General features: G+C 44.9%; 111 protein-coding genes, 6 tRNA genes and 1 pseudogene (1 of these 118 running past the window's edge). 65 read left to right on the top strand and 53 right to left on the bottom strand.

Annotation, left to right across the window (positions count from 1 at the left end; genetic code table 11):
• Window positions 1-791, bottom strand: partial view of an ATP-dependent chaperone ClpB gene (clpB, locus tag WOA13_RS08185; RefSeq protein WP_342127426.1) — the beginning only. The gene continues 1,816 nt to the left of window position 1, outside the view; the window shows 791 of its 2,607 coding nt (coding positions 1-791); the start codon lies at window positions 789-791; its stop codon lies off the left edge, out of view.
• A gap of 332 nt (window positions 792-1,123) precedes the next feature.
• Between clpB and WOA13_RS08180 the strand changes: the two genes are divergently transcribed.
• From WOA13_RS08180 to WOA13_RS08170, 3 genes are all read left to right on the top strand, one after another.
• Window positions 1,124-1,531, top strand: a complete 408-nt coding sequence (locus WOA13_RS08180; protein WP_342127425.1) for an ArsR family transcriptional regulator — start codon at window positions 1,124-1,126, stop codon at window positions 1,529-1,531.
• 74 nt (window positions 1,532-1,605) lie between these two features.
• The gene (locus tag WOA13_RS08175; RefSeq protein ID WP_342127424.1) at window positions 1,606-2,859 is read left to right on the top strand and encodes a sensor histidine kinase; all 1,254 of its coding nucleotides are present in this window, start codon (window positions 1,606-1,608) and stop codon (window positions 2,857-2,859) included.
• 120 nt (window positions 2,860-2,979) lie between these two features.
• Window positions 2,980-3,336 carry a dihydroneopterin aldolase family protein gene (locus WOA13_RS08170; RefSeq protein ID WP_342127423.1) on the top strand — a complete coding sequence of 119 codons (357 nt, stop codon included), beginning with the start codon at window positions 2,980-2,982 and terminating at the stop codon, window positions 3,334-3,336.
• A 58-nt stretch (window positions 3,337-3,394) separates the two neighbouring features.
• Here the strand turns inward: WOA13_RS08170 and hisC are convergent, their stop codons facing one another.
• The 8 genes from hisC to WOA13_RS08130 form a co-directional block, all read right to left on the bottom strand.
• Window positions 3,395-4,477, bottom strand: a complete 1,083-nt coding sequence (gene hisC / locus WOA13_RS08165; RefSeq protein WP_342127422.1) for a histidinol-phosphate transaminase — start codon at window positions 4,475-4,477, stop codon at window positions 3,395-3,397.
• Complete coding sequence (locus WOA13_RS08160; RefSeq protein ID WP_342127421.1) at window positions 4,464-5,636, bottom strand: acetylornithine transaminase; 1,173 nt, start codon at window positions 5,634-5,636, stop codon at window positions 4,464-4,466. Before WOA13_RS08160 ends, hisC begins: the two co-directional genes overlap by 14 nt.
• Window positions 5,637-5,662: 26 nt before the next feature.
• The gene (locus tag WOA13_RS08155) at window positions 5,663-6,526 is read right to left on the bottom strand and encodes a polymer-forming cytoskeletal protein (protein ID WP_342127420.1); all 864 of its coding nucleotides are present in this window, start codon (window positions 6,524-6,526) and stop codon (window positions 5,663-5,665) included.
• 146 nt (window positions 6,527-6,672) lie between these two features.
• Window positions 6,673-7,143, bottom strand: coding sequence for a PUA domain-containing protein (locus WOA13_RS08150; RefSeq protein WP_342127419.1), 471 nt, complete (start codon window positions 7,141-7,143; stop codon window positions 6,673-6,675).
• A gap of 391 nt (window positions 7,144-7,534) precedes the next feature.
• Window positions 7,535-9,007 carry an RtcB family protein gene (locus WOA13_RS08145; protein ID WP_342127418.1) on the bottom strand — a complete coding sequence of 491 codons (1,473 nt, stop codon included), beginning with the start codon at window positions 9,005-9,007 and terminating at the stop codon, window positions 7,535-7,537.
• A gap of 48 nt (window positions 9,008-9,055) precedes the next feature.
• The gene (locus tag WOA13_RS08140; RefSeq protein WP_342127417.1) at window positions 9,056-9,496 is read right to left on the bottom strand and encodes an archease; all 441 of its coding nucleotides are present in this window, start codon (window positions 9,494-9,496) and stop codon (window positions 9,056-9,058) included.
• Window positions 9,497-9,566: 70 nt separating this feature from the next.
• Window positions 9,567-10,175 carry a CDP-alcohol phosphatidyltransferase family protein gene (locus WOA13_RS08135; RefSeq protein WP_342127416.1) on the bottom strand — a complete coding sequence of 203 codons (609 nt, stop codon included), beginning with the start codon at window positions 10,173-10,175 and terminating at the stop codon, window positions 9,567-9,569.
• 53 nt (window positions 10,176-10,228) lie between these two features.
• A complete protein-coding gene (locus WOA13_RS08130; protein WP_342127415.1) occupies window positions 10,229-10,768 on the bottom strand; it encodes an aldolase in 540 nt (179 codons plus the stop codon).
• Window positions 10,769-10,854: 86 nt separating this feature from the next.
• Here WOA13_RS08130 and WOA13_RS08125 point away from each other — a divergent pair.
• Window positions 10,855-10,928: transfer RNA gene (locus WOA13_RS08125), tRNA-Thr, on the top strand.
• 129 nt (window positions 10,929-11,057) lie between these two features.
• On the opposite strand, the gene WOA13_RS08120 is transcribed toward WOA13_RS08125, so the two are convergent.
• The 3 genes from WOA13_RS08120 to WOA13_RS08110 form a co-directional block, all read right to left on the bottom strand.
• Window positions 11,058-12,155 (bottom strand): hypothetical protein, encoded by a 1,098-nt coding sequence (locus tag WOA13_RS08120; RefSeq protein ID WP_342127414.1) that lies wholly within the window; start codon window positions 12,153-12,155, stop codon window positions 11,058-11,060.
• A 950-nt stretch (window positions 12,156-13,105) separates the two neighbouring features.
• Window positions 13,106-13,960, bottom strand: coding sequence for a 4Fe-4S binding protein (locus WOA13_RS08115; protein ID WP_342127413.1), 855 nt, complete (start codon window positions 13,958-13,960; stop codon window positions 13,106-13,108).
• Window positions 13,961-14,132: 172 nt separating this feature from the next.
• Window positions 14,133-14,486, bottom strand: coding sequence for a hypothetical protein (locus WOA13_RS08110; protein WP_342127412.1), 354 nt, complete (start codon window positions 14,484-14,486; stop codon window positions 14,133-14,135).
• A gap of 208 nt (window positions 14,487-14,694) precedes the next feature.
• Between WOA13_RS08110 and WOA13_RS08105 the strand changes: the two genes are divergently transcribed.
• The 3 genes from WOA13_RS08105 to WOA13_RS08095 all read left to right on the top strand — a co-directional run bounded on the left by WOA13_RS08105 (window position 14,695) and on the right by WOA13_RS08095 (window position 17,275).
• Window positions 14,695-15,861, top strand: coding sequence for an MFS transporter (locus WOA13_RS08105; RefSeq protein ID WP_342127411.1), 1,167 nt, complete (start codon window positions 14,695-14,697; stop codon window positions 15,859-15,861).
• Between the two features lie 21 nt (window positions 15,862-15,882).
• Window positions 15,883-16,395 carry a methylated-DNA--[protein]-cysteine S-methyltransferase gene (locus tag WOA13_RS08100; RefSeq protein ID WP_342127410.1) on the top strand — a complete coding sequence of 171 codons (513 nt, stop codon included), beginning with the start codon at window positions 15,883-15,885 and terminating at the stop codon, window positions 16,393-16,395.
• Window positions 16,396-16,465: 70 nt separating this feature from the next.
• Entirely contained in the window at window positions 16,466-17,275 is an 810-nt protein-coding gene (locus tag WOA13_RS08095; RefSeq protein WP_342127409.1) for an ABC transporter ATP-binding protein, read from the top strand.
• 30 nt (window positions 17,276-17,305) lie between these two features.
• Here the strand turns inward: WOA13_RS08095 and WOA13_RS08090 are convergent, their stop codons facing one another.
• A complete protein-coding gene (locus WOA13_RS08090) occupies window positions 17,306-18,826 on the bottom strand; it encodes a replication factor C large subunit (RefSeq protein ID WP_342127408.1) in 1,521 nt (506 codons plus the stop codon).
• A gap of 120 nt (window positions 18,827-18,946) precedes the next feature.
• Between WOA13_RS08090 and mtxX the strand changes: the two genes are divergently transcribed.
• The 4 genes from mtxX to WOA13_RS08070 all read left to right on the top strand — a co-directional run bounded on the left by mtxX (window position 18,947) and on the right by WOA13_RS08070 (window position 22,632).
• The gene (mtxX, locus tag WOA13_RS08085) at window positions 18,947-19,771 is read left to right on the top strand and encodes a methanogenesis marker protein Mmp4/MtxX (protein ID WP_342127407.1); all 825 of its coding nucleotides are present in this window, start codon (window positions 18,947-18,949) and stop codon (window positions 19,769-19,771) included.
• Window positions 19,772-20,389 (top strand): tetrahydromethanopterin S-methyltransferase subunit A, encoded by a 618-nt coding sequence (locus tag WOA13_RS08080; RefSeq protein ID WP_342127406.1) that lies wholly within the window; start codon window positions 19,772-19,774, stop codon window positions 20,387-20,389.
• A 61-nt stretch (window positions 20,390-20,450) separates the two neighbouring features.
• Window positions 20,451-21,383 (top strand): tetrahydromethanopterin S-methyltransferase subunit H, encoded by a 933-nt coding sequence (mtrH, locus tag WOA13_RS08075; protein WP_342127405.1) that lies wholly within the window; start codon window positions 20,451-20,453, stop codon window positions 21,381-21,383.
• Between the two features lie 70 nt (window positions 21,384-21,453).
• Entirely contained in the window at window positions 21,454-22,632 is a 1,179-nt protein-coding gene (locus WOA13_RS08070) for a hypothetical protein (protein WP_342127404.1), read from the top strand.
• A gap of 101 nt (window positions 22,633-22,733) precedes the next feature.
• On the opposite strand, the gene ilvD is transcribed toward WOA13_RS08070, so the two are convergent.
• Complete coding sequence (ilvD, locus tag WOA13_RS08065) at window positions 22,734-24,395, bottom strand: dihydroxy-acid dehydratase (RefSeq protein WP_342127403.1); 1,662 nt, start codon at window positions 24,393-24,395, stop codon at window positions 22,734-22,736.
• Between the two features lie 117 nt (window positions 24,396-24,512).
• Here ilvD and WOA13_RS08060 point away from each other — a divergent pair, with 117 nt between their 5' ends.
• Window positions 24,513-26,207 carry a radical SAM protein gene (locus WOA13_RS08060; protein ID WP_342127402.1) on the top strand — a complete coding sequence of 565 codons (1,695 nt, stop codon included), beginning with the start codon at window positions 24,513-24,515 and terminating at the stop codon, window positions 26,205-26,207.
• 51 nt (window positions 26,208-26,258) lie between these two features.
• Here the strand turns inward: WOA13_RS08060 and WOA13_RS08055 are convergent, their stop codons facing one another.
• The 4 genes from WOA13_RS08055 to WOA13_RS08040 all read right to left on the bottom strand — a co-directional run bounded on the left by WOA13_RS08055 (window position 26,259) and on the right by WOA13_RS08040 (window position 29,506).
• Window positions 26,259-27,293 (bottom strand): lysylphosphatidylglycerol synthase transmembrane domain-containing protein, encoded by a 1,035-nt coding sequence (locus tag WOA13_RS08055; RefSeq protein WP_342127401.1) that lies wholly within the window; start codon window positions 27,291-27,293, stop codon window positions 26,259-26,261.
• Between the two features lie 25 nt (window positions 27,294-27,318).
• Window positions 27,319-28,479, bottom strand: coding sequence for a nucleotidyltransferase family protein (locus WOA13_RS08050; RefSeq protein WP_048204659.1), 1,161 nt, complete (start codon window positions 28,477-28,479; stop codon window positions 27,319-27,321).
• Window positions 28,480-28,546: 67 nt separating this feature from the next.
• Window positions 28,547-28,927 (bottom strand): OB-fold nucleic acid binding domain-containing protein, encoded by a 381-nt coding sequence (locus tag WOA13_RS08045; protein ID WP_342127400.1) that lies wholly within the window; start codon window positions 28,925-28,927, stop codon window positions 28,547-28,549.
• Between the two features lie 33 nt (window positions 28,928-28,960).
• Entirely contained in the window at window positions 28,961-29,506 is a 546-nt protein-coding gene (locus WOA13_RS08040; protein ID WP_342127399.1) for an FKBP-type peptidyl-prolyl cis-trans isomerase, read from the bottom strand.
• A 552-nt stretch (window positions 29,507-30,058) separates the two neighbouring features.
• Here WOA13_RS08040 and WOA13_RS08035 point away from each other — a divergent pair.
• The 5 genes from WOA13_RS08035 (at window position 30,059) to WOA13_RS08015 (ending at window position 38,655) form a co-directional block, all read left to right on the top strand.
• Window positions 30,059-30,733, top strand: coding sequence for a DUF2162 domain-containing protein (locus WOA13_RS08035; protein ID WP_342127398.1), 675 nt, complete (start codon window positions 30,059-30,061; stop codon window positions 30,731-30,733).
• 2 nt (window positions 30,734-30,735) lie between these two features.
• Window positions 30,736-31,359 (top strand): MotA/TolQ/ExbB proton channel family protein, encoded by a 624-nt coding sequence (locus tag WOA13_RS08030; RefSeq protein ID WP_342127397.1) that lies wholly within the window; start codon window positions 30,736-30,738, stop codon window positions 31,357-31,359.
• The gene (locus WOA13_RS08025; RefSeq protein WP_048204663.1) at window positions 31,356-31,715 is read left to right on the top strand and encodes a DUF2149 domain-containing protein; all 360 of its coding nucleotides are present in this window, start codon (window positions 31,356-31,358) and stop codon (window positions 31,713-31,715) included. The genes WOA13_RS08030 and WOA13_RS08025 overlap by 4 nt, the downstream gene beginning before the upstream one ends.
• A gap of 201 nt (window positions 31,716-31,916) precedes the next feature.
• Window positions 31,917-37,421, top strand: coding sequence for a cobaltochelatase subunit CobN (locus tag WOA13_RS08020; RefSeq protein ID WP_342127396.1), 5,505 nt, complete (start codon window positions 31,917-31,919; stop codon window positions 37,419-37,421).
• 211 nt (window positions 37,422-37,632) lie between these two features.
• Window positions 37,633-38,655: a Coenzyme F420 hydrogenase/dehydrogenase, beta subunit C-terminal domain gene (locus WOA13_RS08015; RefSeq protein ID WP_342127395.1), complete on the top strand. Its 1,023-nt coding sequence runs from the start codon at window positions 37,633-37,635 to the stop codon at window positions 38,653-38,655.
• Window positions 38,656-39,043: 388 nt separating this feature from the next.
• On the opposite strand, the gene WOA13_RS08010 is transcribed toward WOA13_RS08015, so the two are convergent.
• Window positions 39,044-39,622: a ferric reductase gene (locus tag WOA13_RS08010; protein WP_342127394.1), complete on the bottom strand. Its 579-nt coding sequence runs from the start codon at window positions 39,620-39,622 to the stop codon at window positions 39,044-39,046.
• A gap of 321 nt (window positions 39,623-39,943) precedes the next feature.
• Between WOA13_RS08010 and WOA13_RS08005 the strand changes: the two genes are divergently transcribed.
• Window positions 39,944-40,306 carry a carboxymuconolactone decarboxylase family protein gene (locus WOA13_RS08005; protein ID WP_342127393.1) on the top strand — a complete coding sequence of 121 codons (363 nt, stop codon included), beginning with the start codon at window positions 39,944-39,946 and terminating at the stop codon, window positions 40,304-40,306.
• A gap of 213 nt (window positions 40,307-40,519) precedes the next feature.
• Here the strand turns inward: WOA13_RS08005 and cdhA are convergent, their stop codons facing one another.
• On the bottom strand, window positions 40,520-42,925 hold the full coding sequence (gene cdhA, locus WOA13_RS08000) for a CO dehydrogenase/acetyl-CoA synthase complex subunit alpha (protein ID WP_342127392.1): 2,406 nt from the start codon (window positions 42,923-42,925) through the stop codon (window positions 40,520-40,522).
• Window positions 42,926-43,245: 320 nt separating this feature from the next.
• Window positions 43,246-43,320: transfer RNA gene (locus WOA13_RS07995), tRNA-Ala, on the bottom strand.
• 176 nt (window positions 43,321-43,496) lie between these two features.
• On the opposite strand from WOA13_RS07995, the gene WOA13_RS07990 reads away from it, so the two are divergent.
• From WOA13_RS07990 to WOA13_RS07975, 4 genes are all read left to right on the top strand, one after another.
• A tRNA-Ile gene (locus WOA13_RS07990) sits at window positions 43,497-43,573 on the top strand.
• Between the two features lie 371 nt (window positions 43,574-43,944).
• Entirely contained in the window at window positions 43,945-44,316 is a 372-nt protein-coding gene (locus WOA13_RS07985; protein ID WP_048204666.1) for an MreA family transcriptional regulator, read from the top strand.
• A gap of 217 nt (window positions 44,317-44,533) precedes the next feature.
• Complete coding sequence (locus WOA13_RS07980) at window positions 44,534-45,766, top strand: 3-isopropylmalate dehydratase large subunit (RefSeq protein WP_342127742.1); 1,233 nt, start codon at window positions 44,534-44,536, stop codon at window positions 45,764-45,766.
• A gap of 25 nt (window positions 45,767-45,791) precedes the next feature.
• Window positions 45,792-46,004 (top strand): DUF8180 domain-containing protein, encoded by a 213-nt coding sequence (locus WOA13_RS07975; protein WP_342127391.1) that lies wholly within the window; start codon window positions 45,792-45,794, stop codon window positions 46,002-46,004.
• Between the two features lie 125 nt (window positions 46,005-46,129).
• Here WOA13_RS07975 and WOA13_RS07970 read toward each other — a convergent pair whose 3' ends face one another.
• The 3 genes from WOA13_RS07970 to larB all read right to left on the bottom strand — a co-directional run bounded on the left by WOA13_RS07970 (window position 46,130) and on the right by larB (window position 49,055).
• The gene (locus WOA13_RS07970; protein WP_342127390.1) at window positions 46,130-46,273 is read right to left on the bottom strand and encodes a hypothetical protein; all 144 of its coding nucleotides are present in this window, start codon (window positions 46,271-46,273) and stop codon (window positions 46,130-46,132) included.
• 795 nt (window positions 46,274-47,068) lie between these two features.
• Entirely contained in the window at window positions 47,069-48,259 is a 1,191-nt protein-coding gene (gene larC, locus WOA13_RS07965) for a nickel pincer cofactor biosynthesis protein LarC (protein WP_342127741.1), read from the bottom strand.
• 4 nt (window positions 48,260-48,263) lie between these two features.
• On the bottom strand, window positions 48,264-49,055 hold the full coding sequence (gene larB, locus WOA13_RS07960; protein WP_342127389.1) for a nickel pincer cofactor biosynthesis protein LarB: 792 nt from the start codon (window positions 49,053-49,055) through the stop codon (window positions 48,264-48,266).
• 244 nt (window positions 49,056-49,299) lie between these two features.
• On the opposite strand from larB, the gene WOA13_RS07955 reads away from it, so the two are divergent.
• The 4 genes from WOA13_RS07955 (at window position 49,300) to WOA13_RS07940 (ending at window position 54,510) form a co-directional block, all read left to right on the top strand.
• On the top strand, window positions 49,300-50,958 hold the full coding sequence (locus WOA13_RS07955) for a tetratricopeptide repeat protein (RefSeq protein WP_342127388.1): 1,659 nt from the start codon (window positions 49,300-49,302) through the stop codon (window positions 50,956-50,958).
• Window positions 50,959-51,028: 70 nt separating this feature from the next.
• On the top strand, window positions 51,029-53,512 hold the full coding sequence (locus WOA13_RS07950; RefSeq protein WP_342127387.1) for a U32 family peptidase: 2,484 nt from the start codon (window positions 51,029-51,031) through the stop codon (window positions 53,510-53,512).
• Between the two features lie 5 nt (window positions 53,513-53,517).
• Entirely contained in the window at window positions 53,518-54,105 is a 588-nt protein-coding gene (locus WOA13_RS07945; protein ID WP_342127386.1) for a Maf family nucleotide pyrophosphatase, read from the top strand.
• A gap of 120 nt (window positions 54,106-54,225) precedes the next feature.
• Entirely contained in the window at window positions 54,226-54,510 is a 285-nt protein-coding gene (locus WOA13_RS07940) for a DUF427 domain-containing protein (RefSeq protein WP_342127385.1), read from the top strand.
• On the opposite strand, the gene WOA13_RS07935 is transcribed toward WOA13_RS07940, so the two are convergent.
• Genes WOA13_RS07935 through WOA13_RS07925 form a run of 3 tightly spaced genes read right to left on the bottom strand, consistent with a single transcriptional unit; the run spans window position 54,507 to window position 57,775 of the window.
• Window positions 54,507-56,285: a thiamine pyrophosphate-dependent enzyme gene (locus WOA13_RS07935; RefSeq protein WP_342127384.1), complete on the bottom strand. Its 1,779-nt coding sequence runs from the start codon at window positions 56,283-56,285 to the stop codon at window positions 54,507-54,509. The genes WOA13_RS07940 and WOA13_RS07935 overlap by 4 nt on opposite strands.
• A gap of 24 nt (window positions 56,286-56,309) precedes the next feature.
• Window positions 56,310-56,945 (bottom strand): CDGSH iron-sulfur domain-containing protein, encoded by a 636-nt coding sequence (locus WOA13_RS07930; RefSeq protein WP_342127383.1) that lies wholly within the window; start codon window positions 56,943-56,945, stop codon window positions 56,310-56,312.
• Between the two features lie 29 nt (window positions 56,946-56,974).
• Window positions 56,975-57,775 carry a mechanosensitive ion channel family protein gene (locus tag WOA13_RS07925; protein WP_342127382.1) on the bottom strand — a complete coding sequence of 267 codons (801 nt, stop codon included), beginning with the start codon at window positions 57,773-57,775 and terminating at the stop codon, window positions 56,975-56,977.
• 632 nt (window positions 57,776-58,407) lie between these two features.
• Here WOA13_RS07925 and WOA13_RS07920 point away from each other — a divergent pair.
• From WOA13_RS07920 to WOA13_RS07865, 12 genes are all read left to right on the top strand, one after another.
• Window positions 58,408-58,557 (top strand): hypothetical protein, encoded by a 150-nt coding sequence (locus WOA13_RS07920; protein WP_342127381.1) that lies wholly within the window; start codon window positions 58,408-58,410, stop codon window positions 58,555-58,557.
• A gap of 15 nt (window positions 58,558-58,572) precedes the next feature.
• Window positions 58,573-58,914 carry a MarR family winged helix-turn-helix transcriptional regulator gene (locus WOA13_RS07915; RefSeq protein WP_342127380.1) on the top strand — a complete coding sequence of 114 codons (342 nt, stop codon included), beginning with the start codon at window positions 58,573-58,575 and terminating at the stop codon, window positions 58,912-58,914.
• Window positions 58,915-58,955: 41 nt separating this feature from the next.
• Window positions 58,956-61,322: a hydrophobe/amphiphile efflux-3 (HAE3) family transporter gene (locus tag WOA13_RS07910; protein ID WP_419095419.1), complete on the top strand. Its 2,367-nt coding sequence runs from the start codon at window positions 58,956-58,958 to the stop codon at window positions 61,320-61,322.
• 47 nt (window positions 61,323-61,369) lie between these two features.
• Window positions 61,370-62,425: a COG1361 S-layer family protein gene (locus WOA13_RS07905; RefSeq protein ID WP_342127379.1), complete on the top strand. Its 1,056-nt coding sequence runs from the start codon at window positions 61,370-61,372 to the stop codon at window positions 62,423-62,425.
• Between the two features lie 48 nt (window positions 62,426-62,473).
• Window positions 62,474-63,613 carry a COG1361 S-layer family protein gene (locus WOA13_RS07900; RefSeq protein WP_342127378.1) on the top strand — a complete coding sequence of 380 codons (1,140 nt, stop codon included), beginning with the start codon at window positions 62,474-62,476 and terminating at the stop codon, window positions 63,611-63,613.
• Window positions 63,614-63,838: 225 nt separating this feature from the next.
• Entirely contained in the window at window positions 63,839-65,071 is a 1,233-nt protein-coding gene (locus WOA13_RS07895; protein ID WP_342127377.1) for a translation initiation factor IF-2 subunit gamma, read from the top strand.
• Window positions 65,068-65,433 carry a DNA-binding protein gene (locus tag WOA13_RS07890; RefSeq protein WP_342127376.1) on the top strand — a complete coding sequence of 122 codons (366 nt, stop codon included), beginning with the start codon at window positions 65,068-65,070 and terminating at the stop codon, window positions 65,431-65,433. The genes WOA13_RS07895 and WOA13_RS07890 overlap by 4 nt, the downstream gene beginning before the upstream one ends.
• Before the next feature lie 66 nt (window positions 65,434-65,499).
• The gene (locus WOA13_RS07885; protein ID WP_342127375.1) at window positions 65,500-66,069 is read left to right on the top strand and encodes a DNA-directed RNA polymerase; all 570 of its coding nucleotides are present in this window, start codon (window positions 65,500-65,502) and stop codon (window positions 66,067-66,069) included.
• Window positions 66,070-66,086: 17 nt separating this feature from the next.
• Window positions 66,087-66,272 (top strand): transcription elongation factor subunit Spt4, encoded by a 186-nt coding sequence (spt4, locus tag WOA13_RS07880; protein WP_048204682.1) that lies wholly within the window; start codon window positions 66,087-66,089, stop codon window positions 66,270-66,272.
• A gap of 2 nt (window positions 66,273-66,274) precedes the next feature.
• Complete coding sequence (locus WOA13_RS07875) at window positions 66,275-66,856, top strand: GTP-dependent dephospho-CoA kinase family protein (RefSeq protein ID WP_342127374.1); 582 nt, start codon at window positions 66,275-66,277, stop codon at window positions 66,854-66,856.
• Window positions 66,846-67,184 carry a 30S ribosomal protein S24e gene (locus WOA13_RS07870; RefSeq protein ID WP_342127373.1) on the top strand — a complete coding sequence of 113 codons (339 nt, stop codon included), beginning with the start codon at window positions 66,846-66,848 and terminating at the stop codon, window positions 67,182-67,184. Before WOA13_RS07875 ends, WOA13_RS07870 begins: the two co-directional genes overlap by 11 nt.
• Before the next feature lie 5 nt (window positions 67,185-67,189).
• Window positions 67,190-67,339: a 30S ribosomal protein S27ae gene (locus tag WOA13_RS07865; protein ID WP_342127372.1), complete on the top strand. Its 150-nt coding sequence runs from the start codon at window positions 67,190-67,192 to the stop codon at window positions 67,337-67,339.
• Between the two features lie 170 nt (window positions 67,340-67,509).
• On the opposite strand, the gene WOA13_RS07860 is transcribed toward WOA13_RS07865, so the two are convergent.
• Genes WOA13_RS07860 through WOA13_RS07850 form a run of 3 tightly spaced genes read right to left on the bottom strand, consistent with a single transcriptional unit; the run spans window position 67,510 to window position 71,250 of the window.
• The gene (locus WOA13_RS07860; RefSeq protein ID WP_342127371.1) at window positions 67,510-67,914 is read right to left on the bottom strand and encodes a response regulator; all 405 of its coding nucleotides are present in this window, start codon (window positions 67,912-67,914) and stop codon (window positions 67,510-67,512) included.
• Window positions 67,915-67,924: 10 nt separating this feature from the next.
• Window positions 67,925-70,429, bottom strand: a complete 2,505-nt coding sequence (locus WOA13_RS07855; RefSeq protein WP_342127739.1) for a histidine kinase dimerization/phosphoacceptor domain -containing protein — start codon at window positions 70,427-70,429, stop codon at window positions 67,925-67,927.
• Window positions 70,430-70,461: 32 nt separating this feature from the next.
• The gene (locus WOA13_RS07850) at window positions 70,462-71,250 is read right to left on the bottom strand and encodes a helix-turn-helix transcriptional regulator (protein WP_342127370.1); all 789 of its coding nucleotides are present in this window, start codon (window positions 71,248-71,250) and stop codon (window positions 70,462-70,464) included.
• Between the two features lie 340 nt (window positions 71,251-71,590).
• Here WOA13_RS07850 and mtbC point away from each other — a divergent pair, with 340 nt between their 5' ends.
• The 7 genes and pseudogenes from mtbC to WOA13_RS07815 all read left to right on the top strand — a co-directional run bounded on the left by mtbC (window position 71,591) and on the right by WOA13_RS07815 (window position 77,634).
• Complete coding sequence (mtbC, locus tag WOA13_RS07845) at window positions 71,591-72,250, top strand: dimethylamine corrinoid protein MtbC (protein WP_342127738.1); 660 nt, start codon at window positions 71,591-71,593, stop codon at window positions 72,248-72,250.
• A gap of 18 nt (window positions 72,251-72,268) precedes the next feature.
• A pseudogene (gene mtbB / locus WOA13_RS07840) lies at window positions 72,269-73,672 on the top strand ([dimethylamine--corrinoid protein] Co-methyltransferase).
• 119 nt (window positions 73,673-73,791) lie between these two features.
• Complete coding sequence (locus tag WOA13_RS07835; RefSeq protein WP_342127369.1) at window positions 73,792-75,291, top strand: APC family permease; 1,500 nt, start codon at window positions 73,792-73,794, stop codon at window positions 75,289-75,291.
• 157 nt (window positions 75,292-75,448) lie between these two features.
• Window positions 75,449-76,306 carry a GAF domain-containing protein gene (locus WOA13_RS07830; protein WP_342127368.1) on the top strand — a complete coding sequence of 286 codons (858 nt, stop codon included), beginning with the start codon at window positions 75,449-75,451 and terminating at the stop codon, window positions 76,304-76,306.
• 59 nt (window positions 76,307-76,365) lie between these two features.
• Window positions 76,366-76,770 (top strand): response regulator, encoded by a 405-nt coding sequence (locus WOA13_RS07825; protein ID WP_342127367.1) that lies wholly within the window; start codon window positions 76,366-76,368, stop codon window positions 76,768-76,770.
• Between the two features lie 328 nt (window positions 76,771-77,098).
• Window positions 77,099-77,275, top strand: coding sequence for a hypothetical protein (locus WOA13_RS07820; protein ID WP_156145993.1), 177 nt, complete (start codon window positions 77,099-77,101; stop codon window positions 77,273-77,275).
• Window positions 77,276-77,481: 206 nt separating this feature from the next.
• On the top strand, window positions 77,482-77,634 hold the full coding sequence (locus WOA13_RS07815) for a hypothetical protein (RefSeq protein WP_342127366.1): 153 nt from the start codon (window positions 77,482-77,484) through the stop codon (window positions 77,632-77,634).
• A gap of 167 nt (window positions 77,635-77,801) precedes the next feature.
• On the opposite strand, the gene WOA13_RS07810 is transcribed toward WOA13_RS07815, so the two are convergent.
• From WOA13_RS07810 to WOA13_RS07800, 3 genes are all read right to left on the bottom strand, one after another.
• Window positions 77,802-78,056, bottom strand: a complete 255-nt coding sequence (locus WOA13_RS07810; RefSeq protein ID WP_342127365.1) for a hypothetical protein — start codon at window positions 78,054-78,056, stop codon at window positions 77,802-77,804.
• 193 nt (window positions 78,057-78,249) lie between these two features.
• A tRNA-Glu gene (locus WOA13_RS07805) sits at window positions 78,250-78,327 on the bottom strand.
• Between the two features lie 86 nt (window positions 78,328-78,413).
• A complete protein-coding gene (locus tag WOA13_RS07800; RefSeq protein WP_419095413.1) occupies window positions 78,414-79,661 on the bottom strand; it encodes a proteasome-activating nucleotidase in 1,248 nt (415 codons plus the stop codon).
• A gap of 632 nt (window positions 79,662-80,293) precedes the next feature.
• Between WOA13_RS07800 and WOA13_RS07795 the strand changes: the two genes are divergently transcribed.
• From WOA13_RS07795 to WOA13_RS07760, 8 genes are all read left to right on the top strand, one after another.
• The gene (locus WOA13_RS07795) at window positions 80,294-81,160 is read left to right on the top strand and encodes a hypothetical protein (protein WP_342127364.1); all 867 of its coding nucleotides are present in this window, start codon (window positions 80,294-80,296) and stop codon (window positions 81,158-81,160) included.
• Window positions 81,161-81,239: 79 nt separating this feature from the next.
• Window positions 81,240-81,401, top strand: a complete 162-nt coding sequence (locus tag WOA13_RS07790) for a TIGR00304 family membrane protein (protein WP_342127363.1) — start codon at window positions 81,240-81,242, stop codon at window positions 81,399-81,401.
• Between the two features lie 106 nt (window positions 81,402-81,507).
• Window positions 81,508-83,490, top strand: a complete 1,983-nt coding sequence (uvrB, locus tag WOA13_RS07785) for an excinuclease ABC subunit UvrB (protein ID WP_342127362.1) — start codon at window positions 81,508-81,510, stop codon at window positions 83,488-83,490.
• Window positions 83,491-83,603: 113 nt separating this feature from the next.
• Window positions 83,604-83,675, top strand: a tRNA-Gly gene (locus WOA13_RS07780).
• 149 nt (window positions 83,676-83,824) lie between these two features.
• Window positions 83,825-84,712 carry a UV DNA damage repair endonuclease UvsE gene (uvsE, locus tag WOA13_RS07775; RefSeq protein ID WP_342127361.1) on the top strand — a complete coding sequence of 296 codons (888 nt, stop codon included), beginning with the start codon at window positions 83,825-83,827 and terminating at the stop codon, window positions 84,710-84,712.
• Window positions 84,713-84,782: 70 nt separating this feature from the next.
• Window positions 84,783-85,367, top strand: coding sequence for an SOUL family heme-binding protein (locus WOA13_RS07770; RefSeq protein WP_342127360.1), 585 nt, complete (start codon window positions 84,783-84,785; stop codon window positions 85,365-85,367).
• Window positions 85,367-86,797: a cryptochrome/photolyase family protein gene (locus WOA13_RS07765; protein ID WP_342127359.1), complete on the top strand. Its 1,431-nt coding sequence runs from the start codon at window positions 85,367-85,369 to the stop codon at window positions 86,795-86,797. The genes WOA13_RS07770 and WOA13_RS07765 overlap by 1 nt, the downstream gene beginning before the upstream one ends.
• An 80-nt stretch (window positions 86,798-86,877) precedes the next feature.
• Window positions 86,878-86,965: transfer RNA gene (locus WOA13_RS07760), tRNA-Leu, on the top strand.
• 120 nt (window positions 86,966-87,085) lie between these two features.
• Here the strand turns inward: WOA13_RS07760 and WOA13_RS07755 are convergent.
• Window positions 87,086-88,207: a fasciclin domain-containing protein gene (locus tag WOA13_RS07755; RefSeq protein ID WP_342127358.1), complete on the bottom strand. Its 1,122-nt coding sequence runs from the start codon at window positions 88,205-88,207 to the stop codon at window positions 87,086-87,088.
• Between the two features lie 580 nt (window positions 88,208-88,787).
• Here WOA13_RS07755 and WOA13_RS07750 point away from each other — a divergent pair.
• Together WOA13_RS07750 and WOA13_RS07745 are read left to right on the top strand one after the other, a co-directional pair.
• A complete protein-coding gene (locus WOA13_RS07750; protein ID WP_342127357.1) occupies window positions 88,788-89,354 on the top strand; it encodes a hypothetical protein in 567 nt (188 codons plus the stop codon).
• Between the two features lie 98 nt (window positions 89,355-89,452).
• Window positions 89,453-89,851 (top strand): hypothetical protein, encoded by a 399-nt coding sequence (locus WOA13_RS07745; RefSeq protein ID WP_342127356.1) that lies wholly within the window; start codon window positions 89,453-89,455, stop codon window positions 89,849-89,851.
• Between the two features lie 80 nt (window positions 89,852-89,931).
• On the opposite strand, the gene WOA13_RS07740 is transcribed toward WOA13_RS07745, so the two are convergent.
• Complete coding sequence (locus tag WOA13_RS07740) at window positions 89,932-90,621, bottom strand: hypothetical protein (protein WP_342127355.1); 690 nt, start codon at window positions 90,619-90,621, stop codon at window positions 89,932-89,934.
• 354 nt (window positions 90,622-90,975) lie between these two features.
• Between WOA13_RS07740 and WOA13_RS07735 the strand changes: the two genes are divergently transcribed.
• The 4 genes from WOA13_RS07735 to WOA13_RS07720 all read left to right on the top strand — a co-directional run bounded on the left by WOA13_RS07735 (window position 90,976) and on the right by WOA13_RS07720 (window position 92,398).
• Window positions 90,976-91,143 carry a hypothetical protein gene (locus WOA13_RS07735; RefSeq protein ID WP_342127354.1) on the top strand — a complete coding sequence of 56 codons (168 nt, stop codon included), beginning with the start codon at window positions 90,976-90,978 and terminating at the stop codon, window positions 91,141-91,143.
• A gap of 251 nt (window positions 91,144-91,394) precedes the next feature.
• On the top strand, window positions 91,395-91,562 hold the full coding sequence (locus WOA13_RS07730; RefSeq protein WP_342127353.1) for a hypothetical protein: 168 nt from the start codon (window positions 91,395-91,397) through the stop codon (window positions 91,560-91,562).
• Window positions 91,563-91,812: 250 nt separating this feature from the next.
• Window positions 91,813-91,980, top strand: coding sequence for a hypothetical protein (locus tag WOA13_RS07725; RefSeq protein WP_342127353.1), 168 nt, complete (start codon window positions 91,813-91,815; stop codon window positions 91,978-91,980).
• A gap of 250 nt (window positions 91,981-92,230) precedes the next feature.
• A complete protein-coding gene (locus tag WOA13_RS07720; protein ID WP_342127352.1) occupies window positions 92,231-92,398 on the top strand; it encodes a hypothetical protein in 168 nt (55 codons plus the stop codon).
• 89 nt (window positions 92,399-92,487) lie between these two features.
• Here WOA13_RS07720 and msrA read toward each other — a convergent pair whose 3' ends face one another.
• Complete coding sequence (msrA, locus tag WOA13_RS07715) at window positions 92,488-92,946, bottom strand: peptide-methionine (S)-S-oxide reductase MsrA (protein ID WP_342127736.1); 459 nt, start codon at window positions 92,944-92,946, stop codon at window positions 92,488-92,490.
• A 33-nt stretch (window positions 92,947-92,979) separates the two neighbouring features.
• Window positions 92,980-93,414 (bottom strand): peptide-methionine (R)-S-oxide reductase MsrB, encoded by a 435-nt coding sequence (msrB, locus tag WOA13_RS07710; RefSeq protein WP_342127351.1) that lies wholly within the window; start codon window positions 93,412-93,414, stop codon window positions 92,980-92,982.
• A 100-nt stretch (window positions 93,415-93,514) separates the two neighbouring features.
• Here msrB and WOA13_RS07705 point away from each other — a divergent pair, with 100 nt between their 5' ends.
• The 3 genes from WOA13_RS07705 to WOA13_RS07695 all read left to right on the top strand — a co-directional run bounded on the left by WOA13_RS07705 (window position 93,515) and on the right by WOA13_RS07695 (window position 95,481).
• Complete coding sequence (locus WOA13_RS07705) at window positions 93,515-93,850, top strand: Rieske (2Fe-2S) protein (protein WP_342127350.1); 336 nt, start codon at window positions 93,515-93,517, stop codon at window positions 93,848-93,850.
• Between the two features lie 196 nt (window positions 93,851-94,046).
• Complete coding sequence (locus WOA13_RS07700) at window positions 94,047-94,460, top strand: hypothetical protein (RefSeq protein ID WP_342127349.1); 414 nt, start codon at window positions 94,047-94,049, stop codon at window positions 94,458-94,460.
• 256 nt (window positions 94,461-94,716) lie between these two features.
• A complete protein-coding gene (locus tag WOA13_RS07695; RefSeq protein WP_342127348.1) occupies window positions 94,717-95,481 on the top strand; it encodes a mechanosensitive ion channel family protein in 765 nt (254 codons plus the stop codon).
• Window positions 95,482-95,488: 7 nt separating this feature from the next.
• Here WOA13_RS07695 and WOA13_RS07690 read toward each other — a convergent pair whose 3' ends face one another.
• Window positions 95,489-96,118, bottom strand: a complete 630-nt coding sequence (locus WOA13_RS07690; protein ID WP_342127347.1) for a class I SAM-dependent methyltransferase — start codon at window positions 96,116-96,118, stop codon at window positions 95,489-95,491.
• A 163-nt stretch (window positions 96,119-96,281) separates the two neighbouring features.
• Here WOA13_RS07690 and WOA13_RS07685 point away from each other — a divergent pair, with 163 nt between their 5' ends.
• Genes WOA13_RS07685 through WOA13_RS07675 form a run of 3 tightly spaced genes read left to right on the top strand, consistent with a single transcriptional unit; the run spans window position 96,282 to window position 99,081 of the window.
• Window positions 96,282-97,013: a fumarylacetoacetate hydrolase family protein gene (locus tag WOA13_RS07685; protein ID WP_342127346.1), complete on the top strand. Its 732-nt coding sequence runs from the start codon at window positions 96,282-96,284 to the stop codon at window positions 97,011-97,013.
• On the top strand, window positions 97,013-97,312 hold the full coding sequence (locus WOA13_RS07680; RefSeq protein WP_048204728.1) for a hypothetical protein: 300 nt from the start codon (window positions 97,013-97,015) through the stop codon (window positions 97,310-97,312). Before WOA13_RS07685 ends, WOA13_RS07680 begins: the two co-directional genes overlap by 1 nt.
• Before the next feature lie 53 nt (window positions 97,313-97,365).
• Window positions 97,366-99,081: a glutamate--tRNA ligase gene (locus WOA13_RS07675; protein ID WP_342127345.1), complete on the top strand. Its 1,716-nt coding sequence runs from the start codon at window positions 97,366-97,368 to the stop codon at window positions 99,079-99,081.
• 283 nt (window positions 99,082-99,364) lie between these two features.
• Here the strand turns inward: WOA13_RS07675 and WOA13_RS07670 are convergent, their stop codons facing one another.
• From WOA13_RS07670 to hisS, 15 genes are all read right to left on the bottom strand, one after another.
• Window positions 99,365-100,030: a 30S ribosomal protein S3ae gene (locus WOA13_RS07670; protein WP_048204730.1), complete on the bottom strand. Its 666-nt coding sequence runs from the start codon at window positions 100,028-100,030 to the stop codon at window positions 99,365-99,367.
• A 168-nt stretch (window positions 100,031-100,198) separates the two neighbouring features.
• On the bottom strand, window positions 100,199-101,707 hold the full coding sequence (locus tag WOA13_RS07665; protein ID WP_342127344.1) for a serine--tRNA ligase: 1,509 nt from the start codon (window positions 101,705-101,707) through the stop codon (window positions 100,199-100,201).
• 229 nt (window positions 101,708-101,936) lie between these two features.
• A complete protein-coding gene (locus WOA13_RS07660; protein WP_342127343.1) occupies window positions 101,937-102,485 on the bottom strand; it encodes a uracil-DNA glycosylase in 549 nt (182 codons plus the stop codon).
• On the bottom strand, window positions 102,475-102,720 hold the full coding sequence (locus tag WOA13_RS07655; protein ID WP_342127735.1) for a KEOPS complex subunit Pcc1: 246 nt from the start codon (window positions 102,718-102,720) through the stop codon (window positions 102,475-102,477). Before WOA13_RS07655 ends, WOA13_RS07660 begins: the two co-directional genes overlap by 11 nt.
• Before the next feature lie 10 nt (window positions 102,721-102,730).
• Window positions 102,731-104,044 carry a RecJ family nuclease gene (locus WOA13_RS07650; protein ID WP_342127342.1) on the bottom strand — a complete coding sequence of 438 codons (1,314 nt, stop codon included), beginning with the start codon at window positions 104,042-104,044 and terminating at the stop codon, window positions 102,731-102,733.
• A gap of 90 nt (window positions 104,045-104,134) precedes the next feature.
• Complete coding sequence (gene glmU, locus WOA13_RS07645) at window positions 104,135-105,325, bottom strand: bifunctional sugar-1-phosphate nucleotidylyltransferase/acetyltransferase (RefSeq protein ID WP_342127341.1); 1,191 nt, start codon at window positions 105,323-105,325, stop codon at window positions 104,135-104,137.
• A complete protein-coding gene (gene glmM / locus WOA13_RS07640) occupies window positions 105,322-106,623 on the bottom strand; it encodes a phosphoglucosamine mutase (RefSeq protein ID WP_342127340.1) in 1,302 nt (433 codons plus the stop codon). Before glmM ends, glmU (WOA13_RS07645) begins: the two co-directional genes overlap by 4 nt.
• Window positions 106,624-106,640: 17 nt before the next feature.
• Window positions 106,641-108,485, bottom strand: a complete 1,845-nt coding sequence (glmS, locus tag WOA13_RS07635) for a glutamine--fructose-6-phosphate transaminase (isomerizing) (protein WP_342127339.1) — start codon at window positions 108,483-108,485, stop codon at window positions 106,641-106,643.
• Window positions 108,486-108,496: 11 nt separating this feature from the next.
• Window positions 108,497-109,714, bottom strand: coding sequence for a bifunctional sugar-1-phosphate nucleotidylyltransferase/acetyltransferase (gene glmU / locus WOA13_RS07630; protein ID WP_342127338.1), 1,218 nt, complete (start codon window positions 109,712-109,714; stop codon window positions 108,497-108,499).
• 231 nt (window positions 109,715-109,945) lie between these two features.
• On the bottom strand, window positions 109,946-110,404 hold the full coding sequence (locus WOA13_RS07625) for a 30S ribosomal protein S15 (RefSeq protein WP_048204739.1): 459 nt from the start codon (window positions 110,402-110,404) through the stop codon (window positions 109,946-109,948).
• Window positions 110,405-110,563: 159 nt separating this feature from the next.
• Complete coding sequence (locus tag WOA13_RS07620) at window positions 110,564-111,736, bottom strand: DUF7284 family protein (RefSeq protein ID WP_342127337.1); 1,173 nt, start codon at window positions 111,734-111,736, stop codon at window positions 110,564-110,566.
• Window positions 111,737-111,749: 13 nt separating this feature from the next.
• Window positions 111,750-112,241 carry a hypothetical protein gene (locus WOA13_RS07615; RefSeq protein ID WP_342127336.1) on the bottom strand — a complete coding sequence of 164 codons (492 nt, stop codon included), beginning with the start codon at window positions 112,239-112,241 and terminating at the stop codon, window positions 111,750-111,752.
• Window positions 112,222-112,836, bottom strand: a complete 615-nt coding sequence (locus tag WOA13_RS07610) for a hypothetical protein (RefSeq protein ID WP_342127335.1) — start codon at window positions 112,834-112,836, stop codon at window positions 112,222-112,224. Before WOA13_RS07610 ends, WOA13_RS07615 begins: the two co-directional genes overlap by 20 nt.
• Complete coding sequence (locus tag WOA13_RS07605; protein WP_342127334.1) at window positions 112,836-113,228, bottom strand: hypothetical protein; 393 nt, start codon at window positions 113,226-113,228, stop codon at window positions 112,836-112,838. The genes WOA13_RS07610 and WOA13_RS07605 overlap by 1 nt, the downstream gene beginning before the upstream one ends.
• Window positions 113,229-113,323: 95 nt before the next feature.
• A complete protein-coding gene (hisS, locus tag WOA13_RS07600) occupies window positions 113,324-114,559 on the bottom strand; it encodes a histidine--tRNA ligase (protein WP_342127333.1) in 1,236 nt (411 codons plus the stop codon).
• Between the last annotated feature and the right edge of the window lie 784 nt (window positions 114,560-115,343).

Here is a 115,343-nt window from a genome sequence, read left to right as displayed (position 1 = left end):
ACTGCCTTCAGGCGTTCCTCGAACTCTCCTCTAAACTTCGCTCCAGCGATCAGGGAACCCATGTCCAGTGCGATTATCTTCTTGTCTTTCATGTCATCGGGGACGTCCCTCTTTGCAATACGCAGTGCAAGGCCTTCGACAATTGCGGTCTTACCGACACCGGCCTCTCCTATGAGGACCGGATTGTTCTTCCTGCGGCGGGAAAGGATCTCGATGGTGTGCCTGATCTCCTGGTCCCTTCCGATAACAGGGTCAAGTTTTCCCTGTGCAGCAAGTTCTGTAAAGTCGATACCGTATTTCTTGAGCGGTTCCATTGTATCTTCGGGATTTTCGGTTGTGATGCGGCGGTTCCCCCTTAGTTCTTTTATTGCCTGTAACGTTGCTTCTGTTGTGACTCCTGCCTCTTGAAGTATGCGGGAGCCGGGGCTTCCTTTTTCTTTTAATAATGCTATGAGGAGGTGTTCAACACTGACATACTCGTCGTTCATGGAGCGTGCTTCCTTGTCAGCAGTATCCAGGACCCGGTTGTAGGACTGGCTCACGTATGCCTGCTCGCTTCCCGGGCCGGATACCTGTGGAAGTCCTGATAAGTGCTGTTCAAGCTTCCGGACGATCTCCTGTGTATCAGCGCCCATGTTTGTAAGAAGTGTGGGCACGAGGCCACCGTCCTGTTCCATCAATGCAAGGAACATGTGTTCACAATCTGTCTGCTGGTTGTAGTATCTTGCAGAAATTGTGAATGACTTCTGGATGGCTTCCTGTGCTTTCTGTGTAAAACGGTTTAGATCCATTTGAACCTCCTTATGTTATGTTCATGTAATGGTTTGTTCTACTCTCTGTCATTGATATGAATTAAATCTTTAACAATAATTCTCAACAATAACCAAATTGTGTCCTTGAAGCATACTCCCTTTGCTACCCGGATGGTGTTATTGTAGGTTCAGGTCACAATCGGCATGTTTGTGAACTATTTCATTTAACACTTTTACTCATCCTTTCTGCTATTTAAATGTTTTGTAAAAAATCTATTTATTTACTATTTTATACCTTCGATATTGATTTTATCGAAATGATATCTACAAAAACAAGAAGGTATTTATGTTAAAAGACCAATGTATCTTTGATGACTCACCAGATCATCCTTATAAATATTGAAAAACCCGTGGAAAAGGACCTCGAAAATGACATCCATTGGTTCTGTGATAGTTTCGGTCTCTCCTCGGGCAGGGATGTGGAGGAAATCTCCAAAAAGATAGTAATGGATATGCTCTCAAACCTTTCCCGTAACGAAGGTGTTACTTCAGAGATGCTTGCAAATTCCCTGGATATCAGTTTATCAAGGGTAAATCATCACCTCCGAAATCTCATTGGCTCGGGCCTTGTCTACCGTAGAAAAAAGATGCTGTATCTTCGCGGTGGCAGTCTAAGGGCTGCGGTCTGCGAGATGAGGAAAGATTCAGAAAGGATCTTTGATGAGCTGGAAAAGATCGCTGAGGAGATCGATAATGAGGTTGGCCTGAGAAGTAGGTGAGCTTCAGCTTCCTGTTTTTATCTCTTATTGCCTGATCAGGCATCCTTATATAATGCCTGCTTATATATTATGTATTGAATGATTTGGGGTACGATTATTCATATGGGGGTCCAGGAGGTTTTCCTATCACCAGAAAGTATAAATCTGATGTAAAAGATGGGCTTGGGGCAGCCCGGATCAATTCTTCTCATGACGAAAAGACGGAGAATTACATTCCTGGCAATACTAATAGTAGCAATGTGGAGAAGACGATAAAAAGCAGGGAATCCCTTTTAAGAAATGTCCTGGAAGCTACGGACGACGGCATTGCTTTTTTTGATATCAATGGGACGATAAGGCTGTCGAACAAAAGGTTCCGTGAGATCTGGAATATTCCCAATGAAGCTGAGATCGGGAAGAACTACCTTGAAGCATTTACCAAATATGGTGTACTCCAACTAAAAAATGCCAGCGAAGTCCTTTCAAAGATACAGAACCTTTCAGGTCCTCAAGGATCCAATTCGGATCTTCTTTATTTCAGGGATGGCCGTATTTTTGAGTACTATCTTTTTCCTGTAATTACAGATGGGATCCTTAAGGGGTATGTATGCAGTTACAGGGACATCACTATGAGGAAGAAAGCAGAGTCCGATCTTCAGGAATATGCCCGGGAACTGGAGCACTCAAATGAACTTAAGGACCTGTTCACAGATATCATTCGCCATGACCTCATGAATCCTGCAGGTCTTGTGAAAGGATTTGTGGAAATATTGCTTAGGAGGGAGTTCGACCCGGACACCACTGAAAAGCTCCGTGCAATTAAGCGAAATAACGGAAAACTTATCGATATGATCGAATCAGCATCCAAGCTTTCAAGGCTGGAAGCGATCAGTGTACTGGAGTTCAAGGAAACGGATGTTGGTGCGATCGTAAAGCTGGCAATACAGTCCCTTGGCAAACAATTCAGGAGCAAGCAGATCGTTCTCGAGGACAATGCAACCGGTAAATACAATGCAAAGACAAGCCCTGTACTGGAAGAGGTCTTCGTGAACCTGCTTTCAAATGCAATAAAATACAGCCCCGGGGGAAGCAGGGTTATTGTTGACATTCTCGACAACGGTGATGAGTGGAAGATTACAGTAACTGATTCCGGAGAGGGAGTTGCTGATGAGGACAAGCCATTCGTTTTCGAGAGGTTCAAACGTGCAACCAAGGCGTCTGTAAAGGGCACCGGTCTGGGCCTTGCTATTGTCAAAAGGATAATTGATCTTCATGGCGGTGAAGTGGGGGTAGAGGACAACCCCGAAGGACAGGGAAGTGTTTTCTGGGTTACTGTGAAGAAGGCCTGAAGGCAGTTTCATTCTTTCGTTGTCTTCTTCTTCATCATCCCTTTTAGAATTTCAGGTAACCGTATTGGCTTTATATTTTCAGGTCAATCTCGACCCATAAACTATCAAGGTAGGTAGCATATGGCCGAAAACACAATAACTGACAGGGACAACGTACTTTTTGAAGCCGGGATCAAACTCGGAGCTTTGTATCACCAGTTCACCGGCTCTCCTGTGAGCCTGAGGACCGTGGAAAGTCTTGAGGAAGCTATTGCACAGAGCATCTCGGTACAGCCATGCGTGGAGAACATCACAGTTTCCATTGACAGGGATATGGTACGTTCAAAGCTCAATGATGAGTTCGGATACTGTGAGCTGGAAGGTCGTATGCTCAACGTCCAGATCGATGCAAAATATGGCTCTGCAAAGGTCCATGTCTCAATGGAGTTCAATAAGGAGCTGGACTATCCATTAATGAAAATAGATAAAATAGACTGACCACCTTTTCCAGGCGGTCAACTGAATGTTTTAATTTATGCTTTAAGTTCCAAAGTGGTCAGATGGAAGAGAACCCTTCCACGACCTTTTTGTTCTGCTCTTCTGTGCCGATGGTAATGCGTATGAGTGAATCTCCTGCATTGGCAAAGGAAGTACAGTCGCGAACAATTATTCCTTTCTTGAGCAATTCCGTGGTAACATCACGTGCCTTGTGAGGGGCTACGTCAACAAGCACAAAGTTTGCCTGGGTGTCGTAGACCTTGAACGGGATGTTGTCCTGAAGATATTTCTTGCCCGTACGTGCCAGTTCAATGCTCCTGTTGAGGTGTTCTGTATCTGAAAGTGCAGCAACACCTGCAGCTACTGCCGCAGAGCTTACATTGAACGGGGTTGCGATCTTCATGTACTCTTCCTTGAGCCAGATAGGAATCATTCCGTATCCGATCCTCATGCCGGCGAGTCCGAATGCCTTTGAGAATGTCCTTCCCACAATGATGTTGTCATATTCCGGAACAAGGTGTGCGACATTCCTGTCAGCGAATTCAACGTATGCCTCATCAACGAACACGAGGGCATCAGTGGCCTCTGCGATCCGGAGTATGTCCTCTTCAGGTATCACATTACCTGATGGGTTGTTTGGTGAGCACAGGAAGATGATCTTTGTTCTTGGCGTGATAGCATCGATCAGCTTTTCAATATCCACTGAGAAGTCCTCTTCACGCTGGACGTAAACAGGAACAGCGCCGTTCGCACGTGCGGATATCTCATAGTAGGAGAACGTCGGTGTTGTGAGGATGACCTCATCACCACGGCTTATGACAAGTCTTGAAAGTCCGTCCAGAAGCCCGTCCATTCCCGGGCCGGATGCCACGATGTGGTCTGCGGCTATGCCGGTATATTCGGAGATCGCTTCCACGAGCTCACGGGCATCGGCTGAAGGGTATATGCTAATTCCCTGTGCATCATCTATGAGTGCTTTCACTGCTTTTTGTGATGGCCCCAGAGGGTTCTCATTTGAACCGAGCTTTATCACAGATGCAGGGTCAAGGCCGTAAGCTCTTACGATGTCGTCGATGGATTTGCCGGGTACATATTTTGCAATGGATGCGACCTCTTCCTTTATCAGCTCATATCTGGGCAATTATGTCCACCACCGCGTCGATCTGTTCTTTGGTAATTACAAGAGGAGGTGCGATACGGATGACCTTCTCAGATGTGCAGTTGAGGAGCACTCCGTTCTCCCTTGCAAGGTCTACGATATCTGCGCATGGCCTGTTGATTTCAACACCGATCATGAGTCCTTTTCCGCGGACCTCTACGATGTTGTCAAGCTCAAGTGAGTTGAGCTTGTCCATGAAGTACTCTCCCATCTGTGCTGAGCGCTCCACAAGGTTCTCGTCCCTGATCACGCCTATGGATGCAAGGGCTGCGGCACATGCAAGCGGTCCGCCTCCGAAGGTCGCAGCGTGCTGGCTCTTGTCGAAGGTGATACCATCACGTGCCGTGATAGCACCCATTGGGAATCCTCCGCCGATTGCCTTTGCCATTGTCATGATATCGGGATCCACCTTAGAGTGTTCTTTACAGAACCATTTTCCTGTCCTGGCAAAACCGGTCTGTACCTCGTCGAATATCAGGAGCATTTCGTTCTCATCACATATCTCACGCACTTCTTTGAGATACTCGTCAGATGGCACATTGATACCGCCTTCTCCCTGTATCGGTTCAACGATTACCGCTGCGGTATCTTTTGTTATTGAATCCCTGATGGCCTGTGCGTCGTTGTAGGGTACGAACTTCTCTCCCTGGATGAGGGGTTCGAAAGGTGTCCTGTAGATGGATTTGTGTGTAACTGTAAGGGATCCCATGGTACGGCCGTGGAATGAGTGTTCTGCTGCGATGAACTCGGTCTTTCCGGTTGTTACTCTTGCCAGTTTCATTGCAGCTTCAACGGCTTCGGTACCGGAGTTACAGAAGAATGCACGGCCCATGCCGGTAATGCCTACAAGTTCCTCGGCAAGCTGTGCCTGGACGTCGGTATAATAGAGATTTGATACGTGGATGAGCTTCTCAGCCTGTTTGCTGATCGCCTCTACAACACGTGGGTGGCAGTGTCCTACATTGTTCACGGCAATTCCTGCCACACAGTCAATGTATTCATTACCGTTGATGTCGCGGACAACTGAGCCGTTTCCGCTCTCAAGAGCTATAGGCTGGCGTGTGTATGTCTGCATTACGTAATTTTTATCCTGTTCTACTATTGATTCGTAATCTTTTGATAGAGTAATCTCTTTGGTCATAGAATACCTCAGAATTAGGTATGTTGTCAAATATCGAGTGTCATCAGCTCATTATCGGTGAGGGCATCTTCTCCTTCTCTTTCGAAGACGATACCTCCTGATGCTCTCATGACACCGTCCACACGTGCGGTCTCATGTATCCTTATGGAACTGGCATTGATCTCTCCAAGGACATGTGTGCCTTTATCGATGTACACCTCTCCACGTGAGACTATGTTCCCGTGTATTATGTTGTTCTCACCAAGGTTCACCGTGTTCATGGTACGTATGCTTCCGTAAAGTGTGGTGCCATTTGCCATATCGAGGGAAGTGGCGCGTATGTTCCCAACAAGGCGACAATCGTTTCCGATCACAGCGTTTGAAGGTACTCTTATTGAGTCAATGGATATTTTTGAGCCGTTGGGTATTATCATGGCAACGCTTCCGATGGTCTCGACTTCTTCATCGAACAGCTCATTCAATGCCTTCTCGACCTCTTCATCCTTGCCCATGCGTAAAAGTTCGGTCAGGTACAGGAACAGGTAGGCGATCACCGGGACCGGGTTTCTTACCACGATCCATCCCTTTGCCTCAAAACCGCCCTTGATCTTTACATCGTTGCCTATGTCAAGGTCTCCTTTGACCACAAGTTTCCCGTCAATAGAGACGAACTCTCCGATGTAGGCGTTCTCTTTGGTCTTGACAGTACCGCCGATATGGGACCATATATCGATCCTGATGTCTGATATTGTTTTTATATCGCCGGAAACCTCGACCCTTTCCCCAAGGATCGCAGAATTAGCTATAAGGCCATATCGTACATCGGAATGGTTACCTATTATGATGTCCCCATCCAGCACGATATTGCGCTCTTCCATTTTTGTATTGTCTGGAATGACAAACGTTTTCAAGAATTCCTCTTCTGCGATGATCTCACCCTCCGACGAGATGAATTTGAGGCGATATATAAGTTCACAGCTTATTTAACCTGTTGCTATATGTAGATTTTGACGTCAGGCACAGGTTTCTTCCATATGCCTGTAAGGTCTAACCGGGTTTACTGCTCACATCCACAGCGAACATCCACCGCAGCACCGGTGTCCAGTGCTTCCACCTCATCCGGTGAAAGCATGAGCTGTCCGGTTGCAATGGCATTGTCGTTCTCATCAACAACAATGACCTCGTCCCCGCTTCGAAGGCCAGGGTCGATTGCAGTCACATGCTTTGCGAATGTTGTCTTTCCCTTTGCAACAAAAGGAACTGCATCATCACAGACCGTAACTCTGAGGCCTGGTGCAGGTATGTGTGAGTGGACCGTTGCAGCAGCTTCCATGCTGAGTGTGAGCATTCCGTCCTTTGCCCTTGCTGTTGCAACACGCTTTCCGTCAAGCATGATCTGCCGGATACGTTTTGTCCTTGAGAGCTGGAAGGTTATGTTATCGGGGAAAAGGATCTCTCCACATCCCTTGCCGAACTGGTAGTCAGCCATAACACGAACTCTTTTAATCATCTTCGCCTTTTTATCCATGGGCGCAAAATTAAGAATATAACTTAAAATGGTTGACGGTCGGATAGTGAAAAAACGGTTATGGAAAATAATCCATCACGTGTTTTATATTTAAATGATATCGAACATCTTTAAATATTATTATATCATTTTATTATTTGAGGAAGCGGACAGATTGCTTGCAAACTTTTGTGTTGTAAATGACTGTAATCAAGCAAACCATTCATCCCCTCAAACAAAGCCGTTTCCTCACTCTCTTGTAGCCTTTTGTTATTCCCGGACCCTTTAAGCAAAGCTATTATTTCCGGATCCAGTTGCTTCGATCAGCTGCTTTTATCGAAGTTCCAGCTCTTTCCTTTCTATATTCAGTTCCATCTAACCGGTATATTTTCCAAAAGGAAAAGGCCGAAGATCAGCCTTTTACAACACCAAGAGGCATCATTCTGGCAACCTTTCCCGCAATGCCAAGATCGTGGACAACATTGACCACATCACTGCTGGACTTGTAAACCCCGGGTGCTTCCTCTGCGATAACCGATGGATGTGCAGCCCTTACCATGATGCCGCTTTTCTCAAGATCGCTCTTGACATCCTCGCCGTGGAACTCTTTCTTTGCATGAGCACGGCTCATGACCCTGCCGGCTCCGTGGCATGCACTTCCGAAAGAGATGTCCATTGAGGCTTCTGCTCCGTGAAGTACGAAAGATGCGGTCCCCATACTTCCTGGTATCAATACCGGCTGGCCCACGTCACGATATGCCTGCGGAACGTCCTTGTGTCCCGGTGGGAATGCCCTTGTAGCGCCTTTCCTGTGGACATAGACATTCTTTTTCTTCCCGTCCACGGTATGCTCTTCCAGCTTTGCAACATTGTGTGCAACGTCATATACAAGATCAAGTCCGAGCTCATCCATGTCTGACCTGAAGATGTCTGATATGACCTCTCTGGTCCAGTGGGTTATGACCTGCCTGTTGTTCCATGCATAGTTAGCAGCGCATATCATGGACCTGAAGTAGTTCTGTGCTTCGTCGGACTGTGCCGGAGCGCATGCAAGCTGCTTGTCAGGAAGTGAGATCTTGTACTTCTTTGAAGCTTGCGAGATCGTACGAAGGTGATCCGTGCAGATCTGGTGTCCTGTACCTCTTGAACCGCAGTGTATCATGAAGGTGACCTGTCCTTCTTCCAGCCCGAACTTTTCGGCAACTTCCCGGTCATATATCTGGTCTATATACTGTACCTCAAGGAAGTGGTTCCCACTACCCAGTGTGCCTGCCTGTGGTTTTCCTCTCTTGCGGGCCTTGGAGCTGATATGGCTGACATCTCCTCCTTCAATGCATCCGCCGCCTTCGCAGTGCTCGAGGTCAGCTTCCACTCCGTAGCCGTTCTCAACTGCCCAGCGGGATCCGTGCAGGAATATGTCATCCAGTTCACTATCCGAGGCCCTCAGGCGGCTTTTTGAACCCACGCCTGCAGGCACGGATTGGAAAAGCTTCTCTGTGAGCTCTTTCATCACAGGGCGTACATCATCAACAGTGAGGTTGGAGCGCAGGAGGCGAACTCCGCAGTTGATATCAAAACCCACGCCACCTGGGCTGATCACTCCTTCTTCCTCGTCGAAGGCGGCAACGCCTCCTATTGGGAAGCCGTACCCAAGGTGTGCATCGGGCATGGCCATGGAATATTTCTGAATTCCAGGAAGCATTGCCACGTTTGCAACCTGGTCGAGTGCCTCCGGCTCAAGGTTGTGGATCAGTTTGTCTGAGAGAAATATCCTTCCGGGTACGTTCATTCCCGGCTTTGTTCCGATGGGTATCTCCCATATGTTATCGTCTATCCTTTTGAGCGATTCCTGTATGCCGCCCTGTCCTTCTTGTTCTTCTTCCATGCCTTTCCCTCCCACTGTGATGTTGGACTATTATTGTAATTTATATGATCATGTATCCACTGTGACCTGTACCATGAACCCTTCCGGTGTTTCTTCTGCCTTAAGGTCGTTGTATGTCGCAGCTTTGACCTCGGTATCGATCTCGTGTTTTTCGAGGTCTATCTCTTCACCGCTTGCGCGTGCTGATAATTTGTATTCTCCATCCTCCTGTGTGATACTTTTTACCTCGAACTTTCCGAAGGATATGAAGTCCACCTCAAAGATGAACAGGAGTTCTGAGAGCCAGTCCACCAGAAGGTCGTCGATATCAGGTGCTGTAAGCTCGATATCTTCTGTATGTATGCAGTCGACCTTTGAGGTATTGATCATTACGTTGAACATGGCAACGGCTGCGTTCTCAAAGGCCTCTTCCATTGTTTTCCCGTAGGCCCTGAACTTGGCATCTGCCGTGTGTTCAAGATATTCATATTCCAGGTCAGAATTCTGCATGTTTTTTAGATGGACTTTGCTCTACTTTAAACTATTCCAGAAAAAAATCGCCATCAGAAGAAGAGAACGGTTAGAGGAGCTTCCATATGCTGCCCATTCTCTGTATGGTAGTTATGTGGCTTCCGATAGCTATGATGATTATGCCCCAGCCTATCATGCTGTATCCCAGCACCATCTCGCTGTGGATTACGTATGCTATGGATGCAAGAAGTATCACCACGAGCCTGTCAGCCCTGCCCATGATGCCGCCGTAGAACCTTCCGATTCCCAGTGCCTGTGCCTGTGTCCCGAGATAGCTGACCAGTAGTACAAGGACGATGGTTATGGTACCTATCTGCCACTGCACATGTCCTCCGAAGAACATTCCGCAGATGATGAACACATCGGAATAGCGATCGATGACATGGTCAAGGAAGTCGCCTTTTCTGCTATCGGTGCGCATGTATCTTGCAACTGCTCCGTCCAGTGCATCAAGGGATGAATTGAGACCTACGAAAAGGAGCGCTGCAAGTGCAAATAAAGGTCTTTCAATCGAGAAGTAGAAACATATTCCTGCCAGTACTGCGAACCCTAAGGATGCAATTGAAAGGGAGTTTGGTGATATGCCCCTTCTTGCGATCGATATGGCTAGCGGGTCCAGTATCCTTGTGGCAGCAGGTCTTAATGCATCTATGGTCATGGACTTCTCCTTATCTTGCTCTTTCTTATTAGGTGTTATGGTGTCCCGGGTATTCACTTCTTTGCGAGATCTACCAGATATTTGATCCTGCAGGAATGCTCGATCTGTGTTGTGATGATATAAGCCTCAGCAAGGGTCTTGCCGATGGCGAAGGTTCCGTGGCTGTATGCGATAGCTCCCTTATGGTCGGACAGTGCATTTGCCGCTCCCTCTGCCAGTCCGGCAGTACCCATCATTCCCCTGAAAACGGGGATCTCATGCAGGAAGTGGATCCCTTCGCTGTCAAGGGGAATGATGCTGTCAGGATCCCCGATGAGCGTCTGGGTAACTGAATACGGACAATGGGCGTGCATTATGGCAAGTGCAGGAGTGTTCCTGTAAATGGCGCGGTGCACCACGGTCTCAGTGGATGCTATCCTGTCAAGTTCCGACGTTCCCTCTATGGGCACTTCCACGACCCCGTCCTCAGTGATCTCATCAAGTGCCACGCCACTCTTTGTTATTATCATCCTGTCTGCGATACGCACGCTGATATTCCCGAAATTGGACTCAACAAGCCCATGATCTACCAGCTTTTTTCCGAATTTTGCCATTTCCTGCCACATGATATCTCTACAATGGTAAAATCAACCATAACATTTATTTGTTATTATGCATTGTATGGGTACGTTTCAATAGCGCCTCGATGGCTCAGCCTGGCAGAGCGAGTGATTTGTAATCACTAGGTCGCGTGTTCAAATCACGCTCGAGGCTTATTTTCCTTTTTTTGAATAATTTTACCAGATTCAGATGGATGGATTTGTTTTTTAAAAAATCTATATGGGCGCATTATAAAAAGGAAAGTTGAGAGTTTCCTATTTATTTCCATATTGATAGTTTCAATTACACACGTTTCCGTATTTCATTCCACAAAACAACTAGAACTAAAAGCCAACCGCTAAAAATTCCAACATAAACAATTGTTCTCAATTTAAGCATGTATTCAAAATCAAAAAGCATCATTCCAAGGGGTACAAATACTCCCAATATTGAGAAAATGAACAAACTGATTAGATTTACCTTCAAATTAGCTACTTCATCACTTGCTTGGAGTAATCTTTCCTTGGATTCTATGAGACCGAGATAATAATTGCATTCTGCTTCTTTTTCGGGAATCTCTTCTACATATTTGTGATATTTATCCCATTTTAAAGTAGAAACTATTGAAAAATAATTGTCTTCTGATGGAGGCGGGTAGAGATCTTCAGAAGGAATTGTTGATTGACCACCTGTAAGCCAGGGATTGGAAGTTTCAGGCATAGTAGATTCTATTATTTCTTGATGTGGTGCTTTCGCTTCCGTGAGATATTTCAGGTTATACCTCTTTTCAAGAACAGACTTTTTGATGTTTGGAATATCTCTGCTAGCCTCATCATAAAGTTCATCTGTCGAAGGCGGGTTTGCTAAATCAATATCCTTTTTCTTTTTTCCCAAAAATTCATCAACTAACTTTTCATGATAGTTGGCAACTTTTATCAAATAGTCCTGATTATATTTATCTTCTAAAACTGATCTGTTAATGTGTGAATACCCTTCATCGAACCGTGCCTTATTATAAAGCTCATCCACATTAAAGGAGTTGTAAGGATCGATGTAAGCAACCATGCCTTCAAGATACTTTTCGACTAACTCACAATCTTCTTCGTAAGCAATCTCATCCACATACTTCTGTTTCTTATCTAGTTCCGATTGAACATAATTCATTTTTTCGTTGTAATCGGAGATCTCTGATTTTAACTGCCTTACATGCATTTTGTTGTCTACCATTTTAGTTATGATAAACGCCCCCATTAGCCCAACAATTGCAGCGGCACTTTGTGCGGAAGCAGCGTAAAACCAGTTTGGATCGATCGTAGTTGTATTTATGAAACTGGGTACAATTGACTCATTTAATAAACCAGACTGATCTGATAAAATGGATTCATTCCCACCCACATCCATAGTTAAGAATAGTGCTTGTTACCTTTTAAGCGTTACCTTCATAGGAAAGATTTTTCAAACCACGAGTCCTCTTTATTGATAAACCGCATGTGTGCAGATGAGTTATGAGGGGATAAAACGGAAAGTTGACAATCATGCAGGATTAGATTAAAGTAATGCTACTGCAATATTAATTTAGGGAGTGTTTATATGCCTTATGAAGAAAAAAGTCACTGGGAATATCTTGTCGACGTAATCGATGAGACGGATTTTGAAAGACAACTAAATAGACATGGTTCTTCAAATTGGGAACTTGTTGCAATATGTGGGAACAGCATTATCTTTAAACGCCAAGTCACAGAGATTAATATATATTAAACCCTTAACCCATCACTAAACCCAGACGTCTGTTATTTATCTTACAATCTTCAATAGATGTTCCATCATTATGAATCCGGCTTATTACCTGAAAGCAAGTCATTTAGCTTTGCCTTTTCTTAGGGAGTGAAATATTCGATCCCGTTTACCATACTCTCTTTTGCAAAATAGTCCTTATTCTTTTTAATGAAGTTAACTACCAATTCCCTAAGTGCCCGCCCTCCTCGCATGAGCATTGAGAGAAAATGTTTTCTCACTTCTGGTATTCTGCTTCATGTATTGCAATTAACTTTAGAGAACCTCATCTTCTTCCATTAAGATCTTAAACAGTGACTCAATTGCTAAAGATGAGGTAAGGCAATCTATAGATTTGGTTTGCTGGACAAAAATCGTTTATTAGTGCCAGTACTAACGATTAATTGAAAATCAAACGTTCCTTTCAAGGCAATGGCAAGGTGCTTTTACCACGAGGTAAACATTCCGCTCGAGGCTCCATTCTTCTTTTCATTGATCTTACTGATGCAGAGCTATTGCTTTGTTTTAAAACATCCGTTTTTAGAAATAAGGACAAAAATAAAGAAAAAGAAAGGAATTTATTTCAGAATTGTATCTCTGAAGTTGTCGATACCTTCCCTATCCATAAGATTCCCAAGTCTCTCATCCTTTCCACCATTCTCGCGATAATATTCTATCGTCCTGTTAACGATGTCATAAACTTCTTCCTCAGTGGCAACTTCCGCTACCCTGGTTCCATCGCGTGGGAACCTGCCCACTTTCCCGCCTGCAAAGATGGTATATCCTGTCCTAAAAGGCACAATTGTATCTTTTGGGCAGGCGAGGATACATTCTCCACAGAGTATGCAGTTGTTCATGTCAATATGGATCTTTCCCTCTTCAAGAGTAATGGCATCTGCTTTGCAGCGCTTTACACACAATCCACATCCTGTGCATGCATCCTTTTTCCATTCAGGATGAACGGCTCCCATGATCCCAATGTCGTTCTCCTGTGGTTTCAGGCACGCTGCAGGACATCCTGTGATCGCGATCTTGAACTTGTATGGGACATCTGCTCCGAAATGTTCTCTGTCGATCTTTTCAGCAATTCCCTGGCAGTCTATCAGTCCGTGATTACACACCCGGTTGCCCTGGCATGCGACGACAGCCCTTACCCTTCTTCCGGCAACACCCGGGCGAACATCTGCCTTTTTCATATCTGTTTTCACAGCTTCCACATTCTCAAGATCAACAAAAGGAACTTCGATCCCCTGTCTGGAGGTGATATGTACATGTCCCTCTCCGTACTTCTCAGCAGCATCTGCAAGGGCCCTTAACTGTGCGGCTTCCACATAGCCGCCGGTGATGCCAATACGCATTGAACACAAGTTATTCTGTCTCTGCGGTAGAAATCCATCTTTCTTCAATTGTTCCTTATTAATCGCATTTTGCATAGGCTTCATCTCATTTTGATGATGTTAATCCACTCTACTTGAGCAGGGTGGCTGCTATGCGGAACTGATATATACGGGTTTTGATTTTCACTTCTTCGGCTTTGTCCTATAATAAGGAAGTGCCTTCCCAGTAACGTGGATGCCAAAAAATAGAAGGTAATGTTAACGGCCATTACCAGCCGTGAATTACACCCTCAGGTTCACTTCTATCTTCATAGATCGCGAATTCCTTCTTTGCTTCGTCCTCAGTAAGGACGAACTTATCCTCCTTTCCCATCTTCGCATAGACCAGAGGCGCGGGACCCTGTGTGTTTTCCGGTGATCTCATGTTGAAGTAGCCCGGGATCTTACTTTCGGGAAGGAAGGCTGCGATCACGAACCACCCGATCTCACCGATGTAATCATCCCTGATATAGCGACTGTTGCTAGGTGGAATTGTGCTGTTGTTCTGGTGTATGTATTTGCCGTCTGCTCTGTATGCTGCGAAGCGCATGTTGTACTTTGTCTTGTTCTTTACAATAGCCAAATTATTACCCCCTAAATTTATGGATTGGTTATCAAAATGATTTGTACTAATAGTATATAATCATTATCACTTGTTTTAATTAAAGTAAACTTTATTTAAAATCGCGGGTAGGTTCTATTGATTGCTTTATATCATTTTTTGGATAAACTGGGGAGCTATAAGATGTTGCAGAACTTTTTTGAAGAAAGGTGATGCTAATGGTGGATATATGAAATTCGAACCCTACCATCTGCTCTTCCTTGCAATAACCGTATTCTTTGCAATGGCAGGCGGTGCCATCCTTGCCCCTGTACTTCCGCAGATGGTGGATCCGCTAAGCAGCAGCCCGAATGAAGTGGCACAGCTCATGGCGGTCTACACCATATCCACAGCCATATTTTCTCTTGTAATCGGGCACTTCGTCGACCGTGTGAAAAGGAAATCCGTGCTTGTCCCCTGTCTTGTTATAAACGGGCTGATGGGCCTTTTCAGCTTCTTTGCCACCGACCTGCATAGCCTGCTCATACTGAGGTTTGTGCAGGGTATCGGTATCGCCGGTATGATGTCACTGGTGATGCTGGTGATAGGGGATGTCTACTCAGGGATAGATCGTGTCCATTCCATGGGCAGGATCAGCATGGCAATAGCCATTGGTTCGGTCACTGCACCTCTCATTGGAGGCGGGCTGGCAACTATCGGCTGGAACTATCCGTTCCTTTTCTATGTACTCTCACTGCCATTCGCCCTGCTTGTACTTCTGCTGCTTCCTGAAACAAAGGAATGCGAATCATCACATGGAAGCGGACTTGGGAATGCATTTCGTGAACTAAGGGACTTCAGGATACTTTACACCGTTTTCCTGAGCTTTGCCATCTTCTTCCTGCTGTTCTCCATAGTCGTCTTCCTGCCGTTCATGCTCAAGGATGTGTTCGGATTTGCTGCCAAAGAGGCCGGTCTGGTCCTTTCCATCCAGGGACTTGCCATTATCATGGTGGCATCAAACATCAAAAAGCTTGCAGAGAAACTTCCCCTGATCGTCCTCATCGGTCTGGGCTTCACTCTTGTGGGAATATCTATCTCCCTTATCTCATGGACAGCTTCACTTCCTGTCCTCTTCCTGTTATTGCTGTTGTTCGGTGGTGGCTTCGGACTTTGCCAGACAGCAATCGACTCCCAGATCATACAGATATCTCCTCCGGCATCACGTGGTGGTGTCCTTTCGATCCACAATACCATGAAATATGTTGGACAAAGTGCGTCACCAGTGGTCCTGGGTGTCATATTGCTTTTCTTCGACCTGCATATGGTGTTCCTCTTCTCAGGTATCTTCGGAATACTCGTTGCAGCTGCAACCCTGTTCTTCAGGGGGAGATTCATTGTGGAAAACAGTATCTGATCAAAAATGGTGGTGTACTGAATGTATTATGATCTCATGAGAACGAAACTTGGAACCATTCTGCTGGTCGGGGATAATGAGGGGTTGAAAGTGCTTAACATTCAGGATGGAGAAAGAAAATATCCGATTCCCTCTGACTGGGAGCAGAATGAGGCTTTCTTCAAAGATGTCGAAGAACAAATTGGTCATTATCTCGAAGGTGATCTGAAAGATTTTGATGTCAAGCTCGCACCTGTTGGCACCGATTTTCAGAGAAAGGTGTGGGATGCTCTGACAATGATCCCTTACGGTACGACAGTTTCCTATGGATATGTGGCTGAAATGATCAGCAATCCTAAAGCTTCAAGGGCAGTAGGCCATGCAAATTCACTAAATCCGATACAGGTGATCGTCCCATGCCACCGCGTTGTGAGCTCTTCGGGGAAACTTGCAGGTTATGCCGGCGGGCTTGACGTGATGGTGGAGCTTCTAAAACTTGAAGGCATAAAGACCAGGGACAGGGGTAATGGCAAGTACAGCATCATACCTGAGTGATGCGAATGGCTGGTACCAGTAAATTTAATTTACATTGCAATTGTTCAGTACAACTATTCAGATGATCCGAATGTCCAGCGATACAAAACCACTTATTGAGTACCAAAACGTAACTGTCAGAAAGAAAGACAGGAATGTTCTTGATTCTATCTCTTTGAACATTGATGTCGGAGAGAACGTTGCCATCATAGGTCCCAATGGTTCCGGCAAATCCTCCCTGATCAAAACGGTCACAAGGGAATACTATCCTCTTGCTGATTGTGAGGATCTTGTCTTCAGGATTATGGGGCAGGATGTGTGGGACCTTTTTGAAATGAGGCATTTCCTGGGGATCGTGTCCTATGACCTGCAGGAAGACTATGAAAGGAATGTTTCCGGGCTGGATGCAGTGATCTCAGGATTTTTCAGCAGCATTGGTCTGTATCCTAACCATAAGATCTCGCCTGAAATGAAGGAAAAGGCCATTGGACTTCTTGAACTTCTTGGCATATCCCATCTTTCTGAAAAGAAGATGTCAGAAATGTCCACTGGTGAAGCCAGACGTGTCCTTATTGCAAGGGCACTGGTGCATGATCCGCAGACCCTTGTGCTCGATGAGCCCTCGAACAGTCTTGACATGAGATCACGTCACGTGTTCAGGGAGACATTAAGAAGAATAGCTTCTGCAGGAAAGAGCATCATACTTGTGACGCATGATCTTGATGATGTGATTCCTGAGATCGGTCGTGTTGTGCTGTTAAAGGACGGGCAGGTTTTCCTCGATGGTCCTAAGGAGGACATACTTACGGCAGGCAACCTCTCTGAACTCTTCGATATGGACGTTGAGGTTGCTTGCGAAAAAGGATATTACAGGACATGGATCGATCCATTGTCCCTTTGATCTTGATATTTTTGCTGTAAAACCAATAGGTCAGAAATCGAACAATGTCTTCTGAGGCTTTGCTTTAGCAGCCGGTTTTGGCTCCGGCTTCGGTTCAGCTTTTGGAGTCGGATCTGCGTTCTGTGAACTTCCTGCAGAATCTGAATTCCCGCTTGATGCAGCATTTTGCATGATCTGGTTCAGGTCCATTTGCTTTTTGTCCTGTACCTTTCTGGCTGCCTTCTTCTCAAAGAATACCGGTGCATCGTCAGTGCCATAGGTACTGCGTTTTTCCTGTGCCAGGTCATAGATCTTCTGTATGCCTTTTGTGACCTTCTTCCCACCGGTAAGATAGACGATCTCATCCACGGTCAGGTCCAGGTCCACAGTAACGTCTACTGCATAGGCATCATCCTTCAGCATCCTGCCGTAGAGGTGTGCCAGGTCTGTGCGTGAATAACGCATGGACTCGTTGCAGTGGTCGCCGATCCGGGATGCAATATTATCCCTCATATCGCGCTTTGACCTTAGTTGTCCCATCTTTCTCCAGAACGATGGTGGCTGGTATTTTGTGAACCCACGGCTGACATGTGACTTCGATACAACTGTTCCGCATGTCATGAGGACACTCGCATATCTCCAGAGGCGGTAGCTCTGTCGCTTTCTCACACGACCAAGGTACCTGTCTGCTTTTGAAAGACGCCTGTAGCCTGTAATCACATCCTCTTCGGTACCTTCCTGCGTGCCATATTGCAATGGCAGGTTCTCGTCGATCCAGTGGATCAGGTTCTCAGGAGTCTCGTCCAGGCCGTATGTGGCCTGCAATGCACTTTTCGGGTCGGTGCTCTTGAAGATCTTTCCCATCACCTTGAAGATGTTTTCCTTCGTGTCCCTCTCGGAGGTGGCGATATCCTCAATGTAGATCTCGTCCCTTCCCAGTGAAACTGCCTGAAGGTCCTTGACAGCACTTCGCATGTCTCCACCGGCGTTCTCGGCCAGTTTCTCAAGGACGCCTACGCCACACATGATCTTCTCCTCAACGCATATCTTCTTGAGCGCCGGGATCATGGACCTTCCCTGCACCGAGTTGAACTTCAGCTCAATGCAATTCGAGCGTATGGTGGGTGTGAGTCCGTAGAGGTCATTAGCGATCAGCACGATGGGCTGGTCAGTTGTCTTGATTATGTTTCCCACGGCACGGGAGCCACCTCTGTCGGCATTTCCGTGCATGTTGTCGGCCTCATCCAGGATGATCAGTCGCTTTGAGGATGTGCCGGTAAGTGAGCTCATCTTCGATGCAGAACCTGCTACCCTTTCGATAGCACCTGCTGTTCGCTGGTCACTTGCGTTCAGCTCGATGGTCTCCCAGCCGAAGTCCCTGGCGAGTGCATGTGCTGCGGACGTCTTTCCGACACCTGCAGGTCCGTAGAGTATGGCTGCACGCTTTTCCGGTGTGCCGGTGAGCCATGATTCTGCCCACTCTCTCATATCCACGACCGATTTCTTGTTGCCCACAAGATCTGAAAGGGACTGTGGCCTGTATTTTTCAACCCATTCGATAGATTCTGCCATCTGTGATCATACCTTCAATAAAAGGGAAAAGTAATTAATGTTTGCATTTCTTTGTTGATTCTGATTAATATCATTTCTGGCAGGTGATCCGGTATGTAGAACGATAGCACGACTGGTCTTATGGATGTTGTCCGGAAAAGGGCTCTTTCAAACACTGCAAAAGTGGCTATTGGTGTACGTGATCCCACACCCAAGATGATCTCCAGCATAGAGAAAGCCCACAACGAGGGTTATGCACACGTTATTCTTGTAGGGGATAAGCAGGAGATCGATGCCGTTGGCACTTCCCTTGAGATAATCAACACACATGAGCCGGAGCTGGTCCTTGGTGACCTGCTGGCATCGGGTTCGGTGGATGCGGCTGTAAGGGGAACTGCAAAGGCCTCGGGAACTCTTTCCCATCTCAGGGATGTCCTGAAGATCGATCGCCTGCATCGTATGGCCTTTCTCCTGACAGCCGAAGGCGTTCCGTTCTTCCTCGCACCTGTGGGGATCGATGAGGGAAATAATCTTTCAGACAAGATCACACTTGTCAAACTTGGTGTGGAACACATGCGAAGGTTTGGCGTTGAGCCGGTGGTCGGTGTCCTCTCCGGAGGCAGGATGGGGGATCTTGGAAGGCACGAGAACATTGACCGCACACTTGCAGATGCTGACTTCCTGGCAAGCAGGTTGCGGGAAAATGGTATATGTGCAAAGCATTATACAATACTGATCGAGGATGCCATAAAGGAGGCGAATTTCATCTTTGCTCCTGATGGCATAACCGGTAACCTGATATTCAGGACCCTTGTTTTCCTCGGAGGAGGGGACGGTATCGGTGCACCGGTATTGATGGACGACCATGTCTTCGTGGACACATCACGCGTTGGTGGCCACTACACAAAGGCCATAATGCTTGCAAGTGCCCTTGTGGACATGAAAAATGAGAGAAACAGATCTTGATTGTGTGAATTATGGGGTGTTGACATAGAAACTGTTGCATGTGGATGGCCTGTTGTGAAAGGGGACTGTACCGCCGGGAATTCAGACTCCTGTATTGCAGTAATAACTCTTGCAAGCTCGCTTGAACCTTATGATGAAGCTGCCATGTGGGGCACCTGCAAGACCGAGAACCTTGGTGCAGAGAAGATCATCATAAACACGGTATCGAACTCGAATATCAGGTATCTTCTTGTCTGTGGCAGTGAATCCAGAGGTCACCTTGCAGGAAAAACACTTGTTGCACTTCATAAGAACGGCATAGATGAGGACGGGCGGATCATCGGTTCTGATGGTGCTATCCCTTTCATCGAGAATGTCAGCAGGGATGTTATTGAACGTTTCCAGAAGCAGGTAACCCTCATTGAACGTATCGGCCTGGTGGATATTGATGAGATCCGCCGGATCGTTGATGAATACAAGGGCAAGGAAGGCCCGTACTGTGAAGCAGCTTTCGTTGTGGAAAGCGCCAGGAAGAAAAGCAGGCCTGTTATGGATGTTACATCAGGTGACATCATGATATCAGGTGATGTAATGCTTGATTCGGCTTCCGGTATCGTCTGTGAAGTGGATTCCGTGTAAGTATCGTTCTATTGTTATATTGTTATCTTAATCATTGTTATATTTCGTAGAGGTTGTGTTCATGTTCAGGTTCCAGAAAGAGCAGGAGATCGTCAATATTGCAGGTGTGAAGATCGGAGGCCAGCCGGGTGAGCTGGCAACAGCGCTTGCAGGTACTATATTCTATGAAGGCCACAGCATCGTGGAAGATGCGGATGCCGGTATATTTGACAGGGCAGGAGCAGAAGCTCTTGTGAACATGCAGGATTCCATGTCCGACGAGACTGGAAATCCTTCAATTGTCCACATCTTTGCCAATACTTTCGAGAGCATGCAGAAGTACATCGATTTTGTGACCTCGGTAAGTGATTCTCCTTTCATCATCGATTCCCCGCAGCCTGCTGTGAGGATGGCTTCATCAGAATATGTCACCGACATCGGTCTTGCTGACAAGACGATCTACAATTCCATTAACATGAGCATCAGCGATGAGGAATGTGCAGCCCTTGCAGATTCCGATATTGACAGTTCCATCATCCTCGGCTTCAATGCAATGGATTCCTCCCTTGATGGCAGGATGGCATTGCTTGAGAACGGTGGCAAACTGATGGACAGGGGCCTGCTGGAAATTGCTGATGAATGTGGTATCACGAACGTGCTCATCGATCCCAGCATAACTCCAATGGGCGATGGGGCAGGTATTGCTCTTCGTATGACCATGACTGCCAAGGCGAAATGGGGATATCCTGTAGGATCCGGAATTCATAATGCTCCTTCTTCCTGGAGCTGGCTTAAAGCCAAGAAGAAGGAAGACCCACTTGTCTACAAGATGTGCGACATTGGAACGGTTTCCATGCAACAGCTTGCCGGTGGCGATTTTGTGCTCTATGGTCCTATTGAGAATGCAAAGTACACCTTCCCTCTTGCGGCAATGGCGGATATCATGATCTCAGAGGCATCTTCTGATCTTGATATCGAACCTTCATCCTCACACCCGCTTAACCTGCTGGTGTGAACCCTTTTTTGGAAATGCTTATGTATCCTATGAATGCATATTCTTTTTAGCTTTCCCGGGTTGATGTGGCATGAAAGAACTTAAGATCAGTATTTCCGATGAGTTGTATGGGGAACTATCAAATGTTCCTGATAAGGATTCCTTTTTGGCAGAACTTATTGAGAATGGACTGAAAGTATCTGCCGGGGATACCTCTGAAGACCTTCCTGAAGAAGCATACTTTGAACTTGAAGATACGTTTGAAGAGGAAGGATCTATAGAAAATATTGAGGAAGAGCCTCTTACTTTGCCCTGTGATGGCAGTCTGGTGGATCCGGATGATCTCGATGGCTGTGCTGAACTTTTCACAGATATCGACCTTGAAGATGAAGTGGGAGAAGAAGCAAAGCCAGCCTCTGATATGATATCTTTTTCTGAAGAGGGTAACTTTCCGGTTGAAAAATCAGCTTGCTTCCAGAGCATCATTGTTGATCTGACAGACCGTATCTGTGAGCTTGAGAAGCAGATCATGGATATGAATTCTAGTATCCAGTCCATTAAAGACAGGTCCGTATTATTTGAGTTATCCGATGACAATGTAGGGGGACAGCAAGTTTCTGTAGTGCAGCCAGATAGTATTGCTACAGAAAGAACTGAGGAAAAGGTTCCCTATGCTACCCTTTCTTTCCCTGATCTAAAGGTTCCTCCTGAATTGCTGGGTGATGCCGAAGTTCCTCCAGCAGAAGTGCCGGGCCACGATATTGGAAAACCGGTCGAAAAGTTTTCACCGGATATCCCGGAAGCCATCGTTGAAGAACCTTCTTTACCTGAACCATTTTCAAAGCCTTTGTTATTCGATGCTAAGGTTCCGCCACTGTCTTCTCAGCAGGACTCTGAGGCGGGTTATGAGAGGGAACTGCCGTATTTTTTGCAGGGCGATGAAGTTGATGCCGTGGATGGTGCTCCTGACAGTAATGCTGATTTTGTTTCAGATCCCTCGCAATCTCCTGTCTTGGCAGAGGATCCTGCAGTCCCTGTACCTGACCGGTATGTTCCTATAACGGACAAGCTTGAAAGCTGCATATTTGCTTACCTCCCGTCCGGATCAGAAGTAAAGAAAGATGTTATCAAAAGCCTCCTTTCCAAGCAGTACGCGGATTCTGAAGTGGAATCCAGAATAGATCAGCTTCTATCAGATGGCAGAATAGCCAGCATTGTAAAGGATGATAAGGTCTATCTCAGCAGTTCCCCTGAAAAGAGGTCCGATTGATCTTGGTTCTGATCTTGGAGTAATTCGGATCAATAGGTCAAAAAGAGTTAAAGGATATCAAAAGTAATAAAAAAGGAACAAGCTGCTTAAAGTAGCAGCTTTTAGTCCCTGATAGCTCCTCTGTTTGCGGAACTAACTGTTTTTCGGTATCTTGAAAGGTAACCTGTGACTTCTTTTTCGATAGGCTTGAAGTCAGCTCTCCTCTTTTCCAGTTCTTCGTCTGAAACGTTGAGTTCAAGCTTTCTTCCAGGCATATCGATCTCGATTATGTCGCCTTCCTGTATCAGGCCGATAGGTCCGCCTTCATAGGCTTCAGGTGAGATGTGACCGATACATGGTCCTCTTGTACCACCTGAGAACCTTCCGTCCGTGATGAGTGCCACAGAATCAATGAGTCCCATTCCAGCGATAGCTGAGGTTGGAGAGAGCATCTCACGCATACCCGGACCTCCTTTTGGTCCCTCGTACCTGATGACAACGACATCTCCAGGCTTGATCTCGCCTTTCATGATGGTTGACATTGCTTCTTCTTCACTGTTGAATACTCTTGCAGGGCCGGTGTGTTTGAGCATCTTCTCATCCACAGCTGCCTGTTTGACAACTGCTCCGTCAGGTGCAAGATTTCCTTTCAGCACTGCAATTCCGCCTTCCTCGTGGAGCGGGTTCTCAAGTGTGGTCAGTATACGGGCGTTCAGCTTTGGATTATAAATGACAAATTCTTCGACATTCTCGCCAACGGTCTTTCCGGTGATTGTCTTCTCATCGAGGTTGAGCTTTGTCTTAAGCCTCTTCATGATCGCATGAACTCCGCCAGCTCTCTCGAAATCAAGCATGAAGTTATCTCCGCCTGGCCTGAGTCCTATCAGGTGTGGAGTTGTCTTGCTGAGCTCATCGAACTTCTCAAGCGGAAGCTCAATTCCAAACTCGTGTGCGATTGCAGGCAGGTGAAGGGTTGTGTTGGTACTTCCTCCTACTGCAAGGTCGACCATGATAGCATTCTCAAAGGATCTCTCGGTAACGATCTGGCGTGCTGTAACTCCTTCCTGTACAAGCTCCACGATCCTCTCACCGGTGTCTTTTGCCATACGCATCTTCTTTGCATCAACTGCATGGGCTGTTGCACAACCCGGGAGGCTAAGTCCCAGTGCTTCTGTCATGCATGCCATGGTGTTGGCTGTGAACATTCCAGCACAGGAGCCTGCACCGCAGCAACACATATCTTCAAGCTGTTTCAGTTTGTCAGATGAGACCGATCCGCTCTGGCAGGACCCGACTCCTTCGAAAACGGAGACGAGGTCTGTGTATTTGTCATCAACAAATCCCGGAAGCATAGGTCCGCCTGTGACGACCATTGTCGGGATGTCAAGTCTTCCTGCAGCCATGAGGTGTGCAGGTGTGATCTTGTCACATGATGTTACCATGACCATACCGTCCATCTGCTGGCCCTGGATCATGATCTCAATGGTGTCCTCGATAGCTTCCCTGCTTGGAAGGGAATACTTCATTCCTTCGTGTCCCATTGCGATACCATCACAGATGCCTATGGTATGGAATTCGAAAGGAACACCGCCTGCATTGCGAATACCGGCCTTTACCGCTTCTGCTACCTTGTCTAAGTGAATGTGTCCCGGAATGAACTCTGTCCATGAATTCACAACAGCTATGAACGGCTTCTTCATCTCAGAATCGGTAACCCCTATCGCTTTCAAAAGCGACCGGTTCGGTGCACGTGCATCTCCTTTCTTTGTATTGTCACTTCTCATATGATAACCTCAGTAAAACTCCATGACGTACTATCCTACACGATTAAAGTATAAGTACACTATGTTAAACTGCTTTCAAAAGGTTCATTTATAAGGTATCCTTCCATTTTAATCCACATGAGAACAGTGATCATAGACGGCTATGTGGATGAGCCCGCGTGCTTCGGGGTTCCGCCATACATCTCTCCCTACATCCGCTACATAGCCGGTGCCCTCCGTGACAGAGGCATAGCAGAAGATGATATTCATTATTTTACCATCGATCAGCTCAGGACAGCAACAGCAGATGATGTCCTTGCACTAAAGAGTGCAGACCTTGTGGTCATACTGTCAGGCATGACCGTCCCGGGCAAGTACCTAAGGTCATCCCCTATAACTCCTGGTGAGATCGAGAACATATGTAGTCTTTCACAGGGACTGAAAGTGATAGGTGGTCCCATACGTCTCGGTTTCAGCAAAGAGGGTGGTACAGGTGCCAGTGAGCTGGGTATCGAAGCGGAAGATGTTGTCATTGCAAAGCAGGATATCGAGGCTTTCGTCTATGATCTCTTTGAGAATGGTTCCCTGCTTGACCCGGATGATATTAACCACCGGCTGAGGACAGTAGGTGAGATCGGGAAGTGGTCCCGTCTTGGTGCTTTTATCATCGAAAAACATCCGGAGTATCCGTATGTCATGTGCGAGCTTGAGACCTACCGTGGCTGTGGCCGTAAGGTGCACTGCTCCTTCTGCACCGAAAGGTTCTACGGGCCTTCGGATTACCGCCCTGTATTCGATGTGGTCGATGAGGTGTCCTCCCTTTACGCTGCCGGTGCAAAATATTTCCGTATTGGAAGGCAGCCTGACCTGTTCGGTTTCCACGCTAAGGATATCGGTGCGGACATCCTGCAACCGGATCCATCTGTACTGGAATCGCTCTATGGAGGCATACGCAAGGTGGCGCCTGACCTTCAGGTGTTGCACATGGACAATGCAAATCCGGCAACCATTGCTGCGTATCCTGAGCAGAGCCTTGAGATAATGAAAACCATTGTCTGCCATCACACATCCGGTGATATTGCTGCCCTTGGTATGGAAAGTGCTGATCCGAATGTGGTGCGTGCCAATGATCTGAAAGCAATGCCGGAGGATGTGATGGATGTGATCAGGATGTTCAATGATGTTGGTGCTTCAAGAGGCAGTAACGGACTCCCTGAGCTTTTACCGGGGTTGAACTTTGTCCACGGTCTTCCCGGCGAGACCAAGAAGACCTTTGATATGAACTATGATTTTCTCAGGGATGTCCTGGACTCCGGACTTCTGGTAAGAAGGATCAATATCCGGCAGGTCATGGCATTTCCGGGTACCCGGGTCTATGGCAATGATGAGCTTGTGGGAAAGCACAAGAAGCTGTTCCTGAAGTACAAGGAAAAAGTACGAAAAGAGATCGATCTGCCAATGCTTCGGAAGGTCGTTCCGAAAGGCACCGTACTTCGGGATGTGATGTGTGAGGTACATGATGAAAGCTCAAAACACGAGCTGACATTTGGAAGGCAGTTTGGCACCTATCCTTTGCTTGTTGGTATTCCGCTTACACTTCCACTCTGGAAGTTCACCGATGTTGTGATCACAGGGCATGGGCAGCGTTCCGTAAAGGCAATCCCCTATCCGCTTGAGATCAATTCCGCCCCCCTCTCTGTAATTAAGGAGATCCCCGGTATTACCGATCTTGAAGCTTCAGAGATCTATAGTGGGGTACCTTATGCAAATAAGAATGATATCCTGGAAAAGGTAATTGATGTGGAAAGAATGCTGGACTATATTATAGTGTGATCCTGCAATTACTTCTTCATCCTTTTCTCTCTGTCCTTTATCTTTTATTTCTTACTTTTCGACTGAGCTGTTCATGAAGTCTGCATCTTTCAGGACCTTCAGGCTCACAAAGCTTCCTGCAATTATATTTGTATAATATGTGAGTGCTCTCCAGGCCAGTACTGTTATTCCTATCAATGCCGGGGATGCCACCAGTACTGAGAAAAGTGAGCTTGCACCAAACTCTGCAACTCCGCTTGCTCCCGGGGTTGCAGGTATTATCATTACGATAGTTAGCAGGATCTGTGCTGCGAATGCCACCACCACTTCTGGTGGCTGGTTCAGTCCCGAGAGTATGACCGGCAGGATGGAATAGAGCGTGCAGCGATAGATTATGGTGCATATTGTGCCGTAGAGCAGACCTCTTCTTCCTTTTTTCAACAGGTATCGCAGTCCAAAGTGGAAATCATCCACTTCCGTATCCACTTTCTTCAGCAGATGTGCAAGTGCTTCATCGGTCTTCCTTCCATGAAAGCGTCTTGTCCTGTGCACGAGGAAATGGATCATTCTCTTTATACGATGTGGTTTCCATACGGCATATATCAATATTCCAAGGGCTGAGAGGAGCACCGCTTCTCCGGTGATGAGGAGGATGTCGAAATTCTCACCCGGGATAACACCCCTGAAAATGTAGAGTGCTATGGGTGCTGTCACGAGTATTAAAAAAGCATCAGTGAGCCTCTCTCCAATTACTACTGATGTTGCCTGTCCTATCGGGATCTCGTTCTTTGAAAGAAGGTGCACCCTTAGGGCCTCTCCTCCGGCAGAAGACGGTGTGACAGCAGCTACGAGGAGGCTTGATATGGCGATCTCTGTGGTCTTTAATGAACTGATATCGTGGCCCAGGGACTGGCACATAAATTTCGTACGAAGTCCCCAGACAATATAGGAAAACACTTGAAGTGCGATGGCAGCTAAGATCGCTTCCTTTTTGATGTTAAGGATGGAATCGATCGTGGTCGTATCCACTGTGAAGACCAGCAAAAATACAATTGATGTAAAGCTTAACAGCAGTGATATTACGAGCCACTTAAAGAATCGATTCATGTTCTTGAGGTTTTCTTATCTCATCTTATTCGAATTCAGGGTCGATGATTGTCTCCTTGATCCTTGATCCTGCTTTGATATTGATCTCCGGCCATATCTTCACATCGGAATGGATGGTGGAGTCATCATTGATGTTCACGCGGGGACCGATCACTGTTCCGTTCTCCATGCTGCAGTTCTTTCCTATCACAGTGTTGTTGTCAATGATAGATCCGGATGCATTGGAGTTGTTCCCTATGGTGACATCATTGAATATGTATGATGACAGTATCCTGCTGTTGTCCTTGATGACACAGTTGGAGCCGATGGCGGTGTATGGTCCTATCAGTACGTTGTTCCCGATGGTTGTGTTCTCGCCGATGACAATTGGGCCCACGAGTGCGGAGTTTGAACCCACAGATACGTTGTTACCGATCTTGAGGGGGCCGACTATTCGTGAATTTTTTGTCTTGAAATTTCCTTCTATGGAAGTTCCGGGAAGAGATTCAAGCATCCATCTCTGTGCCTCTCTGTAGGCGTGTGCACTTCCTACATCTGTCCAGTGGCCGCGTACCAGCATGCCATTGATCTTCCTGTCATCATTCATCAAGGCAGGGAACAGGTCCTTTGCGAAATCATACTGCTGATTTTCAGGTATCCAGTCGAAGATCTCCGGGCAGCACATGTATATTCCTGTGCTGGCAAGATTGCTGAATATCTCTCCTGGGCCGGGTTTCTCCAGGAACCGGTGTATCCTGTTGTTAACATCCATGTCGGCGATACCGAATTCCCGTGGGTCGTCAATGGACATCAGTCCGATGGTAACCATTGCATCGTTCGTCTCGTGGTATCTGTACATGTTACGAAGGTTAAGGTCCATCACATGGTCTCCACCAACTATGATGAATGGTTCATCCTTGAGGTACTCCTCTGCGTTCTTCACACTTCCAGCAGTACCCAGTTTTGTTTCTTCATAGACGTAGTCGATATGCACTCCGAACATACGCCCGTCCCCAAGGCTTTCTTCTATCTTTTCAGCCATGTATCCGATAGTTATTACGATCTCATTGAACCCTTCTTTTGCAAGGTGCTCTATAAGATGAACAACGGATGGCTTGTTCATAATTGGTATGCTTGGCTTTGGTCTGTCAAAGGTCAAAGGACGAAGTCGTGTGCCTTCTCCCCCACACATGATACACGCTTTCATACTTTTAGAAAACGCCCTTTTCACTTATATTGTTACCGTTATGTGTTTGTGGCACCTGCTTTCTTATTCAGGCTACCCGGACATCCTTTTCCTTCTGGACGATGATCTCAAGTTCTCCTTCATATTCGTCCAGTATGCCTTTAACATGTACCTGATCGCCTCTGGAGATCTTTTCGTTCATCTCTTCGGCTCCCTTGTTGTTAGGTATGAAAACAGTTATGGGTTGAGTGCTGTGACCAACTTCAAGAATGAGGTGGTCTCCGGTGTATGTGAGACGTTTGCTTAAGACCTCTCCTTCCACGAACACCTTCTCTCCCAGTCCGGATGAATCTGTCAGTGGCTGAATATCACCTGTCAGCTCTCCGGGGAGGTATGTAAAATAAGCTACTGCCAGTGACAGGATGGCCATCACCAGCAGGACTGCTACGATCTTTTCTTCTTTTTCCATCCTTGATCCGTTTTTGTTTTTTTGATGATTGTTTTATTGCTGTCCGATAGACACCAGTGTTATCTTAAAGACAAGTGTCTTTCCTGCAAGATGGTGGTTGTAATCGATGAATGCATGTGTCTCATTCATTTTTGCTACTGTTACCTGCCCGTGCTGGGTGTAAAGTGCCATCCCGACTTCAGGTTCGATCCCCATCTCGTTAAGCTTGCTGATCTCGATCGGCTGGACAAGTTCCTCATTGTACTCTCCATATGCTTCTGCTGCAGGGATCGTGACAGTACGTTCTTCTCCGATCTCCATTCCAACTACGCCATTGTCGAACCCTTTGATCATCTGGCCTGCACCAACAGTGAATCCGAGCGGGCTGTATTCCCTTGCAGAATTATACTGTCCGGCTTCCTTTGCGACTTCTTCCAGTGATGTATCAAAGATAGTTCCGTCTTCAAGCTGGCCAATGTAATTGACAGTGATATAATCTCCTTCTTTTACCATTGTATCTTCCTGATCCCCGGAATTGCCCGCACAACCACTGATTAGGACAATGCATGCAAGTATAACAAGTAATATTGTTTTTTTCATTGGAATCAACATTTCTAACCTTATAATGTGTGATAAGTATTTTGATATTGTATATGGGTTTCTATATTGTTTGACACGAATTTAGTGTTATTTATATTTTTATTTTTAAGAATATGTATAATTAAAACTCTATCCTGTATAATTAATTGTATATGCTGTATATAATTAATATTTTAATTCCATTTCTATGTTTTCATATTCATCAGATGGTGGATTTCTGGATGTTTTATCCAGATGAATCGCAGCTTCTTGATTTTAAATTTATTGTTTTGTATAGTTGTTACTATTTGCAAACAAAAACTATCATAAAAGCTAATATATGTATGGCATAGAAGATACAAAATTATCTAAATGTAATACATATATCATTCAAAAAAACATCTTTATATATCAGAATGGTATCATCTATCTCATTCAATTACACTTGTCTAATTCAATAAAAATCATATCTGAATGAATATGGTTTAAAAAACTATTAATTTGGGTGGTAGAAGTGTTGCTAATAACATACATTTTAAACAAAAGTTTAAGATCTGCAAGAGGTGCTTGAGAATGAATATGGTACTTCTCACTGTTGTGGGAATACTGATAGCCATTCTTTTATTTGGTGTTAAGACCGGAATTGGATGTGGTTTTTCCAACCGAAGCACAAAACAGATCCTTGCACTTGCAGGAAGCTATTTCATCCTGTCAATAATCATCGGCAGCCTCATAGGCTATGTTGACCAGTCAAACCTTGACCTCATTGCGAGCATGGGGATGTCCCTGCACGTTCTGGTTGCTTTGCTGCTCATCGGAGCAGGTATCTATACCCAGAAGCAGTGGAACTGTGGCTGCGATGTTTCCCATCGCACATTCCTCGTGATCTCCCTGCCCTGTCCGGTCTGCCTGACAGCGCTCTTCATCTCCTGTATGCTTCTGGCAACATCCCTTGAGATGAGTGGGCTCTGGATCGGATTCCTCGTGGGTGTTGTGTTCTTTGTTTCTGTGGTTGCAACCTCATTTTTATGCAAGAAGCTGAACAAGACACCTGAGACTCTTGGTAACATCATGATGATCCTTGGTATCTACTACCTCATGGGTGCTATCCTGGTGCCTGCTTACATTAAAACAAAACAGATGAACATCCCTGCATATCATGCACCGCCTGTGGAGATCCTTCCATTTGTGGTCTTTGCAATATTCATTGCAGGTGGATTTGTTCTTGAAAAAATAAGGAGTAACTAAATATGGGTATTGATTCTTCTTTGTTCCAGATCATGTATACCGCTGCATCTGCTATGCTGTATCCTGTGGTAATACTTTTGATCCTGACAATTGCGTTATCGCTTGGTTTGATCGGTGAGTTCATTTCTGAATATGCAAAACGTCACCGAAACGTCAAAGAACTGGAACATATAGGCCGAAGCGTTCAGGAGAATGTTAAGAATTCCTCCTACGACGATGCTGCATCACATCTTCTGAAAATTGACCAGAACCAGCTTGTCACATCATTTGCACATGATGCTGCAGAGCACCTGAAAAATAATGCAATCTCTTCCATCGACTGGTTGTCAGAGGAGTATGAGGTAAGGATGACAAAGCGTCTGGAGCAAACAAAGATAATGTCCACAGTAGCCCCTATGCTCGGACTGATGGGAACTTTAATTCCACTGGGTCCCGCACTCATCGGTCTTGCACAGGGTGATATCCTCCAGCTTGCCAACAACCTGATGATTGCGTTTGCAACAACCGTACTTGGCCTTTTTGCAGGTATCGTGGGGTACGTACTTACACTGGTCAGAAAAAGGTGGTACTGGCAGGACATGGCAGATATCGACTATCTTGTTGATTCCATGGGGATTGGAGAATGAGGCGGAAACGGTATCATCGGACGGGAATCCTCTACGAGGAAGAAGACCAGAACCCTCTGACCGGAGTGGCCAACCTCTTCGATGTTGCCATGGTATTCTCTGTGGCTCTGTTGATCGCGCTTGTGATGTCTTACCAGTTACCTGAGCTGCTCAGTCCGACTGAGGATATAACCATCGTAAAGAATCCTGGTCAGGAAAACATGAAGATCATAGTTAAGGAAGGGCAGGACATCGAAGTCCTGAACATGACAGAGCAGATCGGTGGGGGCACCGGTGAAGCACTGGGTACAGCTTACCAGCTGGCCGATGGTCGTGTCGTTTATGTTCCCGATTCCGGGAACGAAACGAGTACCTGATCCTTTCAAGAGTGTGTGGTACTGAAAATTAAGAAAATTAGAATGAAATGAAAATGTGTGGATAATGAAAGTTGGATACACCCCGGACAGCCGCCAAGCAAAGTTCCGGGGTGTCTTACACATTATCGGGTGGATAATATGCGAAATATAATACGTCAAACATTACTTTTAAGTGTTTTGATTTTGCTGGCAGCTTCGCCAGTGGTATCAGCTGAAGAACCAATGGTTAACATTACTTATGTGTACTACGAAGAAAGTGATGCTCTGGAAATGGCAGAACTTACTAATGAGTACCGGCAATTTATAGGTTACACTGCAATTCCGGCATTCAATGAAAGCTGGTATGCAAGTGATCAATTGATTGAGGCTGCAGATAATGGTTTTTTATCATCTCAGGATGTAATTTTATTTGAGATGGTCGGTTCAAAAGTCTACAACACAGTAAGTGATACAACTGGACTGAACATAAATGAGACTCTGCAAGCAGCCCATGACAATGGTACTTCTTTGTTAAGCGTGAAGGCTAGTACAAGTACTCCTTCCTATTTTGACCATATCTCTAATGGCAGTGCTGATGATGCAGTATATAACTATTATAGCAATATGGGTACTGAAGGTGAAGGTCTTGGAAATGCAGAAGATCTCCTCATATGTCTTGCAAAGGATTATGGCAATGATCCTACAATTACAAGATTATTGACACCTCTGAGAATTACTTACGTTTATTATCAAGAGAGTGATGCTTTAGAGACTGCAAAGTTGACAAACGATCATAGTCAATTTATAGAATATAATGCCATTCCTGCATATAATGCAACCTGGTATGCAAGTGATCAATTGGTTGAAGCTGCAGATAATGGTCTTTTAGCATCTCAGGATGTAATTTTATTTGAGATGGTTGGTTCTAAAGTTTACAATACAACAAGTGATACAACCGGATTTAGCATAAACGAGACTCTGCAAGCAGTCCATGATAATGGTACCTCTTTGTTAAGCGTGAAGGCGAATACAAGTACTCCTTCCTATTTTGATCATATTTCAAATGGTAGTGCTGATGACCAGGTATACAACTATTACAGCAACATGGATGTAACAGTTGAGGGGATTGATAGCGCAGAAGACCTTCTAATTTACCTTGCAACAGAATACAGTAATCATCCAATAATCAATTTCTGGGATAATGTAAATGTTGATTACAATGAAATTTTATTTGTTCTTGGTACGGATTATAATGAAGTTTCACTGATCAATGCCGCACAAGATTCTAACATCTCGACAGAATTGAATATAACTATTTTCACAAAAAATGATACTGTGCCTGATGATTATGACTTTTCAGAATTTGGGTTGATTTTCCTTGAATCTCAGGATGAAAACTCAATTGCAAACTGGACAACAAGTATCAAAGTTAGCAAAGAGCTTGGTTCGAAGGTTATATGTTATGATTTAGCTTCAAACGTTTCCCCGTCTAACCTTGACCTATACTCGGACGAATATACCGATATTGAAAGATACTGGGTTCAGGGTGGCCAAACAAACATGGAGAATATGCTCATGTTCATGGGTCAGCAGTTTGCGGATGTATGGGAACATGAAACAATAGATGAACCGCAGGTGTTGCTTCCAAAAGTGAATATAACTTTCATACTAAATGCAGAAACAAATCTGTACTATCTTAATCAGGTTCTTACTGATAGGGAAGTTGTAGCAGAACGTTTCAATGTTACACTGATGAATGGGGAAGAAGCTACTAGTGTCAGTGATTTTTCCGATCAGGATGTAATTATACTCTACATGGTAGGTGCTGACCAGATCCCTCTTTTCAAGGATGCTCTAATTGATGCCCAAAATAGTGGTACAGAAATAGGTGTCTTTGGAATGGGTGAATTAGCTACAGGAGTCGGAACAATTGATATGGATAGTCTGCCTCATAGCGTCATGGTCGATTATTTCACGAACAGTGGAATTGTCAATATGGAAAGATGGATTCGCTACATCGGATCAAATTTTGAAGATGCCTATATTGAATATGGGCCGGTAACCGAACCTCCTATTCCAAAAAATGGTATTTATCATCCGGATGCATTTCCAAGGATTTTTGAGGATAGTACAGATTATCTTGAATGGTATTCAAATCGGATAGATGGTGGACATGTTTACGATTCAAATGCACCAACTATAGGAATTGTGAATTATGCACTTCAGTCTAATACTCTCGCTTTTACAGCGGACGATGCTCTGATAAGATACATTGAATCAAAGGGTTGTAATGTGATCTATGCAACTGGTCTTGCTTTTATGGATGATGACGATGGAAACAGGGCGGCTGAATATTACTCGAAGGATGAAGTTGTATTAGTTGATTCAATGATCTCCCTGAAAGGATTCTACATAAATTTCGATCTGGTTGAAGGTCAGGAGTATCTCACCGGATATAACATTCCGGTAGTAAAGGGAATCTATGATTATTACCAGTCACCGTCAGAATACTACAATAGCACACATGGATTAAGCCCAACATCTCTCTATTATCAGGTTGCATACCCTGAGATAGAAGGATGTACGGATTACATATGGGTGGCTGGTATTGTTAAAGATCCGATGACCGGCCAGTCATATTACGAACCAATAATGGAGCAGGTCGAGTGGATCAGTGACAGGGCCATCGCATGGGCAGAGTTGGGTAAAACAGACAATTCTGACAAAAAGGTAAGCATCATATACTACAACCATGAAGGTGGTAAGAACAACATTGGTGCCAGCTATCTGGATATCGGTTCAAGTTTCACATTGCTTCTTGAACAAATGAGGGCAGATGGTTACGATATTGGTAATGGTACAATTCCAAATGCCAGTGAGTTCATCGACCTGTTCATTGAAAGCAGGAACGTTGGTTCCTGGGCTCCCGGAGAACTTGAGAAGGTTGTCAATTCCGGCAATGTGACCCTTGTTCCTGTGGAGGATTATCTCGCCTGGTATAACACTCTTCCTGAATCTGTAAGACAGGATGTTGAAAGTAAATGGGGAACTGCCCCTGGCGATATAATGGTGTATGATGGGAACTTTGTGATCCCTACAGTACAGCTTGGTAATGTCAATTTCATACCACAGCCTACCAGAGGTACTCTTTCAGATGAGAGTATCCTCTATCATGACAAGGAACTTCCGCCAACACACCAGTATCTTGCAACATACTTCTGGATCAACAATGTCTATGATGCAGATGCAATGATCCATTTCGGTACTCATGGTACACAGGAATGGTTGCCTGGAAAGGAAGTTGGACTCTGGAGATATGACTATCCTTCAATAATGGTTGCTGAAACTCCTGTGATCTATCCTTACATCATGGATAATGTCGGAGAAGGTACACAGGCAAAGCGTAGAGGCAATGCAGTTATCATAGACCACCTGACACCACCGATAGTGGAAGCAGGACTTTATGGTAACTTGTCAATAATGCATGAGAAGATACACAATTACGAAGATGCAAAGAGTATCAATGATACTGCAAAGATGGCACTCTACCGTAACAGTACCATTGAATTATATGACTCGCTATGTCTGGTGAACGACCTCAATGTTACATGTGATGAATTGAATGCCATGACTGACGAGGAATTCGAAACATTCCTTGATTCAGTTCTCCATGACTACCTGCATAAACTGCAGACAACACTCATGCCTTACGGACTCCACATCTTTGGTGTTGCTCCTGAGAACGAGAAACTTGTATCAATGGTCAAGTCGATGCTTCGTAGTGATTTCATTGATCACATCTATAGTGTGATCCCCAAAGATACCGGAGACGAGGAGGATTGGGAGAATGCAGCTAATACATGTGCAGCTGATCTTCTGAATGCCACTTTGATCAACGGAACAAATGTGTCAGCAGCTCAGCTTGAGGTACTTAATCTTACTGATGCCAATGTTACTGCAGATCTCGATCAGGCATTGTATTATTCAGGTCAGCTGGCGCAGACCACTCGTGAGATCGACCAGACATTGCGTGCACTCAATGCAGAGTATATTGAACCTGGACCTGGAAACGACCCAATACGCAATCCTGAAGCATTGCCAACCGGAAGGAACTTCTACAGTTTTGACCAGAGAAAATTCCCTGATGCTGAAACAGAGGCTCTTGGAAAAGTCCTTATTGATCAGTGGGTAGCAGATTACTATGCAGTAAATGGTGTATATCCAGACAAACAGGCCTTTATCCTGTGGTCAGTTGAAACAATGCGTCACAAAGGACTCATGGAAGCGCAGATCTACGCTCTTATAGGTGTAGAGCTTGAAAGGAGCAGTGGAAGGATCACAGGTTTCAATGTGATCCCAGAAGAGAATATGACACATCCAAGGATTGATGTACTCGTCCTTCCGTCAGGTCTATACCGCGACACATTCCCACTTCAGCTTGAATGGATGGATGAAGCTGTCCGTATAGTTGCAGACCTTAATGAGAGCGAAGACTTCAACTTCGTCAGAAGGAATTCTCTTGAGATGGAGGCTGAACTTATAGCCATGGGCTATGATAATGAGACTGCAGAATACATCTCCAGGTCAAGGATCTTCAGTGAACCACCTGGCTCTTATGGTACGGGAATTTCGGAAACAGTTGCTGCCAGTGACACATGGGATGATGAAAGCAAGATGGCGGATCTCTACATCTCCAGAATGTCCAATATCTATGGAGCAGATTCATGGGGAGAAAACTACGAAGATGTGTTCAAAATGAACCTCGAAGATGTTGATGTGGCTATGCACAGTGATACCTCGAACCTATACGGACTCATCGACAACGATGATTTCTACTCGTATCTCGGAGGTCTTGGACTTGCTGTCAGATCCCTTACAGGGGAAACTCCTGATATGTATATAGCCGACTTCAAGGATGTTGACAATCCTCAGTACACAACACTTGAAGAGGCTTTCAGGAATGAATTGCGTGCCAGGTATCTCAATCCTTCATGGATGACTGGAATGATGGAATTCGATTATGCCGGTGCAAGGGAATTCATGAAATTCACGGAGTACATGTGGGGATGGGATGCTACATGCCCGGACATGGTTACGGACGATGACTGGAACATGATGTATGAGGCATATGTTCTGGATAAGTATGATCTTGGTCTGGACGAGTTCTACGCAGAGAACCCCTATCAATATCAGTCCCAGCTAGCCCGCATGCTTGAGACAACAAGAAAGGATTACTGGGACGCATCCGATGAGGTAATCCAGACTCTGGTTAGGGAGTATATTGAATCAGTTGTCGAGAATGGTGTAACATGCTGTCATCATACCTGTGGAAATGCTCTGCTTGATGAGTATGTGCAGGGTATAATGTCCGTACCAGGTGTTGTCGACCAGGCAACTATTGATGAGTACAACAAACTGATGCAGGATGCAACACATCGTTATCCTGAAACCAGTAGCTCCAGCAGGAAGACCAGCTCGAACACTCCATCGGCAAACGTGGTAAATAGCACAACCACAAGCACTGATGCTACAGGTTATGGAACTACGACCGATCAGGCAACTGCTGCTTCACAGGACAACTACGTTGAAGGCTATGAAATGACTCGTGAGAATACTCCTGATGAGTCTTCATCATCATCGTCTTTCTCAGGTTCTGATGTAATAGGTGCGGTGTTGGTCCTGTTATCTGCGGGATTGATCTACTTCGGTTTCATGAGAAAGAAGTAATTGTAAGGCAAAGGGTGGCAGCATTTCATTTCGAAAATCCGGAAAAATGCTGTATTTTTTCCTTTTTACTTTTTAATATTATTCCATTTGTTTCCGAACATGGATATTATTATCCTCACGTAAAACAATTACAATTAAAAATAATTAAAGTTTGTTTTATTACGAATGAGTTTTTACTACTTCATCACTCATATTTACGGTGGTGATAAAAATGATGACAGACCCTATCTGTAAAGCTCATGTAAGTGAGGGCAGCTCCTATGTTACGGATTATGGCGGAAAGAAGTACTATTTTTGTTCTGCTGAATGCAAGAACAAGTTCGATCAGCTGGAAAAGAGCGTAATACGCCTGAAGCGCAACATTGGTGAGAAGGAGAGGATATCCTTTGGGAAGCTCAAGAAGGAGATTATAAACCTTGGTATCTGCACATTGTGCGGTGCCTGCGTCTCTTCCTGTGAGTCCATAGCCTTTGTGAACAGCCAGCCCAAACTGATCGATAAGTGCACTGCCTGTGGTGTCTGCTACAACCAGTGTCCAAGGACCGTTACAAGGGAAGAGGACCTTGTGGGCAAGCTCAGGTTCGGCTATGCGGCCAGGTCTGGGATGCCCGACTCTAAGGGCCAGGACGGTGGGGTAGTTACTTCTCTGCTTGCATACGGGCTTGAGGAGGGGCTTCTGGATTGTGCCATCGTTACAAGGAAGTCGGAAGGTAATCCCTGGAGGCCTGAACCTTTTATTGCAACGACCGCAGATGAGGTCCTTGAGTCAGCAGGAAGCATCTATTCCCACAGCATGACCATGGAGCCATTGATGAGTGCCATCAAGCAGGGTATGAGGAGCATTGCATTTGTGGGGCCCAGTTGCAATATTGATGCTGTTCACAAGATGCAGACAAGTCCATATGGGTTCCTTCACCTGTTCCTCAGAGCAAAGGTCCTGAAGTTCGGGCTTTTCTGTATGGATAGTTTCGAGCATGAAGGTATCAGGGAATTCGTGCAAGCAAAAGGGATGGACCTCAATGATATTGAGTCCATGAAGATCCGTAAAGGTGTCTTTGAATTTGGTATGGCCGATGGCCTGGAGAGCTATGATCTTTCTGAACTGGACCAATACAGGTCTACATCCTGCAAGTTCTGTACCGATATGGCTGCAGAGAACTCGGACATCTCCTTTGGTGGCGTGGGAACGCCGCAGGGCTGGAGCACTGTTCTGGCACGCTCGTCCATCGGTTAGGAGATCCTCTGTGAGGCGATCGACAATGGTTACATCGATGCAAGGCGCCTTGAGAAGAAGGAAATGGACCGTGCTGTCAATCTTGCGAAGATGAAGAAGGTGCAGATGTATGGTTTGAACCGCAGGCAAAAGAAATGATCTTTTGTAGTGTTGCTCTACCTACAAATCAGTAACAAAAATGGTGGGTCTATAGGTGGAGTAGCAACCAGTAAAAAGGGCAACTTTCAATAGCTTTTGAAGGTCCAGTGAATATATGGAGTAAATATATGGATGTCTGTAGATGTTGGATTAATATCAGGTGGGGTAATAATCCTCAATGAAGAGGTTTCAACTTGAATTGCCTTTTAAGAAACTGTTTTCTGATAAAGGAAGTAAAACCTCTTTCGATTTATGATCTTGAGTTGATCAGATGTTTATGAACAAAAACTCCGAAAACTATCAGCGCCATGGATATCCAGAGTATTTTCATTATTGTATATTGAAGATCTGTTCCAATTAACCATGCGTGTATGAAGATCATTATGAAAGCAAGGTAGTTCAAATAATGGAAGTTCTTCCATTTTTTGATAATATGCTTCCTGTATACGGCCGCTGCTACTGCTATTAATATAAGGTAAAATGCCGGTCTGCCTGCAAGTTCCAGAAAATCCTTTAGTGGATATAATACCGGTAAAAATACTGAGATACTTTTTTCTTCAAATGCGAATGCAATGGGATGTATGACCATGAGGGAAATCCCTGTTCTGGCGAGAAGATGGTGTATGGTGATAAATCCTGTTCCAAAAATTTTCATCATCTGCATCATGTATTCAGAAGATAGTATTGCTAAAAAGATGAACAGATAAGCAAATAGTCCTGTTGCCCTGTCGACCATCCTTAATGGCATATCCTTTTCCTGTAAAAGTATGAAGACTATTATTGCAGAAACAAAAAGTACAAAGGATATTGCTGTCGTCCGACGTTTCATCAGGTACCTCCAATAATATTAAGATGCAATTTCTATAAAGTTATTTCCTGTTTTTATTGGCACTTTGCATTTTCTGATTTCGTATACTTCCCAGGACAGAGATGACTAAAAGATCTTGGCAGGTTTAAATGATTTTAAAAAGAACAATTATGGGCTGCTCGGGTGCATTGTCCGGTGTATGTGGGATTCTTGATCAATAGTTATGTTGAATGGTGGGGATGATTGAAATGATGAAACTTTTCGACAAGTTTTCCTCATCTGTAGAAAAAAATAAATAACATTCAAACCGAGTTTTTATGTAATAATTTATGGGGGTATATAATGTCTGAACACGAAGAACTTGAACATGAAGAATTGCTGGATAGCATGAGTGATAAACTGGGTTTCACACCTCATATTCTTGAGACCCTTGGAGAGCTGGATCCACATTTCCTAAGGAAATATAATCGTTGCAACCAGAAGATCCTATCAGATGGTGCCTTGCCTGCAAAATACAAGATCCTAATGGCACTTGCCGTCGTTGCATCTAAACAATGTGAAAGGTGTACTGTGGTTCAAATGAAGAGTGCTCTTCAAAATGGTGCCACCAAAGAAGAGATTATGGAAACGCTGGAAGTGATCTCCATAACATCCGGAGCTCCTGCAGTAGCTGCATGCAGGGATGCACTGAAACTTCTCAAATAAAGTAACTTAAAAATGGGCAAAACATTCGGATGAAATGCCCATTTTTTTATTATATACTATAGTTTATTGGTACCTCGCTCCTGGAAGTGTTCCCTTTGCTTTTGAATCATTTTTGCAACTACAGTTGGCCGTTTTGGCTCTAAGTCCTTTGGACCCGAGTTTGTGGTTCACTGGATATTCTCTGTGACTGGACCAAAGATACCAGGCCGGATATCATGCTTCCTTACAAAGTCTTTTCAGATTGGTCGGCTGGGCTGAAACATCAAGTTTCATGGACGGTCCTGAGAGGATCTTCTTCTTGTCCCAGTCAATCTCCCATCCATGTTCCTTCTCAAGTATATTGAGAAGTTCCTCGCGCTTTGCAAGAGGCAGGTCTGTCTCAGTCCTGACAAAAGTGTGCCAGTCATCGGGCATTATTCCAAGATATTTCTGGCTGAGCTCAATGTAATGGGTGAGCTTGATCATCCTTCCCATATTGTTGTCACTCGGACGTATGCAGCTCTTGGCAAGCATTGGCATCAGTTCTTCAATGGTCTCCGCCGTGGTGATAAGGTATTCAGGTGCAGGTGGTATTGGCATCACTTCGCCATTACGTGCATCGTATACCTTCCATTTGTCCTTATCATATGGTTTTCCGATTATCGCCCTGCGGAACTTCGAGCCGTGGGGTCCGAGCACTACAGGTATTCCCAGTCTGTTGCATCCTGTTCCTATAGACAGGGCTTTCTGCGAATAGGCGCCCCAGGCAATTCCGACCGCACCCACACGGTTCAGAATGTAGTCTGCGATTTCTTCGTAGTTGCCGGTGATGTCCCTCTGTGCAAATATTGCTGCAACTTTGATCGCAGTTGCCGTGATATGGGAGTTGGACACACAGGAACCCATGTTGATCAGATTGCCTTTGAGGAACTTTGCCGGATACTTCTCATAGAGTGTCTGACCTTCCTCATCCTTGTACATACCAACATCCATTCCCGAACATCCTGAGACCAGAACAATGTAATTCCTCTTAAGCATCTCATCTGCTATATCGTACACATCCTTGGTCCCGTCCGGATAGTTCGAGCATCCTACTATTGCAATAATGCCAGGTGTAGTTCCAAGTACAAGGTTGACACCCTCTTCCCGGATCTCGGGGTCACTGATCTGACCTCTTCCTACCCTTACCTTTCCTATCTCTTCCCGTATGACCTTCTGTGCCGCCTTCTCTATTACATTCAGTACAGGAATGTCCTTCGGGCATGAATGATCGCATCTACCACATCCTATACATTTGTCGCGGAGTGCCTCAAATGGGTTCAGGTCTCCATTCTCTGCAGCGGTCATTGCATCGCTTATGGGCAGGTTGATCGGGCAGGCAAGTTCACATGCCAGACAGTGAACACATCTCGACGTAAGTTCTTTGAACTCCTCTTCGGTCGGGAGTCCCCTTATGCCTTTTTCGTCGCGTATGACTGCCATCTTTTGGACAAGGCGTGGTGCCAGTTCTCCAAGCTTGTCAAAGTCAAGCATGAGGGCACCTGGCTCCTTTCCACTGGTCAGGTCATCAAGGATGTCATCCACATTGTCATTTGACCTGTTTGGAAGGCCGTACATTATTTTCGCATTGGTGGTGATCACAGGTATCATGAGCTTCTGTGCCTCTCTGAGGACATCAGCACGCACGCACTGCTCATCAACAACAATGGCATCCGGGACACCTGAACGTATCATCTTCAGCTGTTTGGCAAGTGTACTGACTATCTTTGCCTTTGGAGCATTTCCGCCCTCTGTCTTATAGCGGGTCATATCAAGGGCTGTACAGCACAGTCCTCCAAGTTCTATTTCATCAAGAAGGTCATGCTCTTCCATGTAATCGATTATATTAGAAACACCTGCCATGTTATGCCCGATGACGATAAGTACAGGTTTTGTGGAATCGATACACCCCATCCCTATCTCTGCGAGAGGTGTTTCAGGATCGCTTTTTGGGAATTCCAGGCATGAGATCTGTGCGATATCAGATACTTCCATACCCACGTGGTCGAGCATCCCTGCATGCAGGGCTTTTGACTCGAAATCGATAGATTCGCCTTCCTGGCCCATGTGGATGGTTGCCATAAGTTGGGTCAGTTGTTCTTCTACATACTGCAGTACCTCTTCAAGATCCCCGATCGTCTCTGGTTTGTGCCCGGTGACGGTCTGGGTGTTAGGTGCTTTGATGTTGGATGGTCCAACCTCTATGGGATGGTCCCTGCCGAATTTTTCTATCAAATAATGGAGGAGGTGACGTCCATGCGCTGAGTGGGCTGCAGCTCCAATTATCGTGCTAAGCAGGAACTCTCGCGAAGTCTGTCCTTCCAGATTGATGCCACAAGCTCCCTCTTTGTTACCTGTCAGATCACATGGACCGAACGTACAGTAACTGCATTGGTCGGATGTCGGTGTGTACACAGGTTCGTACCGATCGAGCAGTTTGAAGTCCCAGTCCCTCAACTCTTCTATTCCGGGTTTTGGTGTTGGTCCTCCTTCACCTTTTTCTTCTATTTCCTTTTCGATAGCTCCCACAATGTTGCTAATGTTGATCTGAACGTTTTCCAGATCTTCGATGGAGATCTTTCCCGTAGTTAGCTTGGTCATTATTCTTTACCCCCGAATATTTCCCAGTAGTCCATATGTTAGGCTAAAAATCAGCGTTATGGAATTGCAAAAAACGTATTGGACGTTGGTGATAGCTTGATCGTTTGCATTTCCATGCAAATATTGTATATAAATACGCAGCAATCTTATATATACATTTCCAAAATCCTTAATGATTATTCATGTGATATATTTACGCGTATATCGTATAGAACATAATTAAGGGAATTGTTTGATCGCATCTTGTTGTGTATGTAGATCTAGTTATACATCACATAACAAAAATTCAAAATAACATCAATAAAACGTATCAAAGAAATTGGTGGACCGGTCGGGAATTGAACCCGAGGCCTCTACCATGCCAAGGTAGCGATCTTCCCCTGATCTACCGGCCCAATGTTTAGAACATACTTACCATTATCGGAAATAAACCTATCGCTGGATTATTCTATCATTTTCCAGCACACCTTCGATATTTACAAAATGAGGTTGCTGCGAAACAAAACCATTATATACTAGGATGTGTATTGTGTAGCTCGTACGATGAACAACATCGTGCAAGAGACGCATTGGGCCCGTAGCTTAGCCAGGTGGAGCGCACGGCTGATAACCGTGAGGTCCTGAGTTCGAACCTCAGCGGGCCCACCAATCTATCTTTTCTAAATTTACTATCTTTAACTACTTATTTTCTAATTGCTAATATCTGTAGTATTAGCTATCAATTTCTCCTCTTTCCAATTTACACACTGTATTTATGAATTCATCCGGCCATAATTTTCCTGTTTTTCTTCATATAGCAACAGCAGCAAAAACTGTATTTGAGATGTTGAGCGAAGCGCAACATCTCGAACCGCGCTCCAGAAGCGAGATCTGGCGTATGCAGAAGCGAGATCTGGAGCTTGAGATCTGGCGCATCTGGCTGTGTAACCTCACCGGGATAATATAATAAATAAAACATAAAATTTATAAATGAATAGATATTATCTCCTTTATAAAATACATACTATAATGGTGGACGTATGAATAATAGAGACTTCTATATGGATGACGAAGATAATGAAATGGTTCTGTTGCTTCAGAAACTTAATGTTTCAAAACCTGTGGCAAAGACACTTGCCTGCTTGCTGGGCTCTGAACAGGTAACCTCACGTGAAGTGGAGATGATGTCGCGACTGAGGCAGCCAGAGGTCAGTATTGCCATGAACTATCTCCAGAAGAACAACTGGGTTGAGGTGGAGGAAGTAAAGAAAAAACAGGGCAAAGGCAGGCCAATAAAAGTTTATACTCTCACTGTTCCAATGGATGAGATTATTGACACCATCGAGCAGAAGGTGATCTCTGAGAACAGGATGATGCTGGAGAACATTGAAAGACTTAAAGCCCTTTCATAATCCCTCTTTCATTTATTCTTAATTCTTTTCTTTTTTACATTGATCTGTTCCATTTATCGGTATCAAGGTATCTCTGAATCCTCTTTCTTACAACTGCTTTTTTATTCCTTGCCGCTTCTCTTTATCCGTTTCGGATCTTTCGGACAGATACACATATCTATCTGGTTACTGTAGTATTCAGTAAGCAAGTGATACAGGAGTTAGTCTTTTGAGTACCATAAGCGAGAAAATATTTAGCAGGGCAAGCGGAAAAGAAGTAAAAGCAAATGAGTTTACGATGGCTAACGTGGATTATGCCATGGCCCATGACGGCACCAGTGTGCTTGCAGTAAGATCATTCAAGAAGATGGGTCTTGATAAGGTCTGGGACCCAAAACGTATTGTGATCCCATTCGATCATCTAACTCCGGCCAACACGGAGACAACTGCTGATTTACATCACGACATCAGGGAGTGGATCGCAGAGCAGGGAATCCCCAATTTCTTTGATGTGGGTGAAGGTATCTGCCATCAGGTTCTTCCTGAGAACGGTTTTGCAATGCCTGGTAAACTTGTGGTCGGTGCTGATTCCCATTCATGTACATACGGCGCTTTCGGAGCATTCGGTACCGGTGTTGGGGCAACTGACATGTCCGAGATCTTTGCTTCAGGAAAGCTCTGGTTCAAGGTTCCAGAGACCATCAAAGTGACAGCCAGTGGGAAATTGGGTAAAAATGTACTTGCCAAGGATGTTACTCTCAAGGTCATTGGTACAGTAGGTGCTGCTGGTGCTACTTACAAAGCAGCGGAGTTCTACGGTGACACAATTACAGACCTTTCAATGTCTGGCAGGATGACCCTTTCTAACATGGCCATCGAGATGGGCGGCAAGGCTGGTATCGTACCGCCTGACAAGAAGACATTCGAATTCCTTAAGGGCAGGGCAGTCGAAGATTACGAGCCTGTATATGCTGACGAAGATGCTGAATACTGTGCTGAGTACGAGATCGACGGAGCAAACCTTGAACCTCAGGTTGCCCGCCCTCATCAGGTTGACAATGTATGTGATGTCCCTGAAGTGGCCGGTACAAAGGTGGATCAGGTCTTCATCGGAACATGTACCAACGGAAGGCTCGAGGATCTCGAGGTTGCTGCTGATTTCCTTAAAGGCGAGAAAGTGGCAGTAAGGACCATCGTCATCCCTGCATCACGCTCAATAATGATCGAAGCTATCCGCAACGGCATTGCAGAAACATTGCTGGAGGCAGGTGCGACCCTTGCAACCCCCGGATGCGGTCCATGTCTTGGTGGACATATGGGTGTCATCGGAGAAGGGGAAGTATGCATCTCTACAGCAAACCGTAATTTCAGGGGCAGGATGGGTACCGGTGGACAGATCTACCTGGCGTCCCCTGCAACAGCTGCAGCGTCCGCACTTACCGGCGAGATCACTGATCCAAGGGAAGTTTGATAATTACTTAAGTGGAGGTAGTTAAATGGTAGAAGAACTGGACGAAGGAAAACTGGAACATCTTCTGGAGCACTGGATAGAGCACAACGACAGCCATAGCAAGAGCTTCAATGACTGGATCGTCAGGCTGGAAGCCGCTGGCTTTAAGGAAGTCGCGGAAAACATTCGTACTGCTGCAGTAAGAATGGATGAATGTACTGAATATTTAAAACTGGCAAAAGAGGTCGTGAGGAAGTAAGTTCCTCACGGACGACATTTTTTATCTTGTTTTAGGCTTTATTGAAAGCCGATCGTTTTTGAAGGTAAGTTGTGGCAAAGATATATCCTGAAGAAATATCAGTGCCTGGAAATAAGTGACAACTATCACTCAGCTGCTCTACGAGCGGAGCTTTCAATAACAGGATGTGCGGTAGTCTCTTCAACTGTTCCGTCGCTCAACCTGAAACCATGCAATGCATGTGGCAGAGGTGAAGCTGATACAACTCTAACTTCTATCTTTTTTACCATAGATGTTTCTCCTTTATATTTTGAAAATAGTTTTTGACTCCTTTGTTTGCCCTTTGCTCCTGTTGCAGTAGGCAAACAGACACTAATATTCTAGAATATAAAGTTTACTGTTTTATTTATATATGGATTGGCTTTTTGAATAAATCTTCGATTTTATTTATTAATTATTTTATAAACAAAAAAACTGGACTTAATTTGTCTAGATATAAAGTTTTCTACAATTGAGAATTAATAGTTAATATACATTGTTGTTTAAAGAAACGCAAGGAGTAGGCTTCCTTTCATTTTATTTCTTCAGACAGTTGATAACAATATCTTCAATATTCTTTTTATTTTATGCAGGAAAATTGCTTAAAACAGCTACCTATAAAACTCATTTAATATGTTTATTTATATGAGTAATTTAATTTCTAATCAAAAAAAATAAATTTATTTTTTGTAGATTATCCATTTTTTGATCAATGGCTATTATATCGTGCTCAAAGGACGCTTTCTTGAATAACAACACATAATCATTATTTAAAATTTAATTATGAAAAGAAATTAAAAAATAAGTTATTTCCTTATATTTTTGATAAAGAGTTATATCTCTCTTTACTGAGGCATTTCTTCACACATAAATCCTTATGATGCTTTTTTTGTCTAAAACAAGTCGTTTTGTCTTGATGGAATTCGATTCTTTCATTTCTTCCTGCTTTTAAAAAAAGGATCTAAAGGCATGATTCCTTCCTGGGTCGGACACGCCGCACAAATAGTCCATCTTTTGGGTACAATTTCCCAAAAACGTATTTTCACTCAAAATCCTCTGAAGATCTTCCAGGCGCGCTCCTCTGCGCGCCTCATGACCTCTTTCAAAGGCAATTCACTAACGTCACTTATCTGACGACAGTCCTCGTACTCTGCAGAGATGTGAAGTATCTCACCGCTTTTGTCCTGCGCGATCTTCACAGAAACCTCATATTCCTGTTCTGCAATGACGATAGTTATTTTTCCGATCCTGCGGTCAGCGATGAATCGGTGCTTTGTTGGGATCACGCGTACTCCCAGAGTGCCTGTCTGGCGCATAAGTTCGCCTGCAATACGTGTACTATCCTCGGGTCTTGCTATTACCTGTATTATGTGGCCACTTCGGCCTTTTTTCATAGTGGTGGGTGTTATGGCAACATCCTTTGCTCCGACTTCCATGAGTTTGTCGAACAGGCTTCCCAGCACTTCTCCTGTCACATCATCAACGTTCGTTTCAAGGACTTCTATAGTATCGCGGGATAGCTCTCCTTCAACATCCATGAGCATTGCACGCAGGACGTTTGGCATGTCAGTATCTGCATCTCCTGCACCATATCCGGTCTCATGTATCTTTCCCATGGGCAGCCTGTCCACAGGTTCTGCAAAATATGCAAGTATCGCTGCACCGGTGGGTGTTAGCAGTTCCCTGTCTCCGGAGCTGTAGATGTCCAGACCGCTTTGATTTAGTATCTCCAGAGTGGCTGGGGCAGGGACCGGAAATCTCCCGTGTGCAGCTTTTACGGTGCATCCTCCTACATTCACAGGAGTGCAGAATATGGCACCAACTTTCATCTTGTGTATCGCATAACAGGCACCGATCACATCTGCAATCGCATCATCCTGACCAACCTCGTGGAAATGAAGCTCTTCGAGTTTCTTCCCGTGTACCTTTGACTCTGCTTCTCCGATGAGCCTGAAGATCCCAAGAGCACTTTCCCTGACCTCCGTAGGAAGTTGTGCTTCCATGACGGCATCGATAACATCCTGATATGTCCTGCTGTTCTGATCTTTTTCAGTGAGGATGTGCACATCAGTGGCCTGGATGCCGCATTTATTTGCTTTTCCAACTGAAACAGTAACCTCAACAACAGACTCGATGATCTCCCTAAGTTCGGAGCTGTCCACCCCAAGTCCCACCATTGTTCCCAGGAACATGTCCCCGGATGCGCCTGAGAATGGCTCGAATATAAGTGCTCTCATTTGATCAGCAACCTTTTCCGGCATTAGTATTACGTGCCTCTGCAACTTTATTTGCAATTCTTGCAGCAAATGCTCCGGCAACGAATCCGGCATCGATGTTCACCACTGAGAGGACCGAACATGACTGGAGCATGGATAACAGTGCAGCTTCTCCTTTTGCACCTGCACCGTATCCGATGGACACTGGCAATCCTATTACCGGTGCGTCAACAAGGCCGGACACCACAGTGGGCAGTGTACCTTCCCTTCCTGCAGCGACAACAATGACATCCGGTTTGTAGTCCTCTATATTCTGTAGTTGTGAGATAAGCCTGTGGAATCCGGCTACCCCCACGTCGTAAATAGTAAGTGTCTCACATCCCATCTCTGAAGCTGTCATTCTGGCTTCCTCGGCCACCGGTATGTCTGCGGTACCTGCTGAAATTATGGCAACCTTTCCTCCGGTTCTTGGGACAGGGGTGCCATCGTGAACAACAGCGGTTATTGAATTTTTGCTGAATTCGATATTATCATTTCCGAAAGAACTTTCCAAAACGGCAGATTTTTTCCCGTCAAGACGTGTAATGAGCACTCTTCCTGTAGCTTTTATTTGTGCTTTTGCGATCTCAATAATGTCCTCTGCTTCCTTTCCTTCTGCAAGTATGGCTTCCATTATGCCTGTCCTGTTCTTGCGGAAAGTGTCGAGTCTGGCAATATCCGATATTTGCACATAACCCATTGACCTTATCTGGTTCTCTGCCTCTCCAAGGTCAGTTTCGTTGTTCTTTACCTGACTTAATATCTTTTTTAGCTCCATGTTCAACCTTTATAATAATGGAATGTACCTTATAAATATAAGTTCCTTCCAGGCAAAGAATTATAACAATAAGAAGCCTAGAATGTAGGCAGAAGAAAGCGAAAAGATCATACTTTCTTATTTCACTTTATGTGAATATCGATCGTCTTACTCTATGTCCCGTCATTATTGCACTGGCAGGATGTCCGGGTGGGGATAAAGGTACAAAAACAGGTTTACGATAATGTCCAGAAGATCAAATGATATGGCACTTCGAAATTTCAACAAGGGTATGTCCCTCCTTTACGATGGTCAGCAGGAGGAGGCCCTTGGGTGTTTGATGGATGCAGAAGCAGATGCAAGAGATGCAGGATCTCCGGAATTGCTTGTCAACGTATTGCAGGCTATCGGAGGTATAATGGAGTCAAATGGCAGGATAGATGAAGCCATTGACATGTATGCGGAAGCATCAGGAATGCTTGAGTGCATCGCAAATTCCGATCCTTCGTTCATGGAACACAAGGCCCTTGTCATGAGCAAGACCGGATCCCTTCTCACAGAGCAGGGTGATAACCTTAAAGCGATCCCCTTCTTTGAGGAAGCTGTCAGTTCTTATGACCGGCTCCTTGACAAAGAACCTGAGAACGATGGCTACTGTTCTAATGCTGCCTCTGTGGCAAATGACCTGGCCACCATACTGGCATCCGATGGTTGCAATGAAAGGGCAAAAGAGATGTTCGAAAAAGCTCTCAGGCTTTCCGGAAAACTTGTGGTCCTTGACCCTGTGAATATGGAGAACACTGCGAAGGCGCTGACCGTCCAGACCAATCTGGCCAATCTTATCTATGATATGGGTCTGATGCATGAAGCGAGGGAGAACCTTGAACACGCATATGATGGTTGCTCAGGTGCAATGGAGGACGATCCATCGAACAGCATCTTACAGGAGCAGTCACTTAAATTGCTTGAGAGGCTTGTTAATGCACTGATGTTCACCGGTGAATATGACCTGGCAAAGGACCGCATCTATGAAATGGTTGAGATGCTCCCAAGAGCTGCAACCTATGATTCATCCTTCTCAGACAAGTTCTCTGATCTCTTCCACGGTCTGATCAAACTGGCATCCCGACGTGTTGATGAAGGTCTGCTTAATGATGCACGTTCTATCTATGAGACCTCCCTGATAGTGATACTTAAGCTTCTTGGAGAGGAACCCGGTAACATTGTCTATCAGGATATGTTCAGGAACATACTGTCCAATATGGAAAAACTGCTCGTGATCGATTCTCTGGAATCTGACAAGGAAGCGGATTACAATGTCCTCATCTCAATGTATGAAAAGCTCGCTCATATGGTCCCCAGGGATCTTTCATACCGTACAAAGATAGCAAAGCTTCATGATGATAAGGGCAGGTTCCTGATGAATGCAGGCAGGTCGGAAGATGCACGTCAAAATTACAATATGTCTCTGGCGATCAGGGACGAACTGATCAGGGCCGGGGAATCTCCTCTGTTGCATGAGTTCGGGATCGCTTCCATTAAGAACAACCTTGCTACCATACTTGCAAAGGAAGGAGATTTTGCAGATGCAAAGACAATGTTCGAGGAATCCCTTAAAGGGTACATGGACCTTTTAGACCGTTTTCCTGAAGAACCTGTATATGAGGACGGTGCTGCAGTTACATTGAACAATCTTGCAAAGCTGCTTGCTGACCTGGGTCGCTACGAGGATGCAAAGAGTATCTATGAATCCTCACTTGAGATATACGCAGGGCTTATTAAGGGCGATCCTGATAAGGCCAGTTATAAGATGCATGCTGCCAGGGCCCTTGACAACCTGGCTTCACTGCTTGCTAATATGGGCCGTACGGATGATTCGGTCCGCATGCACGAGAGTGCAAAGGAATTACTTGAGGACATCTGAACAGAAGGTGGCCTGATAAGGGGGAGCCGCTCGCTCGATAGCTGTATCCTTCCCACAAGAATGTGATCTGATGATATTGAAAAATGAAAAAAAGGTCTGCGAAGTTCCACCCGAGGTACTTGCCCCGGCAGGAGATATAGATGCATTGACAGGTGCCATTAAAGGAGGTGCAGATGCAGTTTATTTCGGTGTGACGGATCTTAATGCAAGAAAAGGTGCGAAGAACTTCTCAATGGATGATCTTGAGGATGCAATTGACATGCTGCATTCCCATGGGGTCAAAGCATTTCTGGCTTTGAACATACCGATCAAACAGAAGGAGCTCCAGCATGCGCTGGATGTGGTTGATAAGGCATATTCTTTCGGAATTGATGCCATCATCCTGCAGGACATGGGACTTCTCCGTATCCTTCATGAGACCTATCCTGACCTGGCACTGCATGCAAGTACTCAGATGACGGTCCACAGCATGGAAGGAGTTGACTTTGTTGCCAACGAAGGCGCTGTCCGTGTCATCGTTTCAAGGGAGCTGACGGTGCGTGAGATCACTGATATAGTGGATCATTCTGATACTGAGATCGAGATCTTCGTACATGGGGCACTTTGCTATTCATATTCCGGGAAATGCCTTTTCAGCAGTTTCATGAGTGACAGGAGTGCAAACCGTGGTGCATGTGCACAACCATGCAGGAGACCATATGAGTTTGTTGTGAACGGTCGAAAGGTAAATGTCAAGGGCATGGGCAGGTTCCCGATAAGCTGTGCTGAACTGTGCACCCTTTCGGAACTTAACGAGATCGTTGGCACCGGTCTTCGAAGCCTGAAGATCGAAGGAAGGATGAAGAAACCTGAGTACGTTACAGAAAGTGCAAGTGTCTACAAGCGTGCAGTAGAAGCGATCTGCAAAAAAGAAAAGCTTGATGAGGTTAAGGTCATGGAGCTTGAAACTGACCTTGCAAAGCTGTTCTATCGTGGTTTCACAAAGGGCTTCGTCCTTGGTGAGAGGGATGTAGTCCATTCCAAATACAGTTCAAGTTATGGTGTTTTTCTTGGGAAAATCAGGGATATTTCCACTTACAGGTATACTACCAGCCTTACTATCACCCTGAAAGAAGACATACAGGTGAAGGATGGTGTGGGCATCCACACAAAGGTCGGTGTGCTGGGCTCTGCCATCAACAAACTTCTGGATAAGGATGGCAACGAGATAAAGACAGCAAAGAAAGGTGACAAGGTCATCCTTGAGATCAGTTCAAAGACCGGTAAGGCGGTCGCCAGAGGCAATGAGGTCTATCTTACAACAGACCAGAGACTTCTGGAAACCCTCCAGAGGACAAAGGAACAGGGTCTTCCTGTGGATATTGAAGTGATTGCTGAGGTGGGTCAAAATTTAAAGGTCAGCATGAGCTCAGGTGAGATCCGCGTAGATGTCGTCGATGATTTTGAGGTTCAGGAAGCTAAAAAAGCCCCTACTTCTGAAGAGCAGATCATATCTGCAATGGAGAAATTGGGTGATACTTCATTTACAGCATCAACAGTGGACGTGAAGGTCACAGGCAACATCTTCATTCCTATCGGAGTGCTCACTGGTGCAAGAAGGGCGGCTGCTGAAAGGCTGCTTGAGAAGGTTCTTGGAAAATACAGGAAGGATGAAAAGCATCCTCAATTATCAGACATCTCGCACTTCTGCGGCGATTCCGGATGCGGAAGCATAGTGCGAACTCCTGTTCTCAGTGTGGAAGTAAAGAACTCCGGTGCTCTGTTCGATGCTGTGGAAATGGGTGCTGATTGCGTCTATGTGCCTGTAAGGAAGTTCCATGAACTGACATCGGAGCAGAATGCAGAGAAACTGGAGGCTGCAAGGAAAAGTGCTGAGATAGTTCTCCTGCTCCCGCGCATAAGTCATGAAGCTGAGCTTGTGCAGCTTTTGCCTCTGTTAGGGAATGTAAAGGACGCCGGTTTCCGCATAGCATGCTACACTCTGGGGCAGGTTGAAGTGGCTAAACAGCTGGGAATTCCGTTCGTGGTACAAAAGGAGTTCAACACTTTTAATTCCTACACGGCGGATGAGTTCTACAAAGCCGGAGCTTTCCGTGTGACCATGTCTTCCGAACTGAACCTTGATGAGATCACTGATGTATGCAATGATATTTCCTGCCGTGGTAGTGAGAACCAGCTGGAGATAGTTGTTCATGGAAGGGAACTGATGCTCATCACCGAGCATGATCTGCTAAAACCTCTGCTTGAGCAGGAAATAGCTACTGATGGCAGTGAAGTGCTCATGGTGGACTCAAAAGGCGTGGAGTATCCTGTAAAGCGTGCGGATGAAAGGACGCTGATCTATGATTCCAAAGTGCTGGACATGAGCGATAAGATGGACCATCTGAAAATGTCTGGTGTGGATGTTATGCGTCTCGACCTGTCCCTTTATGGGAAGAGGGATGTGAAAGAGATCACTTCAGCATACCGGAGACTACTTGACGGCAAGCCTGCTGAACTCCGTCCCAGAAGGGGTACGAAGTTCTCAAGAGGACATTATTTCAAGGGTGTATGATCAGAATGTGCAGGATAGTTCTTGCATCGGCTTCCCCGCGCAGGAAGGAGCTTTTAAGGCAGCTTATCGGGGATAACTTTGAGATTTGTGTGAGTTCATACGATGAAGCTCCACAGTCCGGGTTGGATGCAACAGAATTGGTCCTCCATCATTCTCTTTTTAAGGCAAGAGATGTTGTCGGGAAATATGATTCAGGTATCATCATCTCTGCTGATACCGTTGTCCTCTGTGAAGGTCAGGTACTTGGAAAACCACACTCGCCTGAAAAAGCAAAAGAGATGCTTGATAGCGTCAGCGGGAAGATCGTACAGGCGATCACAGGCATGACAGTTCTGAATATTGATCTGGAAACAGAGGTAACGGTTTCCGAGATTACTGATGTAAAAATGAAAAAGATGTCCGTGGAGGAGATCGCATCTTATGTCAGGTCAGGGGAACCGATGGATAAGGCCGGTGCCTTTGCAATACAGGGGAAAGGTGCCATACTTGTGGAAAGTATCATGGGCGATTTCTTCAATGTTGTAGGTCTGCCGCTGTTCAAATTAGGCCAGATTCTTGAGGATATGGGTGTTCACATCTTCGAGATCGAATGATCTTCTCTGTCCTTTACAGTTTCGGGATCATATTGTTTTTACTACTTTTCATCTGACCACAATCCACATAAACGATGCTTTACAACTTCTTTTTACCAGTTATTCAGGAGTGGATATAAAATGGCAGTAGCAAAATGGAATGGAGTCATACTTGCAGAAAGCGATGCAGTAAAAGAGGTGGAAGGGAATCTTTACTTCCCACCTGACTCGGTGCAGAGGGAATACCTGCGCGAATCGGAAACACGTTCGACCTGCCCATGGAAGGGTCTGGGATATTACTATGACATCGTTGTGGGTGATGAAGTAAATAAAGATGCAGCCTGGTATTATCCGGAACCAAAACCGGCTGCAAAAGAGATCACAGGGTATGTTGCATTCTGGAAGGGTGTGGAGGTAACTCCTTAATCCACCCTCTTTGTACTGGCAGCTGTCTTGTCGGGGTCAACGACCACGTCAATGAGTGCTGCTTTTTCTGAATTGAATGCTTTTTCTAATGCTTCGTCCAGTTGTGTCGGGTCTTCTATCCTGAAGCCTTCCCCTCCGGTAGATCGTGCAAATTCTGCGAAATCAGGGTTAGGGAAACTGACTCCGTATTCGGGATAGTTGTCCCTTAACTGTTCTTTCTTGATGTTCTTGAGCTTGCCGTCGTTAAAGACGATGACATTGATGCCAAGTCCTTCCCTGACAGCTGTTGTGAAATCTCCCATGAGCATCCCAAATCCACCGTCCCCTGTCACACAGATGACCTGTTTGTCAGGATAGTCCAGCTTTGCTGAAAGGGATGCAGGAAGTGCGAAACCCATACTGGCGATGTTCGCTGACATGAACGTTCTCTGTCCTTCACAGACGAACTTCTTGTAGAACCAATAGGTATGGTCGCCCACATCAACGCAGATGATTGCATCCTTGTCTGCATGACGTTTGATGGCCTGCACTACATATCCGGGATTTATCGGGATGGACAGGTCATTGGCTTCGTATTCGAGTTCCTCACGATGGCTTGCTTTCATCTGGTCAATGTGTTCAAGGAATTCTCGGTCCGCATCCTTTTCATCTAACAGAGGCAACAGTGCCTTGAGTACAAGATCCGCATCGCCGACAATGCCAACATCCACGTCGAAGGTCTTTCCTATCTTTGTGGGATCGATATCTGTCTGGACGATCTTCACTCCGGCAGGTACAAGGTTGGCCTGTCGGAATCCGGAACCGATTATGAATATTAGGTCCGAATTTTTGATGGCCTGTGCCGCATGCTTTGATCCTATGGAGCCCAGGACCCCTACGCTGAAGCGCTCAGTCTCGTGGATTACTCCCTTGGCCCTTGATGTTGTCGCAATTGGTGCTTTCAGCTTTTGTGACATCTCCAGCAGCAGATCTCTGCTGTGGCGGGAACCCCAGCCTGCGAAGAGTGTCACCTTTTCGCAACCGTTGATAAGTTCCGCTGCTCTTTGTACATCCTCTTCTTTTGGAGAGGTCTTGTTAATGAAAAGTCTCTTCTCAGGAGAATATACTTTTTCTCCAAGCTTTTCGGCAAGGATGTCCGTGGGGGTGCTGAGGACCGAAACACCCGGTTTCCTGTATGCATACTTTACTGCCATGGTGAGCAGCTTCAATGCCTGATTGTCTCTGGCAATGGTTTCTGAGAACTCGGTGAATGGCTTGAACAGTTCTATCTGGTCGATCTCCTGAAATGCTTCGCTCCCAAGGTATACTTCCGGAACCTGGCCCGCAAAGGCAAGCACGCTGCTCCTGTCGGTTGCAGCATCCATGAGTCCGGTGATCAGGTTGGTACATCCCGGGCCTGCAATGGAAATGCAGACTCCCAGTTCGGAGGTCATCTTCCCATGTGCTGAGGCCATAAAGGCAGCTGTTTCCTCATGCCTCGTGAGGATGAAACGTATCTTATCGCTTCTTCGTATGGCATCGATAAGCGGTAGGTTCGAGTCTCCTGGTATGCCATAGACGTATCTTACACCAAAAGCTTCCAGCTGTTCGACTATCTTGTCCGCAACAGTGGTTTCAACACCCTTTTCTTCCTTTACGCCGCCTTCCTGAACAAATGCAGATTTTGGTGCACCACAGACAGGACAGGTATAGCTATCGGGCAGGGAATCAAAATCCTGCCCTTCTGCTTCTTCATCATATGTCCAGTTACAGACCGAACATCTGTATTTTCCCAATATCATCCCTCGTGGTCTTTTTGGTCAGTTCTTCTCATCCTTGAACTCGACATGCCAGTGTTCACCGCTGCAGAACGGCTTGTTCTTCGAAGCACCACACCTGCAAAGGGTGTAGTGTTCTTTGGATTCGGGTGTGTTCCCGTCAGGATCATCAAGCTCGATACCACCTACAACGTCGTGTGGTCCGTTCTTTGTGACAGTGATTCCCGGCTCCCTGTCAAGTTCCTTGTGCAGCACTCCATCCTTCGTGTAGCTTAAAGCACCTGAAGGGCACATTTCGATAACCCTTATGATCTCTTCTGCACTGGCTCCGTCAGGGTCTATCCATGGCTCCTGTCTCATCCTGAAGACGTTTGGTAGATTATCGGTGCAGTATCCCCTGTGAGAACAGACTCCCCTGTTGTCATGGATCGTGATATCCTTCCCAACATAATCGTCCACCCTGTCAGGTTGCCTGTCTTCGGCTTTCTCCCCTGTAAAGCCTACTTTCAGATGTGTACCATCGCAAAATGGTTTGTTCGATGACTGGCCACAGCGACAAAGAGCCATCATGGGCTGTGGTTCAAAGGTCTCCCCCTTTGAGTTCTTCAGATACTTCAGGTCTTTTACAAGGTTTGGTCCGTTCTCTGATGGCTGTATGCTTGGTTTGCTCTCTGTCATTTCTTAGTACCCCCTTTCTTCCAAACATCTCATTCTTTGTCCATGTGGACATCCAGTTGTGGGAATGGGATCTCTATATCTGCTTCCTTGTATGCGTTCAGGATACCGTTGGTGAGGTCGCCTTTAACTCCCCAGTAATCTGCGGTATTTGCCCATGCGCGAAGCTGGAGGTTCACGGATGAATCTGCAAGTTCGGTTGTGACAACGGCTGGAGCAGGGTCCGCAAGTACCATTGAGTGATTCTTCATGAGTTCCATAGCAACCTGAACTGCCTGGTCAACTTTTGTGTCATAGCTGATTCCGACATTAACATCAACTCTTCTTGTGGGCATTCTGGTAGCATTTTCAATGGCGCTTCCCCAGATTACCTTGTTTGGGATGGTGATTATCTTGTTGTCCGGTGTAAGCAGTTCTGTTGCCATGAATCCGACAGCACTTACAGTTCCGGAGTAGCCTGTAACCGATACATACTCTCCTTTGTCGAATGGTCTGAGTGTGGCAAGCCATACGCCTGCTGCAATGTTCGTCAATGTGTCCTGCATTCCGAAGCCAAGTACTAAACCGATGACTGCTGAAAGACCGACAACTACTGAACTTATGTCGGCACCCAGTGTTGATACTGTTGCAAGGATGACTGCAACGTATAGAAGTGCCAGGACGAATCTGGACAGGAATTCTGCAACCAGTTCAGGCAGTTCCGTCTTCTTAAGCCCGTTCTTGAAGATACCTGCTAAGATCTTTGCTACAATTATACCTGCAACGAGGACTATAAGTGCCGATAGCAGGTCAAAGTATGTCATATTCATGTATGGTAGATTGTCTGATAACATGTGTAAAACTCCCTTTATTTTAGAAACGCTACCCATTATTATTTCGCGTTGGTAGGTATATAATACTATTGTAAAATTCTCTGACCGAATGATACTAGGGTTTCTGCACATTATTCCGGGATTAGCTCATAGGCCCTTTATTAGATTTTATGGGTTTGCAGTTTTATATTTTGAAGATGTAATCCATTTTTTACTATTTATATTAATTTAGTCTAATTTTAATTTTATTAATTGGCTCTATTAAATATAGTCAATAATCATTGACAAATATCTTTTTATAGTATCACTCCTTTTAGGGGCTGACTCCAAACGAGGGGGCGTGTCTAATGATGCTCCTCCTCCAACTCTTTTATCTCAATTCATTCTGATTCATTTAAACCAATATTGTGGATATGCATACTGTTTTTTTAAAACCGATCTGTATTATTTTCTTTTATAACTGTCAATTTCTTTTGAATTATATGGCGCGCATATATCGACAGGCTGCCAAATATATGATGATACTCGTGGACAAAGGCACAAGCCTTATATACAAATTTGAATATTAGAAAATCGAATCATTAGTTTATCAAACAATTTGATTATCTAATTATCAAAGTTCAACACCGAATACTTGATTCGGGAGGTATAATTTGGATAAGATCGAGAAACTCATCAAACTCCATCTTGAGATGGAACATCTCAAAAGAAAAATTGAGGGTAACATGACGGAATGTTGCCTGGAAGAGGAAGGGCGTACAAGTGCGCACAAAACCATGAACAGGGCACTTCTCCTGATATAGAGGGAAGGTGAGATCATGCCTTCTACACTTGCCAGGTTCCTTGACCTGAAAAAGAGCAGTGTTACAAGTCTTATCGATAACCTTGAGAAAGAGGGTTTTGTTTTTCGAAAAGACGATCCCTCTGATCGTAGGAAGGTCCTGATATCTGTTACTGAAAAAGGCATTGAACAGATCGGGAGGGTCTTCAAGAAAATGGTTTCGGTCGTAAAAATGTGCATGGATGATGTGGATGGTGAAAAGCTTGACAAGCTTCTTGAGGCCGAGATCTTATTGATCGAATTCCATCGTCATATGTACGACCGATCGGTGGAACTGCTCGATGAAAAATGTTCTCTTGAATCTAAGAATAAACAATAACGGACGAGGAGGCTACCAGCATAAAAAATGTATTTGAAAAACTGGGGATCTTTATTGAGAACAACACTATCCCTATAATTATAGTAGCATTATTATTTGTCCTTGTCTCTGCTCAGGGTGCGCAGAACATTTCCATGGAATCGGGGACTGAAACATTTGTTGAGAAGACGTCACAATTGTATCAGGATTTCGATCACCTTTATATGAACATCTTTGGTACGGAAGCCATTGTTGTAATGGTGGAGGATGGTCAGGTAAACGATCCGGCTTTGTTGCAGGCGATGGATCGGCTGGATAAAATGTCTTCGTCGCTACCCGGTGTGGTAAGTGTTCAAAGTGTTGCAGGAGTTGTCAGGGATGCCAATTTTGCTTTAACCGGTGAATCCGCACTTCCTGAGGACAGGATGGAACTGGAATCTCTTATTACCAACTATGTTCCTGCAGAATTGATGCCTGATGGTACTCATTCACTTATCTATGTTGAGATTGCAGGGTCAGTAAGCGATGAGCAGAAACAGGAGATCTTGAGGGAGGTCGAGACCTCGGTATCTCTGGCAGAGTTCCCTCCTGATTATAATATAATAGTAACCGGGGATCCGGCATTCATGGTCTCCATGAACAATGCGATGATGTCCAGTATGGCTGTCCTTCTCGGACTTTCAGTCATCCTGATGATCATTGTTCTGTATCTTGTTTTTGGCCATGTCAGGTGGAGATTGATGCCACTTGCTATCGTACTTTTGGGTATCATCTATACCTTCGGTGCCATGGGCTATCTGGAGATCCCGATGACCATGGTATCAATGGCAGCATTCCCTGTATTGATAGGGTTGGGCATAGATTATGCCATACAGTTCCACAACCGTATAGAGGAGGAGCTCGAGCGTGGTGAGACTCCGGCAGAGGCTGTGGTGGATACTATCAAGCACACCGGTCCGGCAGTATTGATCGCACTTATCATTACTGCACTGGGTTTCTTTTCCCTGGTGACCTCAAGTGTGCCTATGATACAGGACTTTGCAAAACTGCTTCTCATAGGAATTGTGATGTGCTTCCTCGCCTCACTGTTCGTAGGAGTGACCGTGATATATGGACTTGACAACATGCAGTCCATACGTAAAGAGAAATTTGGTAGCTTTTCCCTGAAAGGTAAGAACAATTCTAAATCATCATCCAAAACTTCCGGTGAGTCCGGGCCGGATATTCTTGATAGGTTGCTTGGGCGTACGACCCACTTCACCATAAATCATCCTTTCATGATACTATCAATTGCTGTTCTTATCTGCGCAGGCGGTCTGGCTGCGGACACCCAGGTCCCTATTCAGACAGATACGGAGACCTTTGTCCCGCAGGATCTGCCGGCATTGATGGACCTGAAGCACCTGTCTGATATCACGGGTGGGGAGGACCAGTTGAACATCATTGTTAAAACAGACAATGTTGCTGATCCTGAGACCCTGAAATGGATGGATGAGTTCAGTGCTCATGAAGTGGACAACCGGAACAGTGTCCTTGGGGCGGAAAGCATGGCCAGCGTCATTAAATCAATGAACAATGGTGTGATCCCCGGAAGTGAGGCTGAGATAAGGTCACTGTATGAACAGATGCCTGATCAGCAGAAGGACCGTTTCATGTATGGCGAGAACATGCTGTTGCTCAACCTGAACATCGGGGATGCCATGGGAAGCCTTGGAATGGAAGGTATCGAGTTGCTGGCAGACGTTATAAGGGATGATATGCTCTGGATGGCCCCGCCTCCCGGTATGAGCGCTACGATCACCGGAAACAGTGTTGTGTTCATTGAGGTCATCGGAGCCCTTACTTCGGGCCGGGTCTTCATGACATACCTTGGACTGGGGCTAGTATTCGGCGGTTTGCTCCTCATATACCGTGATTTTCTCAAAGCCCTTGTTCCGGTGGTGACCATGTTCATGGTTGTGGGCTGGTCCGGAGGACTGATGTATCTGATGGGCATGGAGTACACTCCCATGACAGCTACACTGGGGGCTCTGATCCTCGGTGTGGGCTCAGAGTATGCCGTACTTATGATGGAGCGCTACTTCGAGGAAAAGAGCAAAGGTGCAACTCCTGAAGAAGCAATGACCGAAGCAGGTGTTAAGATCGGAAAAGCGATCATAACTTCCGGGCTTACAACGTTGTTCGGTTTTTGCGCACTGATAGCTTCTGATTTCAATATCATCAGCAGTTTTGGTGTTATCACTGTAATAGATGTGGGGCTTGCCCTGTTTGCAACATTTGTGATCTTCCCGCCTGTGATGGTATTGCTCGATAACTTCCGTGAAAGGAGGAAGGCAAAAAAGATAATACCTGACGGATCATTCGATGATATTATAGAAAAGATAGAATTAACAAAACATAATAGTGACCCGGAGGCTGATGCCTTTTGATTAACTGTAAAAACAAACAGAAAAACAGACATGTGAATTCAGGGGTCATGGTGGCTGTACTGCTGATCGCGGCTTTGTTCGTGGTCACTGCATCTCCAGTGGCAGGAGCGAAAGAGTACCTGCAGCCTACCTATGAGTTCTCTACCAATTATTATGATGCCTATGGTGAACCCGATATTTATGCATCTGTTCTGGGATCACCTGAGTTCGAGAGGGGTGAGACGGCTCAGTTGCGCGTTGTCCTTTCGAACAGGGGTGTATTGTATGGTTTCAAGGCCAAGACTGATGTTGATACCAACAATGGTGATCATGCAAAGTCCCTGAAAGAGATCGAATATGAGTCCTTGAGGACCACTGCATTTGGCTTAAAGGCTGAGATGGTATCGACTACAGATTATATAGAGGTCGATCCGACCACGAGCATCCAGACACTTGACAGCCTGTACCCTGGAGTATTGCCGGACAATCCGATGTCCTTTACCATTACCATTTCCGACAATGCACCGGCTGGCACTTACATGCTCTTATTGCCTGTCAATTATGAGTTCCAGAGCCAAGTGGAGATGACCGATGGAAGCACTGTGAGACTGGGTATTCCTGATCTTGATCACACAACCTTCTACAAGACAAGGAATACGACCCTTCAGATCCCTGTTATGATCGAGCCGGGTGCAAAGTTTGTTGTGTCCGATGTAGAGGGTGAGCTGACATCCGGGCAGTCAGGTGTCGTCAACGTTACTTACACAAATGTTGGTGAGGTTGAGGCCACTGATTCTTTTGCTCGCATAATTGTTATGAAACCGCTTAGTTCGGATAGGTCAATTGTGAACCTTGGTACGATTGCACCGGGGGATAGCAAGACTGCATCATTCGACATTGCTGCAGAGATCTCTGCTGTGGAGAAGGATTACGGTATTGACAGTGAGATAAAGTATTGTGATGAGGATGGTGAGATCCAGTTCTCGGACAACATTATTGTTGAGGTCCCGCTCAAGTCAAGGGATGCCGGAATAAGCATCACCACGCTGGCACTTGCAGGAATACTTCTGGTGGCAGCTTACATGGGATACAATACGATACGCAGGAAGGATGAAAAAAAGTAATACTTTTATTGAAAACTTATCAAATTAACACTATGAAGAGGACTAATTATGTTTAAAATGACAGATTCCAGATACGCTTTGCCAGTTATGGCCTTACTTGCTGTACTGTTGCTTTTTGCAGCACCTGTACATGCATCTTCCACACTGCCATCGAATGGCGAGTTCACGGCAGCCAACGCCGAACTTCCAGAATTCTTCAATTTTGATGAGAATTACTATACTGTATTTGGTGGTCCGGATGTGACAGCGACCCTTCTCGGCGACAATGAGTTCGAACGCGGTGATACTGTCACGCTGAACCTTGATCTTATGAACAAAGGTCTGATCACTGGTTTCAGGTCAGAGGAGGATGACTTCAATCTCGATGCTCTTGAACAGAAACTGCAAAGTACTGAGATGTCCTACGAGTCCCAGAGGACCACAGCAATCGGTATCGTTGCGATCCTGACACCTCTTGATCCTGCTGTTAAAGTTAAGTCCGGTCCTCAGGAAGCAGGAACCCTCGTAACAGGTCAGAAGACCGATTCTCCTGTCAGTTTCAATATCGAGATATCAAATAACGCGGAACCGGGAAGCTACCCAATGCGCCTTGACCTGTATTACGGATACCAGAAGAACGTACAGATCAATGGTGACAATGAGACAGATCTTGGAATTACTAATATGGAGGTCGGACTCTGGTATGATATGGGTACACAGAACACCACCTTTGACATATTCGTGAAGGATGAGGCAAGGTTCGAGGTCACTAATGTTTCCGGTGAACTTTATCCTGATTCCGAAGGTCTGTTATATGTTACCTTTGAGAACGTTGGTGACCTTCCTGCAAAGGATGCTACTGTCAGAATAAGTGCTGCAGATCCTTTCAGTACTACGGACGACCAGGCGTTCCTTGGTACACTTGATGCCGGTGAGAGCACTGTTGCAGTGTTCAGGCTGAAGGTAGACGACCTCGCAGTGGCAAAAGCATATGCACTGAACAGTGAGATCAAGTACGAGGATACTGACGGACACGACAGGATTTCGGATACTGTGAAGATCAAGACGGAGGTCCTTCCTGCATCTGCAAATGACAGTGGTACCGGTATGACTGGCATCATCATTGGCGCAGTGATACTCATAGTTGTTGCGGGCGGTGCTTATTTAGTATACCGCAGCAGGGCTTCAGGTAGCAGCAAGGATGAGTGAACTTTTCACTCATCATTTTCTTTTTATTACCGGTTCCACATTGTTATCTGATGTTTTCAAGGCTTTTTTCATCACTATTAAGTATGGTGGAATATTGTAACGGTTGAAATCACTTATATATTAGGAATGACATGGTATCACAAACTTCAGAGTAGTTACGTTGAACTTATGTAATTATATTAGATCACACTTTTATTTTAGCCCGATAGGGAGGGAAATCAAAAATTGAGTCAGCCTTGTGTTAATATTGGCATGGTAGGTCATGTCGATCATGGGAAAACGACGCTTGTAAGCGCGTTATCAGGAGTATGGACCGATACTCATAGTGAAGAGTTGAAGCGTGGTATTTCTATCAGGTTAGGGTATGCAGATACTACCTTCAGGAAGTGTCCAACTTGCCCCGAACCTCAGTGTTATACTGTAGCCAAGAAATGTGAGCACTGTGGTGAAAAGACAGAGGAGGTCAGGACCGTATCCTTTGTGGATTCCCCTGGCCACGAGACTCTGATGGCTACAATGCTTTCAGGTGCTGCTATCATGGATGGTGCTATCCTTGTGATAGCTGCGAATGAGGAATGCCCGCAGCCACAGACAAAAGAGCACCTTATGGCCCTGAACATTATCGGTATCGAGAATATCGTCATTGTCCAGAACAAGATCGACCTTGTTCCAAAAGAGAAGGTCATCGAACACTATCACCAGATCAAGGAGTTCGTAAAGGGAACGGTTGCCGAGAACGCACCGATCATTCCGATCTCCGCACAGCAGAACATCAACATCGATGTGCTTATCGATGCGATGAACGAGGTAATTCCAACACCTGTGCAGAAACTTGACAAGCCTGCACATATGCTTATTGCAAGATCCTTTGATATCAACAAACCCGGAACACCAATCGACAAGATCGCAGGCGGTGTTATTGGCGGAACACTTACAGAAGGTGCATTGCATTCAGGCGATGATCTTGAGATCCGTCCGGGGCGCAAGGTGGAGAGCGAGAATGCCATTCACTGGGAGCCTATATATACTAATATCAATATGATCGCAGCCGGCAAGGACAAGGTCGAAGAGGCAACTCCGGGCGGACTGCTTGCATTGGGTACCGGACTTGACCCAAGTATCACAAAGAGTGATTCTCTGACAGGTCAGGTTGCAGGTGCACCGGGCACATTACCACCAACCCACGATTCATTTACTCTGGAGCTGAAGCTTCTTGAGCGTGTGGTAGGTATTTCAGATGATGAACCGATTGAGATCGGTAAGATCAAGACCAGCGAACCATTGATGCTCAATGTTGGAACTGCTACTACTGTTGGTATTGTAACAAGTGCCAGGGAAGATGTCGCAGAGGCAAAGCTCAAGAGGCCGGTGTGTGCAGAGCCTGGTTCCATGGTTGCTATCAGCAGGCGTGTCGGCTCACGCTGGAGACTTATAGGCGTGGGAGTCATTAAGGCTTGAAGGTTATAATAGATACAAATGGTTTGATGATCCCGGTTCAGTTCAGGGTTGATATCTTCTCAGAACTGAAGCGTCTGGGCTATGATGAGCTTATCGTTCCTCAGGCGGTCATAAATGAGATAGGGATTCTGATCAAAAGATACAGAGGTGAGAACAAAACAGCGGCAAAGGTTGCACTTTCATTGGCTGACAGATGTACTATTGTGGACCGCACAGGAAGTGCGGATGATGTCATTCTCCAGCTTGCTCTTGATACAGGGGCAGCGGTCCTGACGAATGATGTCGGGTTGATAGAACGTCTGAAGGAAGTGGATGTGACCGTTGTACGTTTGCGCCAGAAGAACCATTTGGATATTGTATGATCATCATTCATATTTACAATAATAGTGGCAGTTTAGATTAATGCAGGGCATATTGGAGATCGAGATATGTATAAAAGGATGAAACTTGCGGACACTGTCCGTGTGGCTCCCCGCCTTTTAGGTGAGGATGTAGGAGTCAGTGTAAAGGACGCACTCAAGGAAAAACTTGAGGGCAGGGTCGATAAGACACTTGGTGCAATTGTTGCGGTCACGAATATTGAGGAAGTTGGAGAGGGACACATCCTTGTTGGTGACGGAGCAGTCTATTATGATGCGGTTTTCGAGGCTATTGTATTCATCCCACAGCTTCAGGAGGTCATTGAGGGACTGGTAGTCGAGACCGTTGAGTTCGGCGCGTTCGTCAGCATAGGTGCCATGGACGGCCTGTTGCACGTAAGTCAGGTCACTGATGACTTCATGTCATATGACGGCAAGAATGGAAGGCTTCTGAGCAAGACCGGTGGACGTACCCTTTCAGAAGGTGACAAGGTACGTGCCCGTATCGTTGCGGTGAGCACCAATGAAAGAGAACCAAGGGACAGTAAGATCGGTCTGACCATGCGTCAGCATGCTCTTGGTAGGCTGGAATGGCTCGAAGAGGCACGCAAGCCTAAATCTGAAGAATCTAAAGAGTGAACCGGAGTGTATCTATCATGGTAGAACAGGTATGTCGTGAATGTCACAGGCTGGTTACAGGCCAGACCTGCCCGGTATGTGGTTCAAGCAACTTGAGCGACGACTGGACCGGACTTGTCATCATTGTTGATCCTCAACGATCCAAGATCGCAGAGATGATCGGTGTGACAGTTGCCGATAAGTATGCTTTGAAGGTGCGTTAATCTTGGTTTGTGAGATCGTTTTGCCGGAGAGTCTTCGACCTCTTTTCCGGAAACCTTTTGGTGTCCTGTACGAGGGTGTTGGCGGTGATGCCGTCAGAAGCTCGGTGAAGGATCTCGATAACCCCACAAAACTTATATCTGTGGGTGATGTTACTACTTTCCACTTGCTCGAATCAAACATCATTCCGGATATACTGATCGTGGATGACAGGACGAAAAGGGCACCGGCATCCTCACAGGTTGTCTATGGTACAAAACATCAGGGTTTTGCTGAAGTAACAGTCGATAATCCTGCTGGTGTGATCACCGAAGAGTTGATATCTGTGATCGGGGATGCGTTAGTGTCTGATCGGAATGTCCGGATCTTCGTAAATGGTGAAGAGGATCTTGCGGCTTTACCTGCGATGATGATGGCGCCCATCGGGTCGGTTATAATGTATGGCCAGCCTGATAAAGGTGTAATGCTTGTAAGGATGACAGAATCCAAAAAAGCAGAAATAAAAGATCTATTTGATAAAATTCTTGAAAAACAAGATCATAAAGAACAGTTCAATAATGTGCGGAGGATATTACATGGACATTAATATTACAGAAGACAAAAACAACGCACTTCTCAACAGAAGGGAAGTGAAGTTCGCTGCGACCTTCGATGGTGCAACACCTTCAAGGATCGATGTAAAGAACAGGCTGGCTGCAATGCTTAACGTGCCACTTGAGCTCGTTATTCTCCAGAAGTTCGACAACAGCTACGGAATGTCCGCAGCTGAGGGTTACGCAAAGATCTATGAAGATGCAGATCGCATGAAGGTAGTCGAGAAGGAATACGTCCTTAAAAGGAACGAACTTCCAGAGCCTGAAGTCGAAGAGGAAGCATCCGAAGAAGCTGAAGAAGCAGCAGAAGATAGTGAGTGAGTACAATGGCAGTTAAAGACTACTACAAGGTAAATGGCGATTCCCTCGAAAGGCTCAGGCAGTTCTGCCCACGCTGTGGCGATGGCGTATACCTCGCAGACCACAAGGACAGACTTACCTGTGGCAAGTGCGGATACACTGAGTTCAAGAAATAATTTTGATATTTTGCATCGCAACCTTATGTTGTGATGCTTTTCTCTTTTAGTTTATTTTTCATAACTGCTTTTTTAGCCTTTTCTACCTGATCTACCTAATCGACTATTATTGTCTGGTCTACTGATCGTCAGCCTTACTCTCTTTTATTATTCTCCAATAGCTGGTCGTATCATTCTTCCGTTTCTTCAAGTCCTTTTTCCACTCTGTAATTGTGGAGTGCAAGTTCTATGGTGGTATGAAGACTGTTTTCCTCGAAAGGCTTTATGATATAACCATAAGGTTTTGTCCTTTTAGCCCGGGCCAGTATCTTTTCATCAGAATATGCCGTAAGGTAGACTACCGGGACATCGAAACGCTCTCGTATCTGTTGAGCGGCTTCGACACCATCCATATCACCTTTTAGCATGATGTCCATCAAAACGAGATCCGGAAATGTGATCTCTGCTTTACTGATGGCTTCTTTTCCGGAAGATGCGATGCTGGGTACAAGGTATCCCATATTCTTCAGCATCTTCTTGATGCCCAGGGCAACGATCTTTTCATCTTCTACGACCAGTATCTTAGTTTGAGTCATCAATTCCCTCTCATATCTCATATTTTTCTTCTGTGAACTGTATTATGAACTTTGTTCCTTTTTGCTTGTCAAGTGTGATCGTTCCATCGATCTGTTCTACCAGGTTCGTCACAAGCTGGAGGCCAAGGGATTCGGTCTCTCTGAAGTCGATATCTTCAGGTATTCCACATCCGTTATCGCAGACAGTTAATGTGAAGTTATCTCCTGTGTGTTTAATGTCCACGGATATGACTCCCTTCTCCTTATGGTCCTTGAAAGCATACTTTAGTGAGTTTGAAACAAGTTCGTTTATAATGATGCCAAGAGGCACTGCTGTATCCATGTTCAGGAAAATATCCTCAACGTTCAGAACGATCTCTATATCACGGTTTCCTACGACGTATGACTGTGACAGGTAGCTGATAAGGTTCTTTGAATAATCTGCAAAGTCAATGCTTTCCATATCCTCTGACTGGTAGAGTTTTTCATGGACCAGTGCCATTGTCCTGACCCTGTCCTGACTATCCCTGAATGCTTCCTTTACCTTCTTGTCCTTGAATTTATCAGACTCAAGGTACAATAATGTGGATATTACCTGAAGGTTGTTCTTAATGCGGTGGTGGATCTCCTTCTTGCGTATATCCTCTATCTTGATGAGAGCTTCTTCAGCACGTTTTCTTTCATCGATGTTCACAAGGATTCCCTGAAGGTAGTGTACGTTTCTCTCTTCGTCACGGCGTATGAATGTCCTTTCATCCACCCAGACGGCATTTCCATTTTTAGTCAGGAGCCTGTATTCTATGTTGAATTCATTGTAACCTTCATCACATCTTCTCTGAAGTTCGTCTTCAACTCTTGAAAGGTCCTGGGGGTGGACAATATCTCCATATTTTACTTTCTCGGATGAAAAATCCTCCATTGAATAGCCAAACTGTGATATGTTCTTGGATACGAATTCAATAGGCCAGCCTTTCTCTGCCCTCCACTTGAATACTACGACAGGACTGCTTTCTATGACTCTTTCCATCTCTTCTTTTATCTGGTTGGAATGTTCAAGCTCTTCTGCATATTTGATCAGGTCCTGTTTGGCCTTTTTCTGCTCACTGGTTATCTTGTAAAGGGCCTGCCTTGTTTCTTCGATACCATCCGTGAGTATCCTGAAGTCGCCTTCTCCTTTGATCTGTATCTCTCTTGTGAAGTCCTCTTTCTGGAAAGCCATCAATACTGAATTTGATTCATCAATAATGCTGTTGAGCTTTTCAGCAAATATATTTAGGCTGTCTCCAAGATCCTTGAAATCACCTTTAAGGCCGGAGTTGATTCTTGTTTCAAGTTCTCCTTTTGAGAGACCGTTGGCTACGCGCATGGTCTCGGCCATGGGTTTTGTGAAAGCATCCAGGATCTCGTTCAAACCCGAAGGTATATCCTTGAAATCGATGTCCACATCGGTGTCAGCACGGGCATATATCTTCCCTCCTACTGCTGCATCTGATACGTCTTTAAAGCTTGCTACGATCTCATTGATCGGTCTTGTAACAAAACCTGCAATAATGGCGGCAAGACCGGTCATGAATATGATGGATATTGCGGATATGACAATGAGGTTATTACGGAGCTCAACGACACCTGCTAGCATTTCCTCTTTTGGGACCACAAGTATGAATGAGAAATCTCCTGTCTTGATAGGCTCATAGAACATCACGACCTCTTTTCCTGTAGTTGGGTCGATCGTATCTATATATCCGCCTTCTCCTTCCTTGATATCATGTGCCATATCAGTGATCTCGGGGACATTGAAGTCATAGAGTGTCTTGTAACCGATCCAGTCCTTCTGTTCCGGTTGTGATATCAGGATACCTGTATTTCCCGTCATGAATGCATAACCTGTATCGAATGCTTTGACCTCGCTTACCACTTCATCAAGGTATGTGAGGGAAACATCCACTCCGCCTATGCCGATGAACTCTTCGTCTTTAATTATGGGTGTTACATAACTGACTATGAACACACCTTCATAGAAATAAGGGTCAATGATCTGGTCTTCACGCGTTTGTTTTGGTAGCTGGTAATAATCCGAGGTATCATATTCCAGCAGTGGATCGAGCTGAAGGTTCCCGTTGATCCGATTCCAGTATGGGATAAACCTCCCGGTTGAGTCGTGTCCCGGTGCATTTACAAAAGCGATGTCTTTTCCATCAAAGGCATTCGGCTCATAGCAAACGTATGTTCCGAGCAGGTCCGGGTTTTTTTCAGCCAGCTCTTTTAGTATGGCGTTCACTTCATCCCTGTCGGCGGTCTCATACGCAACCAGGGAATTTGCTATGGTCTGTCCTATTGCATGGTTCTTCCGCATATCAATGTCGAAATGGTTTGCATAACCCCTGGCCTGCTCTATAGACTGGTCGTAGGCCAGGTCAACTTCCTGATTCGTAACAGTTGAAATGATCACAGCAGTTGATGTTACCAGTACCAGCAGGACACCTATTACAATGAAAAGGATAAGTTTTGACCTTAAGGGTACGTTTTTCCATTCTATTTTTCTCAAAGCCATGTTGCAATGTTCCTTTTTTAGATGTCTTCCAGCAGGCGTGACCTTTCCTGGTAGTATGAGAATAGCTCCTCGCCCCAGATGCGGGCACTATCATCAAAGCTCATTATCTTTCTGTGATCGTATCTGCCATCCTTGTTGAAGAGGGATATATATGTAAAACGTTCAGTTACGGAGACAGTGGTAAGTTTGATGCTATCATCACACACATAGAGTTGTGTATTTTCGGATGACATGAGAAGTTGAAGGTTGTCAAGGCAATCGTTCTTCATTCGATCAAGGACAGAATCTGTTAGAATGAGCTCGAAACGAATGTCTTTTTCAAGTATCTCTGAAAACAGTTCCGGATATAGTGGGTGGAAATATGATGCAAACATCTTCACATCCTTTGACCTTATCAGGTTCTCTGTGAATTCCACCGGAAGTTCGAACATGTGGTTAAGATCAGGTTCAATGTGCATGCATTGGCCCAGCTCTCCCAGCCTGTATGCAAGAGGTTCCGGTATTGCTGTAAGGTCACGGGTCGCCCAGTACTCCCGATTCTCTTCTATTACTTCGAGAGTTTTCAATAAAGGGCTCATGTTCATTACTATTATCTTTCCGACATCAGAAAGTTCATAATCATCATTTTCATTCTGGATGATCATGTCCTGCTCTTTCAGTATCTTTATCTGTGGCATCATAGCCTTTGATGTGACATTCAGGGACGTTTTGATCTGGTCGATGTTCCTTGGTCCCTCTACGAGCAGTAAAAGAAGGTTTTTCCTTTTTTCAGAAAGCCATATTGTATCACTTAATGAGGATTTCATCGAGACTCCTCTATAAAATCAAGTATTAATGTTAATGATTCTTTCGGTTGTTCTTTTTGGCAGAATTGGTTCAGTGGTATCGCTCTGCCATTTACTGTAAATATGTCTCTTGATGTTGTTTACTCCTTATCGTTCGATTTACTATATATACCAAAGCCTTTGGAAATTCTCATGCCTTTGGAATATCCAACACCCCTTGTCATTTCTCGTTATGTTTTCTATCTCCCATAGCTGTCGAACTTCCGAATCAAATTATGCTATATATAATCCTGTTTTTTCATCTTATGGTGGTGAGGAGCATATCCTGACCATAATTACGTGGTAAATATTCCACAAATTAATTGGAGGTTGTAACACGACAAACGAAGAATTATTCAAAACACTATCCGATGCGGTAGTAAGTTGCAAAAAAGATGACGTAATTGCTGCAGTGGAGAAGGCAAAGGGCAAGGCTCCAGCAGTAGAACTTATTGACAACGGTCTTGCAGCAGGTATGAACGAAGTTGGTGTACTCTTCGAGAGAGGAAAACTCTTCCTTCCACACGTTATGATGGCAGCCGATGCAATGACAGCTGGTGTAGACATGCTTCAGGACGAACTTGGAGCCGGCGAAGGCGCATCTGACAAGCTTGGTGTTATCGTCAACGGTACCGTTGAGGGTGACGTTCACGACATTGGTAAAGCAATTGTCTCAACAATGCTTCAGGCAGCAGGCTTTGAAGTCCACGATATTGGAAGGGATGTGCCACTCCAGAACTTCATTGACAAGTGCAAGGAAGTAAACGCTAACATGGTAGGTCTTTCCGCACTTATGACCACAACTCTCCAGGGTCAGAAAGATGTTATCGAGCTCCTCAAGGAGAACGGTATGAGGGACAACATCAAGGTCATGGTCGGCGGTGCACCAGCAACAGATGCATGGGCAAAGAAGATCGGTGCAGACTGCTATGCAGAAAATGCAAGTGAAGCAGTAGCAAAAGCAAAAGAGTTACTTCTTTAATTTCACGGGGTTATTAAAATGGCAACAGAATATTTCTTAAGAATGGGTGACGGTGCAAGGATCTTCATGAGTAAGGAAGATATTCTTGCTGACATCGAGGCAGGTTCCGCAGATGCAGCAGACCTTGGTGACATCCCAGCACTTACCGAAGACCAGATGGACAAGATGCTTGAGATCATCATCAACCCTAACAGGATCGTTGGTGTTGAGCCTGGTATGGAAGTTCCTGTAACACACGACATCGGTACTATCAGGATTGACGGTGACCAGGGTAACAGTGGTGTAGGTATCCCTGCAAGCAGACTTACCGGTGCAATGATGCACGAGCGTGCATTTGGTGCAGATACAATGGAACTCGGTCACATCGATTACAGTTTCAAGCCTGTCAAGCCAGTAATCGCACAGGAACAGCAGACAATGGAAGTCTGCCAGCAGAACATGGTCGTACCTCTTCTCTACGGTGCAATGCCAAACATGGGTCTGTACTACACACCAGATGGTCCATTCGAGAACCCTGGTGACCTGATGAAAGCATTCAAGATCTCCGAAGCTCAGGAATCCATCCAGAAAGCTGGTGACCACGGAATCCGTGACATGGTCTGGATCATGCAGAGACTCCAGCATGTTGGTGGCGACGGTGTCAACTTCGATACCATCGGTGCAGCCGGTGACGGTGACATGTATGCATCCCTTAACGCTATCGAAGCACTGAGGAAAGAATTCCCTGGTATCTACATTGAAGCAGGTATGGCAGGAGAACTCGTTCTCGGTATGCACGGACAACTTGAGTACGATGGTACAACACTTGCAGGTCTGTGGCCACACCAGCAGGCACCACTTGTAGCAAAGGCAGGAGCAAACGTCTTCGGTCCGGTATGTAACACCAACACCAGCAAGTCATCCGCATGGAACCTTGGTCGATCAGTTACATTCATGAAGGCAGCTGTTGAGGCATCATCTATTCCATGTCACGTAGATATGGGTATGGGTGTCGGTGGTATCCCAATGCTTGAGACCCCACCAATAGATGCAGTAACCAGGGCAAGCAAGGCAATGGTCGAGATCGCAGGCGTCGACGGTATATAGATCGGTGTCGGTGACCCTCTCGGTATGCCAATCTCACACATTATGGCATCCGGTATGACCGGTATGAGGGCAGCTGGTGACCTTGTTGCAAGGATGCAGTTCGACAAGAACATGAGAATCGGTGAAGCAAAGGACTATGTTGCAAAGAAACTTGGTGTTTCAACCGTGGATCTCTCTGATGAGTATGTCATGAGGGAGCTTAGGGAAGAACTCGACGTCGGTGTAATCACCTCTGTACCAGGCTGTGCAAAGGGTATTGCAGCTAAGATGAACATCGAGAAACTCCTCGGTATCAACATCAACAGCTGTGACAAGTTCAGGGAAACCACTGCTTAAACCTTCTTGGTTTAATCGTACATTATTGTTGATATGGGCACGGCAGATGTCGGACCCATATCGATTTTATCTTTATTGCTGATTTAAGCAAACATTATTAAAAAGGAGTGTGATGGAATATGTCTGAAGAAAAAGGATCCGGTGTAGACTGGGGGCATGCAGAGCAGTGTGCTAAAGTGGTCTGCGATGCCGGTGAACTCGAACGATCGATCGATTGGAAACAGGGACTGGCTATTGCTATTGGTGTGCCTTTATTGATCTTGCCATCTATTGGTTATTTTGCTAGTTATCTATGGTCATTTGCTATTATTGTATGGGGTCTCTCTGTTTTCCAGGGATTTATGCAGAACCTCGCTTATGGTGAACTTGCAACAACCTTCCCTAATGCATCCGGTCTGCCTGGATTTGCGCAGAACGTTTTCAAGTCACCAAATCATGAAGGTAAATATGACAAGGGTAAATTGATTGGTGGATTCAGTGCATGGAGTTACTGGTTCGCATGGAACCCTGTACTTGCAATCTTTGCAATTCTTGTAGGTTTCTATCTCCACAGTCTCTTCCCAGCTCTTGCAGCATCTTTCACCCAGTACCAGCTTTCACTTGCAGCAGGTATTGTTATCTTCGGTGGACTTATACTCGTAAACTACCGTGGTCTTTCAAGTGGTGCGCTTGTAGGTTACATCCTTGCAGCATTCTCACTTGTTCCAATGGCAATTATTACGCTGGCACCTTATGCAACCGGTGATTTTGCAATGGCAAACATCACAAGTACCTGGCTGCCAACAGACTGGGCATGGGATTTCCACCACATATTGATCTTGCTCGGTATCTTTGCAATGGCCCAGTGGAGTGCTTGTGCATGGGAAACTGCCGCTATCTATGGTCCTGAATACAAGAACCCGGGTTCTGATGTGCCAAAGGCATTGTTCTCCTGTGGTGCTATCTGTCTGGTAGCTTACGTCCTTGTACAGATGACCATTACAGGTGTTCTTGGTATCGAGGGTATTGCCGCTGCACCAATTGACCCAATGCTTCCACTTGCACAGGCAGCACTCGGTGATGTCGGTTCAACAATCGCTATTGTCATGCTCATTGCAGCAATGGTATTGATCATCCAGACTGCATACCTTGGTTCTTCAAGGGCAATGCACTCAATGGCAACTGAAGGAAATCTTCCAAAAGTATTTGCAAAGACAAACGCACACGGTACTCCAATACTTGCAATGGTCATTATCGGTATCTTTAACCTGATCCTGATCTCAATGGGTACTCCATCAGCTATCCTTGCTGCATCAGCAATCGGATATGTTTGTGCTAACGGTATCAGTCTCTTCGCATATGTAAAGGCAAAATCAAGGCCGGACCTTGCTGGACTCGACAGGCCATTCAAGGCACCAACCGGATGGAAGAACGTTGCACTGTTGTTCGGTCTCTTCAACCTTCCTCTTTGTCTGGTCGGTGTGATCTACCTTAACAGTGTTGAAGGCAGCTGGTTCTCAACCATTGTCGGAATTTGTGTACTTGGTCTGTACGTACCACTGTGGTTCTATTCACAGCATGAGGCTCATGTTGATAAGATCGCTGCTGTAGGTCTGGTATCCAGTATCGAGAAGAAGTAAATGGAAAACAACTCCTCTATTTGAAAGGTTCCCGGATATCGGGTTCCTTTCTTTTTTGGTTTAAAAACATGGGACTTTTATTTAATATTCAATTCGTATTTATAACGGGGTAGGCGCTATGCAAGGGATCATAAATTTACCGGGTCAACAGGGGGAAATGCCCGAGGTGACATTTGTCTGGAGGTCAGAATATGGATGGCCACTGGACTCCGTATCTGATAATGTCTCCACTTTTGGTTATGAGCCTGATGATTTTCTGGTCTATGGCCTGTCCTATGAGGATATAATTCATCCTGCTGACCTTGAGAAGGTCAGGAAGGTCCTTCGGGAGTATTCAGGAAATCCCGGGGAAGATCTTGTACAGGAATACAGGATATTGAATGCAGATGGTGATGCCAGGTGGGTACGTGAAAATACGCAGATCATCTACGATGAAGATGGTCTTATGCAATGCCTGAGGGCAAAGATCGTTGATATCAACGATGAGAAAAAACATGATGATTTTATGTTCATTCAGGATGAGCTGGGAAGTCACCTGAGCTGGCCTGTTAATCTGGAGGACTCAATGGATGTCCTTCTTGAGCTGACAACTCAGCTTAATGCAATAGATATCTGTGCCCTATATGTGGTTGACGAGGTTACCGGGGGTCTGGTACTTGTGAATCATAAGGGACTTTCAAGTGAATTTGTGAACAGTGTCTCCTATTTTGATGCTGATTCAAGCCAGGTGAACTTTGCGAAGAAGGGTTTCCCTGTGTACAAGCACTATTCGGAGATCTATCCATTCATTACGGGTCCCGTTATGCAGGATGAGGGTCTGCAGGGTACGGCTATCATTCCGGTTCACCATGAACACCATTTTGTGGGATTACTGATCGCTTCTTCATCTTCGGAATTCATTATCCCTGAGGGTGACCGTGACAGTCTTGAGGTCATAAAATCCCTTGCAGGTCTTATGATCAGGAATATGACCATGTCAGTGATGAATGACGGTATGCATTACAGTATGGCATAAGTGATATTTGGGGAACGGATACGAGAACATGTCCTTTTGGGATGGTCCGGATAATTAATATGAAAAACAAAAAGATAGTCGTTGTTGAAGATGAACTGATCGTCGGTATGATGATCAAACTGAAGCTTGAGAAAATGGGTTATACTGTAGCAGGTATCGCTTCAAGGGGAAAGGATGCCATTTCTATGGTAAAGATGATCCAGCCTGGTCTGATACTTATGGATATCAGGTTAAAAGGTGGTATCGATGGGATTGATGCTGCTAAGATGATCCGCAAGTCATACAGCATTCCAATAGTGTTCATTACTGCGGACTCGTCCAAAGAGACTCGTGAGAGGGCCGATCTGGTAGGGCATCAGGGTTACCTGACAAAGCCCTTTATGGATGAGGATCTGGGAAATATCGTTCATTCTGTGTTTTACAACTCCGTGGGAAAAGCAAGAGAGGCCAATGTTCTGGCTTGATCTGGGTTCAAGTCATATCATGCCTTCTCTTTCTTTTTCTGCAACCTTTTTTTATTTTTTACATATCTTCTCATTTTCTGCACATATGAGGGATGCAATCCGTTTTTGTTGTATTTTTCCCGATAGTGACATTTGCCTTTCAGGTCTTCTTTTTTTTGGTCTTTAAAGGTATTGTCCTCACGCTCTATGGCAATCTATATATACTACCTCATCTTTTAGGAAAAAACACTTACAATTAAGAAAAACGAGTCGCGGTTTGTGTATATACGATACCGGTTGACTTCTCAACCTCTATCGCATGCTTAACCCCCTCATTGAGCGTGAAAATATGGTAGAAATGGAAGATGTTATTATCGGAGCTTTTGCATTTGCAGGAATTGCAACACTTATGCTTTATGTGATCACCAATCCTGGTGGCATGATCCCCTTCAACCTTCATGATGTTGCAGTTGGTTCTTTCGTAGTCTTTGCACTGAGCAAAGTGTCATTCCTTTCAAGTCTTTGATGGTGAGGTGTTTTCTCCATATGTTTAGTATGGGGTCAAGGCTAAACCATCGTATATTTTCTTCTTTTGGCACTATTAATATTAGTTCTCTCTATACAATGGTTCTTCTTTTTGTTCGTTCTTTATCTTGACCTGTCTATTATGAACGTTAAATTTAAGTTCTGTTTTCTTATTGTGTTCAATGGTCAGTTTCTGGAGGTTGTGTCGTGAGTATGAATTGTTGTGATGTCTGCAAGGTCTATGATGAATGTTCAAAGCTAGGGCTAAAGGAAACTGTGAATGACCTGAAGGATAAGAGGCTGGCAGCGTGTTTGTATGCCTGTGAGCGGCAATATCAGAAGGTTGTTGACGAGGAATAACAATTTCTGTTGTGGGACTTCAGTTTGTTTTTATCCTCTTCTTGATTTGTCTTGTTCAACAACTGCAGTCTATTTTCTTGGGGTTTTTCTCATAACGACTAGGATGCGGTCACCCCTTCCCCGCCTCCTCGTAGTATCAATTGGCTTATTGTATCTTATCTGCCCGTTTAATCACTCATATGCCAGAAGATCGCAATTCCAATTATTGTTCCGATTACTGCACCTATGACCACGTAATTGAAAGATGCTTGTGCTATTGATATTATAGCTTCGTCTACGCCGGCTAGGTCTGATCCTCTTGTCATGACTGTGCCTAATGGCAGTTTACCCATTCCTGGAGCTTCCGGTCTTAAAATATATCCAATTATTGCGCCTATCATTGTTCCTGCTGTAGGCAGGTATTTTGCTTTCTTTTCATCCATTGTATCTCTCTTTCGGTCCCGTATTTCTATAAGTTCCTTTGCAAATATCGTACTTGTGCGTTAAATAGATTTTTGCTATTGTGATGGCCTGGTAAATGTCTGGGTGGATTGCCTTCACAAAGGAATGGTCCAAACCGAAACAAAGCTAGATTGTTTTAATTACGTCAAAAATAGATGATTATATTAGAAGAATTGGTGCTCCGATGGGGATTCGAACCCCAGTCACAGGAGTGAGAGTCCTGTATGATTGGCCGTGCTACACTATCGGAGCACACGGTTTTAGTGCTTTTCAGCACCCCCTAAAAGCAATCAATTATATTTATACCTATCGTTTAAAAAAGTAGTTGGAAGTTCGCTTTAAACGAACATTCCAAACGGTGAATTTACTTCTTCGTCCGATACTACCTTTTCGAACGCATCAAGAAGGTCTTTCATGGTGATCTTGTCGCCTCTTCTTCTGAGGACGAACATTCCGGCTTCCTTGACAATTACGTTCAGGTCCGCACCACTCAGGCCATCGGTCATGTTTGCGATCCTGGCAAGGTCGAGGTCTTCTTCAAGGTTCATCTTCCTTGTGTGGATCTTCAGGATCTCTTCTCTTGCTTTCTCATCAGGGAGTGGAACTTCGATGATACGGTCGAACCTTCCTGGTCTCAGGAGTGCGGGGTCAAGCAGGTCGATCCTGTTGGTAGCTGCAATTATCTTTACATTGCCGCTGGGGTCGAACCCATCCATCTCTGCCAGAAGTTGCAACATTGTTCTGTTGACTTCTGCAGATCCTGTTGTGCCGTCATGGGTACGCATTCCTCCCACTGCATCTATCTCATCGATGAACAATATTGATGGGGATTTGTCCCTTGCGAGCTGGAATACATCTTTGACAAGTCTTGCGCCTTCTCCGATGAACTTCTGCACAAGGTCTGATCCTGACATGCGAATGAATGTGGCGTTTGCCCTTGATGCAACTGCCTTTGCTATCAGTGTCTTTCCTGTTCCCGGATTGCCGTACATGAGGACTCCGCTTGGGGGTTCTATTCCTATGTTCTCGAACAGTTCCGGTTCTGTCAGTGGCAGTTCAACTGATTCGATGACTTCCTTGAGGACTTCATCAAGACCGCCTATCATGTCATAGTCTACGCCTGGTGAATTGATAAGTTCCATGACTTGGGCGCGTACGTCAGCTGCTTTGCTGATCGTGGATATGATTGAAAATGCTGCATTAATGCTCACGCGCATGCCAGGTTCCACAGTGCCTTCCATTCCCGGTGGCATCCTTGTCATAACTTCCTGGTTGTTGCCATGCTGTCGCAGAAGCACCATGTCATCTTCCACTTCCATAACAGTTGCAATGAACAGTGGTGGTGTGGTGAGGTGGTCCAGCTGCTCTTTTAGTTTGTCTATCTCTGTAAGGTACTTGTTTGCCATCATATTGGCTTCAAGTAACTTTGCCTTCATAGTTTCATTCTGGACCTTCAGGACCTCGTTCTCGTTGAGGATCGACTGGATGTCCATGTCTTCAACTTCTTCTGCCTCGTGGGTTATTTTGTCGGAATTCATATCCGGTACATTATTTCCCGTTGATGATCCTGCACTTACGTCGGTCATGTTTCGTCCTTATAAACATCATGTGATATAAACTCAACTGAATGCGGCAAATGATTTGCGTGCGGCAGTTATATTGTTCTCATTATGTGGTCTGTTGGTAGTCGATCCTTCTGTAATTGCACCGTTAATATGTATCTGCAACTAATTTAAAACAATATTAGAGCTTTTATTATAATTATGTGCATTAATATCAAATTTTAACCGATTTTATGATATAGATACACTTTATTTTTGTTTTTACTTGATAATTACAAAAAAATAGATTTGAAAACAAACCCCTTTGCTTCCACTGGAGTATTTCATATGAAACACAATTTTCATTGTATTTCATGTTTTTAGGCTGAAAATTTAGCTAAAAAATTAAGCTTATTTATCTGTTTATTTCTAAAAATAAGTGTTTTAAAGTCTTTATTTTTAGATAATACAGATAATGACATGTATTTAATAAAAACATTTATATATCATTAAGGATAATGGATGTATTGCAGTTCAAAGCAATTGTATGATACAAGAGCATATCAGTTGCATGAGGCTGTATTCACATAAAAGCTGAGCCATTATCTGAGGGGATGAATGGTTTGTGAATCCACCGATCTGAGGGGATGGATGGATCCGCTGCAGAGGCGCAAAAGATGAAGATTCGGCTCGAAATAATCGATGACGAAGGAAAAGAGAACACCAGTATCGAATTTGCTGGTGAGAATGTAAAAGGACGGGTTATCAAGTTTATTGATACTTTGGAAGAGGTGCAACCTCGTTCGACCGGATCTTCATCCGCAGCCCTGCGATCTGAGCAAAATGCTCAACAATCTTTTTTACAACCGACTTCCACGACAACAACTGGGAGTCCTGTTTCACAACCACAACAGGTTGTGCCACCACAGTATCCGCCACAATACTGTTCTGTTCCTGTTATGCCAGTTCAACAGCAGGCGCAGCCAATTTATCAGTCTGTACAGGTGCCTGTACAGCAAACTCAACAGTATCCGCAGTACTATGTACCTGTGAATCAGCAAACAGTGAATCCGGGTGTGAATCCTGTGGTGAACCAGCCAGCTGTTTATCAACAGCCTGCACAACCGCAGCAGTCGCCGGTGTCTCCCGGAATGGTCGCTCCGTCAGTTCCTTCTCAGGGAGCTGTGACACAACAACAGGTTCCACAGGTTAACAACAATACTGTTTCTAATGTACCACTTCGCGACAAGGTGAGTAATTCAAAACTAACTATCAGTGAAAGGCTTGAACTTTTCCTGAAGTATGAACATCCTCGTGAATGGTCCACTTCACAGCAGATCCAGCAGAACTATGAGCGTGTCTATGGTGAGATCAAGTTAAGCACAGTTTCTACATATCTCTCCCGCATGTATCGCAAGAACCTTCTGGAACGTCGTGGCAATCGCACACAGAGGGAATATATCTATATTGCTGACATGGAAGATGTTGCCGGTCAGGCAGCTCCGCAGGGATATGCACCTGTCTGGCAGACGCAGAGGGTATGACTTTTAATTGTTCTGTGAGAATTGTTTCCTATGGGATCGGGGAATGATGACTTTCAACTTGGTTCTCTATTGATCTTCATTGGTTCTTTTTCTTGTTTTTACAGGTATGGTAGTGACTGCCATGACCTCATCCGGATCCAGTGACTTCGGAGGTCTTGTGATGATAGGCCCGATACCGATCGCATTCGGTTCATCTTCAGGGATTGCCAGTATTATGATGTGGTTCTTGCTGTTCTGGTGATGGTGTGGATATGTGATCCTGTTTTTATGTCCTGTTGTTCTGTGAAATGAGCCTCTAGTGCCGCACACATACGTTTATAGGTGTTCACAGACATATTCACAATTTGATGGGCAGTTTTAAGCTTGTATCTGAATATGAACCAAAAGGTGACCAGCCGGAAGCTATCCGGAAGCTGGTCGAGGGGCTTGATAAAGGGTTAAAACATCAGGTCCTGCTGGGTGTAACAGGCTCCGGTAAGACATTCACAGTAGCCAATGTCATACAGAAGGTCCAGAAACCCACACTTGTGATCGCTCACAACAAGACGCTTGCAGCCCAGCTGTTTTCGGAGTTCAGGGAGTTCTTTCCTGATAATGCCGTTGAATATTTTGTCAGCTATTATGATTACTACCAGCCTGAGGCCTATATTCCCACTACTGATACGTATATCGAGAAGGATTCCTCTGTGAACGAGGAGATCGACAGGCTCAGGCTTTCTGCCACAAAGTCACTTATAGAGCGCAGGGATGTTATTGTTGTTTCCAGTGTTTCAAGTATTTACAACATCGGTTCTCCTGAAGAATGGAGAAAAATGTCTGTAGTGTTGAAGCAGGGTGAGCAGATCGGTAGAAGTGAGTTGTTCGCAAGTCTCATCGACATCCAGTATGAGCGCAACGAAATGGATTATGCGAAAGGTACTTTCCGATCCAAGGGTGACACTGTGGAAGTGTTCCCTGCACAGGAGAACCACGGTATACGCATTGAACTGTTCGGGGATGAGATCGACAGAATATCCTCTTTTGATCCGTTGACTGGCAAGACCCTGGGTGTTGTGAAAGAGGAAAACAGCATTGTCATCTATCCGGCAAAGCATTTCATCATGCCTCAGGAAGAAATGGTGAAGGCACTCAATTCCATTGAGGAAGAGCTTGAAGAGCAGGTCTCAAAGCTTGAGGCGGATAACAGGGTGCTCGAAGCCCAGCGGTTGTTGCAGCGGACCAACTTTGATATGGAGATGATCCGCGAACTTGGATACTGCAGCGGTATTGAGAACTATTCCCGTCACTTCGATGGTAGGAGTCCCGGAGATCCTCCGTCTTCCCTGCTTGAGTTCTTCCCTGATGATTTCCTGCTGGTCATCGATGAGTCTCATGTGACCATCCCTCAGATACGGGGTATGCACAATGGTGATCGCGCCAGGAAGGAATCTCTTATCAATTACGGTTTCAGGTTGCCTTCAGCTTTTGACAACCGTCCTCTGAAGTATGATGAGTTCCACCGCCTGATAAACCAGGCGATATATGTGTCCGCAACCCCTGCGGAATATGAGCTTGGCATCAGCAGTGCTGTCGTTGAGCAGATCATCAGGCCTACCGGTCTTGTGGATCCGGAGGTCTACGTACGCCCTGTTGAAGGGCAGATCGATGATCTTATCGGTGAGGTCAATAAGGTCACGGAACGTGGCTATCGTACTCTTGTGACAACACTGACCAAGCGCATGGCAGAGGACCTGACGGACTACCTGCTGGAGATGGGCATCCGGGTTCGCTACATGCATTCTGATATTGACACTCTCATGCGGGCGGAGATCATCCGTGACCTCAGGAAAGGTGAGTTCGATGTACTTGTGGGTATCAACCTCCTGAGGGAAGGTCTTGACATCCCGGAGGTTGCTTTTGTTGCTATTCTTGATGCGGACAAGGAAGGTTTCCTGCGTTCGGAGAGGTCCCTGATACAGACCATAGGAAGGGCTTCCAGGAACTCTGAAGGATATGTTATCCTGTATGCCGACAACATGACCGGTTCCATGGCTGGTGCTCTTAAGGAATCTAACAGAAGGCGTGAGATTCAGCTTGCGTATAACAGGGAGCACAATATAATTCCGCAGACCATCAGGAAGGCCTTGCAGAAGGAACTTGTCGAGGCAGAGTATGAGGAAGTGAAGTCCGAGATCCTTGAGGTTGCCGAGGATCTATCTGATATGGAGCTTGCAGACATGATAATTGACCTTGAGGCGGAGATGCATTCTGCGGCTGCAAATCTCGAATTTGAGAGGGCAGCGGCACTTCGGGACGAGATAAAGGAACTTCGAAGTACCTATTCTTTATAAGTGCTTATCATGGGTTCCCGGATTCGTATTGGATTCGTTGCAATACTTCCGACACGTAGCTCATTTTAAGCGAAAGGATTATATTCTAAAAATGCAAGTTAGGGGATGCAAGTGCGCTGATGGTCTAGTGGCTATGACTGTGGCCTTCCAAGCCATAAACCCGGGTTCAAATCCCGGTCGGCGCATCTTTCTTCTCTTTTAACATAACTACAACCTTTAGTTCACTCTTTGTTGATTCGTTTCACACTTCATTTTTGTCATTTCCTCTTTCAAAAGAATTAAATCATTCTGGACTCAAACCAATTATGGCCTTTCTTTAAGGAGTGATCATTCTATGAAATTGGGTTATCCCTGTATTAACAGGAGCATTGGGTGTGCTGCCAACAGGAAGTTCAGGCTTGCTTCCTATTCTGAAGATAAGCTGGTAGATACTGTAACTAACAATCTGGATTGCATGCACAAGATACTGAAATATAATCTGGATAACGATCTTTTCTTCTTCAGGCTAAGTTCTGATACTGTTCCATTTGCTTCCCATCCTATTTGTGATTTTGATTGGGTGGGCTACTTCAGGTCTGAGCTGCAGGAGATTGGCCGGTTCATAATTGAGAACGACATGAGGATATCCATGCATCCGGACCAGTTCATTCTTCTGAACTCTCCTGATGAGGGCATTACTCAGAGAAGCATTGCAGAACTTGAGTACCACTGCAAACTCCTGGATGCTATGGGGCTGGATAATACTGCGAAAGTACAGGTACATGCCGGGGGTGTCTACAAGGATCGGGAACTGGCAGTTGAGAGGTTTGTTGAGAGATACGAGAGCCTTGATCCGGGACTTAGGAAGAGGCTTGTTGTTGAGAATGATGATCGTCTGTACAGCCTCAGGGATTGTCTCCTGATAACTGATCTCTGTGGAATTCCTATTATTTTTGATAGCTTTCACCATGAATGTCTCAACAACGGGGAAAGTTTTTCCAGTGCTATGGGTGATGCTGCTTCGACATGGGGTAAGGGTGATGGTGTTCCAATGATCGATTACAGCAACCAACAGCCCGGTGCAAGGAAGGGAAAACATTCAACATCTCTGGATATTGGTCATTTTCGGGATTTTCTTGAAGAGGTCAGGGAATTCGATCTTGATATAATGCTGGAGATCAAGGACAAAGAGAAGAGTGCATTAAATGCAATTGGCATTATGAAGGAACTCGGACTGGCATGATCTGGAAGTTTTCAGCATTTTGCTAATCTCATTCTAAAGATTTATTAACTTCTCGCCCCCATATATTATCATGGAAAATAAGGGGGCATTAATTGTGATAGTGGCAACATTGTTGGTCCTTGTTGCAATATGGTTCCTGGTGGGGGTCAGGATATCTATGAGTACTGAACAGGTTAATTATACAGTGATCGAAGAGCTCGGCGATGGTGTTGAGATAAGACAGTATGAAGAGAACACTTTCATATCTGCAGATGCAGGTGGTTCTAACTCCGGTTTCAGGATACTCTCCGGTTACATATTTGGAAAGAACGAACAAAATACAAAGATAGCGATGACCGCTCCTGTGATATCAAGGCAGGAGGGGGATGTGATGCATATGTCCTTCGTCCTGCCGGAAGGGTATGATTCTAAAAATGCACCTGCTCCGCTGGAAGAAGGTGTGCTGATACACGATGTAGCTCCAAGAAAGGTTGTGACTATCAAATTCTCCGGCTATGTCACAGATTCCAAAATAGAATCTCACAGGGAAATACTTGAAGGGAAGATCTCGGAGAATGGTCTGAATACTAAAGGCGAGTTCTTCCTGATGCGCTACAATCCCCCGTGGGTGCCACCTATGCTGATGAAGAATGAACTTGCAGTGGAGCTCGAGTGATGTCCCGCTTCCAGAGGTCTCTCTTTGTTTTCAGGAGGGACCTGCGGGTCGATGACAACACTGCTCTTCTCGCAGCTCTTGAGATGTCCGACGAGGTTATTCCTTGTTTCATATTCGACCCGCGCCTGAGCGATCCTGCAAGGAAGAACTTCAACAGCAATTCCTTTCAGTTCCTTCTGGAATCACTTGACGACCTCAGGGGGCAACTGGAAGCTGTGGATGGCAGGTTGTACCTCTTTTCAGGTCTTCCGGAAAATGTGATCGGTAACCTTCTGGAAAAGGGTGGGATTAATGCAGTCTTCATGAATCGTGATTACACTCCTTTCAGTCTCAAAAGGGATGAGAGAATCTCAAGTTTGTGCAACTATCGGGGTGTTGAACTGTTTCAGTTCCACGACTGCCTGCTCACTGAGCCCGGGATGGTACGCACTAAACAGGGGACTCCGTACAAGGTATTCACACAGTTCTTCAGAGAGGCATCGAAAAGGGATGTTCCCATTCCTTCAATGTTTGCCGGTGTGAGTGAAGACGTTGCTGACCTTTTTTTCACCGGAGATCTCGAGGCAGGTGAGGTTGACGGGGTTTCAGATGTAGATTTTCTGAAAGGCTTGCTTCCTGAGAGTAATGAACATCTGTTTACACACGGTGGGAGGAGCAATGCCCTGTCAATTCTTAAGTCTCTATCAGAGTTCTCAAACTACGATCATGAACGTGATCTGCCCTCTATCAGGGGTACTACCGGCCTTTCTGCACACAATAAGCTGGGTACGATCTCCATAAGGGAGTTCTATTATTCTGTTCTACATGAGCTTGGAAGGGATCATACACTAATCAGTGAAATGTACTGGCGGGATTTTTTCACACAACTTGCTTTTGAGTTCCCGGAGGTCTTCAGGCATGCATTCAAGAGCAAGTTCGATGATCTTGAGTGGGCCAATGATCGGAAGCTATTCGAGGCCTGGTGTTCGGGAAACACAGGATTTCCCATTGTGGATGCCGGTATGAGGGAGTTGAACACTACAGGATATATGCACAATCGTGTCAGGATGATAGTGGCATCCTTCCTTGTGAAGGACCTGCACATAGACTGGAGGTGGGGTGAGCGCTATTTCGCATGTAAACTGGTGGATTACGATCCCTGTGTGAACAATGGGAATTGGCAATGGGCAGCTTCTACAGGTGCAGATTCACAGCCATATTTCAGGATATTCAACCCCTGGCGTCAGCAGAAGAAGTTCGATAGTGATTGTGAATACATAAAAAGATGGGTGCCTGAACTGCGGGACATCGAATCTTCTGTAATCCATAAACTCGAAAATGACAATGATGTCGATATTGGGGATTATCCGAAACCAATAGTTGACCACAGTATGGAACGGGAAATTGCATTGTTCATGTTCAAGTCAGCAAGTCAGGTCACCGATTTATGATCAATTTCCTGAAATGAAAAACAACGTCTGAAGTGCGCAATATTAATATATAAAACGAATATTTAGAGATTACTCATTTTGCGGGGGTTGCCCAGCCAGGCCAAAGGCGCAGGGCTTAGGACCCTGTCTCGTAGGAGTTCGTGCGTTCGAATCGCACCTCCCGCACCACTTTTTTGAGATTTAACTTTATACGGTATTTCATTCTCTCATAGATTCCGCTACAGCATGATCCTTTATGTTAATTATCAATATATAAGAAAAAAAGAAGTTGGAGAGGTGCCTAATTGCTTAACTCTCCAGATCGCTGATTATCATTTCAGCTAAGCTGATCCATTCTCCTGCAACAACTTCATCAATGGCTTTTCCACTCTGAGCCTCCACACTGTTGATGAAAGCATTTAACTGATTGGCAGCAGCTTTTTCATTTCCTTTAGATTCTGATTTAAGCGCTGCATCCAGCTTTGCCTGGAGTGCTCTGTCGATAGGCCGGTTCAGGTCTTCGGAATCCACCTGTGATTTGAGAGCTATGATGTCAGCTTTAATGTTTGGCGGCACCAACACAGCATCTATCACATGTACAACTCCATTGTCTGCTTCGAGATCAACAACAGTGACTTTAGCATCGTTGATGAATACACCGTCTTCATTGATTGTTACCAGGATATTCTTGCCCAGTAATGTGGTTGCAGTCATTCCATCTGAAAGGTCTGTTGACAGGACTCTTCCGTCCAGCACATGATAGAGCAATATGTTTGTCAGTTCCTCTTCAGATAAACTAGCAAGGAGCCCTGGCGGTAGTGCATCAAATGCATCATCAGTTGGTGCAAATACTGTAAAATTTCCTGGTCCTGAAAGTGTTCCATTCAAATTGGCAGCTATCAATGCTGCTTCAAGGGTAGTATGTCTTGGACTATTGCTGATTATGTCTACAACAGTAGCCGGTGGTACCAGCACAGCATCTATCACATGTACGACTCCATTGTCCGCTTCGATATCAACAACAGTGACCTGAGCATTGTTGATGAATACATCAGTTCCATCTATTGTTACCAGAACGTCCTTTTCCAGTAATGTTGTAGCAGTCATTCCATCTGAAAGGTCTGTTGACAGGACTCTTCCGTCCAGTGCATGATAGAGCAATATGTTTGTCAGTTCCTCTTCAGATAAACTAGCAAGGAGCCCTGGTGGCAGTGCTGCAAAGGCAGCATCCGTTGGTGCAAATACTGTGAAATTTGTATCCTCTGCTGAGAGAGGTACTGTTAAGCCAGTATCACTTAATGCTGTTTCAAGAATAGTATGGTTTTCACTATCATTGATTATGTCTACTACAGTTCCTGCGCTTGCAGTTGCTGTCAAAGAAAAAATAACAGCTAAAAATGTCAATAACCATATCGTACTTTTATATTTCATTATTTAGCCCCCATATTTGGCATTTGTGCCTAATAAAAAATTCACTTGTTAACATATAAACTTTTATAATTTTTTGAGACAGAATTGTATATTAATATTATTAATTAATCCATGATATTTTTTACAATTAGGGATTATGTATACTATCCTGTTTTATCATCCGGATAGCTTCGCGTAATCAAAAATTCATTAAAAAGAAAGGGAGAGATGAGCCCCCACTCATCTAATCTATCCCAACCGTGTCATACCCTAACACACTATATTGTGTGTTTCAGTATATAATTATATCTAACTAATATATATGTTATAGTTCAAGTATACTTTACTTTTCGGCATCTATAATTATTATTAATATTAATTAGAGCTTCTTATTGCCTTTTACTTTCCTTTATGATTGGGGAAGTATTATCTCCTTGTAATCAATTCTAATTTATAAATAAATTCCAACCCATTTTTGTAGACTTCATTCTACTCTTTCTGCACTACTCATGAGATGTTTTCATCATTCTCTTAAAAATTTTTTAAATAAGGGTTAACTTAAAATCCTCTAACTTACTAAATATAAATTGGGGTGTTATGCATGAAATTAAAATTAATTATTTCAATGGTGTTAGTGGCTGCGCTTTTCATGATTCCTGCAAGTGCAGACCTGTTTGATGACATGAATGCTGCAGTTCCTGAGTACAATGAGAAGATCGATCAGGTTCCCGGGACGCTGAGAGGAATTCTTGCTGACCAGCATGTTGTTCTTGCTGTTTATATGAACAATGCTGAGGACGAGACTACGGGAGGTCCTGAATTTGATGTTGCTCTCAGCCCTGGTCCTTATGTAACTGAAAGCGGTGTTACGATGAAGATTGTAGCGATCACTGATTCAGATGCTTCTGCTGTTGAATTTGGCAGGTGGAGTGAGCTGGATGCCGAATACAACTGGGATGGTGTTCCATTTGCTGAGACGATCATTGTGACCACAAACGAGGACACTGCAAATGCAATTCTGGATTCCGAATCTCCGGGAGATACATTCAGGCAGGCATATGACGACGGTCTTATCACCATTCAGGCTTCTGAGGATGCGAGTATGGGAACGAAGATCTCACTTGCAATTATGCCTCTCGTGATGAAGATCTATGCGATGATTGGCTAATGCTAATCATTCTTTTTTTGTTTTATGGAAGGATTAATGGCTGGCTACTTTTTTAATATTAAAATAAGTTTTTATGCTTTGTAACTAAATTTATTATTATGTATTCAAGGCTTTACCTCTATTTCCTTGGGGTATGGGTGCTGTTCGTATTTCTCGCAATAATCAATGGTACATTAAGAGGTCTCTATGCGCCTTACACAGGTGATCTTCTTGCGCATCAGATAAGTTCCATCATATTCAGCACGGTGATCTTTGCGGTAACCTATGCTTTCCTTAAATATTCCGGAGTCTCCGGAACACCGGTACAGTTCATCTATGTCGGACTGATGTGGGTTTCGCTTACGGTATCCTTTGAATTCCTCTTCGGGCATTTCGTCATAGGTCACTCATGGGAACACCTGTTGCACGATTACAATTTCCTTGAGGGGCGCATCTGGATGCTTGTGCTCATTGTGACCGCAATATCTCCCTGGCTTGCCAACAGGATGCTTTCCTGAGTTCGTAGAATTTGGAATCTCGTAAAATATGATCGTTCTTTTGTTAGCGGATATGTAAGATGGTATCTGTTATCGCCGGATCAGTAGTAGAGCAAAGGCCAGATCACATGCCAGATGCTGTAGTCAGCAAGGCGCCAGATCACCGGTGCAAGGAATCCATACTTTCTGAAAAGGATGATCGGTACAAGGTTGCCTGCAAAAATGAATATGAATAGACTCACAGCAAAGAATGCACTTGTAAGCATTCCCATCTGCTGCATTCCTGTTATCTGCATTACAGGTTCCCACAGGCTTGCAAGGACGGCAACTGCTATGAATACCTGGTTTTGTTTTTCTCCCTTCAACAAAATGGTTGATATCAGCCATGTAAGAGCGACCACCGGGATGAGGTGGTACAGTATCTCAAGGAATATTCCGCCGCTTACATAGACGGGGATCGAGAATGGGAACTGCACATGTATATTCGGCAGTTGGAGGACTAGGCCGACAAGGATCTCAATTATGGAAAATCCTATTCCCAGAAGTATCGGGATAACAATCCTCTGTTTGTTGGGGATTTTCTGATCCCATATTTCAGGGAAGCCTGCTTTTGGAGCCAGTTTTATGCAAACAGCTCCCAGGAGGGCTACAACAATTATTGCTGACCAGGTGGCGGTCCATTGCTGGACTATGGGATGGTTAACATCAAAATATTCCCATGTGGCCTTTCCAAGCAACATCATAACTATCAGGCCTATGAATGTCCTGTTAGAAGAGGTCAGCTTATCCATGGTATGAATTTAGATTGATATTTTACATAAACATATCTATTATATTTCCAATGATGGGCATTCATAAATCATTTCATGCTTTCATGATCATTTTCAGCAACTTTTCTATCTTCTCTTTTTTTGCTTATTGATGTATTCAAGCACTTTTTTATTCACTTCTTCCCCGCCTCCCTGCGGTTATAGCAGTTTATCTCATCATACAATTGGTTTGTGAGGTATATATCTGGTTCTTCAATTGGCAGATCGATAGAAACCCTTATAAACGGTTAATCATTATAGATATGTGCAATGATTAATCGTGATAATTAATCATTAGCCAAACAACATTGAACACAAGATCGGAGGGAAGAATAAATGGACACATACTACGAAGGTTCCATGATGGACGAGGAAGACAGGATCCTTGAATGGACAACTGGAGGACTTAACGTTGATGGCAACACTGCATTCATTGCCACAGTTGCAGTGTCCATCGCATTTGCTGCTTTCCTCAGGCTTTCATCCTACGTCAACCTCTTCTGAGGTATAGATCGTTGCCTGTTATTGGGGTGGGTCTGGTTTGTTCAGGATCGTTGGGCATTCCGGCTCACCTAAAACCTCCTTTGTTTCACAAAGGTTTGTGACAGAAACTCTTATAAACGATTAATCATTATAGATGTGTGCAATGATTAATCGTGACAATTAATCATTCAACACCCAAACATCAACTCTACAAAAATAAGATCTACAAAATTAACTCTAAACATTAAAAGTAAACTCGGAGGGAAGAATAAATGGACACATACTACGAAGGTTCCATGATGGACGAGGAAGACAGGATTCTTGAATGGACAACTGGAGGACTTAACATTGATGGCAACACTGCATTCATTGCCACAGTTACAGTGTCCATCGCATTTGCTGCTTTCCTCAGGCTTTCATCCTACGTCAACCTCTTCTGAGGTATAGATCGTTGCCTGCTATTGGGGTGGGTCTGTTTGTTCAGGATCGTTGGGCATTCCGGCTCACCTAAAACCTCCTTTGTTTCACAAAGGTTTGTGACAGAAACTCTTATAAACGATTAATCATTATAGATGTGTGCAATGATTAATCGTGACAATTAATCATTCAACACCCGAACATCAACTCTACAAAAATAAGATCTACAAAATTAACTCTAAACATTAAAAGTAAACTCGGAGGGAAGAATAAATGGACACATACTACGAAGGTTCCATGATGGACGAAGAAGACAGGATTCTTGAATGGACAACTGGAGGACTTAACATTGATGGCAACACTGCATTCATTGCCACAGTTACAGTGTCCATCGCATTTGCTGCTTTCCTCAGGCTTTCATCCTACGTCAACCTCTTCTGAGGTATAGATCGTTGCCTGCTATTGGGGTGGGTCTGGTTTGTTCAGGATCGTTGGGCATTCCGGCTCACCTATAACCTCCTTTGTTTCACAAAGGTTTGCGACAGAAAGGGTTATAAACGATTAATCGTTATAGATATGTTTGATGATTAATCGTGATAATTAATCCTACAACATCCAAACATCAACTCTACAAAAATCAGATCTACAAAATTAACTCTAACATTAAAAGTAAACTCGGAGGAAAGAATAAATGGACACATACTACGAAGGTTCCATGATGGACGAAGAAGACAGGATTCTTGAATGGACAACTGGAGGACTTAACATTGATGGCAACACTGCATTCATTGCCACAGTTACAGTGTCCATCGCATTTACTGCCTTCCTCAGGCTTTCATCTTACGTCAACCTCTTTTGAATTAAGGGAGAGTTCCATTTTGGAAACTCCTTTATTTCATAGGCTTTTCATTTTTCTCCATTGTCTTTTTGCGATGATCACTTTTGTGATCATCGCCCCCTCAACTTCTCGAAGTACTTCTGATGATACTCTTCTGCAGGATAGAATATGTCAGCCGGTACTATTTCGGTCTTGATGCTATTGACATATTGCTTGCTTTCTTCCTGCTTTTTCTTTGAGTTCAGGGCAGCTTCCTTTTGTTTCTCATCATGATAGAATATTGCAGACCTGTACTGGGTACCAATGTCCGGTCCCTGCTTGTTCAGTGTGGTAGGATCATGTATACTCCAGAAAACTTCAAGCAGCTCATCGTAGGAAACTATCTCCGGGTCAAAAAGGATCTCTATGGATTCGGCATGCCCGGTCTTTCCGGTAGCTACATCATAGTAACCGGGATTTTCCATTGAACCGCCTGTGTAACCCACCTTTGTTGATACTACTCCACTTACCCTGCTGAAGTTGTCCTCTACTCCCCAGAAACATCCGGCTGCAAATGTGGCTTTTTCCAACATTATAGTCACCATCTTTCTTCAAGGCTTGATTTATTCCTCTCCCTCGAACTGCATTGCAGCGGAATTTATGCAATAACGTTTCCCGGTTGGTTTTGGACCGTCATCGAAAACATGGCCCAGGTGGCTTCCGCAACTGGAACATATCACTTCTATCCTGTGCATGAAATGGCTGTCATCAGTTACAAGTTCTACACTATCACTGGACATGACATCGTAAAAACTTGGCCACCCCGATTGGGAATCGAACTTCTTGTCTGATTCGAATATAACCTGGCCACAGGCTGCACAATTATATGTTCCTTTTTCCTTATTTGACAACAGCTTGCCGGTAAAAGGCATCTCTGTTCTCTTTTTTCTTAGAATAGCATACTGCTCAGGTGTCAGTAGCTTTTTCCACTCTTCTTCTGATCTTTCGATCTTCTCTATTATGCTAATACCCCCAAAAGAAAATAACGTATTAATCATTGGCTCTTGAAAATAAGTACTTTGTGCAGATACTTTTCATCTCAATTATTCGGGAATGTTCTTATACCACCGCCCTAAATATTTAATGGGGTGAATTATCATGGCAGAATATACTGAATTGTGTAGTATGGAAGATGTGCCTGAAGGAGAGATGAAGAGTTTCACCACCGGGAACAATGAGATCCTTGTGGTCAATTTGAAAGGTGAGTTCTATGCACTCGATGCAATATGCAATCATATGGGCGGCAAGCTTGTCAAAGGGCGGCTGAAGGACAACCTTGTGATATGTCCTGTCCACAGGTGCCGCTATGACGTAACTTCCGGGAAGGTAAAAAGGGGTGCAGGATTCCTTGTGGAGTCATTTTCAGGTAAATGTGGTGACCAGAAAGCCTATGAGGTTAAAGTTGAGGATGGTAAGGTCTACGTAAAGATCTGAGTTTATACGGTTCAGATGGGTTATATAGGCGTTTTTTCTGACCGCTTTCTTATATTTTTTAGACAATAACTAATATCTCAATGGTATTTTCCAGTGTATTTTACTGGCATATTTGGTATGAGTGCCTGGAAAGTTCCCGGTAGTAGTTGTATCCTCCCGTATAATCCTTATATGTGGTAGAACTTATCATGTATCCATGGTACTTTCTATCATATTGGGGTCCCTTGTTTTGTTGGCATTACTTATTGGCCTGCTACTCAACATCGGAGTAAAGAAAAGCGATGATGGTCAGGGACCTGTGATGTATCCCAAAGGCTACTGGCTTGGAAGGGGTATTGCCATTGGTATCCTTTTAGGTATCCCGCTGGGTATTGTTCTTGGGATCTCTACAGAGAACATCGGCCTTGGTATTGCTCTTGGACCTGCAATGGGCCTGGCTCTTGGAAGTGCAATAGGCTCTGTGCTCGAAAAGAAGCACAAGGAGAACCTTCGCCCTCTGACTGAGGAAGAAAGAAGGGTCCAGAGGATGCTTTTAGTATTTACCATCAGTTTTCTGATACTTGGTGTAACCGTGCTCTTTATCATTTTCTATCTTCTCGGCAGAATGTAAAGATCTCTTCAAGTGACCTTGTTTCCGGGTGTCGATAATTCAATGTAAAGCTGGTTTTGGCACTTTGCAGTAGTCAAATATGTATATCACCTGTGACTAATGGTGTTCTATGGATATTCTGGGTCTGATTCCTTCCTGGCTTTCAGGGGATATTGCGATAATTTTGTCTGTATTTCTGGTCATAATACTGACCTTTCTGTTAGCCAAGTTAGTAGATCGGCTGCTAAAGGCATATTTTGTTTTGGCCAGCAAGAAAATGAACATCGATGAGACTACTTACGGACTTGTACGACGAATAATAGTGGCAGTAGTCTATTTCTCCGGCTTCCTTGTGGTCATTTTCAGTAATCAAAACCTTCGTGATCTGTCCATAGCCCTCTTTGCAGGGGCAGGATTTGCAGGCATCGTTATTGGTATGGCTGCTCAGAACACTCTTTCCAATATCATTGCAGGTATTTCGCTTGCGACCTTCAGGCCATTCCGTGTTGGCGATCTGCTGACCATTCATGGGGAATATGGCCGTGTGACCGATATCACACTGGGTTATACCAAGATACGGACATGGGATAACAGGAGGCTCAATATCCCTAACCATATCATCAGTGATGAAGCTATTATTAACTGGTCTATTGATGATCCAAGTGTCAACTGGACTATTGAGGTAGGGATAAGCTATGATTCGGATATTGATCTTGCACGCAGGATCATGATCGACGAGGCGCGCAAGCATCCTGAGGTCATGAGCTACGAAGATCTTTTACATTACCAGCCACACACAAAACTGGGTGATGAGATTTCCGTATTGGTCACGGAACTTGCCGACTTCTCTGTAAACCTCAAGCTATATGTCTGGGTACGTGACCGTTCGGTTGCATATGGTACCGGATGTGAGCTGAAAGAGGCTATCAAGAAGAGCTTCGATGCAGAAGGCGTGGAGATTCCATTCCCATACAGAACCATCGTTTACAAGAAAGACCTTGAGGCGGCAGAACGCGACCTGGCACCCGGGCCTGAGTTCTGACTCTTTCTTATTTTTCTTTTTTGAATATCTGGCACCTGATGTATGATTTCAGGTATTCTTCCTTTTCCAGTGTCATGGAGTTCTCCCTGCAGATACCCACGTATGCATTGTTCCAGTTATCATCATTGGTCTTGAACATAAAGAACGGCATCATCATCACACTTGTTAGTGAAAATCTTGGCTTTGCACAGTCTATGATGGCGAAGTGGCCGCCTTTTACCAGTACCCTGGAGGCTTCCCCTATTGCTGATCTCCTCACCTCAGCGTTCGTTTCACAGAAGGCGACACTTGTTACGACCATATCAAAGCTTTCATCCTTAAAGGGAAGTTCATCCATTGTTCCTTTGTAAAGCGAGATCTCATCTCCCATTTCCTTTGTCTTTGAATGGGCATATTCAAGCTGGCTATTTGAGATGTCTATTCCGAATACCTTTCCCGTATGGCCCATCTTTTCTTCGATCTCGATGTCAAGGGAAGCTGTACCACACCCAAGGTCAAGTACTTTCATGCCTTTTTCAATTGGCATCTCCGATGCAGCTTTTTCATAATAGGAATGTCCGAACCCCAGCAATGTTGCAAAAATGTCGTAGTTCTTTCCACCGTATATGGTCCCGAATTCGTTTCCCTTCGTACTCATCCAATAAAATATTGGTTATCATATTTTATATATTTATTTTGTATGTGGTCCCAGATCAATTTGATCGTTTAGTTCCTTATTTTCAACTTGGCGGGAATGTTTGACAAATAATTTATAGTACAATTCTGTTCTTAACTACAATCAGAACAGAGAATGTGCAACTATGATGGGTCGATTCAAACACGGTGATGATATTTTCTATGGTAGTGTAAGTGGTGAACTTGTTACTTCCATGGATCATGAGGGCAGGACCTTTGAGCTATCCGAGCTTACGGTACTTCCACCTGCAACTCCTTCAAAGATAATCTGCATTGGTCTGAACTATGTTGACCATGCCATTGAACTTGATATGGAGATTCCCACAGAACCTGTTATATTTATGAAACCTTCCTCTGCCGTGATCGGTCCGGGCGATCGGATAGTATATCCTTCAATGAGCCAGCGAATGGATTATGAGGCTGAGCTTGCTGTTGTTATCGGAAAGAAGTGCAGGAACATCAGTTCAGAGAATGCAATGGATGTAATTGCAGGTTATACCTGCTTTAATGATGTAACGGCTCGTGACCTGCAGCAAAAGGATGGTCAGTGGACTCGCGCCAAGAGCTTTGACACATTTGCTCCCATGGGGCCGTTCATTGTTCCGAAAGAGGAGTTTGATCCTTCTGATGTCAATGTCAGCAGTCTTGTGAACGGCGAGGTCAGGCAAAGCTCAAGCACATCGAATCTGATATTTGATATTCCTCATCTGATCGAGTTCATATCCGGTATCATGACACTTGAGATCGGTGATGTGATCGCCACAGGTACTCCGCCGGGAGTAGGTGAACTGGAACGTGGCGACGTTGTTGAAGTTAAGATCGAAGGAATAGGCACATTGAAAAATGAGGTAGTATAATGCTATTTGACCAGATCAACAGGGAACTTGAACTTACTGAAAGACATCTGATCGTTCTCCAGAAGGTCATTGAAAAAGGCCCCATCGGTATATTGAAGCTGGCCGAAGAGACCGGAATGCCAACCCATAAGGTCAGGTATTCATTGCGCGTGCTGGAACAGGAACATCTTATCAAGCCTTCCTCACATGGCGCAATGGCAGGTGACATGGCAGAAGAGTTCGTTGAAAAGTTCAATGAGGATCTTGGTAGCATTCTTGAAAAGGTGAACCACATCAGTGATCTGGGTGACAGGCTCTGATATTCATTTGTTTTTAATTCATAATTTATTGTTTGTCCTGCGAGGGAATTCAAATGACCCTGAGTGATGAAGATAAGATAACTATAGAGAAATTTGCGCTTCAAAACGCTGTAAAATATGGAAAGACCCCTCAGCTTGGAGCTGTTATGGGCCGTGTAATGGGCGCATGCCCTCATCTGCGTCCTCTTGCAAAGGACGTTGGTCCTATGATCCAGCATATCCTTGACGAGGTATCAAAGGAAAGCCCTGAAGAATGGCAATCCCGCCTTGAGACCATCGCTCCGGAGCTTATCGAGGAGCTAAATACCAAAAAGGAGCCTGACAAAGGACTCAAGCCTCTTGATGTCGAAGAGGGTGGGACCGTTGTCATGCGCTTTGCACCAAACCCGAATGGTCCTCCCACACTGGGAAGCACACGCGGTATTGTTGTGAACTCCGAGTATGTGAAAAAGTATGGTGGCAAGTTCATCATCCGCTTCGATGACACAGACCCCCAGACAAAGCGCCCGATGATGGAAGCATATGACTGGTATATCGAAGACTGCACATGGCTTGATGCAAAACCGGATCAGGTCGTGATCGCATCAGACAGGATGGAGGTCTACTATGATTATGCAAGAAAGCTCATTGAGATGGGTCATGCTTATGTATGCTTCTGCGATGGTGCTGACTTCAAGAAGTTCAAGGACGCAAAGGAGCCATGTCCTCACCGCAATCAGAGTCCTGAGGTGAATCTTGAGCACTGGGATAAGATGCTTGCCGGCGATTATGAGGAAAAGGCTGCGGTTGTCAGGATTAAGACCGATATCAAGCACAAGGACCCTGCGCTTCGTGACTTTGGTGCTTTCAGGATCGTCAAGACAGCACACCCACGTCCGGAAATAGATGACAAATATGTGGTCTGGCCATTGCTTGATTTCGAAGGTGCCATCGAGGACCATGAACTTGGAATGACCCACATTATCAGGGGTAAGGACTTGATGGACAGTGAGAAACGCCAGGGATATATCTATAATTATCTCGGCTGGGAATATCCGAAGACCACTCACTGGGGTCGTATCAAGATGCATGAGTTCGGAAAGTTCAGCACAAGCGGACTTCGCAAGGCAATAGAGGATGGCGAATATTCCGGATGGGATGACCCTCACCTTCCAACACTTCGTGCACTTCGCAGGCGTGGTATCAGGCCGGAAGCTATCCGTAAGTTCATGATCGATATGGGCGTCGGTGAAACTGATGTAAGTATCAGTATGGATACTCTCTATGCAGGGAACAGGAAGATCATCGATCCTATAGCTAACAGATATTTCTTTGTCTGGGATCCTGTGGATCTTGAGCTGGAAGATGGTGCATGCTGCACTGTGAATCCTTCACTTCACCCGACCGAGAACCGGGGTGTCCGCTGTATCGACGTGGGCTCAAAGCTGAAAGTGTGCAGCAGTGATGTTGAATCCGTAAAGGTTGGTGACATGCTGCGCCTGAAGGACCTGTACAATATTGAGGTCACATCAGTTGATCCTCTCATGTGTAAGTGTCTTGGTGACTCAATGGAAGATGCCAAAGCAAAGAAGATGAAGATCATTCACTGGGTACCTGATGATGGTATCAATGTGAAGGTTCTTGCACCACATGGTGAGTTTACCGGAATAGGTGAGAAGCAGATCGTGGATGAACTTGACAATGTCGTTCAGTTCGAAAGGTTTGGCTTCTGCCGCATTGATTCTGTAAGCGATGAGGATGATGTTGTCGCTTATTTCACTCACAAGTGATGTTAGAATAGCTGTAAACAAAAAGAAATTGAATATCAACAAGGCTGGTTTTTCCAGCCACTTCTTTTTTAGTTACATTTATGCTTCCCGAAATTGCATTTTTTATTATTACATTTTCAATTTCGTTTTTAGCTTTCGACTTGTGGAATTAACAATTCATACAAGGTCCTGAATTCTCCAGAATTTGTAGTTGTCTGTAATTCCAGCTAACGCTAATTGAAAATGATATGTTCAAAAAAAGATGTTATGGTGACCAAGAGGTCACCAGTTAGTTTTTAAAGATTCACTCTTCAGCTGCAGGTGCTTCTACAGCTTCTTCTACAACAGCTGGTGCTTCTTCAACTACTGGAGTTGCTACAGCTGATGCAGGGATTGCCTGAACTTCGGTCTTTCTGATCTCTACCCTTCTAAGTGGGTAGATGGATTTTGCCTTCCTGTAGATGTTTGCGGAAAGCTTTCCGACAATAGCTTCTTCCACGAACTGCTCGAAGTCGAGTTCAGATGCGCGCTTTGCTACTGTTTCGGTCATTACGTCTCTAAGAGCCTTGATCTGGCTTGTCCTTGCTCTCTTGACTGTAAAGCAGATAGGTTTGACCCTGATCTTGTAACCATCTTTTGTCTTGACATTGAGATTTGTATCAATTCTGGAAGTCTGGCGCTTTACAATGGAACGCAGGTAGTCAGTTGTGATCTCGTGACCAATGAACCTTGTGTTTGCAACATCACCGACTACGTTGTCGATCTCAAGTTTGAGTTTGATGTTGTGCTTTGAGAAATCATTGGTGAGTTCACCGACAGTGGTCTCCACTACACGACCTACCAGGTTCTCCGGTTCGTCGGTTGGGGTTACACCGATGTGGTTGCTACCAATGAACTTTGGTGCCTCGATGTTGTACCACTCTTTTGATTTCCATTTATCCAGCTTCCTTTGTACTCTCTTTTTTGCCAAGCAATTCCTCCTTATTATTGTGATAGTTGTTTTGATCGATTCCTCGATCGGATTAAATTCTGATGTTCGTGATTCTGACCGTTATAATTCCCGTGTGAATGGTTATTAATAGCGGGTCAATACTGTTCATGTCTATATATAAAGAAATCGGTACGATGAAAAAGAAGATCAGAGGAAATTAATTCCCTCTGGAACTTTGCCGACTCTCTTTCTGAATTCTTCCGGCCAGTTTTCCGGGTCCAGTCCTTTCTGTGCGAAGAATGCGGATGCCCAGCGCTCAAGTCCCACGCCGGAACAGCCTGACCAGAGTTCCTCTCCTGACTGGCATTTCACATTGAATCCGGATGGGTACTTGTTACCGTTGATACTGACGTTCTGGAACTCGAGCCATTCGCCGTCCTCGCCTCTGTAAGGCAGTGGTGCCTCATAATCGGTGGTTCCTGCCTCGCCCTGCTCAGAGAGTCCTGTGAGACCTTCCTGTGCCATGAACCATGGGGTTACCCATGCCTTTCTCCACTCAAGGTCAAGGATCTCGTTGAAGATGTGCATGTACTTCTCATGAAGTTCTTTTGCAGTTGCAATGACCTGTTCCTTTGTACCGAGCCAGACGATCTCTACACGGTGGAACTCATCCACACGTTCCATTCCATGGATGCCGCCACTCTCATAGCGGTGTGATGTGCCGGACCTGTCGAACACCTTTATCGGGAAGTCCTCGGTAGGGATGGTTTCTCCCTGAACGTACATCCAGAATGGTGGGCACTGTGCATAGCAAAGTCCGCCGATAGGTTCTCCGATCTTTTCCTTGATAAGTTCGGTTGGCACCTCATGTGTGACCTTGTAGTGGTCGATAACTTCTTCCCAGTACTCCGGGTCCCTTGTCTTTGGAGGGCAGACGTAGTAGATCTCAGGATATACGCCCTTTGCGTGCCCTGATTTCTGCCATACTTCCCATGGGACAAGTTTCGGGAAGATCATTTCCCTGTAGCCCAGAGGCTCAAGGAGCTCTTCGAGAACGATCCTTTCGAACGTCCTGAACATCCTTGTGGACTGCGGGCCATGGATCCACTGTCCGCGGCTTGCTCCGCGCTTGATCCAGCCTTCCTTCATCATCTCCTGTGTAGGGTCGCCATGGAATGTGTGTTCCTTCTTCTCGCTTTCCCAGAGTATCTGCCAGTGTTCTGCCTTACCGCCGTAATCCTTTGCCTTGACCTTCTCTTCCATGAGGGTCAGTATCCTGTCAGGAATACGGTTCTCAAGTTCTGACTCACCGACCTCAAGCTCAAGTTTGATCCCGCCTTCAACATTAGTTATGTTGGTTACGTGTGGGATCCTTATGTTGTCAAGTTCCTCTTCTGCAGGCATCTCAATGGTGAATTCTTTCACATCAATGCCGCGAATACCTATGTGGAACTCTTTCCCGAGCTTTCCTGCAAGGGGTTTCCTGAGGCGGATCATTGCGTCGTGTGCCCTGACGAACCTTCCGGATTCTATGGAGACCTCGATGCTGTTGTCAACAACACTCCACTCTGTGATCTTAGCACCCTGTCCTTCAGGTGCTCCCTTTGTAAGGGTTGTCTCATTTGCCTCAGCTATATATTGGGCAATAACATCTTTCGCGTCGCTCGGGTCGGCGCTTGTCTTGAATGCTCCTTTCAGGTTGAATTTAAGTTCCATAAGTTATTCCTCTTGAAACCGGCCGTCATTGGTCAACTGGCTCTTACGTCTCATTTGTGATTATGATCGAATTAATTGCATTTGTTGCTAAAGCAAACAGTTATGAAATAGGCTCCAGATTTAATAAATTTTCCAACAAAAAGAGTTTGTGACATTAATTTTGAAGGAATACTTCCTGTCCTTCCTTTCTGTCTTCTATTCATTCGCCCTAACAATTAAAGTTAAAAATTCATGAGAACAAATACCTGTTCTCATCAAGGAATCGGTGCTGGTCCTCTGTTCGGGATCTTGTATAGATCAATGCTGCCGGATGGAAGATCTTAAGCACATTCCGTCCTTCAAATTCCTCAACAGCTCCCCATTCCATCTTTTGTCCGTTAAGGAAGGCCTTTTCTGCAGTGTTGCCTAGAAGGATTATCAATTTAGGATCAAGCAGTTCGATCTGCCTTTTCAGGAATGGCTTGCAGGCTTCAAGCTCCGTTTTGTTTGGGTTGCGGTTCTTCGGAGGCCTGCACTTGATGGTATTGATGACTGCCCAATCACTTTCCTTAAGTTCGGCATAATCGATGAGCTCGTCAAGTATCTTTCCTGCACGTCCGCAAAAAGGAACTCCTGTTTCATCTTCGTTCTTGCCGGGGGCTTCTCCTATGAAAAGTACCTTTGGACTGTCTGATCCCTTGTGGACCACTTTATTGATAACAGTTTCAGAAAGAGGGCATGCCTTACATTCGAAGATGTTTTCCTCGACATCTTCAAGAGTTTTCCATTCAGAGGTCATTCTCATCCTCTACTTCATTTATGATATCTTCTGCTATCTTTGCGTTCATGAGCAGGTCATCTACTGTAGCGATCATGGATGAGATCTTCTCCGTTTGGATGGTTATGGTAGCCTTCTCCTCGTCGATCTGTGTTTCCATGTTGGTCAGGTTATCAGGTTTTAGTGAAAGGGCAACCTTCTTCGCAACGTCAGGTGCATCAGGACTGTTGAACTCGATAGTAGTGGATATCTTCATAATTTTCACATCAGTTCAGTTGTTCTCCGACAATGTCGTCCACAAGTGAAATAAATTCTTCCGTTTTGCCCATTGGGATGGATGCACCTGAAGCGATACTGTGTCCGCCTCCGTTTCCGCCCACAGATGATGCGGCAGTTCTGAGTGCATAGGCAAGGTCAAGTCCCTTATCGACCAGTTCCCGTGTGCCCCTTCCGGAGATCTTGATAATTCCTTCCACCTCATTAACGGCAATAAAGGGCATATCCGGATGGACATACCTTATTATCGTACTGGCGATCATTCCTGTGGACTCAAGGTCCTTGCCGCTCAGGTAGTAGATGCTCTTTCCTATATGGAGCAGTTCCTCTGCCTTCTTAACGTCGGCAATGATGGCTTTCTGGCTCTTAAGCGTGATCTCCTTTGCTTCTTCCAGTGCGGAATCATCTTTCATGCAAAGAGCAACTGCAAGCCCGGGAACTTCCTGCTTTCCGCAGGTGTTCATTATGGCTACGAGGTCGTAGACATTCCTGACAACCTCTTTGTTCAGAACATATACATCTCCTATGGCAGCATCGATAGCTTCGGGGCTTGCGCTCTTTGTAAGCTTCAGTGCAATTGTAGAAGTCAGCTTCTGCAGTTGTTCCGCATTGAGTGAATCGATGTCGCCATGTATGTCAAGCATGTCCAGAAAAGCATTTATTTTCTCACGGTCGCCGGTTATGTCAAGATAAGGTTCCGGTGTGTTCTCCAGTATGTCAGCAATATCACCGCTGCCGACTTTCAAGCCCTTTTTTACAGATACTACTCCGGCTTCAATGGCTTCGTCCAGTATGACCTTGTTCGCGGTCTCGAATAACTGTTTATCTCCCACTGCACCGGCGATGGCCAGTCCTGCAAGGTCGATGTTGTTCTCATCCAGTCCCTTTGCAACAAGGTATGTGGTGGTGGCCGCACAGAGATGTACTGCTCCGTCGATACCCGCCATGTGTGGATTGATCATGGCTTTTGCAGGCGAATCTCCCACAGGTTTATGATGGTCGATCACGATAGTGTCCCTTTCGACCTTCTCGATGATTTCTGGTTGACCGCTTCCCATGTCGCAGAATATTACAACATCGCCATCTGATGCAGTCTCATTCACCATTTCAGCAACGCTGTCGTCCAGGCGACCAACAATCGTCAGATGGTATGGTATCCCTTTCCTGAGTAGGGCCTGGCAGATAATGGCTGCAGAGGATATTCCGTCAGCATCATTGTGTGAGACCACTCTTGCATGCTTATATTCATCAATAATCCCGGCTATCTGCTTTGCAAGTTCGACCATTTTCTGCATTTCTATCAATCAGATCACCTGTGTGTAATTGTAATGTGGTGTAATAATACGGCATTTGTAATACAGCATTTGTAATGTGGTTGCAGATGGTGTGCTGTATCACCTGACAACCTCTCCGGGCCCGGTAAAACTCCCACTTTCCATGACCGTGCCGACGTTTATGCTGCTGTTGATGCCTGTATGGACATCGTCGCCCATGATAACACCAAGCTTACGTCTCCCGGAATCTGTCCTTTTTCCCTTGATGCTCACCTTGATGTTCTTTCCATCATGCCTCAGGTTAGCAACTTTTGTTCCGGCACCGAAATTGCACTTGCGTCCTATAATACTATCTCCTATATATGTGAGGTGTCCGATCTTCGTCCCGTCCATGATGATGCTGTTCTTTACTTCAACGGCATTTCCGATATGGACTTCGTTTCCGATAGTTGTTGATGGACGTATGAAACAATTTGGTCCGATATCACAATCCTTTCCTATCACAACGGGTCCGATTATGTACGCGCCATTGCGTATAAGCGTTCCTTCTCCCACGCTCACATCGCCTATCAGGGTGGCATTGGGTTCTACAAGGCCGGCGATCTCAGGTTTCCATCCTTCTAAAAGGACTTTATTAGCGTCAAGGAGGTCCCATGGTCTGCCGATGTCGATCCATTCCTCTTCAAGTACTTCATAGCCGACATTATCACTGCTGTCTATGAGCATCTGGAGTGTATCCGTGATCTCGTATTCTCCCCTTGGTGATAGTGGGGTTTTTTCTATAAGCTCAAAAATAGATTCCCTGAACAGGTATATTCCTGCATTTGCAAGGTCTGTTGGTGGATTCTCAGGTTTTTCTATTATCTTTGAGACTCTGTTCCCTTCAGTCTCAATAACACCGAAATCCGAAGGATTTTCCACTCTTTTGACCGTAATGACTGCATTCTCTTCCCGTTCGATCATTTTACTGATATGGGATGAGCTTAGCAGAACGTCCCCGTTGAGTACGATAAAACTGCCTTCGACATGTCCTTTTGCACAGCCGATAGCATTGGCAGTCCCAAGTTGCTCATTCTGATGAACATGATCGATGGTAACGCCCCATTTTTCGCCGCTACCAAAGTGTTCCCTGATGGTTTCCTCATGGTAGCCTGTGATGAACACAAATCCTTCAATACCGGCTTCTGTTGCAGCATCTACGATATGCTCAAGCATGGGTTTATTGGCTATGGGAAGCATGACCTTTGGAATTGCTGATGTTAATGGTCGCATCCGGGTACCTTCCCCGGCTGCAAGGACTACGGCTTTCATGCCACACCTCTTTTTACAACGTTTTCCACCATCTCGTAAAGTTTATCCACACCTTCCCTTGCTTCGGCAGTGATGCGTATCTTTGGTTCCGTTCCGGAAGGCCTTACAAGTACCCATCCTTCTTCCATATCCACGCGTATTCCATCGATATCCGTAACATTTCCCGAAGTGGCGAGTTCAGAACTGACAAGTTCCATTACAGCTTTCTTTTTGTCATTATCACACTTTACAGTCCCGCGGCGGGTTGGATAGTGTGGTAGCTCGTTCTTCAGTTCTGAAAGGCTTTTATCCTGAATTAGTTCCATGACCTTTGCAGATGCATATATTCCGTCCGGGCAGTATGATATTTCCGGGAATATCCAGCTTCCAGATGGTTCTCCGCCGAAGTCGGCTTCGGATCTCTTGATCTCCTCAGCAACATAGACATCGCCTACTCTTGTGCGGATTACAGTTGAATCCGGGAGGGCATCATCCACCATCATTGAAGTATCCACAGGGACCACGAGCTTTGCATCGCTCTTACATTCATGTCTGGCAAACATCGCAAGCATCTCATCCCCGGTGATAAATTCTCCATTCTCATCCACCGTCATCATCCGGTCTGCGTCCCCGTCCTGTGCGATGCCGATGTCAGCTTCGAATTCCTTCACTGCCCTTTTGAGCAACGTGAGGTTTGCATCGTTAGGTTCCGGGTTTCTGGCAGGGAAATAGCCGTCCGGCTGTGAGTTCAATGTGATGACCTCGCACCCGATCTCCCGCAGGACGTATGGGGTGATGGTACTTCCGGCACCGGACCCACAGTCTATGACTATTCTCTTTGATGATCTTTCAACACTTTTGACGATCATCTCCACATGTTGCCGGATCGCATTGCCGTCTTCGGTAAGATTTCCGATTTCGTTCCATTTGACAGGCTCAAAATCCTCCATTTCAATGATGTCCTCGATCTCTTCCTGCTGTGACGAATCGAATGCCATTCCGTCAGGATTCCACAATTTGATTCCGACATACTCTGAAGGGTTGTGGGATGCGGTTATCATAACTCCGCAGTCATAGTTTCTGGAAGCATAGGCCAGTGTGGGTGTACTTACCATCCCGACCCGAACGACGTCACAACCAGATGACAGCAATCCTGATGTGACTGCATGTTCTATCATCTCTCCTGCAATACGCGGGTCGCGTCCTATTACTGCAGTCTTTTTTTTCTTTCCCAAAGCAAGTCCGACCTTCAGCGCAAGATCTACTGTGACGTCTTTGTTAGTAATGCCTCTTATGCCGGATGATCCGAATAACTTCATTTCATAACTCCGTATTTTCATTCCACCGTAACGCTCTTTGCAAGGTTCTTTGGTTTGTCTATGGAACATCCTCTTGCAAGAGCCGTGTAGTATGCAAGCAATTGTAACACCACAGTCGATAGTAAAGGTGAGAGCAACTCATCTGTTGCAGGTACGCGCAATACCCAGTCCACGTATTTTTCGATCTCTGTATCATCGATATTGGCAACAGCGATGACCCTTGCTTCCCTTGCTTTTATTTCCTTGATATTGCTCAGGATCTTCTCATACACATGTCCCTTTGTGGCGATAGCTACAACTGGGGTGCCGTCCTCTATCAGGGCAAGGGGGCCATGTTTGAGTTCTCCGCCCGCAAAGCCTTCTGCATGTATGTATGATATTTCCTTAAGTTTCAAGGCCCCTTCAAGTGCGATAGGGTAGTTAAGGTGCCTTCCAACAAAGAAATAATCCCTTTTTTGTGCGAACATTTCTGCACATTCGCGGATCTCCTCTCTGTGGTTCAGTATCTTCTGGATCTGTCCGGGTATGCGCTTCAGGTTCACAAGCATGTCCTTCGCATAATTGATGTCCATTATTCCTTTTGCTCTTGCAAATTTGATGGCAAGAACATATAGCATGATGAGTTGTGCTGTAAATGTCTTTGTTGCAGCCACTCCGATTTCGGGTCCTGCTCTTGTATAGAGTACGCTGTTTGCATCTCTTGTTATACTGCTACCGACCACGTTTGTGATAGCTATCGTATTGCAGTCATATGATCTGCAACTTCTTATGGCAGCCAGTGTATCTGCAGTTTCTCCTGACTGTGTTATTGCAATTGAAAGTACATTCTCGTCCATTATCGGATTGCTGTATCTGAACTCTGACCCAATATCCACATCAGTGTGTATGCCTGCAAGGTTTTCAAAGAGATATTTTCCTACAAGTCCTGCATTCAACGATGTCCCGCAGGCAATTATCTCTATTCTCTCAATGTTCCTTATTTCTTCATTTGATATGTCCAGTTCATCAAGGTTCACGGAACCATCAAGTTCGGACAGCTTGCCTGAAAATGTATCATGCACGGAAGTGGCCTGCTCATGTATCTCTTTAAGCATGAAGTGCTCATATCCTGCTTTTTCCGCAGCTTCGATGTCCCATTCGATTGTGGTCTTCTCTTTTTCAAGGACATCTCCGTTGATGTCAAAGAATTCAACTCCATTCGGTCTGATAGTAACAAGGTCCAGATCATCGACAAAAATAACATCTTTTGTGTGATTGAGGAACGCTGTAACATCGGATGCTGCGTAATATTCCTTCTCTCCGATGCCGATTATCAGTGGGCTATCTTTTCTTGCAGCAAGCATAAGGTCAGGTTCGCTGCTACATATGGCGGTGATGGCATATGATCCTTCTATTTCTCGGAGTGTACTGCACAGCGCCTCAAAAAAACTTGATGTCTTGCTACTGCTATCCACACTTCCGTACAGTTTGGAGTGTAAAAGGTGTGCGATTACTTCTGTATCTGTTTCGGAAAGGAATTCGTAACCTTCCTTCTGAAGTTTTTCTTTGATGGAAAGATAGTTTTCGATGATCCCGTTGTGAACTACAGATATGTCCCCTGAGTTATGGGGATGTGAGTTCACAGTGCTCGGAACACCATGAGTGGCCCAACGTGTATGCCCGATGCCTATATTTCCATTGAGGTTTTCTGGAAGGATCTTTTCCAGCTCTTTTATTTTCCCCACGGTCTTGTATGTATCTATTTTTCCATCAAGTACGCTAATTCCGGCTGAGTCATATCCTCTGTACTCGAGTTTTTTTAAACAATCTATTATTATAGGCGCTGCCCCATGCTCACCTACATATCCTATGATGCCACACATTCTGGTACCCCTCAAACAACGATGGAATTCTCAGGTAACATTCTGGAGATTGTCTTTCCGGACTCGATCTTGCAATTGTGGGATATTATGGAACCTGCTTTTACGAGTACCCGGTGACCGATCGTGATGTCATCTCCTGTGATTGCTCCTAGTTTTTCAGCAATGTGGAGCTGTTGTTCCATCTCGATTTTAACATTTTCCCTGTCCTCAGCAACAAAATAAGGTCCTATTGAATTGTTCATTCCAATGACTGAATTTGCGATCGATCCATGGGAGTGTATCCTCGTATCATCCATGATTATACTGTTTTGGATCTGTGTAAATGATCCAATGGAAACGTTATCTCCGATGGTTGTGGATGGCAGTATAACTACATTTGGTGCGATCTCGCAATTGTCGCCGATCATTACAGGGCCTGCAATGTAACACCCGGATCTGATCACCGTATTGTTGCCGATGCTGACATTTCCGTGGATAACAGCTCCCTCTTCAACGGTTCCTTCTATATTGTAGTCTTCTGATCTGCTAAGGAACATCGAATTGTCTTTAAGGAGATCCCATGCAAAGACCGCATCTCTCCATAATGATCTTGTAACAACCTGATCTACTTCCATGCCATCATCTATCATTTGTTGTATGGTGTCAGTGATCGCGTATTCTCCGAGTGGTGATATTGGTGTGTGTTCGATCCTTTCAAAGATGCCCTGGTCGAAGATGTATATGCCCGTGTTTATTATGTGGCTGAGCTCGGATGTCGGCTTTTCTATGATCTTTGTTACCTTTTTTCCACTTGCTATAACAACACCATATCCGCAAATGTGCTCTTTTTTTGTGGTAAGGATCGTTGCATTGCCACCATGCTTGTCTATCAGGTTTCTGATTGTTTGAGGCTCAATGACGTTATCTCCATTAAGGACCATAATATCGTGATCTTCTTTTTCCATCAGGTCTGCTGTCTGCTTTATGGCGTGAGCTGTTCCAAGCTGTGCTTTCTGGTGAACGTATTTGATATTTACTCCGAAGTCGATCCCATCACCAAAGTAGTTCATTATGCGTTCTCGCTCGTAACCCACTACCAGTATTATGTCTTTTATATCGTTCTTTGAAAGTGAATCGATGACATGTTCAAGTATCGGTTTATTTGCAACAGGAAGCATGACCTTTGATCGGGTGGCAGTGAGTGGTCGACACCGGATACCTTCCCCTGCAGCCAGAATTACAGCTTTCATAGGTTCTAGTGGTCATTCTAAGAATTTATATCTTCCCTTTTATAGCCGTGCTTGCTTCTTATGCTGTTAGGTCAGTACTTGGGATGGGTGAATTAATTAAAAGGTTCAAGCAAAATTGCTTAAAATTTTATGAAATAATTGATTGTAAATTAAATGTCAAAAAAGTAGTAAAAAAGATGTTTTGATGTCCGGCAGAACCGAACATCAATTATTGGTAAGCAGACTGGCTGCTTACCTTGTGATCAGCATTTCTGCGGTTTCTGGCTTGTACTTCCAGTCTGCAGGGAGTACCTTTGAGGACTGGTAGTATTTTACGAGCCTTCTGATCTTTGACTCGGTTGACTGCAGTGCCCTCTTGTTGTGTACATCCTTGTGGTTAGCAACAAGGTGCTTGCGCATTCCGATAGCTTTTACAATAAGGTTGTACAGGTCTTCCGGTACGTTTGGAGCTTCGTCGTTCTCTTTCAAGATATCGGTGATCTTCTTTCCTGTTGCGAGCTTGACATCAGGTACGCCGTAGTTGTCCCTGAGGTGCATTCCAATAACGCTTGTTGAGTTTCCAAGCTTCCACATGTCGAGGATTACGTTTGTGATCTCTTCTGTGGTTGCTGTAGACCATGCAGGTGCTTCTGTCCTGATTGGTTTTGTTGATCCGGATTTACCTTTCCTACGAGTATGCATTTTTGCCATAGCATTCCTCCTGATGATTATGATTTGAATATTTATATGAAATATTTATGTTTGAGTTTGTGCTCAAGTTAAAGGAACATTGGAGACATTAACTTGAATCGTTACTTTGGCGAAGTGACCTACATACACGTTCCATTTAATATAAAGCTTATGTTCATCTTACCATATGGAAAGCGTGACATCAACATAATAATTGTTTACTTTCCCGTAGATTTCATTCACCTGTGAATCTCTTAATTCCTTTGTTGTATTGATTTCTGTGGAAATCACCATCTTTGAGATCGTTTCGTTTATGTCGGGATCAAGTTCGCTGTGCAGGTGGTCTGCAATCTTCTGCTGATTGTGTTCGATGATATCCTGCTCAATGATCGCTACCATACCATTGGTCAGTTCTCCGGATGTGGAATTTTCTCCGTAAATGGTGTAGGGGGCTGTACTGTAATTCAGTATATGCATTGCGACCATCATTTCGCTGTCAGTGGGATCTTCCTGCGGTGCACCAATGAATGCGTTTTTTGAGTTTTGGGATGGGTCCTGTCTGAGCAGGCTTCTCAGGTAATCTGCCGGGAAGATGATTCCCGTAATGGTTTTCGCAGTGGCTAAGGATGCTTCTTCTATGGTATCGTTGAATGCAGCGCTGTATGTGGTGTATTTTGTTATGTTTGATGAATTGTGTAGATCTTCGAGCAAGCTATCATCAATTGTTAATATTAGCTCATCTCTGGAAGTTCTTTGGTTTAGGGGCAATGTTATGCGTGAACTCTGGCGTACTGCATCGTATGGTGGCTTCATTCCCACTGAAACATAGCTTTTAAGTGTGTAATCTTCAACAGGTTCCCAATTTGCTTCGAGATGGTACTCATATCTTCCAGCTGTTCTTTTTTCAAGGTATGAGGCAATTGCTGTGGATGTCTGCGTTTTGTGATCCTGTGCAATGGGGTTGATGTACTTTGAACTTCCCTCTTCTTCGATGGCAAGTGTAAGTAACATGTCTTCTGCGATCATATCTGCAAATGTGCGATGCTTGTGCTGTCTTGCGAACATTGTATTAATCGGATCGCTCACAATGCTGTTCTCGAGGGTTGTTATTCCTGCGATTGCAAGCGGAGCTATCTCATATTCAAATTCGTCAACATTTGAGTTGAGCAATGAGCTTAACAGGTGTGTGTCAAAGTCCTGTGTTGCGGTGTATGCTGCTGCGTCGTACTGCCTGTCTGCTGTAATGGAAGGCAGAAGTATGGCGGTTGCCACGGATATGAGTACGAGGAAAAAGAGGGCGTCCATTGTTGTTGAGAATGCACGCTCATCTTCTGTGAAGTTCGTTTTTTGCATGATCTCGCTTCCTTCATATATATCGTTTCCAGATCCTGACGGTGATCGTTCCTGATGTGTACTGTGCGGGATTGATCTCAATGGTAACAGGTATTGATGCTGCTATTACATTCCCGATTGCTTCTGCTTTATTCTTACGGACTGTCCAGTGGTACTTCCCGTCGTCAGTATGTATGTCGACTGAGAACTCGTTGTTGGGGGTAAATCGCGCAAAGAAAAGTTCGTGTGTTTCAGTGTCGGTAGCCGGTTCTGATATTTTATCCAGCATCCGGGCCGATATGATGTCTGGTCGTGTGCTCTGTAGTTCATCCCATGAGGCGATGCTCTCAGCTATGCGGGATGCTTCTTCATAGTTCTCTATGGAATGGCTCTGCTCATCTTGGATGAGGTATGCTTTTGACATGACTGCGGCAAAGACCACAAATCCAATTACTACTAATGCCGTGGCAAGGATGTCATTGTGGGGTTCCAGGATCGCTTGCTCGTCACTGATAAACAAGGACAATTTCAAGTTGTCTGACCTCGGGATCGTTTTTCAGGTAAATGGATGTTTTTTCGATATGGACTATTTTCTCTGTATTTAACATTAGTTCCTGCCTGCTAACAGATGAAATTAATTCCAAAGCCGTGTTTGTATCTGTGGTTATCGGATCTTCAGCAGTTCCGGTCTGACCATTGAAATTATTTGAAAGCAACTTTCTCATTTCATTTTCATTAAGTGTGAGTGTCCTGAATGTGAGGGGTTTCACTGAATGGATGGTCTTGTCACGGTAGGTCGTTTCAAACCGGATGTATTCTCCGGAAATGAATGCATTGGCAGGAAAATCCTTACTGAACTCATATGTGGAACTTTGCCTGATGCTATCCGGGGATATACTGCCAATGTCATCGATTGCAGCTTTTAGTCCAATGGATTCTGAATCCAGTTGCTTTTGAACCTGGATGTCACTGAGGTCAGCTCCTATCTGGTAGAATGCTGCAAGTATTACTATACTTGTTATCATTAGTGCAGCTTTGGATAGTGTGAAATCGATCCATCCGTATTGGTCACTTACAAGTGATCCTACCTTATCCTCCGTTTTTCGTGTTTCGTTTTTCATTATTCGGATATTTTAACAACGAGCATTCCGGTCGTGTTGTCTCTTTGGGTTTCAAGTTTCAAATTGTGGTGACCCGGGCCGATAGTATACGGTCCGGTCATATTGGAATTGGAAAATGCTGCCTTTGATTCGAACATTTTCTGATGTCCATCAATTAGTATATAGTAGTTATTTGAATTTGAAGGCCAGACTTCATCTTCATCTGGAATCTTTCCCAGATGCACTTCTGCATTTTCAGGGATCTCTGCCTGAATATAAATAAGACTTCCTTCTCCGCGTATGTAGATCTGCTCAGCGTTTGAGACTAGCTGAGCTATTTCCGTTTGTATGGAATCTTCTTCCGCATTTTGCTTCAGGTCGGAAATAGCAGTGAAAAAAAGTGCCATTATCATCAATATCAATAGTGATGTAATGGTAAATCTTAAGGGCAGCGAGTCAGCTGCCCTTTCGTTTTTCAGGAGCGAGTACATATTGTGTTCTTATTTTTTCATTTGCTTTTGATCATCCGGATGGCTTCTTCAAGTTCCAGCTGAGTCTGTTCTCCGCTTTGCATGTCCTTTACGGTCAGTTTGCCGGATTCGATCTCTTTTTTACCTATGATGACGGCGTAGTCAGCTTCTGTATTGTTTGCATAGGATAACTGTGACTTGAAGTTGCGCTTCATGATGTCAACGTACACGGTCAGTTCCTTGCGCATCTTTGTTGCTACTTTGATCGCATCTATGCGTGTGTCGTCTGTGGCAACAATTACGACCTTGTTCTCTTTTGGAGGTTGTATTTCGCAGACTTCCATTATGCGGTCGAAGCCAACTCCGAATCCGGTGGATGGTACGTCTCCGCCGCCAAAGAGGGATATGAGCTGGTATGATCCGCCACCGCATACCTGGTTTTGCGCACCGAGACCTTCTGCGTAGATCTCGAACACCATTCCTGTGTAGTAGTCCAGGCCTCTTGCAATCCCGAGGTCAATGGTGTAGTCGATCCCGTATGCATCAAGGAAAGTGAGGAGTTCTTCGAACTTGTCGATCTCTTCGATGTCGCCTAGGATCTCTCTTGCTTTTGCGATAGCATCTGAGCCGCTGAGGCATATGAGCTCGAGAAGATTTCTTCTGAGTTCAGCAGGCGCGTTAATCTCTTCAAAGTAGTCGTCAAGGCCGGTGTCATCCTTTTTGTCGACAAGGCGCATGATCTTGCTCTTTTGCTCATCCTCTGTATCCTTGAGGATATGGCGGATAATTCCCAGGTGGCCTACGTGCAGGTCTCCCTTGATCCCTGCGGCTTCTATCATGTTGGTTGCAAGGGCGATGATCTCGGCATCTGCATCTGCACGGTTGCTGCCGATGACTTCGACGCCAAACTGCCAGAACTCCCTGAAACGACCTTTTTGTGGTCTCTCATAGCGGAAACAGTTCTCAAAATAGAATAATTTGAGGGGGCGGGACATTGCCTGCATCTCGTTGACGTACATCCTCATCACAGGTGCGGTCAGTTCAGGGCGCAGTGTCATCTCCCTGTTGCCCTTGTCGTTGAAGTTATAAAGTTCGCCTACCACGCCCTCTCCTGATTTGAGGGTAAAGAGTTCCAGATGCTCAAATGTGGGCGTAATTATCTCTTTGTATCCCCATTTTGTGACTACCTGCCTCATTATGTTCTCTACATTTCTCCTGCGAGCGGTCTCTTCCGGAAGGAAATCCCTTGTTCCTCTTGGTTTGCTTACTTTCATTTTGATCGAATCCTGCTGATGCGGATTATTGTAATTATTATAATTTATTTAAGGTACTACGTTCATGTCATTTTGTTTGTATATTATGTAGGACCTGTATTATTTGGCTGGTCTATAGTAAGGAATGATGTATTTTATATTTTCGATTAGTTGGTTCGTTGCCCTGCTCCTCAGGTGGGGGTATTGTGCCTTGAGGCACAATAAATTGTGTGGATTTCACTTCGAATGCAGTTTTCGGTGTGTCCGCTTATAAAGCAAAGTATTTTTTGTGTTCTTCTTGTTAACTTCATGAGTAAGAATTTAGGCCTCATATCTCTCCTATTATATACCCATGTCACACGTTATCACACAACGTATAAATACTAGGCTGATATTGTAGGGGTGCTCACAATGAGCCGGTAGGTGTCGATTCTGATACTGTCGGATTGTGAGTTCGAAAAACGTTGTACATTCATCATGTATATTGTCACATTCTCCAAAAATGTGTCAGCATCTTCCAATTCGGAAGGTATATATACGATGGCATGTATCTAGGGAATCCCGCACAACGTGCGTGGAATTCAATCACCTCCAAATCAAAATCATTGGTGGAGACCGGAGCTTTTCCGGTCTGACGTTGAAAGTGGCAGTTCGGTTAATTCTGACTGATAGTGATATTATCTATCAAAAGAAATAACCAACTATTGTGCATAGAAAACAACTCTCTAATTAAATAGAGTTCTTTTCCGACAATTCTTAGTTAACTTCCAAATTTTGTGTGCTTTAACAAATAACTCTGGTTGAT

Source organism: Methanococcoides sp. LMO-2, from assembly GCF_038432375.1.
Lineage (GTDB): Archaea > Halobacteriota > Methanosarcinia > Methanosarcinales > Methanosarcinaceae > Methanococcoides > Methanococcoides cohabitans.
The sequence above is the reverse complement of the archived record's forward strand: the minus strand, read 5'-3'. Positions and strand labels throughout refer to the sequence as shown.

Coding starts and splice junctions, on each gene's coding strand:
- WOA13_RS08070 (WP_342127404.1), top strand. CDS start 21,454: ATGAAAGAACTTAAGATCAGTATTTCCGATGAGTTGTATGGGGAACTA.
- WOA13_RS07765 (WP_342127359.1), top strand. CDS start 85,367: ATGTCCCGCTTCCAGAGGTCTCTCTTTGTTTTCAGGAGGGACCTGCGG.
- ilvD (WP_342127403.1), bottom strand. CDS start 24,395: ATGAGAAGTGACAATACAAAGAAAGGAGATGCACGTGCACCGAACCGG.
- WOA13_RS07660 (WP_342127343.1), bottom strand. CDS start 102,485: ATGACCTCTGAATGGAAAACTCTTGAAGATGTCGAGGAAAACATCTTC.
- WOA13_RS08115 (WP_342127413.1), bottom strand. CDS start 13,960: ATGCAAAATGCGATTAATAAGGAACAATTGAAGAAAGATGGATTTCTA.
- WOA13_RS07625 (WP_048204739.1), bottom strand. CDS start 110,404: ATGGCAAAAATGCATACTCGTAGGAAAGGTAAATCCGGATCAACAAAA.
- WOA13_RS07745 (WP_342127356.1), top strand. CDS start 89,453: ATGTATTCAAGGCTTTACCTCTATTTCCTTGGGGTATGGGTGCTGTTC.
- WOA13_RS07925 (WP_342127382.1), bottom strand. CDS start 57,775: ATGTTATCAGACAATCTACCATACATGAATATGACATACTTTGACCTG.
- WOA13_RS08055 (WP_342127401.1), bottom strand. CDS start 27,293: ATGAATCGATTCTTTAAGTGGCTCGTAATATCACTGCTGTTAAGCTTT.
- WOA13_RS08150 (WP_342127419.1), bottom strand. CDS start 7,143: ATGGATAAAAAGGCGAAGATGATTAAAAGAGTTCGTGTTATGGCTGAC.
- WOA13_RS08160 (WP_342127421.1), bottom strand. CDS start 5,636: ATGACCAAAGAGATTACTCTATCAAAAGATTACGAATCAATAGTAGAA.
- WOA13_RS07620 (WP_342127337.1), bottom strand. CDS start 111,736: ATGCAAAAAACGAACTTCACAGAAGATGAGCGTGCATTCTCAACAACA.
- mtrH (WP_342127405.1), top strand. CDS start 20,451: ATGTTCAGGTTCCAGAAAGAGCAGGAGATCGTCAATATTGCAGGTGTG.
- WOA13_RS07725 (WP_342127353.1), top strand. CDS start 91,813: ATGGACACATACTACGAAGGTTCCATGATGGACGAAGAAGACAGGATT.
- WOA13_RS07850 (WP_342127370.1), bottom strand. CDS start 71,250: ATGAAATCCTCATTAAGTGATACAATATGGCTTTCTGAAAAAAGGAAA.
- mtxX (WP_342127407.1), top strand. CDS start 18,947: ATGGATGTTGTCCGGAAAAGGGCTCTTTCAAACACTGCAAAAGTGGCT.
- WOA13_RS08105 (WP_342127411.1), top strand. CDS start 14,695: ATGAAATTCGAACCCTACCATCTGCTCTTCCTTGCAATAACCGTATTC.
- glmS (WP_342127339.1), bottom strand. CDS start 108,485: ATGTGTGGCATCATAGGATATGTAGGTGAGCATGGGGCAGCGCCTATA.
- WOA13_RS08005 (WP_342127393.1), top strand. CDS start 39,944: ATGTCTGAACACGAAGAACTTGAACATGAAGAATTGCTGGATAGCATG.
- WOA13_RS07950 (WP_342127387.1), top strand. CDS start 51,029: ATGATATTGAAAAATGAAAAAAAGGTCTGCGAAGTTCCACCCGAGGTA.
- WOA13_RS07680 (WP_048204728.1), top strand. CDS start 97,013: ATGCTATTTGACCAGATCAACAGGGAACTTGAACTTACTGAAAGACAT.
- WOA13_RS07970 (WP_342127390.1), bottom strand. CDS start 46,273: ATGGTAAAAAAGATAGAAGTTAGAGTTGTATCAGCTTCACCTCTGCCA.
- uvrB (WP_342127362.1), top strand. CDS start 81,508: ATGGGCAGTTTTAAGCTTGTATCTGAATATGAACCAAAAGGTGACCAG.
- WOA13_RS07800 (WP_419095413.1), bottom strand. CDS start 79,661: ATGACCGACGTAAGTGCAGGATCATCAACGGGAAATAATGTACCGGAT.
- WOA13_RS08025 (WP_048204663.1), top strand. CDS start 31,356: ATGAGGCGGAAACGGTATCATCGGACGGGAATCCTCTACGAGGAAGAA.
- WOA13_RS07720 (WP_342127352.1), top strand. CDS start 92,231: ATGGACACATACTACGAAGGTTCCATGATGGACGAAGAAGACAGGATT.
- WOA13_RS07675 (WP_342127345.1), top strand. CDS start 97,366: ATGACCCTGAGTGATGAAGATAAGATAACTATAGAGAAATTTGCGCTT.
- uvsE (WP_342127361.1), top strand. CDS start 83,825: ATGAAATTGGGTTATCCCTGTATTAACAGGAGCATTGGGTGTGCTGCC.
- WOA13_RS08130 (WP_342127415.1), bottom strand. CDS start 10,768: ATGGCAAAATTCGGAAAAAAGCTGGTAGATCATGGGCTTGTTGAGTCC.
- WOA13_RS08145 (WP_342127418.1), bottom strand. CDS start 9,007: ATGGAAGAAGAACAAGAAGGACAGGGCGGCATACAGGAATCGCTCAAA.
- WOA13_RS07975 (WP_342127391.1), top strand. CDS start 45,792: ATGGTAGAAGAACTGGACGAAGGAAAACTGGAACATCTTCTGGAGCAC.
- glmU (WP_342127338.1), bottom strand. CDS start 109,714: ATGAAAGCTGTAATTCTGGCTGCAGGGGAAGGTATCCGGTGTCGACCA.
- WOA13_RS07750 (WP_342127357.1), top strand. CDS start 88,788: ATGAAATTAAAATTAATTATTTCAATGGTGTTAGTGGCTGCGCTTTTC.
- WOA13_RS08095 (WP_342127409.1), top strand. CDS start 16,466: ATGTCCAGCGATACAAAACCACTTATTGAGTACCAAAACGTAACTGTC.
- WOA13_RS08040 (WP_342127399.1), bottom strand. CDS start 29,506: ATGAAAAAAACAATATTACTTGTTATACTTGCATGCATTGTCCTAATC.
- WOA13_RS07870 (WP_342127373.1), top strand. CDS start 66,846: ATGGACATTAATATTACAGAAGACAAAAACAACGCACTTCTCAACAGA.
- larB (WP_342127389.1), bottom strand. CDS start 49,055: ATGGAGCTAAAAAAGATATTAAGTCAGGTAAAGAACAACGAAACTGAC.
- WOA13_RS07825 (WP_342127367.1), top strand. CDS start 76,366: ATGAAAAACAAAAAGATAGTCGTTGTTGAAGATGAACTGATCGTCGGT.
- WOA13_RS07695 (WP_342127348.1), top strand. CDS start 94,717: ATGAACATCGATGAGACTACTTACGGACTTGTACGACGAATAATAGTG.
- WOA13_RS08015 (WP_342127395.1), top strand. CDS start 37,633: ATGATGACAGACCCTATCTGTAAAGCTCATGTAAGTGAGGGCAGCTCC.
- WOA13_RS07860 (WP_342127371.1), bottom strand. CDS start 67,914: ATGACTCAAACTAAGATACTGGTCGTAGAAGATGAAAAGATCGTTGCC.
- WOA13_RS08170 (WP_342127423.1), top strand. CDS start 2,980: ATGGCCGAAAACACAATAACTGACAGGGACAACGTACTTTTTGAAGCC.
- WOA13_RS07915 (WP_342127380.1), top strand. CDS start 58,573: ATGCCTTCTACACTTGCCAGGTTCCTTGACCTGAAAAAGAGCAGTGTT.
- WOA13_RS08180 (WP_342127425.1), top strand. CDS start 1,124: ATGACTCACCAGATCATCCTTATAAATATTGAAAAACCCGTGGAAAAG.
- WOA13_RS08030 (WP_342127397.1), top strand. CDS start 30,736: ATGGGTATTGATTCTTCTTTGTTCCAGATCATGTATACCGCTGCATCT.
- WOA13_RS07605 (WP_342127334.1), bottom strand. CDS start 113,228: ATGATAATGGCACTTTTTTTCACTGCTATTTCCGACCTGAAGCAAAAT.
- WOA13_RS07665 (WP_342127344.1), bottom strand. CDS start 101,707: ATGGAACTTAAATTCAACCTGAAAGGAGCATTCAAGACAAGCGCCGAC.
- WOA13_RS07690 (WP_342127347.1), bottom strand. CDS start 96,118: ATGAGTACGAAGGGAAACGAATTCGGGACCATATACGGTGGAAAGAAC.
- WOA13_RS07655 (WP_342127735.1), bottom strand. CDS start 102,720: ATGAAGATATCCACTACTATCGAGTTCAACAGTCCTGATGCACCTGAC.
- WOA13_RS08135 (WP_342127416.1), bottom strand. CDS start 10,175: ATGACCATAGATGCATTAAGACCTGCTGCCACAAGGATACTGGACCCG.
- WOA13_RS07705 (WP_342127350.1), top strand. CDS start 93,515: ATGGCAGAATATACTGAATTGTGTAGTATGGAAGATGTGCCTGAAGGA.
- WOA13_RS07900 (WP_342127378.1), top strand. CDS start 62,474: ATGTTTAAAATGACAGATTCCAGATACGCTTTGCCAGTTATGGCCTTA.
- glmU (WP_342127341.1), bottom strand. CDS start 105,325: ATGAAAGCCGTAGTCCTTGCAGCCGGGGAAGGTACCCGGATGCGACCA.
- WOA13_RS07930 (WP_342127383.1), bottom strand. CDS start 56,945: ATGACAGAGAGCAAACCAAGCATACAGCCATCAGAGAACGGACCAAAC.
- WOA13_RS07955 (WP_342127388.1), top strand. CDS start 49,300: ATGGCACTTCGAAATTTCAACAAGGGTATGTCCCTCCTTTACGATGGT.
- WOA13_RS07730 (WP_342127353.1), top strand. CDS start 91,395: ATGGACACATACTACGAAGGTTCCATGATGGACGAGGAAGACAGGATT.
- spt4 (WP_048204682.1), top strand. CDS start 66,087: ATGGTAGAACAGGTATGTCGTGAATGTCACAGGCTGGTTACAGGCCAG.
- WOA13_RS08120 (WP_342127414.1), bottom strand. CDS start 12,155: ATGGATGTGGGTGGGAATGAATCCATTTTATCAGATCAGTCTGGTTTA.
- WOA13_RS07740 (WP_342127355.1), bottom strand. CDS start 90,621: ATGGATAAGCTGACCTCTTCTAACAGGACATTCATAGGCCTGATAGTT.
- WOA13_RS07985 (WP_048204666.1), top strand. CDS start 43,945: ATGAATAATAGAGACTTCTATATGGATGACGAAGATAATGAAATGGTT.
- WOA13_RS07865 (WP_342127372.1), top strand. CDS start 67,190: ATGGCAGTTAAAGACTACTACAAGGTAAATGGCGATTCCCTCGAAAGG.
- WOA13_RS08100 (WP_342127410.1), top strand. CDS start 15,883: ATGTATTATGATCTCATGAGAACGAAACTTGGAACCATTCTGCTGGTC.
- WOA13_RS07770 (WP_342127360.1), top strand. CDS start 84,783: ATGGAAAATAAGGGGGCATTAATTGTGATAGTGGCAACATTGTTGGTC.
- WOA13_RS07835 (WP_342127369.1), top strand. CDS start 73,792: ATGTCTGAAGAAAAAGGATCCGGTGTAGACTGGGGGCATGCAGAGCAG.
- WOA13_RS07940 (WP_342127385.1), top strand. CDS start 54,226: ATGGCAGTAGCAAAATGGAATGGAGTCATACTTGCAGAAAGCGATGCA.
- WOA13_RS07830 (WP_342127368.1), top strand. CDS start 75,449: ATGCCCGAGGTGACATTTGTCTGGAGGTCAGAATATGGATGGCCACTG.
- WOA13_RS08045 (WP_342127400.1), bottom strand. CDS start 28,927: ATGGAAAAAGAAGAAAAGATCGTAGCAGTCCTGCTGGTGATGGCCATC.
- WOA13_RS07885 (WP_342127375.1), top strand. CDS start 65,500: ATGTATAAAAGGATGAAACTTGCGGACACTGTCCGTGTGGCTCCCCGC.
- WOA13_RS08090 (WP_342127408.1), bottom strand. CDS start 18,826: ATGGCAGAATCTATCGAATGGGTTGAAAAATACAGGCCACAGTCCCTT.
- WOA13_RS07755 (WP_342127358.1), bottom strand. CDS start 88,207: ATGAAATATAAAAGTACGATATGGTTATTGACATTTTTAGCTGTTATT.
- hisS (WP_342127333.1), bottom strand. CDS start 114,559: ATGAAAGTAAGCAAACCAAGAGGAACAAGGGATTTCCTTCCGGAAGAG.
- glmM (WP_342127340.1), bottom strand. CDS start 106,623: ATGAAGTTATTCGGATCATCCGGCATAAGAGGCATTACTAACAAAGAC.
- WOA13_RS07735 (WP_342127354.1), top strand. CDS start 90,976: ATGGACACATACTACGAAGGTTCCATGATGGACGAGGAAGACAGGATC.
- WOA13_RS08060 (WP_342127402.1), top strand. CDS start 24,513: ATGAGAACAGTGATCATAGACGGCTATGTGGATGAGCCCGCGTGCTTC.
- WOA13_RS08035 (WP_342127398.1), top strand. CDS start 30,059: ATGAATATGGTACTTCTCACTGTTGTGGGAATACTGATAGCCATTCTT.
- WOA13_RS07810 (WP_342127365.1), bottom strand. CDS start 78,056: ATGGATGAAAAGAAAGCAAAATACCTGCCTACAGCAGGAACAATGATA.
- WOA13_RS07795 (WP_342127364.1), top strand. CDS start 80,294: ATGAAGATTCGGCTCGAAATAATCGATGACGAAGGAAAAGAGAACACC.
- larC (WP_342127741.1), bottom strand. CDS start 48,259: ATGAGAGCACTTATATTCGAGCCATTCTCAGGCGCATCCGGGGACATG.
- WOA13_RS08050 (WP_048204659.1), bottom strand. CDS start 28,479: ATGAAAGCGTGTATCATGTGTGGGGGAGAAGGCACACGACTTCGTCCT.
- msrB (WP_342127351.1), bottom strand. CDS start 93,414: ATGATTAATACGTTATTTTCTTTTGGGGGTATTAGCATAATAGAGAAG.
- WOA13_RS08140 (WP_342127417.1), bottom strand. CDS start 9,496: ATGCAGAATTCTGACCTGGAATATGAATATCTTGAACACACGGCAGAT.
- WOA13_RS07700 (WP_342127349.1), top strand. CDS start 94,047: ATGGTACTTTCTATCATATTGGGGTCCCTTGTTTTGTTGGCATTACTT.
- WOA13_RS08010 (WP_342127394.1), bottom strand. CDS start 39,622: ATGAAACGTCGGACGACAGCAATATCCTTTGTACTTTTTGTTTCTGCA.
- WOA13_RS07610 (WP_342127335.1), bottom strand. CDS start 112,836: ATGAAAAACGAAACACGAAAAACGGAGGATAAGGTAGGATCACTTGTA.
- WOA13_RS07685 (WP_342127346.1), top strand. CDS start 96,282: ATGATGGGTCGATTCAAACACGGTGATGATATTTTCTATGGTAGTGTA.
- WOA13_RS07820 (WP_156145993.1), top strand. CDS start 77,099: ATGGTAGAAATGGAAGATGTTATTATCGGAGCTTTTGCATTTGCAGGA.
- cdhA (WP_342127392.1), bottom strand. CDS start 42,925: ATGACCAAGCTAACTACGGGAAAGATCTCCATCGAAGATCTGGAAAAC.
- WOA13_RS07945 (WP_342127386.1), top strand. CDS start 53,518: ATGTGCAGGATAGTTCTTGCATCGGCTTCCCCGCGCAGGAAGGAGCTT.
- WOA13_RS07905 (WP_342127379.1), top strand. CDS start 61,370: ATGGTGGCTGTACTGCTGATCGCGGCTTTGTTCGTGGTCACTGCATCT.